Origin of the sequence: Microbacterium sp. 11MF, from assembly GCF_000383475.1 — a bacterium.
Classification (GTDB): domain Bacteria; phylum Actinomycetota; class Actinomycetes; order Actinomycetales; family Microbacteriaceae; genus Microbacterium; species Microbacterium aquilitoris.
On the sequence record NZ_KB911460.1, the window covers coordinates 453,208 to 565,470 of the forward strand.

Sequence of the window (112,263 nt, forward strand, 5' to 3'; positions counted from 1 at the left end):
CCGTTCTCGCGCGCGGTCTCGACGGCGAGGTCGAGCTCGGGCACCGAGATCTCGAAGTCGTCGCGCATCGAGGCGTGCGAGGCGTAGAGCAGGTCGCCGATCGCGCGCGGTCCCTGCTCGCGCAGGGTGCGGACGGTGTCGAGCACGCGCTGGTTCTCGGTGACGACGTGGCGCACGCGGCGGTAGGTCTTCTCGTCGACGAGCTCCTCGACGCGGGGCAGCTGGTCGACCCGCACGTCGCGGAGCGCCGGCACGTTCATCGCCTCCGCGCCGCGCTCGCACGCGGCGCGGCGCTCGCCGTAGCCGCCCGTCGAGTGGGCGTGGGCGACGCGGGTGTCGATCACCATGAGCTCGAGTCCGGCGGCGTCGAAGCCGAGTTCGACCACCTGGGCGTCGAGGCTCCGGCAGTCGAGGAAGGTTCCGGCATCCGTCTCCCCGAGCATCGACGCCATCTGGTCCATGATCCCGGTCGGGGCGCCGACGGCCTCGTTCTCGGCGCGGCGTCCCGCCTGCGCGAGGGCGATGCGGTCGAGGCCGAGCTCCCACACGTCGTTCAGGGCCGAACCCGTCGCGCCCTCGATGGCCGCGGACGACGAGAGGCCGGCGCCGACGGGGACGTCCGAGGCGAACGCGAGGTCGACACCGGTGACGGATGCCGCATCCGTCCCGGTCGCCTGCAGCAGCGCCCACGCGACTCCGAGCGGATAGCGGGCCCACTCGACGACCTCGTCGCGGCGCGCGGGGAAGAGCGCGTCGAGATCGGCGAGGTCGACCTCGACCGGCGTCTCGTCGAAGGTCGACACGACGCGGATGCGGCCGTCCGCGCGACGGCCGAGCGCGACGTGCGTGCGATGCGGGGTCGCGAACGGGAAGACGAAGCCGTCGTTGTAGTCGGTGTGCTCGCCGATGAGGTTGACGCGACCCGGGGCCGACCAGAGGCCGACCGGCTCGGCGCCGGTGAGAGTGGAGAAGAGGCCCTGGGCCTCGTCGGCAGCGGTCACAGGGTGACTCCTTCGATGGCGGTGCGGAGGCGCGCGGCGGCGTCCTCCGGGGGGACGTCGCCGATCCAGGCGCCCATGGCGGCCTCGGATCCGGCGAGGAACTTGAGCTTGTCGGCGGCGCGACGCGGGCTCGTCAGCTGCAGGCTGAGGCGCACGGTGTCACGGCCGACGTGGACGGGCGCCTGGTGCCAGGCGGCGATGTACGGCGTCTCGGACTCGTAGAGCGCGTCGACTCCGCGCAGCAGGCGCAGGTACAGCGGGGCGAGTTCGTCCTTCTCTTCGCCGGTCAGGCCGGCGAAGTCGGCGACGTGGCGGTGCGGGAGCATGTGGATCTCGAGCGGCCAGCGGGCGGCGAACGGCACGAACGCGGTCCAGTGCTCGCCGCGGAGGAGGACGCGGGGCCCGGCCTGCTCGAACTCGAGGATGCGCTGGAACAGATCGGGGGCGGTCCGATCGATCGAGTCGAGCAGGCGGGTCGTCCGGGGCGTGACGTACGGGTAGGCGTAGATCTGCCCGTGCGGGTGCTGCAGGGTCACGCCGATCGCCTCGCCGCGGTTCTCGAACGGGAAGACCTGCTCGATGCCGGGGAGGGCCGAGAGGGCCGCGGTGCGGTCGGCCCACGCCTCGATGACGGTGCGAGCACGTGTCACGGACTGGGTGCCGAACGAGCCGGTGCGCTCGGGCGAGAAGCAGACGACCTCGGTGCGGCCGACGCTCGTGCGGGTGCGGCCGAGGCCGAGGTGCGTGAGGTCGTCGAGGCCGCGCGGCGGGTCGATCGCCGCCGGCACGTCGTCCGTGGCCTCGGCGAGGGCGGGGCCGAACGACGGCGACTTGTTCTCGAAGACGGCGACGTCGTACACCGAGGGGATCTCGGAAGGGTTCGTATCGGTCTGCGGCGCGAGCGGGTCGAGCTCGGCGGGCGGCAGGAACGCGCGGTTCTGCCGGTTCGCGGCGACCGAGACCCAGTCGCCGGTGAGGATGTCCTGCCGCATCGTGGCGGTCTCGGGCCGCCCACCCAGGTCGCGGGTGTCGACGGCGCGGTCGGCGCCGAGGGTCGTCCCGGGATCGTCGAAGTAGATCAGCTCGCGGCCGTCGGCCAGGCGGGTGCTGCGCTTGACGACGCCGGCGCCGAGGTCACTCGTCTCGGCAGGGGCGTGCGTCGGCGTGCCGTTCTCCGGTGTGTTCACGTCAACACGGTAGCCGACCGGCTATGTTATCGTCAACATGACGCGAGCCTCCGGAGTTCAGCGCGCATTCGCGGGAGCGAGATCCGGGGCGGGAGGGGATGCCGTGCAGCGACGCGTCTCAATGGCCGACGTGGCCGCGGCTGCCGGCGTCTCGGGGCAGACCGTCTCACGCGTCGTCAACGGCAGCCCGCGCGTCGACCCCGAGACCCGCACCCGCGTCGAGGCCGCGATGTCGGACCTCGGCTACCGACCGCACCGCGCCGCCCGGACTCTGCGCACGGGGCGCTCGGGCACGATCGGCGTGATCGTGGCGACCCTCGCGACCGTCGGCAACTCGCGGATGCTCGAGGCCGTGGCATCCGCCGCCGCCCGTCGCGAACTCGCGGTCACCCTCGTCACCCTCACCGGGCCCGCCGACATCGCCGCCGCGTTCGACCGCCTGCACGACCTCGGCGTCGACGGTGCGATCGTGCTCAACGAGGCGACGGCGATCGCCGAGGGCGTCACGCGGCCCGAGGGCCTCGCCCTCGTCGCGGTCGACTCGCCCGGCGGAGGGTTCGCGACGGTCCAGTCCGATCACGCGGGAGGCGCCGAGGCGGCCACCCGACGGTTGCGGGATGCCGGGCGTCGCACGATCGCGCACGTCGCCGGCCCCGCGGGCTCCTTCGCAGCGGACGAACGCGAGCGGGGCTGGCGCGCGGCGCACGACGGTGCGCGCGTGCCCGAACCGCTGCGGGGGGACTGGGGCGCGGCATCCGGTCACGCGGCGGGCCGGGCGCTCGCGGCGGATCCCGCCGTGGACGCCGTGTTCGCCGCGAACGACCAGATGGCGCTCGGCGTGCTGCGCGCGCTCGCGGAAGCCGGTCGCGACGACGTCGCCGTCATCGGGTTCGACGACGTCGCGGATGCCGCCGACTACCGTCCCCCGCTCACGACCGTCCGCCAGGACTTCGACGCCCTCGGCGAGGCCGCCGTCGCCGCACTGGCGGCGACGCTGGACGGCGCGCCCGCGACGCGGACCGTCGTCCCGACCATGCTCATCGCCCGCGCATCGGGCTGACGCGGGCGACCGGGAGCGGTCAGCCCGCGTTGCGGCGGGCTTCCCAGCCGCTCTGCACCATCTCGTCGAGGGTGTAGCGCATCTGCCAGTCCAGGTCGCGGGCGGCGAGCTCGCCGGTGGCGACGATGCGGTCGGGGTCGCCGGCGCGGCGGGGGGCGATCTCGGGTGTGAAGTCGATGCCGGTGACGCGGGCGACGGCATCCATGATCTCGCGGACCGACAGACCGTTCTGCGACCCCAGGTTGTAGGCCGGCTCGACCGGCTCGCCGGCGCTCAGGCGCTGAGCGGCGACGACGTGCGCTGCGGCGATGTCCGACACGTGGACGTAGTCGCGGACGTTCGTGCCGTCGGGGGTGTCGTAGTCGTCGCCGTTGATGCGCGGTGTCTTCCCCTCGAGGAGCATCTCGAACACGATCGGGAACAGGTTGTGCGGGCTCATGTCGTACACGGACGGGTCTCCCGAGCCGACGACGTTGAAGTACCGCAGCGCCGTGTGGCGCAGGGGCGAATCGGATGCCGCCGTGGCGACGCCCTGCGCGGCGAGGAGCCACTCGCCGATGAGCTTCGACTCCCCGTAGGGCGAGGCGGGACGCTTGGGCAGATCCTCGGTCACGAGCGCCACGTCGGGGGTGCCGTACACCGCGGCGCTGGAGGAGAACACGATGTTCGAGACACCGGCATCCGCCATCGCCGCGAGGACGACGCGAGTGCCCTCGACGTTCTGCTCGTAGGTGTGGAGGGGGCGCTGCACCGAGACGCCCGCGTACTTGAAGCCGGCGACGTGGATGACACCCTCGGCGCCGTGCTCGCGCAGGGTGTTCGCGACGAGCTCGCGGTCGAGGATCGTGCCCTCGACGAAGGGCACCCCCTGGGGGACGAACGAGGCGTCCCCGCTCGAGAGGTCGTCGAGGACGACCGGGTCGAGACCCGCCTCGGCGAGAGCGCGGACGATGTGCGCGCCGATGTACCCGGCGCCTCCGGTGACGAGCCAACTCATGATCCCGAGCCTACTGGCGCGGGACCGGCCGACCGGACGTCAGGAACCCAGCGCCGCGGGCCTCACGAACCCAGCGCTGCGGCGACGACCTTCCGAGCCTCCTCCTGCACCTGCGCGAGGTGCTCGGGGCCCTTCAGGCTCTCGGCGTAGAGCTTGTACACGTCCTCGGTGCCCGAGGGGCGCGCGGCGAACCAGGCGAACTCGGTCTGCACCTTGAGGCCGCCAATCGCGGCACCGTTGCCCGGGGCGTGCGACAGCTTCGCCGTCACCGGGTCGCCGGCGAGTTCGCTCGCCGACACGGCGTCGCCCGACAGCTTCGACAGCGCAGCCTTCTGCTCGGGAGAGGCGGGGGCGTCGACGCGCTGATAAGCGGATGCCCCGAACTCGGCCTCGAGCTCGGCGTAGCGCTGCGAGGGGGTCTTGCCCGTGACTGCGAGGATCTCGGCGGCGAGCAGGCACAGCAGGATGCCGTCCTTGTCGGTCGTCCAGACCGTGCCGTCCTTGCGGAGGAACGAGGCGCCGGCCGACTCCTCGCCGCCGAAGGCGACGGAGCCGTCGAGGAGCCCCGGGACGAACCACTTGAACCCGACGGGGACTTCGAGAAGGGTCCGACCGAGGGACGCGGCGACGCGGTCGATGATCATCGAGGAGACGAGGGTCTTGCCGATCGCGGCATCCTGCGGCCATCCCTCGCGGTGCGCGTACAGGTAGTCGATCGCGACGGCGAGGAAGTGGTTCGGGTTCATGAGGCCGGCGTCGGGCGTGACGATGCCGTGGCGGTCGGCGTCGGCGTCGTTCCCCGTCAGGATGTCGAACTCGTCGCGGCGGGCGACGAGGGAGGCCATCGCCGAGGGCGAGGACGGATCCATGCGGATCTTCTCGTCCCAGTCGAGCGTCATGAACTTCCACGTCGGGTCGACCTCGGGGTTCACGACCGTCAGGTCGAGGCCGTAGCGCTCGCCGATGAGGGCCCAGTACTCGACCGAGGCGCCGCCGAGCGGGTCGGCGCCGATCCGGACGCCCGCGCGGGCGATCGCCTCGACGTCGATGATCGAGGCGAGGTCGGCGACGTAGCCCTCGCGGAAGTCGTACTCGCCGAGGGTCGAGTCGTCGATGTCCGCGTGGCGGACCCGCTTGACGCCCTCGAGGCCCGCCTCGATGAGCTCGTTCGCGCGGTCGGCGATCCAGCCGGTCGCGTCGGTGTCGGCCGGGCCGCCGTGCGGCGGGTTGTACTTGAACCCGCCGTCGCGCGGCGGGTTGTGCGAGGGGGTGACGACGATGCCGTCGGCACGACCGGCATCCGCCTCGTCCCGTCCCCGGTTGTAGGTGAGGATCGCGTGGCTGAGGGCCGGCGTCGGCACCCAGGAGTCACGGCTGTCGACGCGCACGTCGACGCCGTTCGCGACGAGGACCTCGATCGCGGTGTGCTCCGCGGGCAGCGAGAGTCCGTGCGTGTCGCGACCGAGGAAGAGAGGACCCGAGATGCCCTGCGCGGCGCGGTAGTCGACGATGGCCTGCGTCGTGGCGAGGATGTGGACCTCGTTGAAGCTGCGCGACAGTGAGGAGCCGCGGTGGCCGCTCGTGCCGAACGCGACCCGTTGGGCGGCGACGGCGGGGTCGGGCTTCAGGTCGTAGTACGCGTTGATCAGCGCGTCCACATCGATGAGATCAGAGGATTCGGCGGGCTGTCCTGCGCGGCTCATCCGCCCAGTCTGCCAGGGAACGCGGCGACGGCGCCTGCGTGTCGCGGATCCGCACCGGCTGCTCAGGCTGGCAGGCGTCCCGAGTCGGTCGTCATACCCGCTGCGTGCTCGGCCAGTTCGTCGAGCACCGTCCGGAGGGCCGGCGAGTCCGCCATCGTCCGCCGGTGGATCGCCGACACCTCGCGGATCGACTCGGGCGAGACGGTGGGGATCGCGACGAGGTCCGGCCCGAGCGGCGGGCGCCCCAGTCGCGGGACGAGTGCGACGGCGATGCCCGCGCGGGCGATCTCGAGGTGGTTCTCGAACTCCATCGACTCGTGCACGATCCTCGGCGCTCCACCCACGCCGTCGAACAGGCGGCGCAGCCACTGACGGCAGATGGTCGACTCGAACGTCGCGACCCACGGTTCGCCGCCGATCTCCTCGGGCCGCAGTTCGGCACGGGCCGCGAGCGGGTGGTCGCGGTGAAGGATCACATCGGCGACGTCGGTGAACAGTGGAACCTCGACGAGGTGGTCGGGGATCGCGAGAGCCACATTCCCCCAGCGGTGCACGATGCCGAGGTCCCGCTGGCCCGATGCGACGAGGGCGACCGTCTCCCAGGGCTCGCTCTCGCGCAAGGGGAGGCGGAGGTCGGGATGCCGCCGGCCGAGGTCCGCCAGCAGAGGCACCATGACGCCACGCACGACCGTCGAGAAGGCCCCGATACGGATCTCGCCGGCGACCCGGTCGGGTTCACCGGCGCCGTGGAGGTCGGCGCGCACCCGCTCGAGGTCGGCGAGGATCGGCGTCGCCGAGACGACGAGACGCGTCGCGGACTCGGTGAGGACGACACCGCGGCCGACGCGCTCGAGCAGCGGAACGCCGGTGTCGCGTTCGAGGCGCTTGATCTGCTGCGAGACCGCCGACGGGGTGAAGCCGAGCGCCGCGGCCGCGGCGGCGACGCTGCCCTCGGTCGCCACGGCGCGCAGCGAGACGACGGCCTCCAGATCGATCATGAAGCGATGCTACCGATTCTGGGCGCAGAATGATCGCTTGTCCTTCATGGATGCCGTGCGGTCGACTGGTCCTGTGACCCGCCGTGACATGCTCCTCGCCGCCCTCGTCGCCTCGCTGTGGGGGCTCAACTTCGTCGTCATCGACTGGGGGATGAGCGGCATCCCGCCCCTGCTGTTCGCCGCGATCCGGTTCGCCGTCGTCGCGCTCGCCGTCCTCGTGGTGCCGAGGCCCCGGACCGGGTGGCGCGTCATCATCGGCATCGGCCTGTTCATGAGCCTCGGCCAGTTCGCCCTGCTCTACACGTCGCTCGCCCTCGGGCTGAGCCCCGGGCTCGCTGCACTCCTCCTGCAGGCGCAGGCCGTCTTCACGATCGTGATCGCCGCGATCGCGCTGCGTGAGCGCCCCTCCGTCATGCAGGTCGTCGGCGTGGGTCTCGGCGTCGTCGGCCTCGCGATCGTGGCTCTCTTCCGCGGCGGCGACGCCCCCGTCCTCGCCGTCTGCCTCGCGCTCGCCGCTGCGCTGTCGTGGGCCGTCGGCAATGTCATCTCGCGACGCGCCGGCGTCGTCACCGGTGTCGGCCGCGGCGGCACGCTCTCGCTGACGGTCTGGTCGTCGCTCGTCGTGCCGATCCCCGCGCTCGCCCTGTCGTTCGTCATCGACGGGCCCGTCGCGATCGGTGCCGGGCTCGCTGCCATCGGCCCGCAGGCCGTGATCTCCACCCTCTACACGGCAGGGCTCTGCACCCTGTTCGCCTACGCGGTGTTCAACGGACTGCTCGGACGCAACCCGTCGGCGGCCGTCGTGCCGTGGATCCTGCTCGCCCCCGTCGTCGCGATGGCCGCGGCCGCGCTGCTTCTGAGCGAGGCGCCGAGCGTCGGGGAGGTGGTGGGCGGAGCCCTGCTCGTCGCGGGCGTGCTGGTCAGCGGCATCCGTCGTCGCCAGGGTCAGCCGCGGGCGGTCGTGCCCATGGGGGTGCCCACTAGGCTGTCCGCGTGACATCCGAGCCCCCGGCCGCCCCCACCCGTCGCACGTACAGCTTCCTCGGCCCCGCCGGAACCTTCACCGAGGCCGCCCTCGCGCAGGTCCCCGAAGCCCGCGACCAGAACTGGCGTCCCGTCCGCAACGTCGGCGAAGCACTCGCCGATGTCATCGACGGGCGATCGGATGCCGCGATGATCGCCATCGAGAACTCGGTCGACGGCGGCGTCTCGACGACGCAGGACGCCCTCGCGACGGTTCCGGGCCTGCGGATCGTGGGGGAGTACCTCGTCCCCGTCGAGTTCGTGCTGGTCGCGAAGCCTGGCGTCCGGCTCGAGGACGTGTCGGTCATCGCCGCCCACCCGGTCGCCTACGCGCAGTGCCTTACGTGGCTGACGGCGACCCTTCCCGAGCACTCGCACATCCCGGCTGCCAGCAACGTCGCAGCGGCCGTCGGCGTCGTCGAGGGCACGATCACCGCGGATGCCGCGATCGCCCCTCCCGGCATCCTGAAGCTCCACGACCTCGAGCTGCTTGCCGACAAGATCGGCGACAACGCCCACGCCGTCACGCGGTTCGTGCTCGTGAGCCGCACCGCGCCGCCGCCCGCACCGACCGGCGCCGACAAGACGTCGCTCATCGTCGAGTTGCCGGAGGACCACCCGGGTGCCCTGCTCGAGCTGCTCGAGCAGTTCGCGACGCGGGGGATCAACCTGTCGCTGCTCGCGTCGCGCCCCATCGGGGACGAGCTCGGTCGCTATCGATTCGTCATCGACGCCGACGGGCACATCGAGGACGAGCGCATGGCCGATGCCCTCCTCGGGCTCCGGCGCTTCTCACCCCGCGTGCTGTACCTCGGCTCGTACCCCCGCGCCGACCGCGCCATCGTCCGCTACCCCGAGCGGTACTCCGACGAGGTGTTCGTCGAGGCTCGCGACTGGCTGCGCGGCCTCGTCTCGGGCGAGCCCGGGGCCTGACCCCGCCCGCCCGCGGCGAGAGGCTCAAGCGGCGAGGAGCTCCAGGGTCCGGATGCGGGACGGCGCGGCGTCCATCGGCTCGGCGTCGGTCGCACCGGCGACGGGCGACACCATGACCTCGTCGACGCCGTGGCGGGCGGCGAACTCGGCGAGCCGCGCACGCACGTCCTGGCCGGTTCCGACGAACCAGCGCGACATCATCGCGTCGAAGACGGGTGCGGCCAGGCCGTCGGATGCCTCGGCCGAAGCGGCCTGCTCGACGGTCTCGAGCGCCGTGAGCGGCTTGCCGCCGCGCAGGCGCGCCATCATGCGGGCCTGCGGCAGGGCCGCGGCGCGGGCCTGCTCGTCGGTGTCGGCGACGACGGCGTTGGCCGTAACGAAGGTCCGGGGCGCCGACAGCGTCTCGGACGGCTGGAACTGACCGCGGTACAGGTCGAGCGCGCGCTCGAGCCCGTCGCCCGAGAAGTGGTTGGCGAAGACGTACGGCAGGCCCATCCCGGCCGCCAGCTGCGCGGAGTAGTCGCTCGATCCGAGCAGCCACACCTCGGGCGCGCTCGTCGAGGCGGGCGTCGCGTGCACGTCGTAGGTCCCGCCCGAGGTGAACCGCAGCGTCGCACCCTCGGACGAGACGAGCGAGCGGATGTCGGTGACGTGGTTCGGGAAGCGCTCGACGTCGCTCGTGGTGCCCGACTGGCGCAGCAGCTGCGTGATCACCGGGTCGGAGCCGGGCGCCCGTCCGATGCCGAGGTCGATGCGTCCCGGTGCGAGGGCTTCGAGCGCCGCGAACTGCTCGGCGACGACGAGGGGGGAGTGGTTGGGGAGCATGACGCCGCCCGACCCGACCCGGATGCGGCGCGTGCGGGCAGCGGTCGCGGCGATGAGTACGGGCGGCGTCGTCGACGCGACGGCCGGCATGTTGTGGTGCTCCGCGAACCAGTAGCGCTGATAGCCGAGGTCGTCGGCGCGCTGCGCCAGCGCGATCGAGGCGGTGATCGCCTGGCTGCTGGTCTGTCCCGTGCGGACGGGGACGAGGTCGAGAACGGAAAGGGCCGGGGTCGCAGTGCTCATATCGAGAACTGCAACCCCGGCCGGGGGCGGCGCATTCCGCGCCGCGGTGGACTCAGCGGGCGATCCGCACCGCCTTCGACGTGCGGCTCGACGATTCGTATCCGCCGAGGCTGCCGGTCACCCGCACCGAGATCGCGTCGCCGCGGTCGGCGGAGGTCACTCGGTAGGTCGCCGCGGTCGCCCCGCGGATCACCGTGCCGTCGTTCAGCCACTGGAACGACAGGCGCGTCCCCTCGGTCCAGGTGCCGGCGCGCGCCGTCAGCGTCGCGCCGACCTTCGCGGCGCCGGTGATCGTCGGGGTCGCCGCCCGCAGAGTGCCCGCGGTGACCTTGACGGTCGCGGCCGACGTCTTCGCGGCCGTCGTGTAGCCGGTCAGCGTTCCCGTGACCCGCACCGAGATGCGAGCCCGCAGGTCGGATGCCGTCAGGCGGTGCGTCGCGGTGACGGCGCCCCTGATCGGCGCACCGTCCCGCATCCACTGGTACGAGAAGGCCGTGCCCTTCGTCCACGTGCCCGGCTTCGCGGTGAGGGTGGAGCCCACGGTCGTGGTGCCGCCGATGGTCGGGGTGCCGACCGTCAGGGTGACGGGTGCCACGGTGACGGTTCGGTCGACGCGGGCGCGGTTGCCGGCGGCATCCTCCACCGTGTAGCGGAGGGTGTACGTGCCGAGCTTCTTCGTGTCGACCGTGCCGCGGACCTTCAGTGAAGCCGTCAGGTCGCCGTCGACCTCGTCGCGCGCGGTCACGCCGGCGAGGGCGTCGAACGTCGATCCGAAGCGGACGGTGGTGGATGCCGGGGCGCTGATCTCGGGCTTCACGTAGTCCTCGCGCAGGCCCGCCTCACGGAAGTGCGTCGAGTGCATGCCGAACGAGTCCTTCAGGTGCGGCATCCAGCAGGCGTCGTTGTGACGTCCCTCGGGGTAGACGGCCCACGTGTGGGGCACGCCCTTGTCGGTGAGGATCGTGTTCATCGAGCGCGCGGCGTCGTCGAAGCGGTACTCGTCGAACTCGCACGCGTCGAAGTAGAAGTCGAATTTCTTCAGCTGCTTCGTGGTCATGTCGCCGGCCTGCTTCAGCGGCGTGGGCAGAGCCGAGCCGGAGTAGCTCAGCGAGCCGATGTGCGACGCGATGGAGGAGAACATCCCCGGGTTCGAGAGGCCGAGCGACCAGGCGCCGAAGCCACCCATCGAGACGCCGGTGAGGGCGCGGAAATCGCGACCTTCGAGGGTGCGGTACTCCTTGTCGACGAGGGGCACCATCTCGGTGAGGAACATGCTGCGCCACGGCGTGCCGCCGTTCGGCTGGTCGGAGTACCAGAGCGATTCGCCGTCGGGCATGATGACGATCGATTCGGCGAGACCCTGCTTCCACAGTCCGTCGAGGACGTCGTCGATGTCGCGCGGCTCCCACTCGCGGCTGCCGCCGTTGATGCCGTGCAGCAGGTAGACGACCGGGTATTCGCGGTTCGGCTCGCTCAGGTAGGACGGGGGCAGGTAGGTCGCGAACTCGCGCGGCTGACCCTCGAGGTCGGAATCCACCGTCTCGCGGAAGAACCGGGAATCGTTGCCGGTCTCGCGGAGCGTGGTCCCGTCGATGTGGAGGAACTGCTGGGATGCCGGCTGGAAGGTGTACGGCTCGCCGTCACGCGTGCCCGTGATCGTCCGGTTGGTGTCGACGACGAGGGCGCCGTCCTCGCCGGTGACGACCTCGACCTCGCTGTCGGTGAGGGTGAGGGAGCCCGACTCCTTCATCCAGTCGCGCAGCTCGCGGGCGCGCCGGTCCTTCGACCGGCCGTCGTGGAAGTAGCTCTTGTCGAGCGTCTTCAGGTACGCGTCGACATCGCCGGCCGCGAGAGCGGTCTTCTGCGCCTCGAGGACATCCGCCACGGCGGCCGACTGCGCGGCCGAGGCGCGGGGCCCGGTGATGCCGTAGACGTTCGCGCGGACGGCATCCTTCGAGTAGATCCCGACGGGTCCTTCGTACCAGCCGCCGCCGCCGTTCATGTCGTACAGGCGCACCGCGAGGGTGTTCTCGCCGCCGAAGTTCGGTGCGTCGGCCGGAACGGGGTAGAGACGCTTCTCGAACCACTGGCTGCTGGCAGCCGGCGGCATCGTGCCCGAGCCGCCGATGCGCTGTCCGTTGAGGAAGGCTTCGTCGACGTCGTCGAGGAACCCGAGCGAGGCGACGAGGTTCGTCCCCGAGGCGTCCGCGGGGAGGGTGAAGTCGAGCCGGTACCAGGCGAAGCCGTCGTAGTCGTCGAAGGGCGTGCCGTCGCCGGGGACGGTGATGTCCTGCCAGGCCGCGTCGTCGAACTCCGGCGACGCGTAGGACGGGTCGTCCCCCTTCGCGAACTTCCAGGTGCCGGCGAGGTCGAGCGAGACGGTCGAACCGGCGGAGGCGGGAGCGTCGCTGGCTGCCGCGACGGCGGTCGCCACCGGCGTCGCCGCCGAAGCGGGAACGGCGATGCAGAGGGATGCCGCGACCGCGGCCACTGCGGTGACGGCGGCCAGGCGCCGCCGCGGAACGTGAGAATGCACGGACTCCTACTTCCTTGTGGGATGCCGGGCGTCTCTGCCCGGCTGTGACTGTGCACGTTCACGGAATCACCGATGAGAATGCTGTGAACGTGCACACAGAGAGTCGCACCGTCACGTCGGCGATGTCAACGCGATGCGCGCCTCATGCGCAAACGTGCACGCCGGTCAGGCTGAGTCGCGCCAGACCACGGGGCAGTCGAGGACACGCCCGCCGTTGCCGGGGTCCTCGCCGCGGAGCTGACGGAGGACGGATTCCGCCGCGGCGCGTCCGAGCTCGTCAGCCGGCTGATGCACGGTGGACAGCGGGGGATCGCAGCGCAACGCCCACGAGCTGTCGTCGAACCCGACGATGCCGACGTCGTCGGGGATGACGCGACCGGCGGCCTGCAGGACGTCCATCGCGCCCGCGGCGACGGCGTCGCTCGAGGCGAAGACGCCGTCGATGTCGGGTGCACGTTCGAGCAGCGCACGCATGCCCGCCTGTCCGTCCGAGTACGAGTACAGCGGCACCGGCTCCACGAGCTGCGGGTCGAAGCGGCTGCCGAGGGCGTCGACGAAACCCGCCAGGCGGTCGGAACCCGAGTCGCGGTCGAGGGCCGACGCGATCATCCCGATCCGCGAGCGACCGGTGTCCATCAGTCGGCGCGTGATCTCGCGTGCCGCGCCCCGGTTGTCGATGGCCACGTAGGCCGCGTCGCCGATGTCGCGCGGGTGGCCGACGAATGCGGCTGGCAAGCCCAGGTCGGCGATCGCCCGTGTGATCGGGTCGCCGACGCGCGCCGAGACGATGATGACGCCGTCGATCAGTCCGCCGCTCAGATAGCGCGCGAGTCGCTCGATGTCGCGGGTGGTGTCGGCGATCATGAACGACAGCTGGTAGTCGGCCTCCGACAGCGCCGCGTTCGCGCCGAGCAGGATCGAGCCGATGTTGGGGTCTTCGACGAAGAGCGAGTGCGGCTCGTGGACGATCAGTCCGATGGCCTGCGAGCTCTGCATGACGAGGCTGCGCGCGGCCCGGTTGGGGACGAATCCGACCTTCGCGATCGCGGCTTCGATGGCCTCGCGCGCTTCGTCCGAGACGTACGGCTGCCCGTTGAGAACCCGGCTGACCGTCCCTCGGGAGACACCCGCCTCGTTGGCGACGTCCTTCACGGTCGCACGCCGACGTCGGCCGATGACATCCGTGCGGTCGCTGCTCACGCGTTCATCGTATGTGCACGCACACACGGCTCACACGCACCGCCGCGCCGCCCGCCGAGGGTACGGATGCCCGTGATCCCCGGGATTCCCGGGAACCCAGGCGCTTTGCGGGGTCGTGTTGACATCCGAATCGCGTCTGCCTACTCTGTACACGTTCACAGAGCCTCAACGCGGAGGAACACCGCGCAGACCTGTGCACGTTCACAGGATCTGAGGAGAACATGTCGGCCCCCGCCCGCCCCTTCGCGCACGACGGCATCGCGTTCGGTTGTGACTACAACCCCGAACAGTGGACGCCGGACGTCTGGGACGAGGACATCGCGCTGATGCGCGAAGCCGGTGTCGACTTGGTCGCCATCAACATCTTCGGCTGGGCGCACATCGAGCCGCGCGCCGGCGAGCACGACTTCGCCCGTCTCGACGACATCATCGGGCGCCTCCACGCCGCCGGCATCCGGATCAACCTCGGCACCGGCACCGCTTCCACCCCCGCATGGCTGACGACCGCCCACCCCGAGATCCTGCCCGTCGTCGAGGACGGGACGCGCCGGTACCCCGGTGGACGCCAGGCGTGGTGCCCGAGCTCGCCCGTCTACCGCGAGGCCGCCCTCGCCCTCGTCGACGCCGTCGCAGCACGCTACGGCTCGCACCCGGCCGTCGCGCTCTGGCACGTGTCGAACGAGCTCGGCTGCCACAACGCGCTCTGCCACTGCGACGAGAGCGCCGCGGCCTTCCGCGAGTGGTTGCAGGCGCGCTACGGCACGGTCGCCGAGGTCAACCGCGCGTGGGGGACCGCGTTCTGGAGCCAGACCTACTACGAGTGGGACGAGATCCTCACCCCGAAGGCGACGCTCTCCAGCCGCAACCCCGGCCAGGTCCTCGACTACCACCGCTTCAGCAGCGACGCCCTCCTGGCTCACTACCGCGCCGAAGCCGACGCCATCCGTGCGCACAGCGATGTCGCGATCACGACGAACTTCATGGTCACCGCGCACATCGAGAACCTCGACTACTGGTCGTGGGCGGCCGAGATGGACATCATCGCGAACGACCACTACCTCGACCATCGCCTCGGCGACCCCCGGTCCGAGCTCGCCTTCGCCGCCGATCTCTCCCGCGGTCTCGCGCAGGGGTCGCCGTGGCTCCTCATGGAGCACTCGACCGGCGCCGTCAACTGGCAGCCGCTCAACAAGCCCAAGGCTCCGGGCGAGATGATCCGCAACTCGCTCACGCACGTCGCACGCGGCGCCGACGGGGTCTGCTTCTTCCAGTGGCGTGCCTCGGTGCAGGGCAGCGAGAAGTTCCACTCCGCGATGCTTCCCCACGCCGGCACCGACTCCGCCGTCTGGCGCGAGGTCGTCGAGCTCGGCGGCATCGTCGAGCGCCTCGGCGAGGTCGCCGGCTCCCGCGTCGTCTCCGACGTCGCCTTCCTCTTCTCGTGGGAGTCCTGGTGGGCGACCCAGAGCGAGACCCGCCCGAGCCAGGCGTTCGGCTACCTCGACCAGGTCCACGCGGCGCACCGCGCCCTCCACGCGAACGGGCTCACCGTCGACGTGGTGGCGCCGGGCGCCGACCTGTCGGACTACCGCTTCGTCGTCGTTCCGGGCCTTCATCTCATGACCGAAGCGGATGCCGCGGTCCTCACCTCGTGGATCGCCGACGGCGGCACCGCACTCATCACCTTCTCGACGGCGATCGTCGACGAGAACGACCGCGTCTACACCGGCGGCTACGCCGGACCCCTCCGCGAGGCGATCGGCCTCCACATCGAGGAGTTCGCCCCCGTCGCCCCGGAGGCGGCGCTGACCCTGAGTGACGGGTCGACCGCGCGGCTGTGGTCCGAGCGGTCCCGCACCACCACCGCCGAGGTCCAGGCATCCTTCACCGACGGTCCCGCCGCCGGAATGCCGGCGCTCACCCGCAACGCCTCGGGCGAGGGTGCGGCCTGGTACCTCGCGACTCTTCCCAGCGAAGCCGACTACCGTGACCTCGTCGCGCGCCTCGCCGACGAGGCCGGAGTCGCTCCTGCCGCCGTCGTCGAGCCCCGTACGCGCGATCTCGAGATCGTCCGCCGACGCGGCGAGCTCGCGTCCTATCTCTTCGTGATCAATCACGGCGAGACCGACGTCCACGTCGACTCCGACGGTGTGGACCTCGTGACCGGCACATCCGTCGCCGGTCGCGCCATCGTGCCCGCCGGCGCGGTGCGCATCATCAGAGAGGAGGCGGCCGCATGACCGCCACGGAAGTCCTCGTGACGCGTTCGCAGGCGAAGCCGCCGCGCGCGAAGCGGATCCCGCGGGCCAAGACCCCGCACAAGGGGGCGATCGCGGTCTTCACCGGACCGTTCGGCATCCTTTTCCTGCTCTTCTACCTGGTGCCGATCGGCTACGCCATCTGGCAGTCGCTGCTCGTCGTCCAGCGTGACGGGCTCTACGGCGAGCCGACCGAGGTGTTCGGCGGGCTGACGCAGTACATCCAGGTCTTCCAGAACGCGCCCTTCTGGGAGTCGGTCGGACGCGTGCTGCTGTTCGGCGTCGTGCAGGTGCCGGTCATGCTCGGCCTGGCCCTGCTGTTCGCCCTGCTTCTGGACTCGCCCGCCCTCAAGGGCAAGCGGTTCTTCCGTCTCGCCTTCTTCGCGCCCTACGCCGTCCCCGGTGTCATCGCGGCGATCATGTGGGGCTTCCTCTACTCGCCGAACCTGTCGCCGTTCACCGGCCTCACGAACGCCGTCGACTTCCTCTCGCCCGAGATGATCCTCTGGTCGATCGCGAACGTCGTGACCTGGGTGTTCGTCGGCTACAACATGCTCATCATCTACTCGGCCCTCCTCGCGATCCCCGCCGAGGTCTACGAGGCCGCGCGCCTCGACGGTGCCGGACAGATCCGCATCGCCTGGTCGATCAAGATCCCCATGGTCGCCCCGGCCATCATCCTCACCGCGGTCTTCTCGATCATCGGAACGCTCCAGCTGCTCGCCGAGCCGCAGGTCTTCCGTTCGTTCAGCACGGCCGTCAACTCCTCGTTCACGCCGAACATGACGATCTACGCGACCAGCGCGGTGCCGAACCCGTACCTCGCGGCGGCCTTCTCGGTCGTGCTGGCTCTCGCCACCTGCGTCCTGTCGTTCGCGTTCTTGAAGCTCACCCAGCGGAAGGCCGAGCAATGAGCCTCCTCACCCGTACCCGCGGCGCCACGGCGACCGACCTGCCCTCTACGCGAGGGCCGCGCGAGTCGATCATGTCGCGCACGGCGGCGCTCCTCATCATGGGCGTCTTCACGCTGTACTTCCTCGTGCCCATCTGGTGGCTGTTCATCGCCTCCACGAAGGACCGCGGCCAGCTGCTGACGACGAACGCGCTGTGGTTCGCCGACTGGAACCTGTTCGCCAATATCGGCGACCTCGTCTCGTACAACAACGGCATCTACTTCCGCTGGCTGCTCAACAGCCTCGCCTACGCAGGTCTCGGCGCGCTGCTGGCCACCGTGTTCGCGGGGATGGCGGGATACGCCCTCGGCAAGTACCGCTTCCGCGGCCGTGAGGCGTTCTTCAACATCGTCCTCGGCGGCGTCCTCGTCCCGGCGACGGCGCTCGCCCTGCCCCTGTTCCTGCTGTTCAGCCAGGTGAACCTGACGAACACGTTCTGGTCGGTGCTGCTCCCGAGCATCGTGAGCCCGTTCGGCGTCTACCTCGCACGCATCTACGCGTCGTCGTCGGTGCCGGATGAGCTCATCGAAGCCGCCCGCCTCGACGGTTCGGGCGAGGTCCGCACGTTCTTCACCGTGTCGTCGCGGCTCATGGCTCCGGCCCTCGTGACGATCTTCCTCTTCCAGTTCGTGTCCATCTGGAACAACTTCTTCCTGCCGCTGATCATGCTCCGCAGCCAGGACCTGTTCCCGGTCACCTACGGCCTCTACACGTGGAACACGCAGCTCAACCAGATCCCCGAGCTGCGCACCTACGTCCTGGTCGGCGCGTTCCTGTCGATCGTGCCGCTCATCATCGCCTTCCTCTTGCTTCAGCGCTTCTGGCGCAACGGACTCGGCAACGGTTCCGTGAAGTGAGCTCCTGCCGCGGGCGGACCCCGCGGCATCCCTGCAGTACCAGTACCTGTCACCCGATCAATGATCAGATTGGAAATCCCATGCGTCACACCAAGAAGGCAGTCGTCGCCGGCGTCGCACTGCTCACCGCCTTCACTCTCGCCGGCTGCGCCGGCGGCACCGGCGGCAGCGGCAGCGGCAATGCCGCGGACCCGGCTGCCTGCGCTCCCTCCGAGGGCAAGGTGACCCTGGACTTCACGTCCTGGATCCCCGGCATCGAGGACGTCGCCAAGATCTGGAACGCGGAGAACCCCGACATCCAGGTCAAGGTCCAGACGGGCCCCAACGGCAACTCCGGCACCTACTCGAGCTTCTTCAGCCAGCTCGAAGCGGGCAACGCCCCCGACCTCGGCCAGATCGAGTACGACGCGCTGTCGAGCTTCCGTGTGCAGGACGGTCTCGAGGACCTGTCCGCGTGCAAGGACGTCGTCGCCGCGAAGGACAAGTTCATCCCGTGGACCTGGAACCAGGTCACCCTCGGCACCGACGGCGTCTACGGCATCCCGCAGGACTCGGGCCCCATGGCGCTGTTCTACCGCTCGGACCTGTTCGAGAAGAACGGCATCAAGGTCCCCACCACGTGGGCCGAGTACAAGGAAGCCGCCAAGGAGGTCCGCAAGGCCGGTGGCTACATCACCAACTTCTCGACCGCTGACATCAACCAGTTCGCCGGTCTCGTCTGGCAGACCGGTGGCGACTGGTTCTCCAACGACGGCGACGCCTGGAAGGTCAACCTGACCGGCGACGAGTCCAAGACGGTCGCCGACTACTGGCAGGACCTCATCAAGGAAGACCTCGTCTCCACCTACCCGGCGTGGACCGAGGAGTGGAACAACGCCTACAACTCCGGCAAGGTCTGGAGCTGGAACTCCGCCGTCTGGGGTGCCAACTCGATCTCTTCGGGTGCTCCCGACACGTCGGGCAAGTGGTCGGTCGCTCCGTCGCCGCAGTGGAACGCGGGCGACAAGGCCGCCGGTAACTGGGGTGGATCCTCGGTCGCCGTCTTCAAGGGCAGCAAGCACCCCTACGAGGCCGCGAAGTTCGCGCTGTGGCTGAACACGTCGGATGAGGCCCTCTCGGCCCTCAACAAGTCGGCGAACATCTATCCCGCCACCACCGAGGGACTCAAGCTCCCCTCGCTGCAGGAGGGCGTGGAGTTCTACGGCGGACAGAAGATCTACGACGTCTTCGCCGAGGCTGCCGCCGAGGTCAACCCCGACTTCGTGTGGGGCCCGACCATGACGCAGACCTACGCCGACGTCTCCGACGGCTTCCAGAAGGCCGCCAGCGGTCAGGGCACGCTGCTCGAGGCGCTGCAGTCCGCGCAGACCAAGACGGTCGACGCCCTCAAGGCGCAGTCCATCCCCGTCTCCGAGTGATCACTCCCTGACACCCGTCATTCACTGACACCACGCATCCGCGCCGCGGGTCGGGCCTTCGGGCTCCGATCCGCGGCGCGGTCGCGTGTACGGGGGATCACTCCTGTCGCGAGGCCTGCTTGACCTTCTCGTAGGCGGCGAGCGCGTTCTGCCGGGTCGCCTTCAGATCGACCATCGGCATCGGGGGCTGACCGGCGGCATCCGTGTACTCGGGCGCCCACCGCCCGATGTACTCGCGGCTCTTGTCGAACTTGTCGGCCTGCAGCTCGGGGTTGAAGACGCGGAAGTACGGTGCGGCGTCCGCGCCGGAGCCGGCGACCCACTGCCAGTTGAACGTGTTGCTCGCCCCGTCGGCGTCGACGAGGCAGTCCCAGAACCACTCCTCGCCGCGGCGCCAGTCGATCATCAGGTTCTTGATGAGGAAGGATGCCGTGATCATCCGCACGCGGTTGTGCATGTAGCCGGTCTCCCAGAGCTCCCGCATGCCGGCATCCACCATCGCGTACCCCGTCTGCCCCTTCTGCCAGGCACGGAGGGCGGTCGGCTTGAGACGCGGCCAGGGGAAGGCGTCGAACTCCGGCCGCAGGTTCTTCGTCGCGAGATCGGGGAAGTGGTACAGCGTGTGCCAGGCGAACTCGCGCCACCCGATCTCGGAGAGGAAGCCCGAGGCGCCCGGGGTCTCGACGGCGGCGTGCCACACGGTGTGCGGGCTCAGCTCGCCCCAGCGCAGCCGCGGCGACAGCAGCGAGGTCGCTCCCGCCGAGGGACGGTCCCTCGCGTCGTCATAGTGGCCCAGGTCCTCGTCGAGGAACTCCCTCAGCCGCGCCTGCGCCGCGGGTTCGCCCGGCTCCCACGTGTCGCGAAGGCCCTGCGCCCAGTCGGGCTCGGTCGGCAACAGGTCCCAGTCGTCCAGGTCGTCCGAGGCGGGATACCGCGACGGTCCCGGCACCTCGCGCGGCTCCGGCAGCGGAGCGCGAGGCGCCGGCTGCGCGAGGCACGCGCGCCAGAACGGGCTGTAGACCGAGAAGTGCTTCCCCGCTCCGGTGGTGATGGTCCACGGCTCGAAGAGGAGGGATGCCGCGAACGACGCGACCTCCACGTCACCCTCCCGCAGGTCCGACTTGAGCGCCGCGTCGATCTCGCGCTCGGGTCCGCCGTAGCGGCGGTTCCAGAAGACCGCCCCCGCACCGGCATCCTCCACCGCCTCGCGGACGACCCGGTGAGCCGGGCCGCGGCGGAGGATGAGGCGGGAGCCGCGCTCGGCGAGACGCTCGGCGAGGGAGGCGAGCGAATGGTGCAGCCACCAGCGTGCCGCGCCGCCGAGCGGACGGATGCCGTCGCTCTCCTCATCGAGCACGTAGAGCCCGATCACCGGCTCGCCCCTGTCGAGGGCGGCACGGAGGGCCGGGTGATCGGCGAGGCGGAGGTCGTCGCGGAACCAGACGATCGAAGGGGACGGCATCCCTTCATCCTGGCCGTCGGCGCCGGGCGATGCCGCCCCTTGCAATCCGGCGCCGGATCGCTCAGGGGGCCGGCTCAGACGGCGTCGACCGAGTGCCCGCGGGGGATGGCGAGGGTGAGCCCGCCGGCCACGACGCGCACCGCGATCCGCGTCGCCTCGCCGAATTCGTCGCCGTCGAGCTGCACGGGGTGCGCTTCTTCGGCGGCGAGGTCGATGCCCTTGCCACGCGAATACCGGACGGAGTTGTCGGCCGTCCGGACGGCGAGGATCTTGCGTCCGGCGCGGAACTTCCGCAGCACGCTGTTGTCCCACGCGAGGCGTCGCCAGACCAGCAGCCACCCCAGGGCCGTTCGCGGCTGCAGGATGGCGACGTCGAGCTCGCCGTCGGTGATGGATGCCTCGGGGATGAGCTCGAGCCCCGCCTGAAGCGAGCCGCAGTTGGCGAACAGGACGCTCTGCACGTCCGCGCGGTGGATGCGGTGACCCGGCACCTGGTAGACGACGGGGAACGGCTTGGCCTGCGCGATGGAGCGGGCCGCGCCGTCGACGTAGGCCACCCAGCCGACCTTCTTCTTGAGGTCGCTGTTCGTGTTCGCGATCATGGCGGCGTCGAGCCCCATGCCGCCCATCACGACGAACGCGTGCTCGGTGGTCTCGCCCTCGGGCCGCCGCAGCTGAGCGAGACCCACGTCGATCGCGAGGGTGTCGCCGTCGAAGGTCGCGGCGATCATGGCCGACGGGTCGGTGAGGGGGAGTCGCAGGTTGCGGGCGAGGAGGTTGCCGGTGCCGCTCGGGACGATCGTGAGGGGCACGCTCGAGCCGGTCATGGCCTCGCTGACGGCGCGGACGGTGCCGTCGCCTCCGGCGACCAGGACCGCGTCGACTCCTTCCGACAGAGCCTGACGTGCGACGTCGTCGCCGAGGTCGTCGACCGTGGTCTCGTAGAAGAGGGGCTCGGACCAGCCGGCATCCTTCGCCGCCTGCGCCACCTGATCACGGAGCTGATCACCGTCGACCTTGATCGGGTTGTAGACCAGTGCCGCCTTGGGGCTCGGGCGGCCGTCGACATCGGGCATCGGCTCGGTCGACCCGCTCCGGTCGACGCGACGCGCCTCTCCGGTGTCGCCGTCCTGCGTGTCGGGTGCGACGTCGTCGGGCTCGCGGATCACGCCGTCGGGTTCGGCCGCGGTCGCCGGATCGTGCGCGTCGTCGGAGCGGTGCGTCGTGCCGGGGTCGGTCGCCATGCGTACAGGATAGGGCCCCGCATCCGTATGGCAGGGCCCCCTTGCGCTCGCGCGTTCCCCGCACCAGGGCTGGGCCCGCAGGGGCCGCGACTAGACTCGTCGGGTGATCGATCTCGCCCTCCTCCGTGACGCCCCTGACCTCGTGAAGCGCTCGCAGGAAGCCCGCGGCGAGTCGCCTGACACCGTCGACGACGCCCTCGCCGCCGACAAGGAGCGCCGCACGGCGATCACCACCTTCGAGGAGCTCCGCGCCGAGCAGAACGCGCACGGCAAGCGTGTCGCGAAGGCGCCGAAGGACGAGAAGGCCGCACTGGTCGCCGAGGCTAAGGACCTCAGCGAGCGGGTGAAGGCCGCGCAGCAGGCCGTGACCGTGGCAGAGGATGCCGCGTCCGCCGCGCTCGCGCGCATCGAGAACATCGTCATCGACGGCGTCCCGGCCGGTGGTGAGGACGACTTCGTCACCCTCCGCACGCACGGCGAGCCGGTCTCCTTCGACTTCGAGCCGCGCGACCACCTCGCCCTCGGCGAGATGCTCGGCGCGATCGACACCGAGCGCGGTGCCAAGGTGTCGGGTGCGCGCTTCGCCTTCCTCACCGGCGTCGGCGCGCGCCTCGAGCTCGCGATCATGAACCTCGGGATGCAGCGGGCCCTCGACGCCGGCTTCATCCCGGTCATCCCGCCGACCCTGGTCCGCGCCGAGGTCATGCGCGGGACCGGGTTCCTCGGTCAGCACGCCGACGAGGTCTATCGACTCGACGACGACGACCTCTACCTCGTCGGCACGAGCGAGGTGCCCCTCGCCGGGTACCACATGGACGAGATCCTCGACCTCGAGCGCGGCGCGAAGCGCTACGCGGGCTGGTCGACCTGCTACCGGCGCGAGGCCGGGTCGTACGGCAAGGACACCCGCGGCATCATCCGGCTGCACCAGTTCAACAAGCTCGAGATGTTCGTCTACACGACGCCCGAGGATGCCGAGGCGGAGCACCTGCGCCTCGTCGAGATGCAGGAGCGGATGCTGCAGGACCTCGGCCTCTCGTACCGGGTCATCGACGTCGCCGCCGGCGATCTGGGCTCGTCCGCCGCCCGCAAGTACGACGTGGAGGCGTGGGTCCCGACCCAGGGCGCGTACCGCGAGCTCACGTCGACGTCGAACTGCACGACGTATCAGGCCCGTCGCCTCGACATCCGTCACCGTCCGGAGGGCGGTCGCACCGCTCCCGTCGCGACGCTGAACGGCACGCTCGCCACGACCCGCTGGATCGTCGCGCTGCTCGAGACGCACCAGCGCGAAGACGGCTCGGTCGTCATCCCCGAGGTCCTCCGCCCGTACCTGGGCGGCCTCGAGGTGGCGGAGCCGATCGCGTGACGCTGTCTGCAGACGAGGCGGCCGAGGTCGTCGAGGAGATCGCGACGGATGCCGCCGAGCCCCCGCGCGAGCGGTTGCTCATCGCCCTCGACGTCGACGGCACGATCCTGCTCGAGGACGAGACCTACAGCCCCGGCGTCGTCGACGCGATCGCCGATGCGCAGAGCGCCGGGCACGAGGTCATGCTCGCGACGGGGAGATCGTGGGAGAGCACGGGCAGGATCATCGAGCGCCTGGCGATCACGCCCGAGTACGTCGTCTGCTCCAACGGTGCGGTGATCCTGAAGCGCACGGGGCCCATCGACTCACCCGTGTACGACCGGTTCCACACAGAGCAGTTCGATGCCACCGAGGTGCTCACGCTTCTGCGCGATCACCTGCCGACGGCGCGCTACATGGTCGAGCTTCCCAGCGGTCGCCGCCTGTTCACGCACCACATGGATGACTGGAACCTCGCGAACGCCGACCGGGTGAGCTTCGAGGAGCTCTCGGCCGACCCCGTCTCGCGTGTCGTCGTCGTTTCGGAGCAGGACACCGATGAGGACTTCGTCGAGTTGGTCGCGCGCATCGGCCTCAACAAGGTCTCATATGCCGTCGGCTGGTCGGCCTGGCTCGACATCGCCCCGCAGGGCGTCGACAAGGCGACCGGGCTCGAGCTCGTCCGCGGCTGGCTGGGCATCGAGCCGCAGAACGTCGTCGTCATCGGCGACGGACGCAACGACATCGGCATGTTCCGGTGGGCGCGGGCCCATGGCGGACGCGCGATCGCGATGGGCCAAGGCCCCGAAGAGGTGCTGTCCGAGGCGTCGGAGCTCACGGCATCCGTCACCGAGGGCGGCGTCACGGCGGTGCTGAAGGCCCTCTGACCTGGCCGTTCAGGCGTCCCCCAGGCGTTCCCGCGAGAATGGACGGGTTCTGGGGTCGGCTAGACTCGGCCTGTTCGACCGCTGCCGTTCGGCGGGGTCGGGAGGGTTGTCCGAGCGGCCGAAGGATCCGGTCTTGAAAACCGGTGGGCAGCAATGTCCCGTGGGTTCGAATCCCACACCCTCCGCACTGTCCGAAAGGTGATCCGTGAGCGCTAGGCACGATGCGAAGGCGACGAAGTTCCGCCGCCAACCCGTGGCTCGTCACGGTGAGCTGACCTCCCCGCATCCGCTCCGTCAGGTCTTCACGATCCTGGCTGCCGTCGTCGCCGTCGTCCTCGTGAGTACGACGGCGATCGGCGGGTTCTACGTGTGGGACGCCGCACGCAGCCTCAGCGACAACGGCGTCTCGATCGGCGACGAGGGTTCGGAGCTGCCGCCGCACATCGGTGAGATCGAGGGCGGCGTCAACATGCTCGTCGTCGGCACCGACTCGTGCGAGGGCCAGGATCTGAAACTGTTCCCGCGCTGCAAGCACGACGACGGCGGTGAGCGCAACGACGTCACGATGCTCGTGCACATCAGCGATGCGCCCCGCCGCGTGACCGTCGTCTCGTTCCCCCGCGACATGATCGTGCCCATCCCCTCGTGCCGGAACCCCGAGGGCGGCTCGTACCCGGCGATGAGCGCGCAGATGATCAACGTCTCCTACAGCTACGGCGGGCTGGGATGCTCGGTCGCCACCGTCGAGGAGCTGACGGGCGTCGACATCCAGTTCGCGGCGGCGATCCGCTGGACGGGTGTCATCAACATGTCCGATGCCATCGGCGGCGTCGACGTGTGCCTCAGCGACGACATCAAGGACAAGCACACGGGACTGAACCTCAAGAAGGGCGAGCAGACTCTCGTCGGCGCGCAGGCGCTGCAGTTCCTCCGCATCCGTCACGGCATCGGCGACGGATCGGACCTCGGTCGCATCTCCAATCAGCAGCAGTTCATGAGCTCGCTGGTCCGCAAGCTGCAGTCGGGTGCGGTCCTCTCGAACTACCCGGCACTCCTGAACCTCGCGAACACCGCGATCCGTCAGGTGAACGAGAAGCAGCTCGTCCTGAGCGAATCGCTCACCAACCCGCAGCGCATGGTGCAGATCGCCATGGCCGTCGCCGACGTCCCGTACAAGGACATCGTCTTCGTCCAGTACCCCACGGTGTACGCGCCCGGGGGCGCGCGCGTCCTGCCGGTCTCGTCGGCCGCGGACGTGCTGTTCACGGCGCTGTCCGAGAACAAGCCCATCAGGGTGACCGGTTCGGCCAGCGGCGGCAACGGCGTCGAGGTCGTCGGCGAGGCTGAGGGCGACGGCGGCACGCCGGGCGCAACCGGCACGCCCGGCGCGACCGACACGCCGACTCCGGGTGCAACCGGGGAGGCCACCCCGGGCGCCGACGACGGCACCGTCGAGCTGCCCGGCGAGATCACGGGGCAGTCGGCGAACGAAGTGACCTGCACGGTCGCTCAGCGCTGACGGCCGGTTCGGTACCGGTCCGCGGAACCGTTATGCTTGCGGGGTGCATTCGCGCCGTTCGCGGTCGGATGCCTGGAGACGTCGCATAGTCAGGCCTAGTGCACCACCCTGCTAAGGTGGAGTCCCCTTACGGGGACCGAGGGTTCAAATCCCTCCGTCTCCGCAGTGAAAAGCCCCGGTATACCGGGGCTTTTCTGTTTCTGCACGTCCGTCTCACGGGGCGTCGACGCGCTCGTGCTCGTCTGTCGTCCTCGCACTGCTCAGGGTGAGCGCCCCGATGAGGGAGATCGCACCGACGGCGATGGCGACCGCGATGAAGGCGATCTGTTCGCCCCGGAAGAACGTCGATGTCAGCGCCGCGTTCCACGGGCCGTAGGGGAGTGTCGTGGCGACGAGCACCGCGATCATCGTCCCGACGAACGCGGTGCCGATGCTCGAGCCGACCTCCTGGGCGGTGTCGTTGAGGGCCGCACCCATCGATGTGCGATTCTCGGGCACGGCCCCGATGAGTGCGACCGCGCAGATGGTCATGACGGTACGCAGGCCTGCCGTCATGACGACCATCGCGACCGCGATGGCGAGATAGTCCCGTCCGACGGCCCAGGCCATCGCGCCGAGGCCGATCGTGAGGAGCACGGCACCGATGACGCAGGCGATGCGGTGTCCGAATCGGCGGATCAGCGCCTCGGTGAGCGGGGTGGCGAGGATCATGGTCAGGATGAGGGGCAGATTGGCGAGCCCCGCGGCCATCGGGCTCCATCCCCAGGCGTACTGGAAGTGCAGGATGAGCGCGAACATCACGCTCGCCATGGCCACGGAGGTGCCGATCTGCGCGAGCGCCGCACCGCGGATCGTGCCCACGGAGAAGAGGGAGAGGTCGATCATCGGGGCCGAGGATCGGCGCTCGTTCACGATGAAGAGAACGATGGATGCCGCGGCGCCGATCCCGACGAGCAGTGTGACCGGAGCGAACCATCCGAACTGGACTCCGCTCGTCAGCGCGTAGCAGGAGAGCCCGACGGCCATCACGCTCAACGCCGCCCCGGTCAGATCGAGGCGGTCTCGCGTCAGTCCGCGCGGGTCGTCGGCGGGGACGCCCAGGCGCACTCCGACTCCGGCGAGGAGGGCGATCGGAGCGTTGATCAGCAACAGCCACTGCCAGGGCAGGTGCGTGAGGATGGTGCCGCCGAGCAGGGGGCCCACGACGAAGCCCGACATGCCGACGACCATCATGAGGGTGATCGCCCGCATCCGCAGGGCGGCGTCGTCGAAGAGGCGGAACACGAGCGAGTTCGTGATCGGGGCCATCGCGGCGGCGGCGACGCCGAGCGCGGCGCGGACCGCGATGAGCCCGCCGATGCTGTTCACGAGGAGGACGGCCAGGCTGACCACGCCGAACGTCGCGAGGCCGATCTGCAGGACCCGCCGCCGGCCGAAGCGATCGGCGATGGAGCCGGCGGTGAGCAGCAGCCCGCCGAACGTCAGCGAGTACGCCCCGGTGATCCACTGCAATCCCGTCGTGTCCCCGCCGAGGTCTCGGCCGATGGTCGGGAGGGCGATGGACAGCAGGGTGTTGTCGACCATCTCTACGAAGAAGGCGAGACAGAGCGCAGCGAGCGGAACCCACGCGGCTCTGAGCGAGGTGTAGACGCGGGGGGAGGTGGTGGTCACCGTCATGAGAGCTCTTCCTATCGAACAGCGTTCGACTATCGAGCGCCGTTCGATACGATAGAACGATGTTCGATAGATCACAACACTCGGTTTCCCGTGTGATGTGATGGCTGTCATGACCGAGCAGGCGCAACCACCCCGCCGACGCGCCCGCGCTCCGCGCGGGCGCTCTCGAACGTCGCATTCCATCGACGCCGTCATCGCCGGCGCGATCGAGATCCTCGACGAGTCGGGATCGCAGGGGCTGACGACGCGGGCGCTGGCGACCCGGCTCGGCGGCGGGCCCGCGAGCATCTACTGGTACGTCTCGGGACGGGAAGAGCTCCTCGACCTGGCCGCCGATTCCGTGCTCGGGGGCGTCCTGGCCGCCGTATCAGACGTGGGTCGCGAGGGGAGCGGCGATCCGATCGAGAACGTGAGGACGATCGCCGTCGCGATGTTCGATGTCATCGTCGATCGCCCCTGGCTCGGGGCGTATGCCATGCGCAACACGGCGCGACAGGTCCATTCGCTACAGCTGTACGAGAAGCTGGGCGAGCAGATCATGCGCCTGGGGCTCTCGCCGCGGGACTGCTTCCATGCGACATCGGCGATTGTGGGGTTCGTCATCGGCACCGCCGCCGACATGGGGCAGCAGCTCCCTCCGGAGGTCGCGTCCGGCGACGTGGGCCGCGACGAGTACCTCGCCGGAGCCGTCCACCAGTGGCGGGCCCTCGATCCCGAGGAGTACCCGTTCATCCACCACATCGTGGACGAATTCGCCGGTCACGACGATCGTGACCAGTTCCGGGCAGGGCTCGATCTTCTCCTCGACGGACTCCACCTCAGCGCAGGTCGCTGATCGGAGGCGGCGTCGGTGTCAGCCGGCGACCGCTTCGTCCTGATCGGGCTCGGGGACGACCCGCAGCCCGCCGGGCGAGTTCGCCGTCGACATCAGCGCGTCGATCCAGGCCGGGTTGATCGGCCCGATGGCGCGCGAGTGGTAGCGGATGTCCCAGCTCGTCGACACCCCGACCCAGCGCGAGACTCGCCCGCTGCCCAGGCTGGGGTCGACGGTCCACGTGAGGATGAACGGCTCGCGGCGTCGGAGCTTCGCCACCATCACGACCTCGAGATGACCGAGGAGACGGTCATCGAATGTGACCGTCTCGCTGCCGAAGGCCAAGCGTCCCATTTCACCAAGCTTACGGCGTAAGCAGACAAACGAGTGCGAGAAGAGAGAGGATCGGGAAGGAGGCTCCCATGAGCAATCAGTCCGAGCGGTCATCCGGTGCGAGGTTGAGTCGCGCCGCCATCATCGATGCAGCGCTGAGCCTCGTCGACCTCAAGGGTCCGGCGGGCCTGTCGATGCGCGCTCTGGGGGCGGAACTGGGCGTCGAGGCGATGTCGCTCTACCGTCATGTGCACGGCAAAGAGGATCTTCTCGAAGGCGTCGTCGACGAACTGACGGCCGAGCTCGTCGTGGTCATGGAGCGCGAGGCCGAGGGGCACTGGCAGACCTTCCTTCAGAACGTCGCTCACGCGGTGCGGGACATCGCCGTCGCGCACCCCCGCGCATTCCCGCTGATCGCGACCCGGCATCCCGCCGCGCCCTGGCTCAGGCCACCGCTGCGGAGCATCGAGGCGGTGGACATCTTCCTCCGGGTGCTGCTTCAGCACGGCTTCACGGACGAGCAGGCCGTCGGGGCGTACCGGGGGTTCAGCAGCTTCCTCATCGGTCAGTTGCTGCTGGAGGCAGCCGTGCGCGGTGCCGACGTCGGGGGGACGCTCGCCGGCCAGGGTGAGACCGGGCCGGTTTCCACCGGCGAGGCGCAGATCGCCTCCCTGGATGATGCCCCCGAGGTGCGGCGCCTGCGACCGCTGCTGAGCGAGGACCACAGCAAAGAGGAGTTCGACACCGCCCTCGAGATCCTCCTCGACCGGCTCGAGGTCGACCTCTCGCTGTAGCAGCGATGGTGCGCGCACGCGCGATTAGCACGATCTGCGGGCAGATGTCGATCCGCGATGCGCGCGAACGTCAAGGACGGTAACGACCGGTCACGGAGCGTCTCGCAAGTCGTCCTCGAGGTCGCGGCGGGCTAGGAATGTCGCAGTCACAGCGAACATCCACGCCCGGCGCACCACGAGGAGACCATCCCATGTCAGACCAGAACCAGACCCCGCAGAGCGACCTCCGCGCCGCCGTCGCGGGAGACAAGAAGCGCACCCGGATCGGCATCGCGGTCGCGATCGCCGTCGTCGCGGTCGGCGCGATCGTCGGCGGAGTCGCCCTTGCGCTCCCGGCGCTCCGGCCCGCCGATGCCGCCGCGGCCGGCGGTGCAAGCCCAGCTGAGCCGATCAGCGTCAAGATCGCCGTGTCGGAGGACAGCCCGTTCCAAGATGCGGTCAAGGAGGTCGCCGCCGAGAAGGGCCTGAACATCGAGTGGGTCAACGTCCAGGACTGGGTCCTGCCCAACACCGAGCTCGCCGCCGGCACGGTCGACGCCAACGCCTTCCAGCACATCCTGTACCTCAGCGCCTTCAACACCGAGAACGGTTCAGACCTCACCCCCGTCTTCTCGACGCTCATCACGCAGTGGGGGATCTTCTCCGCGACCGCGAAATCCCTCGACGACATCGGGGACGGCGCGAAGATCGCCATCCCCGACGACCCCTCCAACGGAGGTCGCGCGCTCAACATCCTCGAGGCCGCCGGCCTCATCACCCTCTCGGCCGACAAGGGCGACTTCCCCGCCGTCGAGGACATCACGGCGAACCCGAAGAAGCTCCAGTTCACCGAGATCCCCGCGACGTCGATCGCTCAGCAGTTCACCGACCCGAGCCTGGCTGCGGTCGTCGTGGGCACGTCGTACTTCGACCCGAGCCAGAACATCGGCTCCGACGATGCGCTCTTCCTCGACAAGGCGCTCTCCGAGCAGAACCTGCCGTACGTCAACGTCATCGCCACCCGTGAGGACAACAAGGACAACCCCGCGTGGAAGATCCTCAAGGACGTCTACGCCGACAAGCGCGTCGCGGCGGCCAACGAGAAGGAGAACCAGGGCTCCGTGGTGCTCGTCGACGTCCCGGTCGAGCAGCTCCGGACCAAGCTCGCCGACCTCGAGAAGCAGGCCGCGAAGAACTGACGGCCGCCGCTCGCGACCGCGCCCGGCTGAGATGAGGAACCCATGAGCACCGCCATCGCCTTCGAGAACGTCTCCAAATCCTTCACGTCGAAGGGACGCACGGTCGACGCCCTCCGCGACGTCAGCCTGACGGTCGAGAAGGGCGAGATCTTCGGGATCGTCGGCTTCTCGGGCGCCGGCAAATCGACCCTGCTGCGCACGGTCAATGCGCTCGAGCGGCCGACGAGCGGAAGGGTCGTCGTCGACGGTCGCGAGATCTCAGCCCTCCAGGGCCGTGCCCTGTACGCCGCGCGGCAGCGCATCGGCATGGTGTTCCAGCAGTTCAATCTGCTCGAGTCGCGGAACGTCTACAAGAACATCGCCTACCCGCTGCGGCTGGCGGGCCTGTCCGAGGCCGAGACCCTCGACCGCGTCGAGGAGCTGCTGCGGTTCGTCGGGCTCACCGACAAGGCGCTCGCGTACCCGTCGCAGCTGTCGGGCGGCCAGAAGCAACGCGTGGGCATCGCTCGCGCGCTGGCCACCCGGCCCGACGTCCTCATCTCGGATGAGGCGACGAGCGCACTCGACCCGCAGACGACGGGTGAGGTCCTGGCCCTCCTCCGGCGGGTGAATGAGGAGTACGGCGTCACCATCCTGCTCGTCACCCACGAGATCGACGTGGTCCGCGAGCTCGCTCACAAGGTCGCGGTCATGGAGGACGGCGCGGTCGTCGAGCACGGCAGCATCTACGACGTCTTCTCCTCGCCGCGGCATCCGACCACCCGACGATTCGTGTCGTCGGTGCTGCACCACATCCCGTCCGCCGAGGCGCTCGCGAAGATCCGCGCCGTCCATCGCGGACGCCTCGTCCAGCTGCACGTCGAGGACCGTGACACCAACCACCCGTTCCTCTCGCAGGTCGCCCGCGCGCACGACGTCGACGTCAACGTCGTCTTCGGGGGCGTCGACGAGCTGCAGGGGCGGTTGTTCGGCAGCTTGACGGTGGAGCTCCTCGGGACGGATGCCGCCGTGGCTGCCGCCATCGAGGGTCTCCGCGAGACGACCACCGTCTCCGAGCTGCCGGAACCGGACGCCCGGGTGATCGAGAAGGAGGCCGTTCATGCGTGACTTCGACCCGAACGCCTTCTTCCCCCGCTTCTGGGTCGCCGTCGGCGAGACCGGGCTCATGGTGGTCGTCGCCTTCGCGGGAGCCGCCGTCATCGGCGTGCTGCTCGGGCTGCTGCTCTACGCGAGCCGCCCCGGCAACCTCCTGCAGAACCGGGCGATCTTCGCGGTGCTCAACCTCGTCATCAACGTGGTCCGTCCGATCCCGTTCCTGATCGTGGCGATCGCCCTCATCCCGCTCACGAGGTCCCTCTTCGGCACCGGGCTCGGCCCCCTGCCGCAGACGATCCCGCTCATCATCGTCGCGTGCGTCGCCATCGCCCGCGTCTCGGAATCGAACCTCGTCGCGGTGAGCCCCGGGTCGATCGAGGCGGGGGCTGCGATGGGCGCGAGTCCCGCCCGGGTGCTCTTCACCATCGTCGTCCCCGAGGCCCTCGGCCCGCTCACCCTGGGGCTGACCTACATCCTGGTCGCGCTCGTCGACGCGACGGCGGTCGCGGGAGTGCTCGGCGGCGGCGGACTCGGGTCGCTCGCCATGAACTACGGATACCAGCGCTTCGACTGGATCTCGGTCGGCATCGTCGTCCTCGCCCTCATCGTGCTCGTCCAGCTCGCCCAGTTCCTCGGCAACGCCGTGGCGCGGAAGGTGATGCACCGGTGACCGGGCGGTTCGAGGACCTCCTCGCCCGCGTCGCAGTCGACGCGCCGCAGCGCGAGCGCGAGCGGCGCCTGCTGACCGCGGAGCTCGCCGAGCTGCGCGAGATCGGCTTCGGCACGTGGCGGGTGCCTGCGGCATCCGGGGGTTCCCCGATCTCGCTGGAGGAGCAGTTCGCCCGCCTCATCCGGCTGTCCGCCGCGGATGCCAGCCTCGGTCACGTCTGGCGCGGTCACCTCGCGTTCGTCGAGTCGCTCCGGCTGCAGCCGATCGAGCTGGCGCAGCCGTGGTTCGAGCGGATCCTCGCGGGGGATTTCGTGGGCAACGCGCAGTCCGAACGGCACGACACGGCGCACCTCGAGACGCGGATCGACCGCACGAGCGGCGAGCCGCTGCTGTCGGGGACGAAGTACTACACGACCGGCAGCATCTACGCGGACTGGATCCACCTCGCGGCCCTCGACGGGGACGAGCGGGTCGCGGTCACGGTGTCGGCCCACCACCCGGGGGTCCGGTCGACCGACGACTGGGACGGGTTCGGGCAGCTGCTCACGGGAAGCGGGACGACGGTGTTCGATCGCGCGCCGGTGGCGGACGACGGCATCCTCGTGGCGCCCGCCGAAGGCGCTGAGGCGCGCGGACACCACCTGGGGGCGATCCTCCAGCTCACCCTCCTCGCCGTCATCGCCGGCATCGCCCAGCGCGCCCTCGACGACACCATCGAGTTCGTGACCCCGCGGCGGCGCACCTTCGGGTTCGCGGGGGAGACACTTCCGCGCGAGGACCCACTCGTGCAGCTCGTGGTGGGGGAGCTCGACGTCGTCGCGGCGACGACGCGTCGGCTGGTGCTGTCGGTCGCCGCTGACCTGGGCGCAGCATCCGATCGGGGAGCGAGCGCGACGGAGATGCGCGAGATCCAGTTCGAGGTCTTCCGACTCCAGGAGCTCGTGCCTCGTCTGGTCCTCGACGCGACGACGCGCTTGTTCGAGGTGGGCGGCGCATCGGCGGTCGGCACGGGTCGAGCGCTCGACCGTCATTGGCGCAATGTCCGCACGATCGCCTCGCACAATCCGGTCATCCAGCGCACGCGTGCGCTCGGTCAGGTCGCTCTCACCGGCACGCTGCCGGCGTGGCAGGCGCCGGGAGCGCAGGCGCCCCGTCCTGCGGAGGTCGCGCTCGCATGACTCGGGTCGCCGATGCGGTGGAACGCTTCGCCCCCGTCTTCGACGAGGTGGGGCGGGATGCCGTCGCCCGCGAACTCGCGCGGAGACTGCCGCACGACGAGGTCGCTCTTCTCCGGCGCGCCGGGTTCACCCGGGTGACGGTGCCCGAGGAGTTCGGCGGCGGCGGTGAGCCGCCATCGGTGCTGTTCGCCCTCCTCGCCGAGCTCGGCCGTCGTGATCCGAATCTCGCGCAGCTGCTCCGTTCGCATTTCTCCTTCGTCGATCGGACGATCCTGTCGCCCGATTCCGAGGAGCGCTCCCGCAGGCTCGCCCTGGTGGCCGGCGGCGCCATCATCGGCAACGCGACCCACGAGCGATCGTCGGCGAAGGTCGGCGCGCTGTCGACGACGTTGACGGGGTCGCCCGACGGGCTCCGCCTCGACGGCACGAAGTACTACAGCACCGGGACGCTGTTCGCCGATCTCGTCTCCGTCGCCGCGCAGGACGACGACGGGGCTCTCGTCGCGGCACTCGTGTCGACGGCGGCGGCCGGGGTCGACGTCGTCGACGACTGGCGCGGCTTCGGTCAGCGTCTCACCGGGAGCGGGACGACCGTCTTCCGCTCGGTCGTCGTCGACGAGGATGCCGTCGCCCGCCGCGTCATCGGCGGTCCGTCGCACGGCGGGGCGTTCGTCCAGCTGGTCCTCCTGGCCGCCGCCGCGGGGATCGGGCGCGCGATCGTCGACGACGCGGTCGCGTTCGTGCAGAAGCGCACGCGGACCTACAGTCATGCCTCGGCCGCGACGGCCCGTGAGGACCCACTCGTGCAGGAGACCGTCGGTCGGCTGTCGGCGCTGTCGTTCACGGCGGATGCCGCGCTCACGGCCGCGGTCGCGGGACTCGACGCGTCGGTCGCCGCCCAGTCCGCCGGTGTCTCGGGTGATGCGCTGCGCGACGTGATCGCCCCCGTCGAGGCGGCGACGGCCCGCGCGCAGCTCGTCGTCCTCCCCGCCGTGCTCGAGGCGGCCACTCTGCTCTTCGAGGTCGGTGGGGCCAGTGCGGTCGACACCGACCTCGCCCTGGACCGACACTGGCGTAACGCCCGAACCCTGGCATCCCACAATCCCCTCGCCTTCAAGGCGCGCGCACTCGGCGACCTGCTGCTCAACGACACCCCCGTGCCCGGGTGGTGGAGCACCGGCGAAGCCTGATCCGCAGTGACGCCCGAAACCTCCAGAAAGGACCCGCATGGCGGAGCGCAAGAAGCTCATCCTGAACCTGTTCGAGATGAACACGGTCAGTCACATCACCCACGGGCTGTGGTCGTTGCCGGGGAACAACCGGCACCGGATCAACGACATCTCGTACTGGATCGAGCTCGCGCAGATCCTCGAGCACGGCGGATTCGACGGGGTCTTCCTCGCTGACGTCGTCGGTGCGTACGACGTGTTCCGGGGCGGCCCCGAGACCGCGATCCGCGAGGGGCTGCAGATCCCCTCGAACGATCCGCTGCTCGTCATCCCCGCCATGGCGGCCGTGACCGAGCGCCTGGGCTTCGGCGTCACGTTCTCGACCAGCTACGAGCCGCCGTTCTCGTTCGCCCGCCGCATGTCGACTCTCGATCACCTCACCCGGGGACGGGTGGGGTGGAACATCGTCACCTCGTACCTGCCGAACGCGGCCCGGAACTTCGGGCTGGCCGATGAGATCCCGCATGATCGCCGCTACGCGATCGCCGACGAGTTCCTCGACGTCGTCTACAAGCTGTGGGAGGGCTCGTGGGACGACGATGCGGTCATCGCGGATGCCGCGACCCGGACCTACACGGACCCGTCCAAGGTCCGCTACGTCGATCACGTGGGGGAGAACTTCCGCGTCGCGGGTCCCCACCTGAGCCAGCCCTCGCCGCAGCGCACGCCCGTCCTCTACCAGGCGACCGGATCGCCCGCCGGCATCGAGTTCGCCGGACGCCACGCGGAGCTCGTCTTCACGGGAGGGCGCTCGACGGCGGACTTCATCCGCAACGTCGAGCAGATGCGGGCGGCGGCCGCCCGCCAGGGGCGCGGCGCAGACGACCTCCGCTTCATCGTGCAGGCGGGCGTCGTCGTCGGTCGCACCGAGGACGAAGCGGCCGACAAGTGGCGGACGTACCGCGAGAACACGAGCGTCGACGGCATCCTCGCCCACGCCGGGTTCCCCTTCGACCCGACGGCCTTCCCCCGCGAGACCCTCGTCCGCGACGCCCTCGCGCAGGCGGGAGTCGCAGCGGATGCGGCGCCGCCGACCGGCCCCGACGCGACGATCGGGGAACTCCTCGACGGGATCGCCACGGGCCGTGAGGGCCGCTTCTTCGTTGCGGGGACTCCCACCGTCGTCGCCGATGAGATCGAACGGTGGCTCGACGAGGACGGCATCGACGGCATCAATCTGCGGCAGTACCACTCCTTCGACACCGCCCGCGATTTCGCCGAGCTCGTCGTGCCCGAGCTGCGCAAGCGCGGTCGCCTCCTCGAGGGCGGTCCGACCCTGCGCGAGCGTCTGTTCGGGCGCGGACCGCGCCTGCCCGAGAACCACATCGCGGCGCGCTACCGGGGCGGCGCGAACCTCGACGTCCCGGTGGCGCCGCTGTTCGGGTGAGCGCCGGCTGAAAAATTCTCTCGTGCTGCATCCGAGGCGACCTGTCCGGCGGAACACCTAGTAGCGCCCGACATGTCCGCCGGGCGTGACTCTTCTCATCGAAGGAGCAACATGATGAACAAGAAGCTCGGAATCGCCCTCGCCACGGTGGTCGCGGGCGCGCTCGCCCTGACCGCATCCCCTGCCTCGGCCCATCAGGCGACCGCGCCGAAGGGGACCATCGTCGACGTCGCGGTCGCCGCCTCCGGCGGCGGCACCCCGGACGCGAACGGATCGGACTACGACATCCTCGTCCAGGCGCTCGTCGCGACCGGTCTCGACAAGACCCTCGACGACCCGAACGCCACCTTCACCGTGTTCGCTCCGAACGACCGTGCGTTCGAGCGTCTCGTGACCGACCTGACGGGAACGGCGCCCACCTCCGAGAAGGCGGCGCTCACGGCGATCACCTCGACGTTCACGACCGACGAGATCAGCGACATCCTGCTGTACCACGTGGTCGCGGGCAAGAAGCTCTCGCCCCTCAAGGTCCTCTTCTCGCGCTCGATCGAGATGGCGAACGGCGTCACGATCGAGCCGCGCGGCATCATCCTGCGCGACGAGACGCCCGAGCTGAAGAACCCCAAGCTCGTCCTCCGCGCCATCAACATCCAGGCGTCGAACGGCGTCATCCACACGATCGACCGGGTCCTCGTCCCCGGCGCCTGACCGCTTTCCTCGAACGGCCCGTCCTCGGTGGAACCCACCGGTGGCGGGCCGTTCGCATGCGCCGGATGCCGGGGGTCAGCGCCCGAGCACGCGCCGCAGCCACCGCACCCGCGCGTCGCGCGCGTCGCGGGAGAGCGCGGCGTCGGGGGCGAGCGCGTCGAAGGCGTGGGCGCCGCCCGGCCAGACGTGGAGTTCGGCGTCACCGCCGGCGGCCCAGATGCGGCGCGCGTAGTCGACGTCCTCGTCGCGGAAGGTCTCGGCCGACCCGACCTCGATGAAGGTCGCGGGCAGGCCGCCCAGGTCGGCGGCGAGGGCGGGGGAGGCGTAGGCGGGCACCGCGTCGGCGTCGAGGGCGCCGAGGTAGGCCGCCCAGCCGGTCGCGTTGGCGCGGCGGTCCCATGCGCCGAGACCTTCCATCTGACGAGCGGATGCCGAGTCGTTGCGGTGGTCGAGCATCGGATACACGAGCATCTGGCCGAGGGCGGCCGGGCCGCCGTGGTCGCGCGCGCGCAGCACCGCACCGGCAGCCAGTCCGCCGCCTGCGCTCACCCCGTGGACGATGACGCGGGCGGGGTCGAGTCCCCACGCGGACCCCTCCCGCGCGACCCACTCCCAGCCGGCGTAGACGTCGTCGAGCGGGGCGGGGTAAGGGTTCTCGGGCGCGAGCCGGTACTCGACCGAGACGATCGCACAGCCGAGGTCGAGCGCCGTCGGTCCCAGGTCGGGGAGGACGTCGTGCGCACCGCCGACGACCATCCCGCCGCCGTGGATGTGGAACACCACGGGGAAGGGCCCCGGCTGGTCGCGAGGGGTGAGGACGGTCAGACGCACCTCGGTGCCGTCGGCGGCGACCGTCCGGGCCGCGCGGTCCGCGAAGCGTCCGCCGAGCGTGTAGGCCTCGCGCGTCGGCGGGACGGCTCCGGCGCGGAGCGCGGTGATCTCGCTCGCGGCGAGACCGACGACGACGTCCTCGCCCTCCTCGAGCGCCCGGCGGACGTCGGGATCGAACGGGGGGTGCGGGATGCCATGTGCGCTGGGGCTCCGTTGCTCCATGCTGATCCTCTCCACGCGGCGGGTGAGCCACGTGCTAAATCGCGTTAGCTCAGAGAGTAGCGGATGCCTCGCACCGGTTCGCGTTCAGTGCGCGTCGGTGACCGCGCGCACCGAGCCGCGGCTGCGGAGCGGCATCGGGAGACGCTCGACCGACGCCGGGGACTCCGCGGGCGTGGTGAGCAGCATCTCGACAGCGCGCAGCCCGAGGTCGAAGTGCGGGATGGCGAAGGTCGTCAGGCCGGGGTGCACCCAGCTCGCGAGCTGGTGGTCGTCGAACGAGACGATCGAGAAGTCGCCGGGCACGGTCAACCCCGCCTCGGACACGGCCTGGTACGCGCCGAATGCGATGCGGTCGTTGAAGGCGATGATGGCGCCAGAGCGCACGCCGGACGCGATGAGGTCCGCGGTCGCCTTCCAGCCGTCGGCGGGCAGCCAGATGCTCAGCTTGCGGCCGGAGGCGGGGGAGAGTCCCGCGCCCGTCAGTTCGTCGAGGATCCCCTCGAGGCGTTCCCGCCCGGCGATGGTGCTGCGGGGCACATCCGCCGGCGTCGGCCCCGCTCCGATGAGGTGGATGTCCCGGTGTCCGCGCTCGAGCAGCAGCCGCGCGGCGCGACGCCCGGCATCCAGCTCATCCGGGAGTATCGCGTGCGCGTTCTTCGCCGGCCCCTCGGGCAACGTGTTGAGCAGGACGACGTTCCGTCCGGCGAGGGCGGCGGGGACCGGACGCTCCCGGGTGAACATCGAGGCGAGGATGACGCCGTCGACCTGACGGTCGAGCATCGCGTCGATCAGGCGTTCGCGTTCGGTGTCGTCGCCCTCGTACTCGCCGATGAACAGCATGTGCCCGTGGCGACGGGCACCCTCGAGGGCGCCCTTGATCATGTCGCCGGCCAGCTGCGACGTCGCGACGGAGTCCGAGATGAACCCGAGCGTCCGGCTCGTGCCGCTGCGCAGTCCCGCAGAGATCATGTTCGGCCGGTAGCCGAGTTCGGCGGCCACGAGGCGCACGCGTTCCTGCGACGCCTCGGCGATCCGCATCTCATCGCCTCGGCCCGACAGGACGAGTGACGCGGTCGTGCGCGACACGCCCGCTGCGCGGGCGACGTCGGCGAGTGTCACCCGATTCCTCGTCACGGAGTCCTCCTGTCTCCCGCGATCCTAACGGCGGTGGGGGAGGCGCCGCGGCGCGGGGCCGCAAGCGGATCCCGCCGGCGGATTGCGCGGACACGTCTCGGTCACGACACGGCTCCTGCCCATTGACACGTCGGGGATCGGTGGCGCATCATGACCTTGCTAACGCGATTTAGCACCGACTCACGTCGACGCTTTTCCTCCCGAACACCGTGGTTCTCTGAAAGGAGACAGTGATGTCTCGACTCACACAGCGCCCCCTCCGCCCGCTCATCCTCGCCGGTGTCCTCACCTCGCTCGCCGTGGCCGTCACCGCGTGCGCCCCTCCCGGAGGGACCGCGGCACCGCAGGCATCCTCGACCGCCGACTTCGGGGCGAACGGCCCCACGTGCGGTGACGAGGACGTCGTCCTCAGCGGCTACTTCGAGACCGGCTTCCCGCTGCCGAAGGACCTCACCGACGAGTTCACGAAGCAGTACCCGAACGTGACCTTCGACATCCGTGAGGACCAGTTCGCCGTCATCACGCAGAACGCACCGCGCGTCCTGCAGGACTCGCCGCCGGACCTCATGCGCCTGCCGCAGATGTCCGAGCTCGCCACCGACGGGCTCCTCCTCGACCTCGACCCCTACGCCGAAGCATTCGGCTGGACGACGTGGCCCGAGTCGCAGCTCCAGCAGTTGCGGGTCGACGAGAACGGTCGTCGCGGCAGCGGCCCGCTCTACGCGCTCGGCCTCAACTACTCGATGACCGGCGTCTTCTACAACAAGAGCCTCGCCGAGAAGATCGGCATGACCGAGGCTCCGAAGACCCTCGACGAGTTCGACGCCGCTTTGAAGGCGGCGAAGGATGCCGGCATCACGCCGATCACACAGTTCAACGGCGGCGCGACCGGTGGTCTGGCCTTCCCGCTGCAGGCGCTCATGGCGTCCTATGGCGACCCGGCCAAGATCAACGACTGGATCTTCCAGCAGCCCGGCGCCTCCATCGACACCCCCGAGAACCTCGAGGCGGCAAAGCACCTCAAGAAGTGGATCGACGAGGGCTTCTTCGCCGACGACATCAACTCGCTCGACTACGCGCAGATGATGAGCCGCTTCATCGGTGGAGACTCGCTCTTCATGTTCGACGGCGACTGGGAGTCGGGCAACCTCGACACCCAGATGCCCGGCGAGGCCGGCTTCTTCCTCATGCCCCCGCGTGAAGAGGGCGGCCAGATCGGTGCGATGTCCGCTCCGCTGACCTACGGTGTCGCAGCCACGGCGAAGCACCCCGACTGCGCCGCGTTCTTCCTGAACTGGACCGCGACGAACGAGAAGGCCCGCACGATCGGCGTCGAGGTCGGCGGCTCGCACCCGATGGGCCCTGCGGACGCGTTCATGCCTCCCGTCAAGGAGGGCTCGACCACGGCTGCGACGCTCGCCGCCGGTGCTCAGCTGTCCGAGGCGAACGGTGCGATGGACTTCATCGCCAACGCGACCGGCGCGATCTACGCCCAGAGCTGGACGCCCAACCTGCAGAAGCTCGTCGCCGGCGAGCAGACCCCCGAGGGCCTGCTGTCGTCCGTGCAGTCCGACTACGAAAGCCAAATCGGGAACTGAGTGATGGTCTCTGCTCCTCCCGCTGCTGCGCCGGTGGTCTCCACCGGCGCAGCAGCGCTCGACTCGGGGGCGGCTCAGCGCCGCCGCCGGCGTAAGTTCCGCGCGAGCCTCGCGGCGTACCTGCTGGTGCTGCCCGCCGCGGGCTTCTACATCTTCTTCGTGCTGCGGCCGATCGCCCTGTCGGCGCAGTACTCGTTCTACGAATGGAACGGCATCGGCCCGGCGACGTGGGTCGGCTTCGCCAACTACGTCGAGGTCTTCAGCAACCCGAAGCTGACGGGTGCGATCGGCAACGCGTTCGAGCTGATCATCTACTTCAGCATCATCCCCGTCGGCATCGCCCTCGTGGCCGCCAACATGATCCGCGCGATCGCCGCGAGCCGTCTGGCCGCCATCTCGCGGACCGTCCTCTTCCTGCCGCAGGTCATCCCGCTCGTTGCCGCCGGCATCATGTGGAGCTGGCAGCTGTCGACCAACGGCCTGGTCAACCAGCTGCTCGGTCTGTTCGGCCTCGGCGGGGTGACCCGTGCGTGGCTCGGCGACTTCTCGACCGCTCTTCCCGCCGTCGGCGTGATCGGCGCGTGGGTGCAGGTCGGACTCTGCCTCGTCCTCATCCTGGCGGGCATGACGAAGATCGATCTCGCGCTCTACGAAGCCGCCCGCATCGACGGCGCCGGTCCCATCCGCGAGTTCTTCAGCATCACGCTCCCGGGCGTCCGCCAGGAGGTCGCGGTGTGCGTCACGGTCACCGTCATCGCCGCGCTCGCGAGCTTCGACATCATCTACATCGCCACGCAGGGTGGCCCCGGCGACAGCACTCTCGTCCCGGGCCTCCAGATCTTCTATCTCGCGTTCTACCAGCGCGAGGTCGGAACGGCGTCGGCGTTCGCCATCGTCCTCATGGCCCTCGTCCTCCTCATCGTCCTGCCGCTGCAGCGCATCCTCCGAGGGAAAGAATCGTGATCGTCCGCGCACGCGAGAAGTGGCTCGGCCGCGTCCTCCTGATCGTCCTGATGCTCGTCACGATCATGCCGTTCATCAGCCTGTTCGTGACCGCGCTCCACGCGCCGGGCACCTACCCCAGTGGTCTGGAATGGCCGCCCGAGCCGCGGTGGGACAACTTCGTCACGGCGTTCCAATCCGCCAACATGGCGGCGCTGCTCGGATCGAGCTTCCTCATCGAGATCGCCGTCGTCCCGGCTGCCGTGCTGTTCGCGACCCTCGCCGGCTTCGCGCTCGGCCACCTGCGGCCCGCCGGCGGTCGCATCGTGTTCGTCGCGTTCATCCTCGGTCTGACGCTGCCGTTCGAGGGGATCATCACGCCGCTGTACTTCCAGATCCGTGAGATGGGCCTGCTGAACACCCGATGGGCGATCATCCTGCCGCTCATCGGGCTGTTCATGCCCTTCGCCGTGATGTGGATGCGGGCGCATTTCATCACGATGCCGGCCGACCTCTCGGAGGCGGCTCGCATGGACGGCGCGACGACGTGGCAGCTCTTCTGGCGCATCCACATCCCGCTGTCGGTTCCCGCGCTGTCGTCTCTGGCGATCCTGCTGTTCCTGTGGACCTGGAACCAGTTCCTGCTCGCGATCGTGCTCGTGAACGATCCCGAGAAGCGCACGATGGCCGGCGCTCTCGGCGCCTTCCAGGGGCAATACGGCACGGACATCCCGCTGCTGTGCGCCGGGTCGCTGCTCATCCTCACCCCGACGCTGATCATCTTCCTGATCTTCCAGCGGCACTTCGTCTCTGCTCTGATGCAGGGGTCGCTGAAGGGCTGATGTGGCGTTCTCTCTCGAGGCGCACTGGGTGTGGGACTTCTGGGTCGCTGACGACGGCGAGACGTTCCACCTCTACTACCTGCGCGCGCCGACCTCGCTCGGCGACCCGGACCTCCGCCACCGGAATGCGCGGATAGGGCATGCGACCTCAACGGATCTAACCGACTGGGCCGATCACGGCGAGGTGCTCGGCCCGGGGATCGCCGGCGCGTTCGACGAGACGGCGACCTGGACCGGATGCGTCGTCCACGGCGACGACGGGCTGTGGCGCATGTTCTACACGGGGGCATCCTTCGTCGACGGATCGTCCCCCCGCAACGTCGAGGCGATCGGCATGGCGACCTCGGTCGACCTGCACACGTGGGACAAGCGCGACGGGTTCGTCCTCCGCGCCGCGGGGGAGTACTACGAGAGGCTCGGCGACACCTCGTGGCCCGACGAGGCGTGGCGCGATCCGTGGGTGTTCCGCGATCCCGCGGGCGACGGCTGGCACATGCTGATCACCGCACGGGGGAAGGATGCCGACACCGCGACCGGCGGCGTCGTCGGACACGCGTGGTCGCCCGACCTCGACACCTGGACGGTGCAGCCGCCGCTCACCGATCCGGCGCCGGCGTTCCCGCACCTCGAGGTGCTGCAGCTCGCTGAGCTCGACGGCGCCCCCGTCCTCCTCTTCTGCGCCACGCGCTCCGACGGGGCCGACGGCGTGTGGGCGGTGCCCGCCGCGGCCGTGCCTACCGGCATCCGGATCGATGACGCACGGCTGATCCTGCCGGCGCCCGCCTACGCGGGGAGGATCGTCACCGACCGGGCGGGCATCCCCGTCCTCCTCGCCTTCACGCGCGACGAGACCGGAGCGCCCGTCGGCCTCACCGACCCGGTCGCCGCCGATCCCCTCTGGCGCGCGTCACGCAGTCTGGGATGATGGCGGCATGATCATCGCCGGTTTGGTGTTCGCGGCGCTCGGCGCCCTCATCCACGTCTACATCTTCTATCTCGAGTCCATCGCGTGGACCGGGGCCGCCGCGCGGCGCACTTTCGGGACGACCGACGCGACCGTCGAGATCACCAAGCCCTTCGCCTACAACCAGGGCTTCTACAACCTCTTCCTCGCGATCGCGGTCTTCCTCGGCATCGTCTTCGTCGCCACGGGCTCCACGGCGATCGGTGCGACGCTCGTGTTCGTCGGAGCCGGGTCGATGGTCGCGGCAGGGCTCGTGCTGCTGCTCTCGGACCGCTCGAAGGCGCGCGCGGCGCTCATCCAGCTCGCCGCTCCGCTCGTCGGCGTGATCCTGCTCGCGATCGGGCTGGCCCTCTGAGGTGAAGCTCGCCGTCGTCGGCGCGGGCAAGATCGTCGCCGAGTTCCTCCCGCACGCCCACGAGGTCCCCGGGCTCACCATCCCGGCCATCGTCGGACGGGCGGCCAGCCGTGACAAGGCCGACGCCCTGGCGGCGGCCCACGGCATCCCGTTCGTCTACACCGATCTCGACGCCTGTCTCGCGGACCCACGCGTCGACACCGTGTGGGTCGCCGTGCCGAACGTGCTGCACGCGGATGTCGCCCGCCGCGCCCTTCTCGCCGGAAAGCACGTCGTCTGCGAGAAGCCGTTCGTGCTGCGCACGGCCGAACTCGCCGAGCTGCGCGTCCTCGCGGAAGATCGAGGCCTGATCCTCGTCGAGGCCATCAGCAACCAGTACCTCGCGAACGTCGCGTGGATGCGGGACAACGTCGACCGCCTCGGCGAGCTGCGGCTCGTGCAGTGCGAGTACTCGCAGTACTCGTCCCGCTACGACGCCTTCCGCTCCGGCGAGGTCCCGCCCGCGTTCGACCCGGCCGCGGGCGGCGGGGCCCTGATGGACCTCGGCGTGTACGCCCTGCATCTCGTCGTCGGTCTGCTGGGCGCCCCCGAGACGGTGTCGTACACGCCGCGGATGGAGCGGGGTGTCGACACGTCGGGTGTCGCCGTCCTCGGCTACGGCGACGCCACGGCGGTCTGCGTGTGCGCCAAGGACTCGCCCGGGCCCTCCCGGACGAAGATCCAGGGAACGGAGGGCGCGATGGTGTTCGACGGCCCGCCGAACGAGATCCCCGTCGTCGAGCTGCATCTGCGCGACGGAACCCACGAGCGGATCGCCCTCGACCACGATCCGCACCGAATGACGGCCGAGTTCCGGGCGTTCGTCCGCATGATCGCCGAGGCGGACCTCGCCGAGCGCGATCGCCGCCTCGACCACAGCGCCGCCGTGCTCGACACCGCGGTGCGTGCGCTCGAGTCCGCCGGCATCCGCCTGGGCTGACGACGGCCGCTAGCCTGGCGGCATGAGCGAACCCGTCCGAGCCGTGGCATCCATCGACTGGTCCGAGGGCACCTGGACCACGCCTCCGCGAGCCACGGAAGAACGTGAGGGGATGCTGCTGGTCACCGCCGAGGAGGGCAGCGACGCCTGGCGGCTCACCTCCTACGGGTTCGTGCACGACACCGAGCACGCGCTCCTCGCTCCGCTGCCCGACGACGCCGCGATGGAGGTCGAGTTCGACATCCCGTTCGAGGCGCAGTTCGACCAGGCGGGGCTCTTCGTCCGCGTCGACGAGACGCGGTGGGTCAAAGCCGGCATCGAGTTCGCAGACGGGGAGCTGAACCTCGGCGCCGTCGTCACGGACGGCATGTCGGACTGGTCCCTCGCCCCTGTCCCGCACTGGCGGTCAAGGCGGATCACCGTGCGCATCAGTCGACAGGGCACCGCGCTGACCGTCCGGGCGGCTGCCGACGGCGAGCCGCTGCGGCTCGTGCGGGTCATCCCGTTCGCGGCGGACCTGGATGCCGCGGCGGGGCCGTTCGTCTGCGCGCCGAGTCGCGCTGGGCTCACCGTGCCGTTCACGGCCTGGCGCCGCGGCGCCGCCGACGCCGACCTGCACTGAGCCCGCCGGCAGGGGGAACGAGGGCCCCCGTGAGGATCCCGTGAGGACGCCGCCGCCGGGCGTATGGATTCCGTGAGGAGGCCCGGCGGCGCCCGCGCGGAGGTGTTCCATCAGGGATGCGCCCCACCGGCGTGCCGGCCCGATCAGGGCCCGCATCCCTCGAAATCGGAGCCTCACTCGTGCTCGACATCGTCTACGTCCTGGGCGTCCTCGCTCTGTTCGTGATCATCGGTCTGTTCGCGAAGGCGGTGGACCGACTGTGATCGTCTTCGATCTGATCGCCGCCGTCCTCGGCGTCGCCGTCGTCGTCTACCTGTTCGTCGCACTCGTGAAGCCGGAGAAGTTCTGATGGAGTGGCTTCCCGCTGTCCTCACCCTCGCCACGCTCGCCCTCATCCTCGGAGTCGCCTACCGGCCCCTCGGCGACTACATGGCCTGGGTCTACTCGTCGCCGAAGGATGCCCGGGCCGAACGCGGTCTGTACCGGCTGATCGGCGTCGACCCGGCATCCGCCCAGACCTGGCAGGCGTACGCCCGCAGCGTCCTCGCCTTCTCGGCGGTCGGCGTCCTCATCGTCTACACGCTGCAGCGCACCCAGCAGTGGCTGCCCTGGTCCCTCGGTCTCCCCGCGCCCAGTGAGCACCTGTCGTTCAACACGGCCGTCTCGTTCGTGACGAACACCAACTGGCAGTCGTACTCTCCCGAGCTGACCCTCGGCTACACGGTGCAGTTCGCCGGCCTCGCCGTGCAGAACTTCGTCTCGGGGGCCGTCGGCCTCGCCGTCGCCGTCGCCCTCGTCCGCGGCCTCGCCTTCCGCCGCAGCGGCACGATCGGCAACTTCTGGGTCGACCTGACCCGCGGGACGTTCCGCCTCCTGCTGCCGCTCGCGGTCATCGCGGCGATCGTGCTGCTGGCCGGCGGCGTCATCCAGAACGTCACCGGATTCAGCGACGTCGCGACCGTCGTCGGTGGGGCGCAGAACATCCCCGGAGGCCCCGTCGCCTCCCAGGAGGCGATCAAGCTCCTGGGCACCAACGGCGGCGGATTCTTCAACGCCAACTCCGCGCACCCCTTCGAGAACCCGACCGGCTGGACGAACCTGTTCGAGGTCGTCCTCATGCTGATCATCCCGTTCTCGCTGCCGCGCACCTTCGGCACGATGCTCGGCGACAAGCGACAGGGCTATGCGATCCTCGGCGCGATGGGCTTCCTGTTCCTCGCCTCGACGCTCGCCCTGACGGCGTTCGAGCTCGCCGGTCGCGGCACCGCCCCCGCTCTCGCCGGCGCGGCGATGGAGGGCAAGGAGATGCGCTTCGGCATCGTCGGCTCGACGATCTTCGGGTCGACGAGCACGCTCACCTCGACCGGTGCGGTCGACTCGATGCACGACTCGTTCACCGCGCTCGGCGGGATGATGCCGATGCTCAACATGATGCTCGGCGAGCTCGCCCCCGGCGGCGTCGGATCGGGCCTCTACGGCATCCTCGTGATGGCGGTCATCGCGGTGTTCATCGCGGGCCTGCTCGTCGGGCGGACGCCCGAGTACCTGGGCAAGAAGATCGGTCCCCGCGAGATCAAGCTCGCGAGCATCTACATCCTGGTGACCCCGATCCTCGTGCTCGTCGGCACGGCGCTCAGCTTCGCCATCCCGGCTGTCCGCGATGACGTCACGACGACGTCGATCTGGAACCCCGGCATCCACGGCTTCAGCGAAGTGCTCTACGCGTTCACCTCGGCCGCCAACAACAACGGTTCCGCGTTCGCGGGTATCACGGCCAACACACCGTGGCTCAACACGGCGCTCGCCGTCGCGATGCTGCTCGGGCGCTTCGTCCCGATCGTGCTGGTCCTCGCCCTCGCGGGCTCGTTCGCCGCGCAGGACAGGATCCCCGCGACGGCGGGCACGCTCCCGACGCACCGACCGCTGTTCGTCGGTCTCCTCGTCGGCGTGATCCTCATCGTGACCGCTCTCACCTACTTCCCCGTACTCGCGCTGGGTCCCCTGGCAGAAGGACTGATCTGACCCATGTCCACACCTCTCCGCTCCGAAGCCCCGGCTTCCTCCGCTCCTTCCGCCGCGTCCGCGTCGGCGACCCGGCGCGGCATCGACGGCGCCGCGATCGCGGCCGCCCTGCCCGGCGCGTTCCGCAAGCTCGACCCGCGTGCCCAGTGGCGCAACCCCGTCATGTTCATCGTGTGGCTCGGCGCCGCGCTGACCACCGCCCTCGCCATCGCCGAGCCGTTCACGGGCGGGCCGTCGGATTCCGGTGGTACCCCCGTCCCTGTCTCGTTCACGGCGGTCATCGCGGTGTGGCTGTGGCTGACGGTGCTCTTCGCGAACGTCGCCGAATCGGTCGCCGAAGGCCGTGGCAAGGCGCAGGCCGAGACGCTCCGAAAGACCCGCACGAGCACGGTGGCGCACCGCGTGGCCGGCTACGACGCGCAGTCGGATGTCGCCGCTGAGCGCGTCACGATCGATGACGTCTCGTCGGCCGACCTCACACTCGGCGATGTCGTCGTCGTCGCGGCCGGCGACCTGATCCCCGGCGACGGCGACGTGGTCCACGGCATCGCCTCGGTCGACGAGTCGGCCATCACGGGCGAATCGGCCCCCGTCATCCGTGAGTCCGGTGGTGATCGCAGCGCGGTCACGGGCGGTACCCGCGTGCTGTCGGACCGGATCGTCGTGCGGATCACGTCCAAGCCCGGCGAGACCTTCGTCGACCGGATGATCGCCCTCGTCGAGGGCGCCGCCCGGCAGAAGACCCCGAACGAGATCGCGCTCAACATCCTGCTCGCGAGCCTGTCGATCATCTTCGTGGTGGTGGCCCTCATCCTGAACCCCGTCGCCTCGTACGCGGCGGCACCGGTCAGCATCCCCGTCCTCGTCGCCCTCCTCGTCTGCCTCATCCCGACGACGATCGGCGCGCTCCTGTCGGCAATCGGCATCGCCGGCATGGACCGCCTCGTGCAGCGCAACGTCCTCGCGATGTCGGGTCGTGCCGTCGAGGCAGCCGGCGACGTGACGACGCTGCTGCTCGACAAGACCGGCACCATCACGTACGGCAACCGCCAGGCATCCGAGTTCGTCCCGCTCGAGGGGATGGCGCAAGCCGAGCTCACCCGCGCCGCCGCGCTGTCGTCGCTGGCCGACCCCACCCCCGAGGGCAGCTCGATCGTCGACCTCGCGGTCCGCCGCGGCGTCGACGTGACGGGTGAATCCCAGGGCGTCATCGTGCCCTTCACGGCGCAGACCCGCATGAGCGGTCTCGACCTGCCCGACGGCTCGTCCATCCGCAAGGGCGCCGGTTCGGCGATCATCGGGTGGCTCGAGCAGGACGGCTCGCCGCTGCCTGCTGATGTACGGACCGACCTCACGGCGCGCACCGAGGAGATCTCGCAGTCCGGCGGGACTCCGCTGGTGGTCGCGACGAAGGATGCCGCCGGCACCGGTCGCGTGCTCGGCGTCGTCCACCTGAAGGACGTCGTGAAGGACGGCCTCAGCGAACGCTTCGCCGAGCTCCGCTCGATGGGCATCCGGACGGTCATGATCACGGGCGACAACCCGCTGACGGCGGCCGCCATCGCCAAGGAAGCGGGCGTCGACGACTTCCTCGCCGAGGCGACCCCCGAGGACAAGCTCGCCTACATCCGCACCGAGCAGGAGGGCGGCAACCTCGTCGCGATGACCGGTGACGGCACCAACGACGCGCCCGCCCTCGCGCAGGCCGACGTGGGTGTCGCGATGAACTCGGGAACGTCGGCCGCGAAGGAGGCCGGCAACATGGTCGACCTCGATTCCGACCCGACGAAGCTCATCGACATCGTCCGCATCGGCAAGCAGCTGCTCATCACGCGCGGCGCGCTCACGACGTTCTCGATCGCGAACGACATCGCCAAGTACTTCGCCATCATCCCGGCGATGTTCATGGGTGTGTTCCCGCAGCTGGGGGCCCTGAACATCATGGGGCTGCACTCGCCGGCATCCGCTGTCCTGTCGGCCATCGTGTTCAATGCGCTCGTCATCATCGCCCTCATCCCGCTGGCCCTCCGCGGTGTGCGGTACCGGCCGGGCGGTGCCTCATCGATCCTCGGCCGCAACCTCGCCGTCTACGGCCTGGGCGGTGTCGTCGCCCCCTTCATCGGGATCTGGCTGATCGACCTGCTCGTCCGCCTCATCCCCGGCTTCTGATCCGAAGGACATCCCCGTCATGAACAGCTCGTCCCGCGCCACCGGGCGCACCGTCCTCGTCTCGATCCGCTCGATGGTGGTCCTCACCCTCATCCTCGGCCTCGGGTACACCGCCCTCATCACCCTGGTCGGACAGGTCGCCCTGCCCGCCCAGGCGAACGGCTCCCTCGTCCGGGACGCGTCGGGTGAGGTCGTCGGTTCGTCCCTCATCGGCCAGTCCTTCACGGATGCCGACGGTGCCGCACTCCCCGAGTACTTCCAATCCCGCCCGTCCGCTGCGGGCGACGGCTACGACGGCGGCGCCTCGTCGGGCTCGAACCTCGGCCCCGAGAACACCGACCTCATCTCGTCGATCACCGAGCGGAAGACCACGATCGCCGAGCGGGAAGGCGTCGCCGAGTCGGAGGTGCCCGCCGATGCGGTGACCGCCTCCGGCTCCGGACTCGACCCGCACATCAGCCCCGCGTACGCTTCGATCCAGGTCGACCGCGTCGCCCGGGCCCGGAACCTCCCGGTCGACGAGGTGCGCACGCTCGTCGCCGAGCACACCCAGGGTCCCGACCTCGGGTACCTCGGCGGGTCGACCGTCAACGTGGTGGAACTCAATCTGGCGCTCGACCGGCTAGGAGGCTGACAGTGGCGGGACGCGGACGGTTGCGCGTCCTGCTGGGCGCGGCTCCCGGCGTGGGCAAGACGTACGCGATGCTCGAGGAGGGTCGGCGCCTGGCAGGCGAGGGCTCGGACGTCGTCATCGCGGTCGTAGAGACCCACGGCCGGGCCGCGACCCTGCGTATGACCGACGGACTCGAGGAAGTGCCGCGCCGAGAGATCACCCATCGGGGTGTCACGCTCACCGAGATGGACCTCGACGCCGTGATCGCACGGCATCCGGGTGTCGCCCTCGTCGACGAACTCGCCCACACCAACGCGCCGGGTTCGGCGAACGAGAAGCGCTGGCAGGATGTGCGGCAGCTGCTGGATGCCGGGATCTCCGTCATCTCGACCGTCAACATCCAGCACATCGAGTCCCTCAACGACGTCGTCCACCAGATCACCGGGGCGCCCCAGCGCGAGACGGTCCCCGATGAGGTCCTGCGCACGGCGGACCAGGTCGAGGTCATCGACCTGGCACCGCAGGCCCTCCGGGACCGTCTCGCCGGCGGGCTCGTGTACCCGGCCGAACGGGTGGATGCCGCCCTGTCGAACTATTTCCGGCTCGGCAACCTCACGGCGCTGCGCGAACTCGCCCTGCTGTGGCTGGCGGACGAGGTCGATCAGGCCCTCACGTCCTACCGCGCCGAGCACGGCATCGACAGCAGGTGGGAGGCGCGCGAGCGGGTGGTCGTCACCCTGACGGGTGGGCCCGAGGGTGAGACCCTGCTGCGACGCGGGGCACGTATCGCCGCCCGCTCGGCCGGGGGTCAGCTCCTCGCCGTCCACGTCACGAGCAACGACGGATTGCGCGGCGGAGATCCCGGAGCGCTCTCGGAGCAGCGGACGCTCGTCGAGAAGCTCGGCGGCACGTTCCACCAGGTCGTCGGCGACGACGTGCCGACGGCGCTCGTCGAGTTCGCCCGGTCGGTGAACGCGACGCAGCTCGTCCTCGGCGTGAGTCGTCGCAGCAGGCTCGCCGCGGTCGTCGCCGGCCCCGGCATCGGCGCCACCGTCATCCGCGAATCCGGCGACATCGACGTCCACATCGTCACCCACTCCGCCGCGGGCGGCAGGTTCGCGTTGCCGCGGCTGGGCGGTGCGCTCTCGATGAAGCGCCGGCTCGCGGGGTTCGCGGTCGCCTTCCTCGGGGGGCCGCTCCTCACGTGGCTGCTGTTCGTCACCCGCACGGACGAGTCGATCACGAGCGACGTGCTGAGCTACCAGCTGCTGGTCGTCGTCGTCGCGCTCGTCGGCGGCATCTGGCCGGCCCTCTGGGCGGCGCTGCTCAGCGGGATCACGCTGGACTTCTTCTTCGTCGAGCCGCTGTTCACCGTCCATGTGCACGAGCCGCAGCATCTGTTGGCCCTCTCCCTCTACGTCGTCATCGCGATCCTCGTCAGCGTCGTCGTCGACCGCGCCGCCCGCCAGACGCGCGCGGCCCGACGGGCGGCGGCGGAGTCCGAGCTCCTCCAGACCGTGGCAGGAAGCGTGCTCCGCGGTGCGGGCGCCGTCGAGGCCCTCGTCGAACGCACCCGCGAGGCGTTCCGCCTCGCGGGCGTGCGTCTCGTCGCGGGCACGGCCTCGAGCGGGGGGACGTCCGGTGACGAGACGATCCTGGCGGCCAGCGGTGAGCCCCTCCGCGGCGGCCGATTCACCGCCGTGCCGGTGGGGGAGCGCGCCGTCCTCGAGCTCCACGGTCACGACCTGCGAGCGTCGGAACGCCGCCTCCTGTCGGCCATCGTCGCCCAGATGGATGCCGCCCTGCAGCAGCAGGACCTCGCCGAGGTCGCGAGCGGGCTCGCTCCCCTCGCGGCATCCGATCGGGTCCGCAGCGCCCTCCTGTCGGCTCTCAGTCACGACCTCCGCCGCCCGCTCGCCGCGGCGACGGCGGCCGTGGGCGGGCTCCGCAACGGCACCTACAGCGAGGGCGATCGGAACGAGCTGCTGCAGACGGCCGACGAGTCGCTCGGTATGCTGGCCGCGCTCGTCACCGACCTCCTCGACGTCAGCCGGCTGCAGGCCGGGGCCCTCGCGGTCTCGCTCCTCACGATCGACCCGGCGGACGTCATCCTCCCCGCCCTCGAAGAGCTCGGTGCCGGACCCGCATCCGTCGACATCCACCTCGAGCCGGATGTCGAGCTCCGAGCCGACCCCGTCCTGCTGCAGCGCGTGGTGGTCAACCTGCTCGCGAACGCGCTGCGCCATTCGCCCGAGGGGCGCAAGGTGCGCGTCGCGACGAGCAGTTTCGGTGCGGTTGCCGAGATCCGGATCATCGACCACGGACCGGGGATCCCCGCCGAGCGCCGCGACGACGTGTTCGTGCCGTTCCAGCGGCTCGGCGACACCGACAACAGCACCGGTCTCGGTCTCGGCCTCGCGCTGTCGAAGGGATTCGTCGAGGGCATGGGCGGTACTCTCACCCCCGAGGACACCCCCGGCGGCGGGCTGACGATGGTCGTGTCGCTGCCGGTCGCCGACGAGGAGGGATCCGCATGAAGATCCTCATCGCCGATGACGATCCGCAGATCGTCCGAGCGCTCCGCATCACCCTGTCGGCGCGCGGCTACGAGGTGTTCACCGCCGCCGACGGCGCGCAGGCAATCTCGGCGGCCGTCGATCACCACCCCGACATCTTCCTGCTCGACCTCGGGATGCCGGAGCTCGACGGCATCGAGGTGATCCACGCGATCCGCGGCTGGTCCGATGCGCCCATCCTCGTCGTGTCGGGACGCACGGGCGCGGCCGACAAGGTCGACGCGCTCGATGCCGGTGCGGACGACTACGTCACGAAGCCGTTCTCGATCGACGAGCTCCTGGCGCGCATCCGGGCCCTGACCCGTCGCGCCCCGCAGCAGGAGCCCGATCCGGTGACGGAGTTCGGATCGATCTCCGTCGACCTGGCGGCGCGCAGCGTCATGAAGACCACCGGTGGTCAGACCGAGCGCGTGCGGCTCACTCCGACCGAATGGCAGCTGCTCGAGATCCTGCTGCGCAACCCCGGCAAGCTCGTCACCCGCCAGACGATCCTGACCTCGATCTGGGGGAGCGAGCACGTGAGCGACACAGGGTACCTGCGCCTGTACGTGTCGCAGCTGCGCCGCAAGCTCGAGGAGGATCCGGCGCATCCGCGTCACATCCTCACCGAGGCGGGCATGGGGTACCGCTTCGAGCTCGGCGGGCCCGCCGCGGGCTGACACGTCGGCGCGGGCGGCGCAACCCCCTCCCTCCTCGCGTTCCCGGCGACCAGGCTCGCCCGGAACCTGAGGAGGACCGATGAAGGCGATGACCTATCGCGGACCGTACAAGATCCGCGTCGACCGCAAGCCCGATCCCGTGATCGCGCACCCGAACGACGCCATCGTGCGCGTCGAACTGGCGTCGATCTGTGGTTCCGACCTGCACCTGTACCACGGCATGATGCCCGACACGCGGATCGGGCACACCTTCGGGCACGAGTTCATCGGTCGGGTGGAGGAGGTCGGGTCGTCGGTACAGAACCTGAAGCCGGGCGACCGGGTCATGGTCCCTTTCAACATCTACTGCGGCTCGTGCTTCTTCTGTGCGCGCGGGCTGTATTCGAACTGCCACAACGTCAACGCGAACGCCACGGCGATCGGTGGCATCTACGGCTACTCCCACTCGACCGGCGGATTCGACGGCGGTCAAGCCGAGCTCGTCCGGGTGCCCTTCGCCGACGTCGGCCCCCAGGTGATCCCCGACGACATCGCCTCCGAGGATGCGCTCCTGCTGACCGACGCCTTCTCGACCGGCTACTTCGGTTCGCAGCTCGCCGACATCGTTGAGGGCGACACCGTCGTGGTGCTGGGTGCGGGACCCGTCGGCCTCGCCGCCGCTCGCTCGTGCTGGCTGATGGGTGCCGGACGCGTCATCGTCGTCGACCACATCGACTACCGCCTCGAGAAGGCGCGCGCCTTCGCGTTCGCCGAGACCGTGCACTTCGGTCAGGTCGATGACATCGTCCTGACCCTCAAGAAGATGACCGACGGACTCGGCGCCGACTCGGTCATCGATGCCGTGGGCGCCGAGGCCGACGGGCACGTCGTGCAGCACGTGACCGCCGCCAAGCTGAAACTGCAGGGCGGTTCTCCCATCGCCCTCAACTGGGCGATCGACGCCGTCCGCAAGGGCGGCACCATCTCGGTGATGGGTGCGTACGGCCCGCTGTTCAGCGCCGTCAAGGTCGGCGACGCCATGAACAAGGGGCTCACCATCCGTGCCAACCAGGCGCCGGTCAAGCGTCAGTGGCCGCGGTTGCTCGAACACATCCGAGCGGGACACATCGCTCCTCGCGAGTTGATCACCCACCGCTTCGACCTCGACGACATCGCCGAGGGCTACCACGTGTTCTCATCCAAGCTCGACGGCATCGTCAAGCCCGTCATCACGTTCGGCGCCTGACCCGCATCCGAGGAGGAATCATGCCGTACACCGCAGACAAGCCCGGCCATACCCCCGATCCCGACGACCTGCGTCGCCGCATCCCGGGGTGGGGTGCAGATCTCGACCCGGCGGATCGTCCCGCTTTCCCCCGCGAGCAACCCGGGATCGACACCGGTGCGCACTGGCGCGTCCCCGAGCAACAGCCGCACGGCGCCGGTCGCGAGCGATCGCTCGAGCACGAACGCCTCACGCCCGTGTTCGGTACCGCGCAGCCCCTCCACGGGCTCTCGGGCCTCATCCGGCGGGTCGCCTATACGCGCTACAGCGAGGGGCAGACTCCGCACTGGATGCTGCTGATCCTGGGCGACCGCGTCGAGTCGGCCGGCGCGCACATGAGGTCGCTGTTCTCGCGGCGTCCCGACGACCCGGTGACACAGTCGGGGGTGTTCGGCGAACGCGGACGGCATCCGATCGCGTCGAGGTTCGGACGAGGCCGCGTCGACGTGAAGCACGCCTGGCTCGACCCCGTCCTGGTCGTGGGGCCGTGGGTCGCGGCGGCCGTGGTCGTGTTCCGGATCGCGCGCGCGGCGGCCGTCCCGGCATCCCGTCGCTGACGCGACGCCTCGCTCCTCGGCATCCCTCACCGGGTCCGGTGCGGCTTCGGCCCCAGCGGATCTCCACCGGCGCGGGTTAGCGTGGTGCGGGCAGTCGACGGGGGGGGGGGGGGGGGGGGGGGGGGGGGGGGGGGAGGACGCAGATGGCGGCACGTCGCAAGGCTCCGGCTGCGCGCGCGCGACGACGTTCCGCAGCGCTCGCCGTCGGGCTGGGCGTCGCCCCTGCGGCGGTCGTGGTGCTCCTCGCCGCTTGCCTGCCCTCCACGCCCCCGCAGGCCGCCGAGCCCGCTGAGCCGCCCCTGCCGCCCGTGTCGTCCCGCTGGGCGGTGGCACCCCCGCCTGCTGTCGCTGTGGTCGGGGCGAACCCCTCACGGGCTGCCGCCGTCGATCTCGTCGACGGAGCGTGGGCCGACGAGGTGGCGGCGGCCACCGGCATCCCGCGTCGTGCGGTCATCGCCTACGCGGCGGCCGACCTGACCGTCGCGCACGAGCAGCCATCGTGCGACATCGCCTGGAACACCCTCGCGGGGATCGGCTGGGTGGAGTCCCGGCACGGTTCCTACGGCGGGGCGACGCTGACCAAGCGCGGCCTCGTCGCGCCTCGCATCCTCGGGCCGCGGCTCACTGGTGACGGCGTTGCTGCGATCGAGGACACCGACGGCGGCGCTCTCGACGGCGACGACCAGTGGGACCGTGCCGTCGGCCCGCTGCAGTTCATCCCCGAGACGTGGCGGCGCTGGGGCGCGGACGGCGACGCGGACGGCGTCCGCGACCCCAACAACATCGACGACGCGGCCCTCGCCGCTGCCCGGTATCTGTGCCGGTCCGGGCCGCTCGGCACCGAGAGGGCCTGGCGGGATGCCGTCTTCACCTACAACCCGCTGACGCGATACATCAACGACGTCGCCACCCGCGCCAACGAGTACGCGCAACGCGTCGAGCTGGGCTGACGCGTCGGGCGCTGGCGAACTCAGTCGCCGGTGCGGTTGAGCGATCGACTGGAATCGGCCGAGTCGGGGTCCACCCCGGGCTCGATCTGTTCGATGGGAACCGGCTCGTCGTTGCGGACAGCCTTGGATACGGCCTCGATGGGGTCCTCGTCCGGCAGATTCCCGCCGGGGAGCGAGGAATCGGACTCGGGTGCGGCCTCGTGCTCGGTCATGGGTGCTCCTCTCGTTCGTGTCAACGTAGGGCGCGGATGCCATCGAGCCGGGGGCCTTGCAAAGGTCGGGCCCCGGCGATAAGCCCGATCGCCGGGGCCCCTCATAAGCGTGGGAAAGGATCGGTGACCCGAACACCTCTCGTCTCGACCATCCGCCTACTTACCTTGCGGTGATCACGGTAATCGGGGTGCCGGTTCCGGAAGGGGGGCATTGACGCGCGAGGCGTCGTTCTGCTACCCGCTCCGGCTAACTTGGGGTCCTCTCGGTGTCAAGCCCCTCACCCGTCCGACGAGCGCGAGTGAGGGTGAGGGGCGAGTGAAGACCTCACCCCGGCGATCAACGACGATCGCGGACACCACACCTCGGAGGTGCGCCATGAGTGCCGATCCCGTCCATCAGCTGATCCTGCAACCCTTGTCGCCGACGGCATGGCGCCTCTGCGACTCCCGCGTCGACAGCTCCGACGCCGCCAGCGTCATCGCCTACGTCGAGGCGGCGGACCCCGCCGGGTTCGACGTGACGTGGGTCCACGGCGGCTCGGGGAGCGCGTGGTTCGCGGACATGGACCAGCTTCTGATCGATGCAGCCCGACACGTCGCGGCCTGCGCTCCGCGCCGCGCCAAGCCGAAGCCGATCGCGCACCGCCCGCCCCTGGCGGCGCTCTAAACGGCGGCACCCGAACATGTCAAGGACGTGACACGCGCGACGCCACGACAGATGGTGGATGTCGAGACCGATTGCAGCCGAGGAGAACCGATGGGACGCATCGACATCTCGTACGGCGGGCAGTGGTACAGCGTCGCGAACCGGACGCTCGACGACGTCCATCGCGAGATCCAAGAGGGCGCCCGCGACGGCCAGCACTGGCTGGCCGTCAATGACGGCGTCGGAAGCGCGAGCCCCGCCTACCTCTTCATCACGCCGGGTGTCCCCATCGCGCTGATCCCGGTGCCCGAACCACGGGACCCTCCCACCGAAGCCGTCGTGGCGGCGTACGACGATTTCGAGGTCGAGGGGTTCTCCCCGAAGTGGCGCGGGCCCACGATCCATCCGGAGCGCTCACCGCATTCCTGAGACCTATCCGGGTCGTCGCGCCCGGTCAAGGGGATGACCGCGCCCGCGAAGACGAGCACACTGACGCCATGAGTGATGCACAGGATGCCGGCCGCGCCGGCGACGCCGTACAGGCAGAGCCCGCCATGTCGGTGAACCCCGCGGATGCCGGGCAGAAGCTCGACGGCATCATCGCCCAGACCCGAGCCGACCTGCAGGGACACGACGGCGTCGATCCGCGGAACGTCCTCGCACAGCGGCTCACGGACGCGGGTCTGTCACTGTCCGACGACGAGATGGCCGCCGCGCTCGCTCGCATCGAGGAGTGAGCCGGGAGCGTGAGCTCCGGGGATATCACCGCCTCCCGGGCCGCGCAACCCGATGACCTCGTGGCCGCCTTCGTCCTAGCGTGGGAGGCATCCACGTTCCGCGACAGAAGGGGAGCCGTCCCATGACGACCACTCAGACGAAGCCCGCCACCCGCAACAAGCGCCGCCCCGGCAAGTCGGGCGCACAGCTGACCGAAGAGCAGAACGCCGAGCGCGGGTTCACCGCCTCCCAGAAGCTCAGCGACAACCTGCAGGCCGTTCTCGTCGACCTCCTCGAGCTGTCGATCCAGGGCAAGCAGGCGCACTGGAACGTCGTCGGGAAGAACTTCCGCGACACGCACCTCCAGCTCGACGAGATCATCGACGCCGCGCGGGAGTTCAGCGACACGATTGCGGAGCGCATGCGCGCCCTGCACGCCGTTCCCGACGGCCGAAGCGACACGGTGGCCGAGACCACGACGCTTCCAGAGTTCCCGCACGGCGAGGTCCTGACCTCCGACGTCATCGACCTCGTCACCGAGCGCCTCGAGGCCGTCATCGGCACCTGCCGCGACGTCCACGACGACGTCGACGACGAGGACCCGACGAGCGCCGACATCCTCCACAGTATCCTCGAGAGCCTCGAGCAGTTCGCGTGGATGATCAGCGCCGAGAACCGTTCGCCCCGGTGACCGCCCGGTGGGGAAGTTCATCTACGACGGCACGCTGAAGGTCGACTTCGACGACCGTGCGCTGGCCCACCTCCAGGTGGTCATCATGTCGAAGCTCCGTCGCGGCGAGTCCTTCCACTTCACGTGGAAGGACGACGCCGCGATCGGGGACGGCCGCACCAGCATCTGGCTGCACCCGCGGTGCACGCTCGTCTTCAAGTTCTACAGAGGTCAGCGCGCGCCGCTGAACCTCGCTTGGGTGGACGCGCTCGCCGCCGTCGCGAACTCCCCGTCCGGTCTGTACATCGTCCCGGAACCCGCAGAGGCGGAACAGGAGAGCGTGGCATGGTGAAGCGCATCGACGTGCACTACGGGGGGACGCTGTACAGCATCGGCGAGGAGTCCTTCGAGACCTTCTCGGCGCAGGTGGCTGCGGCGCTCGACGCGGGCCACGGATGGATCGTGGTGAACGACGGCGAGGGCGCTCCTCGTCCGGCTCACCTGCTCATCTCGCCCGGCGTCCCCATCGCTCTCATCCCGATCCCGGACGAGTCCGAGCCCGAGGCCGCCGCCGAGGGGCACTTCACTCCGTGACGTCGGGCCCGCTGTCCTCATCGAACATCCGCGCCGGCAGCTGAATCCCACCCGAGGAATTGGCGGATGCCGCCAGCTCCTCTATCCATTCGCGGTTCAGCGTCGGCGGTTCCGCGTGGTCGAACACGAACCTGAGCGGGATCGCGGGATGCAGCCAGATCGTCGTCCGTCCTCGGGGAGAGTCGTCGGGGTGCTGCCACGACACAGTGAAGCTCTCCGAACGGCGGAGCTTGGTCGCGACCACCACTTTAAGATGCGCGAGTGCGCGGTCCTCGATGCGGATGGGCATCGCCGAGCCGCCGTAGTAGATCAGGCCCATGGGGACACCATAATGGGAGACGTCGTTTCGATACCGAGATGACACGACGAAGGGGCTGACGTGGGCAAGTTCATCTATGAGGACTCCATCAAGGTGGACTTCGAGGACCGCACGCTGGCACACCTGCAGCAGGTGATCGGCAACAAGCTGCGTCGTGGCGAGTCCTTCCATTTCACGTGGCGCGACGACAAGAGCATCGGCGAGGGCCGCACTTCCGTGTGGCTGCACCCGCACGCATCCCTGGTCTTCAAGTACTACGGAAGCCGGCAGTCGCGCATCAACCGCGCGTGGTCGGAGGCCCTCATGTACGCGGCGAACTCGCCGGCGGGTCTGCACCTGGTTCCGGAGCCTGCAGATGCGGGCGAGGGCGACCCCGGCGCCTGACGCGAGGGTCCCCGCGTCGCCTCCCGTAACGAAACATGCCGCCCCGTCGACGCCGTGGGGGGAACGGCGGAGGGGCGGCACGAGTTCGTGTGCTCGGAGAACGGTCAGACCAACAGCGGAGGAGTCCCGAAGCGCTCGGTGAAATCGGCGGCGAGGGCGTCCTCGTAGGCGTCGGCCTCGTCGCTGAGATCGGGGTGGCTCACGCGGCGACCACCGGCCGACGCGCCTCGGTGCGTGCGGCGCCGATCTCGGGGATGTCCAGATCCGCGTCGAGGACGAGGCCGCCGTTCGACGTGGCCTGGTCGGCCATCTCCCGCAGCGTCGCAGGGTTCAGCGCGACCGCAGCCGACTGCTCGTAAACGAAACGCAGCGGGATGGCCGGCTGGAACCAGAGCGTTGTGCGGCCCTCGCCGTTGTCGCCGGTTCCCTTCCAGGACACGACGAAGCTCTCACTCCGGCGCAACTTGGTCGTCGCGATCGCGGCGAGGTGGGCGAGGATGCGGTCGGGCATGACGATGGGGGATTCGACGTTCCCGTAGTAGAGGCTTCCCATGACGTTCTCCTGGTGGGTTCGGGGTGCTGTGGTCAGTGGTGTGCGGGCTGCGCCGTCGTGCGGTGCGCTCGCGGCCGTGAAAGGGATGTGACGAGGGACGCCCACCAGCCCGTGCGCTGCTCGGGGATGAGAGCGACACCGATCGAGGCGAAGGGCGCCGGGATGGGGTGTGCGGGTGAGGGTGTCATCTGTCCGTTCCTGGATTACTAGCTAAACAATAGATCTAGTGGATTTCACAACTCATGTCTATCATTGATTTCGAGAAGGACAAGAACTGTCACAGATTCGGACATGTAAGGTGGTGAAGTCGATGGAGGTGCTCGACTCGTACGGCTCCGTGGACGTCAGCGAGAAGATCGCGGCGTGGCACGAGGTCGAGGCGGGCTTCTGGGTCGGCAACACCGACGGACGGTTCCTCGGAACCGTCGAGCAGAGCCCCGCAGGCTGGATCACCCGAGATCACGCCGGAGGGTTCGTCGGGAAGTATCCGGATGCGGCTGAGGCTCGGGCGGCGATCGGATGATGTTCGACACCCTTCACGAGCCGAGGAGTTGACATGCCTCAGTCCATCGTTCGACATGAGCACACGCATCTGTATGCCTCGCAGCCCCACACCGAGGCCGGACGCCTACTCAGTAGCGCCATCCTCGAGCTCCGCCATGCCGAGCAGGTCCAGGCGGACCGCTCGCAGCGGATCTCCGGACTCGGCGGGATCGACCTCGCCGCTCTCCGGTACCTCGTCCAGGCTCGACGGGAAGAGCGGGAGATCAGCCCTAAGGACCTGATCGTCATGCTCGGCACCTCGAGTGCGACGGTTACGAACGTGATCGAGCGCCTGGTGGGCAAGGGGTATGTGACGCGCGAGCAGCACCCGACCGACCGGCGCGCCCACTATCTGATGCCGACGGAGTCGGCCAACGATCTCGTCGACGAGGTCTACGGTGCGCACCATGCGGCCGTGGTGTCGGTCATCGACAGCCTGGATGAAGGCGAAGCGAAGACCACCGCCGAGACGATCCGCCGGATCGCTGCCGCACTGGACGACCTCGCGCGACGTTCCTGATCCCGCGCGAGCCGCTCCCTCAGAGGGCGGTGTCGGGACCCAACCGGTGCCAGGTCCGGTTGTGATAGACGAGCGGTGCCTCGGAGTCGCGGGCGATGTTTGCCTGCACGGCGTGCGCGGCGATGACGGTCGAGCCCCCGGCATCCATCCGGTCGATGACGGCGCACCGGACCCACGCGCGAACCCCGTGATACACGGGCTCACCGGTGACCAGACGTGACCAGGGCAGCTCCGCGAAGCGGTCGATCCCACTCGTCGCACCCACCTCGGCGACCCGCAGGTCATCGGCGTCCAGCAGGTGGACGACGATGGTCTCGGCGGCGGCCAGAACGGGAGCGGCCGACGACTGCGCCGACACCGAGAAGATCAGCAGCGGCGGATCTGCGCTGACGGAGGACACCGAGGTCGCCGTGAGAGCGACCGGTCCGTCCCCCGCATCAGCCGTGATGACGGCGACGCCGCCGGGATGCCCGCGGAAGACGGCCTTGAACTCCTCGGGCGAGAGCGACTCCGTGAATCCGGAGGCGGCCCGGTCGTCCGATGCGGCGTGTGCGGGAGACGTCATACAACGAACCTACGTTCGCGCGGGCGGGACGAGGGTCGTGTGTCCGAAGCTTTCGTTCTGTTGCGTCAGATGACGCCCGCCGCGGATGCCGGGCGTCCGCTATTCTGATCGGGTGCTGACCCTTCGCTGTTGTCGTCTCTGACCGCCGGTTCCCCGGCGACATCCGCGACCCCACACAGCGACCGCACCTCTGCGAGTGCGGCATCCCGTCAGGAAGAACACGTGCGTTACGCCACCTCCATCGCCGATCTGGTCGGCAACACCCCGCTCGTCCGCTTGAACAAGGTCACCGAAGGCATCGAAGCCACGGTCCTCGCCAAGGTCGAGTACTTCAACCCGGGCAGCTCCGCCAAGGACCGCATCGCGCGGAACATCATCGACGCGGCCGAGCGCGACGGTCACCTGAAGCCCGGCGCCACGATCGTCGAGCCGACCAGTGGCAACACCGGAGTCGGCCTCGCCCTCATCGCCCAGCAGCGCGGGTATCGGATGATCTTCGTCGTCCCCGACAAGTTCGCGGGTGAGAAAGTCGCGGTCCTCAAGGCCTACGGCGCCGAGGTCGTCATGACCGCGACGAGCGTGCCGCCCGAGCACCCCGACTCGTACTACAGCGTGTCGGATCGGCTCGCGGCATCCATCCCCGGCGCGTTCAAGCCGAACCAGTTCGCCAACCTCAACGGACCGCGCGGACACTACGAGACGACCGGGCCCGAGATCTGGCGCGACACCGACGGAACCGTCACCCACTTCGTCGCGGGTGTCGGCACAGGCGGGACGATCAGCGGCACCGGACGGTTCCTCAAAGAGGCGTCGTCGGGGCGCGTCACCGTCGTGGGCGCCGATCCGGAGGGATCGATCTACTCCGGCGGCGACATCCACGGCTACCTCGTCGAAGGCGTCGGCGAGGACTTCATGCCCGCGACCTTCGACCCGACCGTCGTGGACGCCTACGAGCGGGTGAGCGACGCCGAAGCGTTCGCGATGACGCGTCGGCTGGCCCGCGAAGAAGGGCTCATGGTCGGCGGCTCGTCGGGCATGGCGGTGGTGGCGGCCCTCCGCGTCGCCCGCGACCTGCCCGCCGACGCCGTCCTGGTCGTGCTCCTGCCCGACCACGGCCGCGGCTACCTCAGCAAGATCTACGACGACGACTGGATGACCGCCCACGGCTTCTCCGTCACCACCGATTCCGAGACCACCGGGAGCCTCGCATGAGTGCACAGTCCTCCGCTCGCGGCTTCGCGAGCCTCGCCGTCCACGCCGGTCAGGAGCCCGACGAGGCGACCGGCGCCGTCATCCCTCCCGTCCACTTCTCGACCACCTACGCCCAGGACGGCATCGGCGGGCTCCGCGGCGGGTACGAGTACGGCCGCAGCGGCAACCCGACCCGCACCGCGCTGCAGACGCAGCTCGCAGCGATCGAGGGCGGCGCGCACGCGCTGTCGTTCGCATCGGGCCTCGCGGCCGAGGACGCGCTGCTCCGCGCGGTGCTGCGTCCGGGCGACGAGGTGCTCCTCGGCAACGACGTGTACGGCGGGACCTTCCGCCTCATCTCCCGCGTGCTCGGCGACTGGGGCGTGACCCTTCGCGTCGTCGACATGAGCGACCTCGACGCCGTCCGCGCCGCCGTCGCCGAGAAGGCGCCCCGCATCCTCTGGGTCGAGACGCCGTCCAACCCGCTGCTGCGCATCACCGACATCGCCGGCCTCGCCGAGGTCGGACACTCCGTCGATGCGCTGGTCGTCGTCGACAACACCTTCGCGACGCCCGCGCTGCAGCGCCCCCTCTCGCACGGCGCCGATGTCGTCGTGCACTCGACCACCAAGTACCTCGGCGGGCACTCCGACGTCGTCGGCGGTGCGCTCGTCATGAACGACGACGCGCTGGCCGAGAAGGTCGGCTTCATCCAGTTCGCCGTCGGCGCCGTGTCGGGTCCGCTCGACGCGTGGCTCACGACGCGCGGGATCAAGACGCTCGCGGTGCGCATGCAGCGGCACAGTGAGAACGGCATGGCCGTGGCATCCTTCCTCGACGGACACGACCGCGTCGCCCGGGTCTACTACCCGGGACTCGCGTCGCACCCGGGGCACGAGCTCGCGGCGCGGCAGATGTCCGGCTTCGGCGGCATCGTGTCGCTCGCCCTCGAATCGGGCGAGGCGGCGCGGCGCTTCGCCGAGTCGCTGCGGTTGTTCACGCTGGCCGAGTCGCTCGGCGGCGTCGAGTCGCTCGTGAACTACCCCGACGCGATGACGCACGCCTCGGTGCGCGGCACCGAGGCGGCCGTGCCGGTCGAGGTCGTCCGGCTGTCGGTCGGCATCGAGGACATCGACGACCTGCTCGCCGACATCCAGCAGGCGCTCGACGCCTGACGCCGGCGGCGCCGCGGCGCTGCGCGTGCCGAGTGCAGGGAGAACGGTGCGATCGGGCCCCATCCGGCATCCGATGCGCTGCTGAACCTGCATTCGGCCGCGGCGCGGGCGATAGCGTGGCCGGATGACACACGCACGTTGGGCCATCCTCGGTGCCGGAGCGATCAGCGGCGACTTCGCCCACGCGCTCCCGGACTCGGAGCTCGGACGCCTCCACGCGGTCGGTGCGCGCGACGTGTCGCGTGCGGAGGAGTTCGCCGCGGCCCACGGCGCAGCCGTCGTCGGCACGTACGACGAGATCGTCGACCGCGACGACATCGACGCGGTCTACATCGGCACGGTCCACACGACGCACACCGAGCTCGTCCACCGCGCCCTCGCCGCGGGCAAGGCCGTCCTCTGCGAGAAGCCGCTCGGCGTCTCGCCGGACGAGACGGATGCCGCGGTCCGCGCCGCGCGCGAGGCGGGACTCCCGCTCGTCGAGGCCTTCAAGTACCGCTTCGGTCCCTTCGCCGACCGCCTGCGGGAGATCGTCGGCGGCGGCGCGCTGGGCGACCTCGTCGAGATCGAGTCGTCGCTCGGCTTCGCCGCCGGCTCCCACACGGGCAGGCTGTTCGATCCCGCCACGGCCGGCGGCGCGATCCTCGACGTCGGCTGCTACCCGCTGTCGCTCGTCGTCGGTGTCGCGGCCTGGGCCGGCCACGACCTGTCGGGGCTGGCCGTGCAGGCGGCGGCGGGCACGATCGGCGAGACCGGCGTCGATGTGAGCGCGGCGGTATCCATCGATCTGGGCGGTGCGTCGGCGAACATCCGCACCGCGATCGTGCATGACCTGCCGCGTCTGACGCGCATCGTCGGGCGGGATGCGACGCTCGAGATCCCGAACGTGTGGGGGAGTCGCACCGACAGCACCGAGGCGGCGACCCTCATCCGCACCGACGGCACGCGTGAGGAGATCGAGGTGCCGACGGTGCAGCCGATGGCGGCCGAGGCGGATGCCACGATCCGTGCGCTCCGCGACGGGCGCACCGAGGCGCCCGAGGTGCCGTGGGACGAGACCCGCACCATCGCGCGGCTCCTCGCCGAGTGGCGCGCCGCGATCGGCTGAGCCTTACCGCCGCCACCAGCGACGGCGCGGCTTCGCGGGCGCTTCGGGAGGAGCGGATGCCGCGGCCCGCGCCGCGCGCCGTTCCCGCCAGGCCGCGACCTCGGCGTCGGGGTCGCGGGTCGGGGTGACGACGGGTGGTCCGCCCTGCAGCTGCCGGCGCGCCTCGACGACGCGGCGCGAGAAGTCGGCGGTGTATTCGCGGACGTCCTCTTCGCGGTGTAAGGCGTCGACGCGGTCTTCGAACTCGGCGTGCTCGATCCGCAGTCGCAGAGCGGGCGGGCCGAGGCCGGAGAGCTGCTCGGTGCGGATCTTCCGCTTGATCCACCAGTCCGGATCGTGCGAGCCGCCCAGGCCTTCGAGGGGCTTGCCGGCGCCAGGGAGGTCGTCGAAGTCGCCGCGCCGGATGGCCTGCTGGATCGCGGTCTCGACGTACATCGCGCGCTCCGTGCCGGTGGGCGTCCCGGAGTGACGCTCCGGTTCGGCGGGCGGTTCCTCGCCGTTCTCCTGCGCCGCCTTTTCGACGCGATAGCGCGCCGCAGTGAGGCGGGGGTCGTCGTTCGCGGCTCGGTCGTCGGCCATTCCTCCAGCGTAGGACGGGCGGGCGTTGTGTGGATGTTGCCCGGTATGCATATACTCAGAAAACACATACCCGGTATGCAGCGAGGAGTCCCGATGTCGGTACGACAGAGCCTGCTGGCGATCCTGGATCAGGGTCCCTGCTACGGCTATCAGCTGCGCGCGGAGTTCGACCGCCGCACCGGATCGACCTGGCCACTCAACGTGGGTCAGATCTACAACACGCTCGACAGGCTCGAGCGCGACGGGCTCGTCGAGAAGGGCGACGTCGACGAGCAGGGTCACGTCTACTGGCAGATCACGGATGCCGGATCCGCCGAGGTGCAGGCCTGGCTCGACGCTCCCGTCGAGCGCACGCAGGGGACGCGCGACGAGCTGGCCATCAAGCTCGCCGTCGCCGCGACCCTGCCGGGCGTCGACCTCGGCGCCGTCATCCAGCGACAGCGTTCCGCGTCGCTGCGCCAGCTCCAGGAGCTCAACCGAGCGAAGTACGCCGGTTCGAACCCGGACGGTCCCGAAGAACTCGCGTGGTCTCTCGTCGTGGATTCGATGATCTTCGCGGCAGAGGCCGAGACCCGATGGCTCGATCACACCGAGCAGCGCCTCGCGCGGCATCCGCACCGCACGATGGGGCTCGAGCTGTCCACAGAGACTCCCAAACGGGGGAGGCCCGCCAAATCCGAGGCGAGCGACACCGAGGCGGTCGTCGGATGAGCGCCGCCGTCCTGCAGCTGGTGGGGGTCACGCAGCAGTACGGCGAGGGCGAGACGAGCGTCTCAGCACTGTCGGGCGTCGATCTGACGGTCGATAAGGGTGAGCTCGTCGCGATCATGGGAGCGTCCGGTTCGGGCAAATCCACGCTCCTGTCGATCGCAGGCGGGTTGCAGAAGCCCACCAGCGGCGAAGTCGTCGTCGAGGGGACCTACCTCTCGACGGCGACACGTCGCGATCTCGCGCAGCTCCGGCGGCGCTCCCTGGGGTTCGTCTTCCAGGACTTCAATCTCATCCCGACCCTCACGGCCGTAGAGAACGTGACGCTGCCGCTCGAGCTCGACGGCTTCCGGGCCCGGGTGGCGCGCCGGGCGGGTCGGGATGCACTCGCATCGGTCGGGCTCGAGGACAAGCTCGACTCCTACCCCGACGACCTCTCAGGAGGTCAGCAGCAGCGCGTCGCGATCGCCCGTGCCGTCGTCGGCGGGCGCCGGCTGATCCTCGCCGACGAACCGACGGGCGCGCTCGACTCGGTGACCGGTGAAGCGGTGATGAAGATGATTCGCCACCGCGTCGACCAGGGGGCCGCCGGCATCCTCGTCACCCACGAGGCGCGGCACGCGGCGTGGGCGGACCGCATCGTGTTCCTCCGCGACGGCCGCATCATCGACGAGTCCCAGCGCCGCGGCGCGGACGCGCTGTTGTCGGACGCGCGATGACGACCGTGCGGGACCGGCCCCGAGCGGATGCCGGGGCGCGGCGTCGCGCCGAGCGACCGAAGCCCTCGCGCACGGCGCGGATGCGGGTCGCCGTGCGTATCGCGCGGCGCCAGGTGCGCCGCGCGTGGGTGTCGTCGCTGCTGATCATGTCGCTCATCGCCCTGCCGATCGCCGGGATGGCGGGGGTGGCGGTGTTCATCTCGAGCACGTTCTCCACCCCTGCAGAGCGGGTGAACGTCGAACTCGGGCGCATGTCGGCGTGGGTCGAGCCGATGTGGCCGGCAGCATCCGGGTTCCGGCAGATGCCGGACGATCCGTACACGCACGGCAACGAGTCCACGTGGGGTTCCGAGACGATCGATGACGAGACGGCGGAGTTGCCGACGGACCCCACGAACGCGCTGCCTGCCGGGACGGAGATCGTGCCCGTCTCCTCAGGTGAGGAACGGGTCGAGACCATCGCAGGGATCGCCCGGGTGAAGGCGTGGGCGGGGGACGTCACGGACCCACGCTTCGACGGGCATTTCGCTCTCGTCGAGGGACGAGCGCCGGCTGATGACCGGCAGGTGCTCGTCACGCCCGCCACTCTGACCCGCACCGGCCTCGGCCTCGGGGGGACGCTGTCACTCGTCGATGGTCAGAAGTTCACGATCACGGGGACGTTCCGCGATGCCGAGGTGGCCGCCGACGAGGTCGTCCTCGCGTTCGCCGACTCCGATCGCTACGCCCCTGTGCGCTCCTACATGCCCGACGCCGACATCGGTCTCTCGCAGCTCGAGGCGCTGAACGCCGCGGGATTTGGCGTGTACTCGCGGCAGCTCGTCCTGGACCCGCCGCCCGTCACGTCGCCGGTGGGAGACGACTTCGGCAACCCGACCACCGCAGAGCGGGACCAGCAACAGGCTTTCGCTCTTGCGGGAGCGATCGGGGCCGGCGGGCTCGCCGCGGGCTACATGGTCGTCCTCCTCGCCGGTGCGGCTTTCGCCGTCAGTGCGCGTCGTCAGCAGCGGGCTCTCGCGATCGCGGCGAGCGTCGGCGCCGAGCCGCGCGATCTCCGTCGAGTCGTGCTCCTTCAAGGGGCGGTCCTGGGGCTCGTCGCCGGGGGCGCAGGCCTCGCGATGGGCGTCGGTCTGGCTGCAGCGTTGATGCCCCTCTTCGACGACGGATCCGCCGTCAGGTTCTGGGGATTCCACGTGCCGTGGGTACTTCTCGGGGGCGTCCTCTTGTTCGCCGTCGCGGTCGGCTCGGCGTCGGCGTGGGCGCCTGCACGCGCGGTCGGGAAATCGGACACCATCTCCGCCTTGCGTGGAGCACGCCGGCCGATGACGGTCACCGCCGCGCGGCCTCTGTGGGGGTCGCTGTTGATCGTCGTCGGTGTGGCGGTGACCGTCGTCTCGGGCATCGCCGCGGGCGCCGTGGCCGCCAGTACGATCATTGCCTGGGACTCGCCGCTCCGCTGGATCCCCATCGTGGGGATCATCGGCGGCCCGGTGCTCGCGCAGATCGGCATCATCATCTCGGGTCGATGGCTCCTGTGGCTCGCGTCCCGCGCCCTGTCGCGCGTCGGTCTGGCCGCGCGTCTCGCCTCACGGGACGCCGTCGCGAACGGGGCTCGGACCGTTCCCGCGTTCGCCGCCATCGGAGCGACGGTGTTCGTGGGCGTGTTCGCAGTCTCGATGGGGACGATGACTGCTGAGCAGCAGGCCCGCACGTACACGTACAGCGCGCCGTTGGGGACCGTCGTCGCGGATATCTCCTCGATGTCAGAGCCTCTCCTGACGGCGAAGGTCGGGCAGCAAGCGGCGAATGAAGCCGCCCGTCTGTTCACGTCGTCGGGGGCGACATCCACCGCCCTCGTGAGCGCCCAGCCTGACATTCTCAATGTCGGGTCGTCGGCCGACCTGCTCGCCGATCTCGATCGAGCGATGATCGTTGCTCCCCGCGATTCGCTTCTGCCGCCCGGCGAGGACGACGGGAGAGTCAGCTCCTACCTCGGCTACCCCTCAGACAACCTCTCGATCGTGGCCGCGGACGACGTTGAGGCAGCGATGCGCGTCACCTTGGATCCGGCGCAGCGCGCGGCCTACGCCGATGGCGCTGTCATCATCAGCGACGACAGGTACGTCACCGATGGCCGGGTCACGGCGGGATCGTGGAGCGCGCGCGAGTACTACGAGGGCGAGGTCCCCAGCAACATCTGGCGCGACGATGCCGACGTTCCCGCCCCACGCTGGGAGCGCACTGCGCCGGCGATCTCGGTTGATGCACCGCACCAGCAGATCGTGGCGGCGATCGCCCCGGAGACCGCCCGCGCCTGGGGGATCACGGAAGTGCCACGACAGGTGCTCGCCACGTTCCCCGAGGGCTCGGAGATGAATTCGCAAGATCACCTGTACGAACTCGCCGGCGGTCTCATGACCGCGGATTACCAGGTCTCACTGTGGCGCGAGACCGGCCCCTCGAGCCCTGACGTCTGGCTCGTCCCGCTTCTCGCCGCCGTCGCCGTCCTCGTCCTCGGCGCGAGCGCCGTCGCCCTCGGTCTCGCCCGTTTCGAGAGGCGGCCCGACGACGCGACGCTCGCCGCGGTCGGCGGCACGCCCGGCCTCCGGCGCCGCATCGGACTCTGGCAGGGTCTCGTGATCGCGGGGTTCGGGACCTTCGCGGGCGCCACGGCCGGCATCCTGCCGCCCACCGGCTTCTGGCTGCAGTCGCAGACGTCTCATGAGCCGATGAGCCTCGCCGACATTCCGTGGTGGCTGCTCGCCGTGCTCGCTGTGGCTCTGCCGGTCGGCATCGCCGCCGTGAACTGGCTCGTCCCGCCGCGGGAGCCCGAGCTCACGCGGCGCAACGTCATCGCCTGAGCCGGGGCGACCCGCTCAGCGCATCGTGTTCAGGATGCCGACGAGGTCCTCGAACGTCGTGCGGGGGTTCAGGATCGCGAAGCGGGCGTTGGTGCGGCCGGCGTGGCTCGACGGCGTGACGAAGGCATGCTGGTCGTCGAGCAGACGGTTCGACCAGGCGGCGTAGTCGTCCTTGGTCCACCCGCGCCGCTCGAAGACGACGACGCTCAGCTGCGGATGCCGCACGAGCTCGAACTCGTCGCGCGACTCGATCTCGGCGGCGATCCGTTCGGCCAGCGTGATCGATGACGTGATCGCCTCGCGGTAGACCTCGGCGCCATAGGTCGCGAGCGAGAACCACAGCGGCAGGCCGCGTGCTCGGCGCGTGAGGTGCGCGGCGAAGTCCGACGGGCTCCAGTCGCTCGTCTCGGTGAGGGTGTCGAGGTACTCGGCGTGCTGCGTGTGCGCGCGACGGCCGAGTTCGGGGTCGCGGTAGAGCAGGGCGCACGCGTCGAACGGTGCGAACAGCCACTTGTGCGGGTCGACGATGAGCGAGTCGGCGTGCTCCAAACCGGCGAAGTAGTGGCGCGCCTCGGGTGACAGCGCGGCAGCGAGACCGTAGGCGCCGTCGACGTGCAGCCACACGCCGAACTCGCGGGTGACCTCGGCGACCGAGGCGATGTCGTCGACGATGCCGAAGTTCGTGGACCCCGCCGTGGCGACGACCGCGAACACGCTGTCGCCGTGCTCTTCGAGGGCTGCGCGCACCGCATCGCCGTGCAGCACGCCACCGGCGTCGGGGGCGATCGTGACGACCTCGACGTCCATGACCCTGGCGGCCGACGCGATCGAGGAGTGCGCTTCCGCAGAGCAGACCACGCGCCAGCGGTCAGGACGGATGCCGCGTTCCCGGGCGGTCTCCCGTGCGGCCACGAGCGCCGACAGGTTGCCGAGCGTCCCGCCCTGCACGAACACACCACCAGCGGTCGCGGGCAGGCCGAACTCGTTCGCGAGCCAGCGGAGCACCTCGTTCTCGGCGTGGACGGCACCCGCGCCTTCGAGCCAGGACCCGCCGTAGAGCGCGCTCGCCGAGACGACGAGGTCGAACGCCGCGGCTGCCTTCGACGGCGCACTGGGGATGAACGACAGATACCGCGGGTCGTCGGTCGTGATGCAGGCCGGTGCTAGGACATGCTCGAAGACGCCCAGCGCCTTGCGCGCGCCGATGCCCTGCTCGCTGATCGTCACACCGGCGAGGCGGGCGAGCTCGGCCGGGGGCAGCGGCTTGTCGAGCGGGTTGTCGTCGGTGAGCAGCCGCTGCCGCGAATAGTCGAGGACGAGGTCGACGATCTGACGGGTCTCGTCGGTCACATCGTGCATGCGTGCGGGCTGGGTCATCGGGTCTCCGAGGTGGTGCGGGGGAGCGCGGGTGTGCGCGGCGGCGGCGTCCGGCGGGTACCCAGACGTTCGAAGGCTACGCCGAGGCGGAGCAGGGTGGAATCGTCGTAGGCGCGCCCGGCGAAGGTCAGGCCCACCGGCATCCGGATATCGGTCATCGTGCCCATCGGGACGGTGACGGTGGGGATGCCGAGGTGTCGGATCGCGAGGTTGCCGTTGGCGATCCAGACGCCGTTGCGCCACCCGAGGTCGGCGGAGGCGGCATTCACGTCCATGTCGGCGGGGCCGACGTCGGCGACGGCGGGGAAGACGACGGCGTCGAGGCCGGCGGCATCCATCCACTCCTCCAGGTCGGATCGACGGACCTGTTCGAGGGCGCGGAGGCCGTCGGCGAGCTCGGGCATGTCGTCGAGCGTCGCGCCCGGATGCGCGCGCACCCAGTCGGGGTACTCGGCGATGTCGTCGTCGAAGCCGGTGTAGCGGTCGGGGAGGGCGCCGGGCGGGTGCGGGAAGATCGTCGCGCCGTCGACGTCTGCGAGTGACGAGAGTGCGGGATCGCCGTTCGCGTCGAGGAAGTCGTCCCACGCCCACGCCGACAGGTCGACGATCTCGCGGTCCAGGTATCCCGCCGGGAGGCGGCCCTCGATCGTCCTCGCGCCCACGCGGTCTCCCTCGTAGTCGCTCACGACGGGGAAGTCGACCTCGACGACGGTCGCTCCGGCGGCTTCGAGGTCGGCCCGTGCCGCGTGCCACAGCTCGAGGATGGACTCCCGCGTCTCGATGCGCTGACCGGTCGGACCGCCGATCGTCGTGCCCGTCCCGGCATCCGGGTCCTCACCGATGTACATGCGGGGGATGCCGAGGCGCACCCCCTCGAGCGATGCGCCCGCTGCGAGCGCCGGGTACGACGCGGGTCGCAGGGCGGACGCGGCGGGCAGGTCGATCCACGGCTGGGCGCGCCAGAAGTCGCCGCGCGTCTCGGGATCGTCGGCGACGACGACGTCGAGCACCTCGAGCAGGTCGGCCATCGTGCGGGTGTGCGGCACGACGACATCCATCGTCGGGACGAGCGGCCAGTTGCCGCGCACCGAGATGACCCCGCGCGACGGGGTGTAGGCGCAGAGCGCGTTGTTCGACGCGGGGCCGCGACCCGACGACCAGGTCTCCTCGCCTAGGCCGAACGCGGCGAAGCTCGCGGCCGTCGCGGTGCCCGAGCCGTTCGACGAGCCGCTCGCGAACGGAGCGGTGAGCCAGTCCGCGTTGTAGGGGCTCTCGGCGCGGCCGTAGACCCCGCGCTGCATACCGCCGTTCGCCATCGGGGGCATGTTCGTGAGGCCGAGGCAGATCCCCCCGCCGGCGCGGAGCCGTTCGATCGTGAACGCGTCGCGCTGGGCGACGAGCTCCGCGAACGCGGGGGAGCCGGCCGCAGCGGTGAGACCGCGCACGAGGTAGCTGTCCTTCGCGGTGTACGGGATGCCGTCGAGCGGGCCGAGCGTCTCGCCGCGGGCGCGACGGGCATCGGATGCCGCGGCCTCGGCGCGCGCGTCGGGGTTGTGCACCACGACGGCGTTCAGCGCCGTCTCGGTGTCGGGCCCGTCGTACGCCGCGATGCGGGCGAGGTAGGCGTCGACGAGCTCGACCGCGGTCGTCTCGCCGGATTCCAGCGTCGCGCGGAGCTCGGCGATCGTCGCTTCGACGACGTCGATCATCGGGTCACCTTCGGCTGCTGCTGCGTGATGCAGTGGATGCCGCCGCCGCGGGCGAACAGGCCACGGGCATCGACCGTGACGACCCTGCGGCCCGGGTACGCCATCGCGAGGATCTCCCTCGCCTCGGCATCCGCCCGCTCCTCGCCGAACCCGCACGCGATGACGCCGCCGTTCACGACGAGGTGGTTGACGTAGCTCCAGTCGACGGGGCCGTGCGCGTCGGTGAGGGTCTCGGGTGCGGGGAGCGACACGATCTCGAAGCGGCGACCGGCGGCATCCGTCTGCCCTTCCAGTTCTCGGCGCAGCGATGCGGTGACGGCGTGATCGGGGTGCGCGGGATCGCGCTGGTCGTGGAGCAGGATTCGGCCCGGCGAGGGGATCGTCGCGACGATGTCGACGTGACCGTTGGTGCCGAGGTCGTCGTAGTCGCGGGTGAGCCCCTGACTCAACCACACGGCGTGCGTCGCGCCGAGGGTGCGGGCCATCTCGGCTTCGATGCGCGCGCGGTCGGCGGTGGGGTTGCGTCGCGGGTCGAGCTGCACGGTCTGCGTGAGCAGGACGGTGCCTGCGCCGTCGACGTGGATGCCGCCGCCCTCGTTGACGATGTCGGAGGGGATCAGCTCCGCGCCGACCTCGTCGGCGATGAGCCGGGCGTGAGCCGCGGACTTCTGCCATTCGGCCCAGTCGGGGGCGCCCCAGCCGTTGAAGATCCAGTCGACGGCGCCGAGGGCGCCGGGCCGCTCGTCGTCGACGACGAAGGTGGGGCCGTGGTCCCGCATCCAGAACTCGTCGACGGGGGCCTCGACGATGGTCACGTCGCCCGGCAGCATGCGGCGCGCGCGGGCCGTCTCGGTCGGATCGACGACCATGGTCACCGGCTCGAAGCGCGCCACCGCGGCGGCGACGGCCGTCCAGGTCGCGTAGCCCTCTTCGCGCTCGGAATCGGTGTCGCCGAGGGTGAAGCCCTCACGGGGGAAGGCCATCCAGGTGCGCTCGTGCGCGGCGGTCTCGCTCGGCATGCGCCAGGCCATGGCGGGCTCCTCGATCCTCGGGTAACTTATTGATCAATTGATCAACAAGGGGAGGCTACCGAGTCGATGTCTCAGGCGTCAACTGCCCGCCGGGCCCGGAAGAGCCCCGCCGAGCGTCGCGAAGAGATCGCCCTCGCCGCTCGAGAGATCGCGCTCGCCGACGGTCTCGACGCCGTCACTCTGCGCGCGGTCGCCGCCCGGGTCGGCGTCGCGCCCGGGCTCGTCGCGCACCACGCTGACGGGATGGACGCGCTCGTGGCTGAGGCCTTCGGTGCGGTCGTCGCCGAGGAGCTCGCCGCCGTCGTCGCCGCGATGCGGGTGACGGATGCCGCGACGACGCGCCTCGGCATCCTGCTCGACACCGTTTTCGGCGACGAGCCGAACGACGTCACCCTCGTCTGGGTACAGGGGTGGGCGCTGGGCACCCGCAACGAGGAGCTCGCCGTGCGGGTGCGCGCCGAAATGGACGCGTGGCAGCGCGCGCTCGCCGCCGAGATCGACCGCGGCCGCGAGCGCGGCGAGTTCGGCGAGATCGACGCCGACGCGATCGCCTGGCACCTGCTCGCGATCATCGACGGCCTCGGCGCTCAGGGTCTCGTGCGCTGGCGCGCCGACCCCGCGCGCACCGACCTCACCCGCCGCGCGCTCGCCGCGCTGCTCGGCGTCGCGCCCGACGCATTGCGCGGCTGAGCCGTCGCCGAGGCGTCGCAGATGGTCGTCCCGCCGCCTTCACCGAGACCATCTGCGACCCCTCGACCGGCCGGTCACTCCTCGGGGCGGGAGACGTCGATGGTGACGAAGGTGGTTCCGGGTACGGGCCGGACCTCCCACGTCGCGCCGTCCAGCGCGCCGGGCGTGAGGCCGAACCGGTCCTCGATGCCGGCCTGATTCAGTCCGCGCAGGTCTGCCGCCTCGCCGCTGGGAGCAAGGAACTCCATGTCGCCACGGCTCTTCTTGCCGTACGCGTCGGGGTTGTCCTGCCCGATGGCGTCCTCGTACAGCTCCTCGACGACCTGCCCGGGGATCTTCTTCGGGGTGCCGAGCACGTCGTCCAGCACTTCGCGCGGGGTCTCTCGCACCGCTTTGCCGACCGAGGTCCCGAGGTCGTTGGCGACGTTGTAGTCGGGCGCAGCGTGGCGCCCGGTGCGGCCGAGCTGGTCGACTCCGCGGCTGACATCCGTGAGCATGTCGTACTCCGCGGCGTGGGTGGCGACGGGTGCGTCGCGCCGGTGCTGCCCGGCGTCGGCGCTGTTGCGTCGGTCCGTGCCCCGGATGCGTGCGGCGTCCGCGCGGTGTTTGCCGCCGCGCTTGCGGAACGCGCCCCCGAACCCCTTCTTGAACTCGCGACCCGCGCCGTCGACGGCGTCGACGATCTCGCGCATGAGGCTCTTCATGGTCATGTCAGTCTCCCGAGATCTGCAGGTTGGCGAGGTCGGCGAGGAGCCGATCGGTGCGGTCCTCGATGTCGACGGCTTGCGCGTCCATCTCGTCGGCGGCTGCTTCCAGCGCCTCGAGGTCGGCTTCGAATTCGTCCACGTCGCCGATGGCACCCTCCACGACGGGGGCGTCCATGAGGGCCATGACGATCACCGGGACCTGCTCGGCGAGCGGCTCGACCGCCAGCGGCAGCACCTCGTTGATCACCTGCTCGATCGTCGCTTCCATCGCCATGGAGAGGAGCTTCTTGCGTGCGAGCAGCAGCAGCGCCGCGCCGCCGGCGCCGAGCGGGCCTGCGGCGAGCAACGGCACGAGCTGCATGAGGGTCAGGGTCACCTCGGCGGTGACCTTGATCTTCATAGCGAGGACGATGCCACCCGCGATGTCGATCCCCGTCGCTGCGGGGCCGAGCACATCTAGGAGCTTCTGCATGTTGTCGGAGCGGTTTCGATTCCACCCCTCCACCTGTGCCGTGCCGGCGTTGCCCTGCAGTGCCGCGGCCAGGTCGCCGTTCACGCGGCTGTCGACGGCTTGGATGATCGACTCCATGTCGTCGCGGTACCCGCGCACGAGGTCGGCTGCCTTGTGGACCTCGTCCTCGTCGATGTCGGGCCACTCGAGCCCCATCTTGTCCATGATCCAGATCAACTCATTGGGCAACATCATCCCCACGGCGACCACCTCCGCCATCGACAGTAGCCACGGCACACCCTCGGCCGCGATGGGGAGAACGCCCCATCGGCGGCGACCATGAGCGAGGTCTCGACCCGACGGAAACGGCGATCATCCGCGATGAATGGATGCCGCTTGCGTCGGGTCGGGGGTGTCAGGCGCCGCTGAGCTCGCGCAGGGTGTACTCGGCGGGCACGCGGTCGTCGCGGTAGTAGGCGATGAACAGCTCTGCGGCCTCATCGAGGGTGAGCACCTCGTGCGCATGGACCGTCGTGCTGCGTCGCCCGCTGTCCCAGCGGATCGTCTCGGTGGGTTCTCCCGGCGAGGGCGTACCGGGCTTGCCGACGGTGTACTGGTGCGCCGTGCCGGTGGCGTCGGTCGAACGGGCCTCGACCGTCACGCCTACGGCTTCACCGGCGCATTGGATGTAGTTCTCCGAGGGCGGCAGGCTCGCGCGCAGGTTGGCGCCCTCGGGCGCGCGCCACAGGCTGAACACCCAAAAGGAGGAGCCGTCCATCTGCGTCAGGGTGAACCGGAGCTGGTCCTCGAATGACCGCAGATTGTCGATCAGGGGGAATCTGCTGGAGCCGTTCTCCTGGAGGATGTGCGTCGGCGTGGTCACGGATCTCCTTCAGGTCGGCGTGGTCATGGAACTTCCTGCCGACCACTTGCACAATCCTGACCCGGGCGCCGCGCTGCGACGCCTCATAACAACTTTTCAGGATGCCGCTCGTCGCCCGGAATCCTGCGGGACGCGTGGGCTGGTCACCGTCCGGTCGGCGGCTGCCGCGGCATCCGATCCAATCCGATCTGCGGCCCTGACCGGACAACCGATCGTGCGAAAGCCGCACTGAAGGAAGGAAAACACACCATGCGTACCAACCTGAAGCGGACCATCGTCCTCGGCTCGACCGGCCTCGCGGCCGTCGCTCTCACCGCCGGATTCGCCCTCCCGGCGAACGCCGCGCAGAGCGAGGACACCACCACCACAACCACGGCGGCCGAGGGGTTCACCGACTTCCTCAACGCCAACAAGGCTCTCGAGAGCTCCATCGGCTCGCTGCTCGACGGTCCCCTCCTGGGCGACGTGTCGACGGGCGGGCTGTCCGTCGGTGACATCGGCTCCGGCAACGACGCCCCCATCGGCTCGGGCAACGACGTGAGCGCTCCGCTCGGCTCGGGCAACGACACGAAGGTCGACGCGCCGCTCGGCTCGGGCAACGAGGTCGGCAACGGCAACGACGTGGGCTCGGGTAACACGACCGACGTCTCGCCCAAGACCGACGTCTCGCCCAAGGCCGACGTCGCCCCGAAGACCGATGTCTCCCCGAAGACGGATGTCTCGGGTGAGGTCGGCGACGTGACGAGCGATGTCTCCTCGAAGACCGGCGACCTCGTCAAGGACATCACCGGTGACGTCGACAGCACGGTCGGCGACGTCTCCTCGAGCGTGAACGACCTCGTCGACGGCGTGCTCGGCAACTGATCGCCTGCGCGCGGTAGACCCGCACACCCACGCACATGCCGGGGCCCCGTCCGACGGGGCTCCGGCATCGTCGCGTCGGGCGTCGTAGGGTCGGGGCATGACGCGTGCGCGACTGATCAGCCCTGCAGAGCTCGACGACATGATCCGGGATGCCGCTGCGCTCACGGTCCTCGACGTCCGGTGGCGTCTCGACCGCCCCGACGGGCGCGACGACTACGAGGCGGGTCACATCCCGACCGCGGTGTACGTGAGCCTCGACGACGAACTCGCCGCCCATGGGGCGCCCGAGGACGGCCGGCATCCGCTGCCCGAGATCGCGGACCTGCAGACGGCCGCGCGGCGCTGGGGCGTTGACCGCGGTGACACCGTCGTCGTCTACGACGACTGGCAGACGTTCGGCGCCTCGCGTGCCTGGTGGGTGCTGACGGATGCCGGTGTGCCCGACGTCCGCGTCCTCGACGGCGGCCTGCACGCCTGGCGCGACGCCGGGCTTCCGCTCGAGTCAGGGACGGTCCACGCCGCCCGCGGAGACGTCGCGCTCACCCCGCGGCACCTCACCCGCCTCGACATCGACGAGGCCGCGGAGCTGCCGACCAGCGGCATCCTGTTCGACGTCCGTGCGCCCGAGCGTTACCGGGGCGACGTCGAACCCATCGATCCGCGGGCCGGTCACATCCCGGGCGCGGTGAACGCACCCACCGGCGGCAACGTCGACGAGCACGGTCGGTTCCGTTCGCCGGAGGAACTGCGCGCTCGCTACGAGGCGCTCGGCGTCACGGGCGACACGACCGTCGGCGTCAGCTGCGGCTCGGGGGTGTCGGCCGCCCAGGCGGCGTTCGCGCTCAGCCTCGCCGGCATCGACGCCGCGCTGTACGGCGGATCGTGGAGCCAGTGGTCGAACCACCCCGACCGCCCCGTCGCGACCGGCGATCAGCCCTGACCGAGCACCGACGCCGCCGCGCGCTCGCCTGACACGAGGGCTCCTGCGATCGACGGCGTCTCGCGGTGATCGCCCGCGACGACCACCCGCTCCGACAGTCTCACCGGGGACGCATGCCGCATCGGCGGCGCGAACGCCGGCAGCGCGTACGGGATGTCGTCGCGTCGCAGCAGTTCCCACGACGCCGCCTCGCCGCCCCACATCCGCGCGAGCTGCGCGCGCACGCTCGTCTCGTCGGCGGCATCCCGCAACAGGCAGCTCGCGGCGACGAGGTGCCTGCCCGCGGGCGCGTACCCGGGCGCGGTGTGTGACATCACGACGCTGTTCACGATCGGACCCGCGCGCTCACCGTCGACCGCGAGCAGAGCGGATGCCGGTGCCTCCGCCCCCGTCCCGAACCACCACGTCTGCAGACCCCGCATCGGCGGCGCCGGCTCGCCCGTCAGCCGCGACAGGTGCTCACCGCCGACCGCGACGATCACCTCGCGCGCCGTCACAGGCTCCGCGCCGCCGAGGTCGACCCGGTCGCCGTTCACCGTCACGCCGTCGACCGGGTGCGACAGTCGGATCTCCGCGCCGGCCGTGCGCGCGAGCTCGGCGAGCCGCCGCGGCAGCGCGGCGACGCCCGCCGCCGGAACGCCCGGCCGCCCGAGCGCGAACAACCGCGCGATCAGCGTCGCGTAGGCCGCCGAGGTCGCGGCGCCGTCGTCGGCGAGCACTCCGGTCAGGAACGGCTCGAGCACCGACCGCCGCAGCGGCCCCGTGAGGCCGACGCGGTCCCACGCCTCGTGCAGCGTCTCATCCGGGCCGTGGGCGACGGATGCCGGTCGCACAAGCCCCGGCAGCAGCCACCGCACGGCGCCCACGACGTCCGCCGGCGCCACGAGTCCCGACAGCGCGCCCGCGATCGTGGCAGGCAGCATCCCGGGGTGGCGCACGGGGTGAGCGAGGACGTCCGACCGGGCGCCGCGCACCACGCGGACGCCGACGGGGAACGGCCGCAGATCGAGGTCGGCGGGGTCGACCGCGCGGGCCAGCGCGTCGTAACGGGGATTGATCACCTGGAAACCGCGGTCGAGCAGGAACCCGTCGACGCGGTCGGTCCGCTGTCGGCCGCCCACCTCGTCCTGCGCCTCGAGCAGCACGACGTCCCGCCCGGCGCGGGCGAGCAGGGTGGCGGCGCGGAGCCCCGCGAGACCCGCGCCGACGACCGCCACATCATGGACCGCGCTCATGCCCACAGCCTGGCACGGCGCGCGGGCGCGGCATCCGTAGTTGAATCGGAGGATGCGAGCTGCTTACATGTACGGCCCCGGTGACGTCCGCGTGGTCGACGCACCCGAGCCCCGGATCGAACAGCCCACCGACGCCGTGCTCCGCACCGTCGTGGCGTGCGTGTGCGGCAGCGACCTGCACCCGTACCACTCCATGCAGCCGAACGACGCGGGCCGCTCGATGGGGCACGAGATGATCGGCGTGGTCGAAGAGGTCGGCGCCGACGTCCGCACCGTCTCGCCGGGTGACGTCGTCATCGTGCCGTTCGTCTTCTCGTGCGGCGAGTGCGAGTTCTGCCGAGCGGGCCTGCAGACCTCGTGCGTGAACGCCGGGACCACGAAGCCCACGGGCGCCGGCGGCGCGCAGGCCGAACGCCGCCGCGCCCCCTTCGCCGACGGCACGCTGTACCGCGTGGACATCGCCGAGGACGACGAGCGGATGCCGGGGCTCCTCACGCTGAGCGACGTGTACGGCACGGGCTGGCACGCCGCGGTGACCGGCGGCGTGAAGCCGGGCAAGGACGTCGTGGTGATCGGCGACGGTGCGGTGGGCCTGCTCGCCGTCCTGTCTGCGCGGCAGCTCGGCGCGGAGCGCATCATCCTCATGGGCCGTCACGAGGCGCGCACCGACCTCGGCCGCCGTTACGGTGCGACCGACGTCGTCGCCGAGCGCGGCGACGAGGGGGTCGCGGCCGTCCGCGAGCTCACGGGCGGGCTCGGCGCGCACGTCGTCATCGACGCCGTCGGCCACCTCCCCGCCTACGAGCAGGCGCTCGGCGCGGTGCGCGCGGGCGGCACGATGTCGCGCGTCGGCGCCCCGCAGTACACCGAGGCGCCGCTGCAGCGCGTGCAGTTCGAGAAGAACGTCACCGTCACCGGCGGCGTCGCGCCGGTCCGCGCCTACATCGACGAACTCCTGCCGGGCGTGCTGGACGGTACGGTCGATCCCGGGGCCGTCTTCGATCGCGAGCTGAGCCTCGGCGAGGCCGCCGACGGCTATCGCCTGATGGATGACCGCGCCGCCCTGAAAGTGATGCTCCGCCCGTGACCACCGCCACCCCGCCCCTCTCCGGCACCCAGCACACGATCCGTTCCGGCGCCTACGAGGCGGTCATCGCCTCGACAGGCGCCTCGCTCCGTGTGCTCCGCCACGGCGACCGCGACCTCATCGTGTCGTTCGACGCCGACGAGGTGCGCCCCGACTACCGCGGCACGACCCTCGCCCCGTGGCCGAACCGCATCGTCGACGGCACCTACACGTTCGACGGTCAGGAGATCGTCGCCGCCCTCACGGAGCCCGAGCGTTCGCACGCCCTGCACGGCCTTGCCTCGTGGGTCGACTTCGCCGAGGTCGCGAGCACCGAGAGCAGCGTCACCCTGGCGACGACGATCGCGCCCCAGTCGGGGTACCCGTGGCGCGTGCGTGTCGAGACGACCTACGCGCTCGCCGCCGACGGCCTCACCCAGACGGTGCGCGCCCGCAACCTCAGCGCGACGCCGGCACCGTTCGGCACCGGCCCGCACCCGTACCTGAAGGCCGGCCCCGCACCGCTCGACGAATGGACGCTCGCGCTGCCCGCCGCATCCGTCCTCGAAGTCACGCCCGACCGGCTCAGCCCCGTCGCCCTTCACCCCGTCACCGACCACGACCCCGACCGGTTCGACCGTCGTGCGCCGCGGCCCCTCGGCGACGTGCAGTTGGACCACGCGTTCACCGACCTCGAGACGGATGCCGCCGGCACCGCCGTCCTGCGCCTGACCGATCCGTCGGGCGTCGGCGTCGAGGTCACGTGGGGTGCCGAGTGCCCGTGGGTGCAGGTCTACACCGGTGACAAGCCCGACGGTGCCACGAATCCCGCGCACCGTAACGGCGTCGCCGTCGAGCCGATGACCTGCGCGCCCGACGCGTTCAACGCGGCTGCGTACGACTACGACGCGGGGCTGCTGGTGCTCGAGCCGGGTGCCGAGTTCGCGGCGTCCTGGCGCATCTCGGCCCTCTGAGGGGAAGCCCTTCGTAGGATGGCGGCATGACGTCGACGTCCTCATCCCTGCCCCGGTCCACTCCGTCAGCGCAGGGGGTGGATGCCGCCGGTGTCGATCGTCTGATCGATGCGATCGGTCAGACCGATACCGAGATGCACAGCCTCATGGTGCTCCGCCACGGGCATGTCATCGCGGAGGGGTGGTGGGCGCCGTTCGCGCCCGATCTGAAGCACCTCGTCTACTCGCTGTCGAAGACGTTCACCTCGGCCGCGGCGGGCCTGGCGATCTCGGAGGGGCGCTTCGGGCTCGACGACGTGATGGTCGACCATTTCCCCGAACTCGTTCCCGACGACCTCGATGAGAAGTACCGCCGGTATCTCGTGCGGCACGCGCTCTCGATGTCGAGCGGTCACGAGAGCGAAGCCCTCGACCGCGCCGCGATGGCCTCGCGCGACGCGGGCGGCGATCTGCTCGGCGGCTTCTTCCGCGTCGCGCCGGATCGGGAGCCGGGCACGGTCTTCGCCTACAGTCAGCCGACGATCTACGGCGTCGGGCGGTTGGTCGCCAAGACGACCGGCGGCACGATTCTCGACTACCTGCGCCCGAGGCTGCTCGAGCCCCTCGGCATCGACGAGGCGCAGTGGATGATGATCGGCGACGTCGAGATGGGCTTCAGCGGCATCCACGTCTTCACCGAGTCGCTCGCCAAGACCGGTCAGCTCATGCTCGACAAGGGGCGTTGGCAGGGCGAGCAGATCCTCGACCCCGAGTGGGTCGCTGCGGCGACCTCGAAGCAGATGGACAACGACACGGCGCACCGCGGTCCCGGAGCCCCCGATCCGATCGACTGGCAGCAGGGCTATGGCTTCCAGTACTGGATGAACCGGAACGGCTTCCGCGGTGACGGCGCGTACGGGCAGTTCATCATCGTGTGGCCCGAAGAGGATGCGGTCATCATCACGACGGCCGAGACCATCGACATGCAGACCCTCCTCAGCCTCATCACCGAGCACCTGCGTCCCGCGATGGCCGGTGCCGGCTCCAAGGATGCGGATGCCGCGCTCGCCGAGCGGCTGTCGTCGCTGGCCCTGCCGTTGCCGGATGACAGCGGCACGGGTTTCTCGGGAACGTTCGACGTGGACGCGACCGTCTACCCTCCCGGACCCTTCACGAGCAACGGGCCGGTTCCCGGCGCTGAGCGCGTCGAGGTGACCGAGGTCGACGGCGGCTGGAGCATCCGATTCCTGGGCGAAGGGATCGACGTGACGCTGCCGGTCGGACGAGGCGACTGGGAGGCGGGGGAGTGGCCCGCGCCCGCCGCGGGACTCGACGCGGTGCCGTTCCGCTCCGTCGCCGGCGTCGGTGCCGACGGCACGTGGCACGCACGGCTGCGGATGATCCAGACCCCGCACACCCTTCACGTCGACATCGCGCCGAACGGTCCGGCGTCGCTGGCGTGGCGGTTCCCGCCGCTGCGCGGAGACGGGCCTGCCGGCCACGCGCTGCCGTCGCTCAGCTGACCGGCATCCGACACCCCCTGCTCGGTAGACTGGAGGCAAGGGGTGAGCGTTGACGGACAATGAGCGGGTCAGGACCCGGGACGTCGTCGCCGAGGGGCTCTACATCGCGTCCGCGGCGACTCGTTTGGCGTTGAAGAACCGCATCCTGGTCGACATCCTCGTCGACGGCGACGACTTCGATTCGGATCGCTTCGTCGGCGATGCCCGCGACATCCTGATCTCCCTCGCCGAAGAGGCAGAAGCGGATGCCGCCCGCACCGAGCGCGAGCGCAAGGCCGCCCGCAACCGGTACTCCGACTCGAGCGGCACGCACGACTACCGCAGTCGCGACGTCCGCAACCTGCGCCGGCGCCGCAAGCAGTCCCTGCACGTCGCGAAGGAGCTGCGCGCCCGGTCGGAGGATCAGGAGGAGCTGCGCAAGCTCATCGCGGATGCGCGCGACGCCGCCTGGGCCGAGGTCTCGAAGAACATCGACCGCTCGCTGAGGATCGCCGCGGCACGTCCCGACCTCGACGCCGACTACGAGCGGATGCGGGTCGCCAGGATGCAGGCGCTGCGCCTGGTCGACCTGCCGAAGCTTCGCGCGCACCGCCGGAGCGTCGCGAAGCAGCAGGCGCTCCGCGACGGCGGCGTCGAACCCGAGCCGATCCTCGAGTCCGATCCCGCCGGGATCGACCCGGGGGAGCTGGAGTAGCGGCCCGATTTCGGATTGGGGCCCGACGTGACGTATGCTGTTCCTCGGCCCGGAAACAGGCCATGCGCCCGTAGCTCAATGGATAGAGCATCTGACTACGGATCAGAAGGTTAGGGGTTCGAGTCCCTTCGGGCGCACACTGTGTTGAGACAGTCCAGTAAAGGCCCCGCTTCGGCGGGGCCTTTACTGTTGACGGTCAGATGCCGGGGATGGCGGCCGGCTGACCTGTCTCGTTGTCGATGATGACGATGCGTCCGCCGTCCTGCCGGACGATCGTGAGGTCGGTGCCGACGGGCATGTGCAGGATCGGGAGCACCGCCGGTTCGAGGTGGATGACGGTGTTGAAGCTTACGACCGCCATGTTCGCGGCGTCGTTGATGTAGTCCTCGTCGTCGATCTCCGAGAGGAAGCGCCAGCCGTTGTCGACGGCATCCGCGGCGTCCTCCCGGAAGGCCCAGCGAACGGGCGCACGCTGCTCGAGGACGTTCTTCGACACGACCGAGCCGCCGGAGTTCGGGATGTACTCGGGGATCTGCGGGGTCATGGGTCTCCTTCGATTCTCAGGCGAGCAGCCAGCGGGTGAGTCGCCGGATGAGCTCCGGGGCGAGCGGCGACCCGTAGGCCTCCGCGTCGTGGCCGAGCGCGCTGTAGGCGGCGCGGCATCCGTCGCTCTCGTTCGTCCAGGCGAGCGGGTGCGCGACCCCGTCGTCGTCGTGCACGAGCAGGACGTCGGCCTCGGGGGAGACCCGCAGCGCCGTGTACGCCTCATCCACCGTGTCGAGATCGGCGAGGTCTGCCACGGATGCCGACACGGGCCTCACGTGCAGCGGTCCGCGTTCGGGGTGGAAGGTCACGTCGCGCACCCAGCGTCCCCCGAGCCGCGCCTCCCAGGCCGCATGCTCCGGCAGCAGCGTCGCTGCGACGTGCAGGACGAGAAGCGGCCCGCGGTACACCGCGAGGATCTCGGCGAGGCGCTCGTCGAGCGGATGCGGCGCGGTGCCGCCGCCAGCGTTGATCACGAGCAGGTCCGCAGCGTCGATCCGCGCGGCGAGGTCGTCGAGCGTGTCGACGACCGTGACGTCACCCTCCTCGCGCAACGCTTCCGCGACGATCGCACTCGTTTCGGCGAACGGATGCCACGGGTCGGCGTAATCCGCACCGCCCGAGAAGACGAGTACACGACGCATCCGCTCACTCTACGAACGATCGCGACGATCGTTCATCCGCAGTTTAAGTTGTGCACAACTCAATTGCGTGCAACCATATCGGTATGAGAGCGACCGATCAGATGGTGTGCTTCGGGGTGTACTCGGCCAGCCACGCCTTCGGGCAGGCGTATCGGCGCGTGCTCGCGCCGTGGAAGCTGACGTACCCGCAGTACCTCGTCATCGTCGCTCTCGGCGACCAGGAGCCCCGGTCGGTCAAGGAGTTGGGCGCTGAGCTCTTCCTCGATTCCGGGACTCTCTCGCCGCTCATCCGACGCCTCGAGGCTCGCGGCATCGTCTCCCGTTCGCGCAGCCCTCACGACGACCGCGTCGTCGAGGTCTCGCTGACGGACGACGGCCGTGCGCTCCGCTCGGAGCTGTCCGTCGTCGGCGCGGAGATCGCGCGCTGCACCGGACTCGACGAGGAGAAGGCGCGGATGCTGCTCGACGTGGTCCACGACCTGAACCGCGTCATGCGTACCACCGACGAGGCAATCGCCTCCTGACCCGAAGGACATCATGGAAGCTCTCTACACCGCGGAAGCACTCGCAACCGGAGGCGGCCGCAACGGACACGTCCGCACCGTCGACGGCCTCGTCGACACCGACGTGCGCGTTCCCAAGGAGATGGGTGGCGCCGGTGGCGCCCCGAACCCCGAGGTGTTCTTCGCCGCGGGCTACGCCGCGTGCTTCCACAGCGCCCTGCAGTCCGTCGCCCGCGCGCAGAAGGTGACCCTGGAGGACACCAGCGTCGGCTCGCGCGTCAGCATCGGCTCCAACGGCGAGGGCGGCTTCGGTCTCGCTGTGCAGCTCGAGGTCGTCATCCCGAACCTCCCGCACGACCAGGCGCAGGCGCTCGCCGACGCCGCACACCAGGTGTGCCCCTACTCGAACGCCACGCGCGGCAACATCGAGGTCACCGTCACGGTCGTCGAGGACTGACCTCCGCCGGACTCAGGCGACAGGGCTCACGCGCAGCCAGCGGAATCCGCAGGCGGGCAGCGTGAGCCCTTCGTCGATTCCGATCTCGACGCCCTCGACCAGGTCGAGGGCGGCAGCTGCGAAGCCGGACAGCGTCACCGCCGGAACGTGCGCGGGCTCTGAAGCGATGTTCGCGAGCACCAGCACGATCGAACCGTCACCGGGCCGCTGATACGCGACGACCGACGGAGCGGGGACGTCGAAACCGATCAGGCGCGTCCCGTCGAACTCCGGCGTCGTGTGGCGGACGGCGATGAGCTTCGTGAGGTCGCGGTGGATGCGGCCGGCCGAGGTGGCGGCATCCGTCTTCTGCGCGTAGCGGTCACGCGGCTTCTGACCGCGGTGCGTCCAGCGCGGGTCGTCGCGACGCTCGGGGTCGTCGCGGAACGTCGGGTCGTTCAGCTGACCGACCTCGTCGCCCAGCCACAGCACGGGAAGACCCGGCACGCTCAGCGCGAACGCGTGCGCGAGGGCCACGCGGGCTTCGCCGAGCGGGTCGCCCGCCTCGACCCCGGCGAGCGACGCGGTCGTTCCGGCCACGCCGTCCGCCGTCGCCAGGCCGCGCCCGAACGAGGAGCCGCCCGTGTAGCGAGCGGTGAGCTCGGCGGCATCCGCTCGCCACACCACCGCGTCCGCATCCCGCACCGCGGCGACGTCGAGACTGCCGTCGCGTGCCTCGAGCGCGCGCTGCAGGGGTGTCGCGTCGCCCGTGGTGAGCGCGTGCCAGAGGGGAGCGGAACCGGGGGATGCCGGGAGCACATCGACTCCCGGTGCACCGATCGCCAGCACGGGGGCGAGGACGTCCACCGTGTCGCGATCCGGAAGGAGGAAGACCTCGACCCCGCGCCCGGCGAGGAAGAGGAGATCGTCCACGAGCCCAGCGAGATCGTCGCGCGCGGGGACGTCGACCGCGAGCGAGATGCCGGACAGGCGAAGGTGGGCAGCCAGGTCGGAGAGGCGGTCGATCGATCCGAGACCGGGGTCGCCGCGACGGAGGTCGATCGTGCCGTCCTCCCGGCGGGCGAACGGCGACTGGACGTGCAGCACGCTCACGCCGAGGTCGCGGAGCGCGGGGATCTCGTCATGGAGCCCGGCGAGGTTGCCGGCGTACCTGTCGGCGTAGCAGGCGGCGCCGAGGGCGAACCGCGAACTCGTGCGCACGGGGTTCGCGGCGCGCTGCTCGCCGTGCACCTTGAGGTCGAGGGAGCGACCGTTCGCGGCGACGACCGCCGCCGTCACAAGGTCGACGAGATCGGCAGACGATCCGCGTCGGGCCAGCGCCGCGCGCAGCCCGGGGACGTGCTGGCGGATCCGCTCGGCCGCGGCGTCGTCGATGCGGACGCGCTCCGCGACAGCGGACAGCGTCGCCGCGAGGTCATCCTCGACGGCCCCGATGGTGCTCATGCGGTGGACCTCCCGCCCCCAGCGTAGAGGGCGGGCCCCCGCCGCTCAGTCGGCGCGCGCCACCGTGCGGTCGAGGAACGCGTGGATCGTCGCGTGCAGTGCGGCGGTCGAGGCCGCGTCGATCGCTCCGGAGTGACCGCCCTCGATGGGCTCAAGGTAGTGCACCTCGGCATCCGTCTCGTCCGCCAACCGTGCCGCCATCTTGCGCGCCTGCACGGGGCCGACCCGGTCGTCGCTCGCGGCCGCATAGATGAGGGATGCCGGGTACCGCCGCCCCGGCTCGATGAGGTGATACGGCGAGAAGGTCTTCACGAACTCCCACTCGGCCGGGTCGTCGGGGTCGCCGTACTCCGCGATCCAACTGGCACCGGCCGACAGCTGCGTGTACCGCCTCATGTCGAGGAGGGGCACGCCGCAGACGATCGCCCCGAAGTCGCCGGGGTACTGGGTCAGCATGTTGCCGACGAGCAGACCGCCGTTGCTGCGGCCGTGGCAGGCGATGCGGTCGGGGGTCGAGACGCCGCGTGCGACGAGGTCGCGCGAGACGGCGGCGAAGTCCTCGTATGCGCGGTGGCGGTTCTCGCGCAGGGCGGCCAGGTGCCACTCGGGTCCGAACTCCCCGCCGCCGCGGATGTTCGCGACGACGTACACGCGTCCCTCCTCGAGCCAGGCGGGGCCGACGATCGTCGGATACTCCGGGGTGAGCGCGTGCTCGAACCCGCCGTAGCCGTTCATGAGGACGGGGAGAGTGCCGGAGCGCTCCCGCGGACCGACCTCGAAGTACGGCACGCGTGTGCCGTCGGCCGACGTCGCCCAGTGCTGCTCCGCGACGAGTCCGGACGCGTCGAAGGTGGGGCGGCTGCGGTCGACGACGCGGGGCTCGGCGCCGGGAGTGATCACCAGGAGCGTCGGGGGAGTGAGGAAGCCGCGAGCGACCACCCACAGCTCGTCGTCCTCGTCGTCGTCGGCGGTGGCGACGCTCGCGCTGAAGAGATCGGCGTCGCCGAGGCCCAGGTCGATGTCGGCCCCGGTCAGCGTCTCGGGATCGAGCGACACGAGCCGGCTCTGCACGCGGTCGAGGATGGTGAGGACCAGGCGCGTGCGGGTCCAGGTCCACGTCTCGAGCACCGCCGTGTCGCTCGGGGCGAAGGCGACGCGCAGGTCCGACCCGTCGCCCTCCGTGACGGTCTCGAGCGGACCGATGAGGAGGGTGCCCGACGGATGCGTCGTGTCGCCGATGCGCCACGGGGTCGTGGTCCGCACGGTGACGAGGTCACCGTGCACATCGACGTTCGCGTCCTGCGGCACGGCGATCAGACGCGGCTCGCCGCCGTCCCAGACCCACGATTCGGAGTGGAAGAAGTCGTGCGCGATGACCACGATCGGCGTCGCCGTACCGCCGGTGCGGTCGACGTGCGCGAACACGCCGACGTCCGAGGCGACACCCGTCACGATGGGCGGCGCGTCCGCGAGCGACTCGCCCCGTCGCCAGGCGCGGGCGCTGATCGGATACCCCGAGTCGGTCACGCCGCCGCCGTGCAGTGCGGTGGCGACGAGCAGGGTGTCGCGGTCGACCCACGCGATCATCGTCTTCTCGGCGTCGAGGGCGAACGGGGTGTCGTCGACGAAACGACGTGCGTCGAGGTCGAACTCGCGCACGACGGTGGCGTCGCCGCCGTCGGGGCTCAGCCGCACGAGCGCCCGCCCGCTGCCCGCAGGTCCGTGAGCCGCGCCCGCGAACGCCCACGCCACGCCTTCCTCGCGGCCGAGCGCGTCGACGTCGAGCAGCACCTCCCAGGTCGGTTCGCCCGCTGCGAAGGCGGCGCGGGATGTCCGTCGCCACAGGCCGCGGGGGTTCGCGGCATCCCGCCACAGGTCGTACATGAGATCGCCGTGGCGGCTCGGGACGACGAGTCGATCGGGGTCCTGAAGGATGCCTGTCAGGCGGCGCTCGAGCGCGGTGCGGGTGTCGCCCGAGAAGGCCGCCTCGGTCTCGGCGGTCCGTTCGGCTGCCCAGGCGCGGGCCTCGGGTCCGTCGATCTCCTCCAACCAGAGGAACGGGTCGGCGGGCTCGGGGGCGGTCTCGTGGGCGCTCATGTCGCCAGCCTAAGGCCGTCTCCGACGTGGGCGTTCGCCGTGCGAGAACCGTTGGCACTCGGTGGGTCAGAGTGCTAATCTGAACGTACTTGAGCCGCAGGGGCTCAACTTTAAGACCACATCACCGAAGGAGAGAATCATGGCAACCTACGACCCGTTCCGTGACATCGACCGCCTGGCGTCGACCCTCTTCGACACGCGCCGCGGCCCGCGACGGATGCCGATGGACCTGTTCCGCGACGGCGACCACTACGTCCTGAACGCCGACCTGCCGGGCATCGACCCGGGCTCGGTCGACATCGACGTGGACGGCCAGCTGCTCACCATCCGCGCCGAGCGCACCGTGGGGGCGGCCGACGGGGTGAAGTGGATCACGCGCGAGCGTGAGACCGCGAGCTTCCTGCGCCAGCTGAACCTCGGCCAGGGCATCGACACCGACGCCATCACGGCGACCTACAGCAACGGTGTGCTCACCGTCACCATCCCGGTGAGCGAGAAGGCCAAGCCACGCAAGGTCGAGGTGGTCGCCGACGGTTCGGCCCCGACCATCTCCGCCCGCGAGAGCGATCCGCAGCCGATCGACCAGTGATCACCGCGGCATCCTCGCATTGACGCGAATCGCCCCGCATCCCGTCTCGGATGCGGGGCGATTCGCGTGCGTCACACGCCGCGGAGGCGCGCGGTCAGCTTCTCGAGCTGTGCGAGTTCGTCGTCGGTGAGGACCGACATCCGTTCGGCGATCGTCCGGCCGTGGACCGTCGCCAGCCGACGGAACATCGTCGCGCCCTTGTCGGTCGCGCGGAGGATCGCGCCGCGGCCGTCCTGCGGGTCGGGCTGCTTGGAGACGAGCCCGCGTGCCACCATCCGGTCGACCAGCCGCGAGACGCTGGGCTGGCTGATGAGCATGTTGGCGGTCACGTCGCGCAGGCGTGCGGTGTGCTCATCGCAGCGGGTCACCGTCAGCAGGACGTCGTACTCGGCACCGGACAGCTGATCGTCGTCGAAGTCCCGGGAGATCTCGGCCATGACCTCGTGCTGCGCGCGGAAGAGGCTCTCCCACGCGGCGATGGCGAGGCGTCGATCGGTCATGGCGTCAACTGTATCGCCGCGGGCAGACGCGCCGAGCGCCGATGGTCGCCTCGGCTTCACCGCGCCGTCACGCTCCGTTCGCACGCTCAGGAGAGCATTCTCATGAACTGTGTTGTCGCTATGTCCTGACAAACCCGCATGTCATCGATAGTCTGCGACGACTCCCGCAACCGATGGAAGTGAGGCGCGCCCGTGAGCGTGAAGAAACAGACAAGACGAGCAGGCAGCCGGACTCGCGGCGCGATCGGGGGCCTCGGCATCCTCGTCGCGTGCACTCTGGCAGCCGTCCCCGCCTTCGCGGCGGACGGATTCACCGAGGCGCAGAAGACGGCGACCTACTCGTCGGACGCGACCGCCTCGACGGGCGATTCGAGCGCTCCCAGCGCCGACAACTGGTCGGTCCGGATGATGGATGTCTTCCAGAACCTCCGCACCGACCGCGGCCCGGGCGGCAATGCGGCCGTCATGGACTACAACGACGAGCTGACGAGCGAGATCAACCGGACGGCCTCGAAGGCGCAGGTCCAGCGGGCCATCGTCGACCAGTACCAGGACATGTCCGTCAGCATGGGCGACGCGTTCGGGAAGAAGCTCGGCGCGATCTACGCCGACGCCATCGCCGACGGCGAACTGCCCAAGGTGACCTGGCTGCTCAACAAGGAGGGCGGCAAGCTCGGCTCGACCTCGTCGACGAACCCGCCCAAGAACTACTTCGACTACGACCGGCCGTACATCCGTCTCGACAAGACGGAGGACCTCGTCTATCGCGACAAGGAAGGCGGCGACGCGTGGGGTTCCACGAGCGGCTCCTTCCCGTCGGGCCACACGTCGCAGGCGTACTGGCAGGGCACGGCGCTCGCCGAGATGCTGCCCCAGCTCGCGCCGCAGATCCTCGCCCGCACGGCCGAGGCCGGCAACAACCGCGTCGTGATGGCTGCGCACTACCCGCTCGACGTCATCAGCGGCCGCATGATGGGCCAGAAGATCATCGCGCTCCGCCTCGCCGACCCGGCCATGCGCGCGCTCGTCGACGAAGCCGCCGACGAACTGCGCGGCGTTCTGGAGCGCGGCTGCGGCGACACCCTCGAGAACTGCATTAAGAAGGACGTCCCGTACCTGCCGACCGACAAGGCGCTCGCGTACTACGAGGAGCACCTCGGGTACGGCTTCCCCGACATCGGCCCCAAGGGTGAGAAGGTCGTGGTGCCCGCGGGAGCCGAGGAGCTGCTCGTCTCGTCCCACCCCGACCTGACGCCGGCGCAGCGTCGACAGGTGCTCGCGCTGACCGCCGAGGACTCCGGTAACCCCCTCGACGTGGGTGAGCAGGAGAGCTGGCAGCGGATGAACCTCGCGGCGGCTATGGCCGCGAAGGTCACCGTGAAGGCGGACGGCTCGGTCGTGATCGGCGACGGAAGCGTCGAGCCCACCCCGCAGCCCCAGCCGAGCCCGGGCCCGCAGCCCGAGCCCACCCCGGCCCCGCAGCCGACCCCGGCTCCCACCGCTGAGCCCACTCCCGCGCCCGCACCGACCGGTTCGCCCGAGCCGACCCCCGCTCCCCAGCCGACGCTCCCGTCGACCGGCGGTGCCCCTGGTGCTCCGGTCGCGAACGGTGACGACCTGCCGGCTGCGGCAGAGGGCGGCATCCAAGCGTCCGTCCGCGGCGACCGCGTCGTCGTCTCGGGGCTGACGGCCGGGAAGCGGTACTCCGGGTTCCTGTACTCGACGCCGACGGCGCTCGGACAGGTGACGGCGGATGCCGCCGGTGCCGCGAGCTTCGCGCTGCCGAACGACGTCGAGCCCGGCGCCCATCGGGTCGCCGTCGTCGACGAGTCCGGCGATCTCGTCGGATGGGCCGCGGTGACCGTCTCGAGCGGTGCGGTCGCGGCGGCTGACGGCGACGAGCTGGCGTCGACCGGTGGTCAGGCTGGGCCGCTGTGGGTCGCGGGCAGTGCCGGTGCGGCGCTTCTCGCGCTCGGGACGGTGCTCGTGATGCGCCGCCGCCGGAGCGAGACCGCCTGACGGGTGACGCAGTAAGGGCCGGCTGGAGAGGCATCCAGCCGGCCCTTGTCCCTTTGCACCAAGAGTGTCCTGCAATCACATGTCGGTAGCTGCCACAGCAAAACATCTACCGTGCAATGACTGTATAACGGCGAGATAACGGTGGCAAGGAATTCCTGTTATCAATTTGTGATGAGCAAGCTCGGTGTCCGGTGTGGCCCTCACCGCGCCGCGGCGGCGGTCGTCCGCTGCTGCCCGATCGCCCACACATAGGGGGCGGGCGTGCCGTTGATCGCCCAGTCGCCGACGATGCGTTGCTTGAAGATGACGGGGTTGTGCGACGACACGGCGCGGGCGTTGCGCCAGAAGCGGTCGAGGCGCTTCGTTTCGGAGACGGCCGACGCGCTGAGCGCGTTGAGCACGGTACTCGTCGCCTCGAGGGAGAGGGACGTGAGGACGATCTGTCCCTGGGCGGACTCGATCTCGGCGCGCTGATTGGCGCGTTCCTCGGCCTCGGGATCGCTCGCGAAGCGCGCCACGTAGGCGTCCTGCGCGGATTCGGCCGCCCGCACCGCGACCGCCCGGGCAGCGAACCCCTGCGCCGTCGCCACCCCGACGGTCTGCTGCACGAGCGGATCCTCTGACCAGGTCCCGGCGGAGCCGTGGCTGAAGACACGCGTGCGGGCGCGGGCGTGTGCCGCGACCTCCCGCGCCGCGCCCGCGACGAGGCCGGCCTGCGTGGCGAGGTGGACGAGCTGGTAGAAGGCCGTCTGGTAGCGGAAGCGATCGGCGAAGACGGTGATGTCATCGGGGTCGACGCGGGCGTCCTCGAGGATCGTCGTGCCGCTGCCGGTCGTGCGCTGCCCGAAGCCGTCCCAGTCGTCGTGGACGGTCACGCCGGGTTGATCGGCGCGCACGATCGCGATCACGGGGACGCCGTCGTGCTCTGCGTACACGTCGAGCCAGTCGGCGAAGATGCTCCCGGTGCTGTAGAACTTGGTGCCGTTGACGACGAGGTCGTCGCCGCGACGGGTGACCTTCGTGTTGACGTCGCCGACCTTCACCTCGCCGATCTCGGTCCAGGCGTTCCCGGCGATCTCGCCCGAGACGAAGCGCGTGAACCAGGCCGACTGGTCGACGGTCGCGTGCTGGTTGAGGCGGTCCTCGACGTAGGCGAAGTGGCCCCGCAGCGCCTGCGGGATGTTGGAGTCGGCGGCAGCGAGCTCGGTGAGCAGCTCGATCAGCTGGGGGAGGGATGCCCCTGACCCGCCGTACGCACGCGGGACACGGACGGCGCCGAACCCGGCATCGGTGAGCAGCCGGATCTCCTCGCGCGGCAGCCGACGGTCGTTCTCGCGGTCCACCGCGCTGTCGGCGATCTGCGCGAACAACGGCCGGAACCGCGCCGCGAGCGTCTCGTAGTCGGTGCCGAGCGAGAGCTCGTCGTGGAGTGCGGGGTCGTGATGCCGGGTCATGTCGTCGCCTCTCAGCAGTGGGGGTCGTGGTCGTCGCACCCTTGCTACTCGTCGAATCCGCGCGGGGCGCGTTTGTGACGTGAATCGCGGCATCCCGTCGTCACGGGCCGACACACACCGTCACGCCCCGACACACGCGTTCACATCGATTGACACTGCCCGGCGCCCGGGCGGAAGGTTCCGGGGAACCCATCCGATCGCGTCGCCCGACCGCGTCGCCAGCCCAGGGAGAACACCATGACCGAGCAGACCTCCTCGTTCGACCCGGCCTCGACCCACGAGCCGCTGAAGTTCGCGTACTGGGTGCCCAACGTGAGCGGCGGCCTCGTGGTCTCGAACATCGAGCAGCGGACGTCGTGGGACTACGACTACAACGTGAAGCTCGCTCAGACGGCCGAGCGCGTCGGGTTCGAGTACGCCCTCAGCCAGGTGCGGTACCTGTCGAGCTACGGCGCGGCGCAGCAGCACGAGTCGACGTCGATCAGCCTCGCCCTGCTCCTCGCGACCGAGAAGCTGAAGGTCATCGCGGCCGTCCACCCGGGGCTCTGGGAGCCGGCCGTGCTGGCCAAGTTCATCCTCACGGCCGACCAGTTCTCGAAGGGCCGCGCGGCCGTCAACGTCGTCTCGGGCTGGTTCAAGGACGAGTACACGAAGCTCGGCCTCCCGTGGCTCGAGCACGACGAGCGCTACCGCCGCTCCGCCGAGTTCATCGAGGTGCTGCGAAAGCTCTGGACCGAGGAGAACGTGCAGTTCCACGGCGACTTCTATCGCGTGAACGACTTCACGCTGCGCCCCGGCCCCTACCCGGTGCCCGGCCGCCCGCATCCGGACATCTTCCAGGGCGGCAACTCGACGGCCGCGCGCTTCAATGGCGGCGCTCATGCCGACTGGTACTTCTCGAACGGCAAGGACTTCGACGGGTTCACCGAGCAGTACGACGACGTCACCCGGGTCGCCGCTGAGCACGGGCGCACCGTGCGGTTCGGTCTGAACGGGTTCGCGATCGTCCGCGACACTGAGGCGGAAGCACGTGAGCAATTGCGCGAGATCATCGCGCAGGCCGATCCGGCGTCCGTCGAAGGCTTCCGCAAGTCGGTGCAGCAGGCCGGGGCATCCACCGCGGACCGCAAGGGGATGTGGGCCGACTCCTCGTTCGAGGACCTCGTGCAGTACAACGACGGCTTCCGCACCCAGCTGTTCGGTCCGCCCGAGCAGGTCGCCGAGCGCATCATCGCCTACAAGAAGCGTGGGGTGGACCTGTTCCTGCTCGGCTTCCTGCACTTCCAGGAGGAGCTCGAGGCGTTCGGTGAGAAGGTCATCCCGATCGTCCGCGAGCTGGAGGCCGACCTCGCCCGCACCGGCGACCCGATCGGCGTCGCCCGCTGATCAGGGGCGGATGAGGACCTTCAGCGCCTCCCTCGAATCCATCAGGCGGTAGCCCTCGGCGATGTCGTCGAGGGGGAGCTCGCGGTCGAAGACCTTGCCCGGCTCGATGGTGCCGTCGAGCACCTGGGGGATGGCGCCCTCGAGGTAGGCGCGGACGGTGGCCGGCCCGCCGGTGAGGGTCGCGTTCTTGCCGAACAGCGAGGTGAACCCGACCGCGGCATCCTCGTACTGGGGGACGCCGACGCGCGAGATGACGCCGCCGGGGCGGACGATGCCGTAAGCCTGCTCGTATGCCGGCATGTGGCCGACCGCCTCGAGGACGACATGGGCGCCCTCGCCGCCGGTGATCTTGAGCACCTTCGCGACGCCGTCCTCGCCGCGCTCGGCGACGACGTGTGTCGCCCCGAACTCGCGGCCGAGGTCGGTGCGGGCGGTGTGCCGGCCCATCAGGATGATGGTCTCGGCGCCGAGCTGCCGCGCAGCCAGCACGGCGGAGAGGCCCACCGCTCCGTCGCCGATCACCGCGACGGTCTTGCCCGCCTCGACGCCGCCGCGGATAGCCGCGTGGTAGCCGGTGAGGTAGACGTCGGACAGCGTCAGCAGCGACGGCATGAGCGCCTCGTCGGTGCCGGCCGGGATGGCGACGGCGGTGCCGTCGGCGTACGGCACCCGCAGCTTCTCGGCTTGGGTGGCGGATGCGGCGCCGTCGAAGAAGCCCCCATGGATGCAGGAGGTCGTGATCCCGTCGCGGCAGAACGTGCAGGTGCCGTCGGACCAGGCGAAGGGGACGATGACGGTGTCGCCGACCCGGAGGGTCGTCACGTCCTCGCCGATCCGCTCCACCACGCCGACGGCCTCGTGCCCCATGCGGCGTCCCTCGGGGGTGTCCTCGAGGTCGTGATACGGGTGCAGGTCGGAGCCGCAGACGCACGCGTAGGTGACGCGGATGATCGCGTCCGTGGGCGCTTCGAGGGTGGGCTCGGGTACGTCGATGACGCGGACGTCGCCCGCGGAGTACATGAGGGTTGCGCGCATGACTTCTGTTCCTTGTCTCAGTGGTCAGTCGATGATCTCGACGGTGACGGGTCCGCCCACGAGGAGCGCCAGTTGTTCTTCGGTGGCGTCGAAGGTGCCGATGTGGAGCGTGTCGTCGGAGTACTCGATCCCGGAGGCGTCGTAGTAGAACCCGAGGTTCCCCCAGGGCGTGTAGTAGATGAGGTCGCCGTCCTCCGGGTCGGAGCCCGGTGATCCCTGCCAGGCGAGTTCGCGGGGCAGGGAGGCGATCTTCTCCCGGCTGTTCAGGTCCTCGAACGACAGCTCGGCCGGGAGGAGGGATAGGAGATCGCGCACCGCCGGGCTGTCCTCGCCGATCGTGACGTCGATCGTGGTGCGGTCGGACGAGAACCGGATGCGCGTCCCCACGACCTCCGCCGGAACGGATGCCGAGGCCGAGGGCGTGTCCGGGCGGGTCGCCGCGGGCTGCGGAGTGGGTTCGGCGGCGCAGCCGCCCAGCAGGGCCACGCCGAGCAGCCCGAAGCCGACAGCTGCCCTGCGGCGCGGCATCCGTCCGCGGGGGTCGCCGATCACGAGGCACTCCCGACCTGCGGGGAGCGGACCGCCGATGCGGTGCGTCCGCGGGCGAGGAACAGGAAGGAGGCGCCCGCGAGGAGGACGGAGACCGTTGTGACGATGCCGAGCGGCAGGATGCTGAGGGCACCGGCGACCCCGACCAGCGGAGCCGCGATCCCCCCGAACCCGAACCTCACCATCCCGAGGAGGGATGAGGCCGTGCCCGCCATCCGCGGATAGTCGGCGAGGGCGAGGGTCGTCGCCGGGGGAGACGAGATCGCGACCCCGCCCGCCAGGAGGAACAGCGACACGATGACGACCCACAGGGGAAGGACGGTGAGGCCGGCGACGAGGAGTCCGATCGCGCCGACACCTGACGTCAGGACGCCGGCGGTCAGGGTGCCGGGAATGCTCCACCGCTCGGCGGAGCGCCCGGCGAGGTGTCCCAGGGTCATGAAGCCCGCCGAGTTCAGCCCGAAAGCGAGCGCGTAGCCGAGCGGGGACAGCCCGTAGACGTCCTGCAGGACGAAGGTCGATCCGGCGAGGTAGGCGAACAGGGCGGCGTAGAGGAACCCCTGGTTCAGGACGGCCCCGACGAATGCCCGGTCCCGCAGGAGCGTCCGGAAGTCGGCGACGGTGTGCGCGAAGCCGCCGGCGGTCCGCTCCTCGGGTGCCAGCGTCTCGGGGAACATCCGCAGCGTGACGACCAGGATGGCCGCCCCGATCGCGGCGAGGAAGACGAACAGGCCGCGCCAGTCCGTGACCGCGTCGAGGAGTCCGCCGAGGAGGGGCCCGATGATCGCGGCGAGGCCGCCGACGACCGTCAGGCGCCCGTAGAACCGGATCAACGCGCCGCCCGTGTACACATCGCGGCCCGCGGCCTGCGAGATGACGATGCCGACCCCGCCGGCCAGCCCCTGCACGAACCGGGCCGCGATCAGCAGTTCGACCGTTGGGCTCAGCGCGCACACCGCCGACATCAGGATGTACGCGGCGATGCCGACGAGCAGGATGCCGCGGCGTCCGAACCGGTCCGAGAGGGGGCCCGCGATCAGCTGGCCGGCGGCGAGCCCGATCAGGCAGGCGGTGACGGTGAGCTGAGCCACGGAGGTGACGGCGTCGAGCTCCGCCGTCAGCGCGGGGAGGGCCGGGAGGTAGAGGTCCATCGAGATCGGGCCGAACACGGTCAGCAGCAGGAGCAGGGTCGGCAGCGCCCTCCGGGAGCCGGTGCGTTGCGTGAGAGCGGATGCGGTCATGTCCTTCAGCGTCGTCGCGCTCGGGCGCGGGCGGGAGTCCCTGCCGGAAGGTGTACCGAGAGGGCATCCCTGATCCGGCTCGGCCGATCTAGCCTGTGGGCATGGACAATCGAGCCGAGGTCCGTGAGTTCCTCATGACGCGTCGGGCACGCGTGACGCCGGATGCGGCGGGGATCCCCGCGGGACCGGGCCGAAGGGTCGAGGGGCTCCGGCGCAGCGAGGTCGCTGCCCTCGCCGGCGTGAGCGTGGAGTACTACGCCAAGCTCGAACGGGGAGCGATCGCGGGCGCGTCCGGTGCGGTGCTGGAGTCCCTGTCCCGCGCCTTGCACCTCTCCGACGCCGAGCACGCGCACCTTCTCGACCTCGCACGCAACGCCGACGGGATTCCCGCCTCGGGGCGCCACCGTCGTCGCGCCTCGAAGTCGGGGCCGGTCCGTCCGAGCCTCGAGTGGGCGCTGTCGTCGATCACGGATGCGGTGGCCGTCGTGCGCGACCAGCGTCAGGACCTGATCGCGTTCAACGATCTCGGCCGAGCCTTCTACTCGCCTCTCATCGGTGACGGCGGACGCGTCCCGAACTTCGCACGCTTCCAGTTCCTCGATCCCGTCGCGCGGGACTTCTATCCGGACTGGGATCTGTTCGCGGACATGTGCGTCGCCGTCATCCGCGCGGAGGCCGGCCGCGACCCGCACGACAAGGGCATCCAGGATCTCGTCGGCGAACTGTCGACCCGCAGCGACGAGTTCCGGAAGCTGTGGGCCGCCCACAACGTCCGGGCCCACGGTTCCGGGAAGAAGCGCTTCCGGCATCCCGCGGTCGGCGAACTCACCCTCGTGTACGAGGAGCTCGCCGTCACCGCCGAGCCCGGTCGTGTCCTGTTGATCTACAGCGCCGAGCCCGGCTCACCCTCGGCGGAGCGGTTGGGGCTGCTCGGGTCGTTGGCGGCGGACGATCGCTCCCGCGTCAGCCCGCCGGCGGGCTGACGCGGGCATCAGATCAGCTCCGGTACACCTGCACGACCGACGGTCGAGGCGCGTTGGGGATGTCGCCCCGTCGCGTCGAGCCGTAGTCGGGGAACAGCGAGGTGGGAGCTGCGACGGTGCCGTTCTCCCCGGGATGCTGCACCGCGACGAACACCAGCTGTTCCCGCGCGTGGATCACGGGGCCGCACGTCTCCGCCTCGCGGGGCACGGCGAGGAACTGCTCCACGTGGCCGCGCTCCCGTCCGGTGAGCGGGACCCGGAACAGGCCGTCGTTGAACCCGATCGTGCTCGGGGCGCCGTCGGTCGAGATCCAGAGGTTGCCGTCCTCGTCGAACGCGAGGTTGTCGGGGCAGGAGATCGGCGACACCTTGTCCTTCGGGTAGCCCGCGAAGTAGGTGCTCGGGTCGGACGGGTTGCCGCACTGCAGCAGGATGCTCCAGCCGAACGACGTGCCCGCCTGACCGTGGCGCTCGGTGATCTCGAGCACGTGACCGAAGCGGTTGCCGGTGCGGGGGTTCGCCTCATCCACCATCGAGGTCTTGCCCCGGTCGGAGTTGTTCGTCAGGGCGACGTAGATCTTGCCGGTGCGGAGGCTCGGCTGCACGTCCTCGGGGCGGTCCATCTTCGTCGCGCCCATCTTGTCGGCGGCGAGGCGCGTGTAGACGAGGACCTCGTCGATCGTCATGCCGGGCACGACGCTCTTGCCGTGCCGGGTCAGCGCGATCCACTCGCCCGTGCCGTCGAAGGCGCCGTCGGAGGGAAGCTTCCCGGATCCGTCGATCTGGCTCGCGGGGGAGTCGCCGCGGAAGCGCGCGACGTACAGGTCGCCCTCCGAGAGCAGCGACATGTTCTTCTTGCGTGACGAGCTGATGCGGTTCTTCGACACGAACTTGTAGAGGTAGTCGTTGCGCTCGTCGTCGCCCATGTAGGCCACGACGCGGCGGTCCTCCGCGACGATGACGTTCGCGCCCTCGTGCTTGAACCGACCCATCGCGGTGTGCTTCTTGGGTGTCGAGGTGGGGTCGTCCGGGTCGATCTCGACGATGTACCCGAAGCGGTTGGGTTCGTTGACGTAGCCGGGGTCGAACGAGTTGAACCGCGGGTCGTAGGCCTCCCAGCCGGTCGAGGTCGTCCGCGAGGCGCTCGCCTGGTAGCGCTTCTGGCCGGCGGTGTCGGCGGCCCACGCGAAGTAGCCGTTGAAGTTCTCCTCGCCCGAGAGGATCGTGCCCCACGGGGTCGTGCCGCCCGAGCAGTTGCCGAGCGTGCCGTGGACCCAACGGCCCTCGGGGTCGGCGGCGGTCTTCACCAGGTCGGAGCCGGCGGCGGGGCCGGTCAGTTCGAACACGGTCTCGACCGTGATGCGCCGGTTGCGGCGGCCGTCGACGACGTAGCGCCACGGTGTGCCGCGGCGACGGCGCGTGATCTCGACGACAGACATGCCCTGGGCCGCCTTGAACACCTCACCGCGACGGCGGAGCTCGGCGGCATCCGTCGACGGCGGGAACATGATGTTCGGGTTCACGTACTCGTGGTTGTTGACGAGGACGCCGGTCTTGCCGGAGCGGTCGGCGAGGATGTCGAGGTAGTCGCTGTTGTAGCCGAACTGGCGCTCCTGCGCTGCGCGGCTCTGCCCGTCGAGCGAGAACGTCGGCGCGTCCGAGAACAGCGGGTCGCCCCAGCGGATGATCGGCGACCACGTGTAGCCCTTCGGGACCGTGAGCGCGTCGACGGTTGCCGGGACCGGAGCGATCGGCTGGAACGGCAGACTGTGGTGGTTCCAGCCCCAGTGGGACTCGACCGCCCCGCCCGTCGTGGCGGCGGATGCGGCCTGGGGGGTGAGGACGCCGAACGCGTCCGTCGCGACCACGACGGCGCCCGCGGCCGCGGCGCCGATGAGCATGCGGCGCGAGAGAGCGAGCTCGGCGATGCTGCGGAACGTCGGGTTGTCCGACCCGTTGCATTCGGGGCCGAGGCACGCGTTCGCGCACTTGAACTGGCAGGTCACGGCGGAGCGCTTTCCGACGGCGTGAGCCGCGAGGGGAAGCGTCGTGCGGGTGGTGGGGGGGTCCACAGTGGTCACAGGGGGGTCCTCTCGTGCAGATCCGTTCCAGGATCCGTCGGCGTTCCTGCGACGGGGTGAATCACCGGTGAACAGCGCGTGACGGTCCTCGGATGCCACGATGAGGGCGTGCCCCGCTCATTCCGAACCCTTTCGAAGCTCCGCCCCGGCGACCGCGTCGCCGTGCTCTCGCGGTCGTTCGCGGCCCCCGGCTTCGCCCCCGCGGTGCACGAGCAGGCGCTCCGCCGCATCCGCGACGAACTCGGGCTCGAGCCGGTCGAATATCCGACGACGCGGATGCTGGGGGCCGACCCGCGCGCCCGCGCCACCGACGTCGAGGCCGCGCTCGCGGCATCCGACGTCCGTGCCGTCTTCGCGAGCATCGGCGGGGACGACCAGATCACGGTCGTGCCGCATGTCGACCTCGCGGGTGCGCTCGCCGACCCGAAGCCGTTCGTCGGGTACAGCGACAACACGCACCTGCTGAACGCCCTCTGGCAGGCGGGCGTGCCCGGCTTCTACGGCGGGTCGACGCAGGTGCACATCGGCGCGGGGCCGGGGCTCGACGGCATCCATCTCCAGTCGCTGCGCGCCGCGCTGTTCGACGGCGGCGAGCTCGAGCTGACCGAACCGGGCGAATCCGAGGACACCGGTGTGGACTGGCTCGACCCGCGGGCGCTGATCTCGTACGGCGACCGCGTCCCGACCGAGCCGTGGACGTGGTCCGGGCCGGCGCGGGTCGTCGAGGGCCGCACCTGGGGCGGGTGCCTCGACGTGCTCGACGAGATCGGCCTGGCGGGACGGATGCCGGAGCTCGAGGACCTCCGCGGTGGCATCCTCCTGCTGGAGACGAGTGAGGAACTGCCCTCGCCCCGCCTCGTCGCGCGCTGGGTCCGCGCACTGGGCGAGCACGGCGTGCTCGGCGTCGTCGCGGGCGTCGTCGTCGCGCGGCCGCCGGTCAGCTCATTCGGCGACGAACCGGATGCCGAGACCCGCCGCGCGCGCCGTGAGGCGCAGCGTGAGGTGGTCACCGGGCTCGTCGCCCGCTACAACCCCGACGCCGTCGTCTGCGTCGGCGTCCCCTTCGGGCACACGCGTCCGCAGTGGATCGTGCCGTACGGCGGGACGATGCGCCTCGACGGCGTCGAGCGGCGCGTGTTCGCGTCGTACGACTGACCGGGCGGACTCAGCCGGAGGCGACCGCGAAAAGGCCCGCGACCCCCACCGCGTAGAGCACGAGGACCGTCAGCGAATCGACGCCCATCCCCAGTATCCGCCGCGAAGGACGGAAGATGAGCCCGACCACGTAGACCAGGGTCAGCAGGGCAGCGAGGGCGGTGAGGTAGATGTCCGTCGCGCCCGCGCGCGGCAGGACGGCCTGGCCCGAGATGACGGTCGCGACGAGGAAGAGCACCGGAAGGAACGCGTTGCCCCCGAAGATGTCGCTCATCGCGAGGTTGTCGTCGCCCTGCCGGATCGCCTGCAGGCCCGTGGAGATCTCGGGGAGCGAGGTCGCGAGGGCGAGGAACGTGGCGCCGAACAGGACGCCCGAGAGCCCGATGTCCTCGGCGATGGCGTCGCCGGCGCGCTCGAGGACGACACCGGCGCCGAGCGTCGCCGCGGCGGCGACCAGGAAGATCGTGACGACCAGCCATGTCGGCCGGCTCTTGTGGGGGTGCTGCGGCTTCGAGCGGCGGTGTCCGGGGGTGTGCGGCGACGCATCGTCGGCGGTTCCGCTGCCGCTCCAGGGCAGGTGGCGACCGGCGCGCTGCACGAGCAACAGGCCCGCGATCCAGAGCGCGGTGATGAGGACGACGTCCGGCGTGAGGCGCAGGGCGACGAGTCCTTCCGGCAGCTGGCTGCCGGCCACGACGGCCGCGAGCACGGCCACCACGACGAGCCCTTCGAGGACCAGCACGAGGGATGCCGCGCGGTAGGTCAACGGCTTCACCCCGCGGCCCCGGCGGCCGAACGCGTCGAGCACGACGAGGACGACGGTCTGCAGTGCGATGCCACCGAGGATGTTGCCGACCGCCACCCCGAGGTTGCCCGCCGCGGCGGCGCTGACCGTGATGGCGATCTCGGGCAGGTTCGTCGCGACGGCGAGGATGATCAGCCCGCCGAAGGCGCTGCCGATGTGCCAGCGCGCGTCGAGCACGTCGGTGGTCTTCGAGAGTTGGATGCCGGCGACCCAGACGACGGCGGCGGCTGCGACGAAGACGACGACGACCAGCCAGAACGGGAGCGAGTTCACCGCACCAGTGCACACCCGGAGGCGGCCGTCCGCATAGCGGTTGACGGCGCCGGCAGAGCGTCTCCTATGAGGACGGGTCGACGACCAGCGCGTACTCGTTACCCGACCGCGTGCGTTCGACGAGGTCGTGGTCGACGAGGTGCCGCCGGAGGGCGGCGACGTCGTCGGTGAGGGCTTCGAGCCGCTCGTTGATCCCGCGCTCGTCCAGGACCTCGCCGGGGGCGAGGATGCGGGCGGCGAGGAGAATCAGGAGTTCGCGGCGTTCGTCCGGATTCGACGGATACCCGATCAAACGTCCGTCAGGTGAGAGGTAGCGCGCGATGCCCGTCGGCCTCGGCGCGGAAGGCGCGGCGGCCAGGACGCGGGCGAACGCCCCGCCGTCCGCCCGCAGGTCATCCGTGAGCAGCCCGGCGCGCTGCAGCGTCTCGACCACGTGGCGCCGACGCGACGGCGACAGGCCCTCGAGGGCGTCGTCCGCAGTGGCCCCGAGTGTCAGCCGGGCGAACGCCTCGCGAACGCGGTCGTTCGCGAGCGCGGCCACGAGCGGACGCCACTGATCATCGCCCGATCGGTCCATGCCAGCACGCTATCGCGCGGCGGGCAGCCTCAGCATCGCGACCGGCCGCGCCCCCGGCACGCCCTCGATCGGGCTGAGCTCCTCGAACCCGAGGCGTCGGTAGAGGCGACGGTTGTCGGGAGTGGAGGATTCGAGGTACGCGGTCTGTCGGGTGGTGTCGAGGGTGTCGAGCTGCGCCGACAGCAGCGCCCTGCCCACACCTCTGCCGCGCGCCGCGGCGCTCACCCCGATCTCGGCGAGGTACCAGTGCGGGGCGCGCGGACGGTGGCGCGCGAGGCGCGAGAGCAGGGACAGGGCCCGCGGCATCCCGAGCCAGCCGAGCGCCCGCGCGAAGCGGGGGAGCTCCGACGCCTGGCGTGCGAGCGCCCCCCGCTCGGCGTGCGGCCCCTCCCACGCGGCGACGCCGAGGATCGTGCCGTCCGCATCGCGCGCGAGATCGACCGTGCCCGTCGCGTACGGCCCACTGGCGAGCAGGCCGTGGAACAGATCGGTGAGCCGTTCGTGCCGACGCCGCGTGCCCGGCACGACGGCCGCCATGACGGGGTCCTGCGCGAACGCTTCGGCGAGGATCGTGGCGGCGGGAGCGAGGTCGGTGGCGCGGGCGGGGGTCACGCTGATCATGAGATCTCCTCAATTGGTCCGAGTGGATAAAACTAGAATGGATGCCACCACGCGCCGCACGCTCGGAGATCACTGTGAACGACCCGTCACCTCGCCGGACCTATCTCGACGTCGACGATCGCCGTCGCCAGCTGCTCGACGCCGCGGTCGAGGTCATGGTGCACGACGGGGTCGCCGCGCTGTCGCTCCGCAGCGTCGCGCAGCGAGCGGGCGTCGCCCATCGCGTCGTGAGCTACGCCTTCGGGTCGAAGGCCGATCTCGTAACCGCCCTGCTCGAGCGGGAGTCCGGGCTGCTGACGCGCCGGCTGTGGGCCGAGCCGCTCGCACCGCTCCCCCTCGGCGATGCCGTCGCTGCGGCGCTCCACACCTTCGTCGCCGAGCTGCGTCGCGAGCGCGCGCGTCACGAACGTCTCGCCGAACTCACCGCGATGGCCCGCTCATCGGAGGCGCTCGCCGGTGCCGCGCGCGCCGAGACCGAGGCTGTCCGCGGGGAGATCGAGCGGCTCGTCGAGGCGTGGATGGCGTCCCGGGGCGGTGTGCTGACCGCGCCGACGGCGACGCTCGTGGCCGCCCTGCATGCGGCGGCCGAGGGACTCGCCGCGTGGTGGCTCGCGACCGGAGACGACGACCACGTCGACGATGTCATCCGGGTGTTCGCCGCGGGGCTCGCCGGATTCGAACGCGCGTAGCGGACGCACAGCAGACGCATCGAAAAACCGCCCTACGCTGGCGGAACACCGAGGAGGACACACGACGATGACTTCGACACCGCCGGCATCCGATCTGCAGGAACGCCCCTGGCTGGCCGCTTACGCGCCCGGCGTCCCCGCAGACATCGACCCCGTCGACGAGACGCTCGTCGACCTGCTCGACCACTCGGTCGTGCGCTACGGGTCGAAGGTCGCGACCGAGTTCTTCGGCGCTGAAACCACCTACGCCGAACTCGGCGAGCAGGTCTCGCGCGCGGCGAACGCCCTGCGCAAGCTCGGCGTCAGCGCCGGCGACCGCGTCGCGCTCGTCCTCCCGAACTGCCCGCAGCACATCGTCGCGTTCTACGCCGCTCTGCGCATCGGCGCGATCGTCGTCGAGCACAACCCGACCTACACGGCCCGTGAGCTGCGGCACCAGTTCGAGGTGCACGAGGCCGTCGTCGCGATCGTCTGGGACAAGATCGCCGACATGGTCGCCGAGTTCCCGAGCGACATCGCGCCCGCCGCGATCGTCGCCGTCGACATGACCGACGCCCTGCCCTGGGCATCGCGCACCGCCCTGCGCCTGCCCGTCCCCGCCCTCCGCGAGCGACGCGAGGCGCTGACCTCGAAGCCGACCGCGCGGGGGATCATCCGGTGGTCGCAGTTCACGAACGCCCGCCGGCTGCCCCGCAAGTACGCGCGGCCCGTCCTCGACGACACCGCGCTCCTGCAGCTCACGAGCGGGACGACCGGGATGCCGAAGGCCGCCGTCCTCTCGCACCGGAACCTCCGCTCGAACGCGGAGCAGGGGCGCGCGTGGGTGCCGGGGCTGACCGAGGGCGAAGAGACGTTCTACGCCGTCCTCCCGATGTTCCACGCCTACGGGCTGACCCTCTGCCTCACCTTCGCGGTGTCGATCGGGGCACGGATCGTGCTGTTCCCCAAGTTCGACGTCGACCTCGTCGTGGGCGCGTTGAAGAAGTCGCCGCCGACGTTCCTGCCGGGTGTTCCGCCGATCTACGACGCGCTGTCGCGGGCCAGCACCCGCAAGGGCGTCGACCTCTCGACGATCCGCTTCGCGATCTCGGGTGCCATGAGCCTCCCGGTCCCCACCGTGACCCGGTGGGAGGAGGTCACGGGCGGCCTGCTCGTCGAGGGCTACGGCATGACCGAGACCTCGCCGGTCGCCCTCGGCAACCCGATCGGCCCGACGCGCCGCCCGGGCACCGTCGGCGTGCCGTTCCCCAGCACGGACATCCGGGTGGTCGACCCCGACGACCCGAACGTCGACCGTCCCGCCGGTGAGGCGGGCGAGCTCCTCATCCGCGGGCCGCAGGTGTTCCAGGGCTACTGGCGCCGCCCCGAGGAGACCGCCGCGGTCCTCCTCGACGGCGGATGGCTGCGCACCGGCGACATCGTCACCGTCTCGGAGGACGGCTTCGTCACCGTCGTCGACCGCGTCAAGGAGCTCATCATCACGGGCGGGTTCAACGTCAGCCCGAGCGAGGTCGAGCAGGTCCTGACCCTGCACCCCGACGTCGAGTCCGCCGCGGTCGTGGGCGTCCCACGGGCCACCGGCGGCGAGGACGTGGTCGCGGCCGTCGTCATGAAGCCGGGGACGGCGTTCGAGGCATCCGCCCTCAAGGACTTCGCCCGCTCGCACCTCGCCGCCTACAAGGTGCCCCGCAAGGTCGTGCAACTCGACGATCTGCCGCGCTCGCAGATCGGCAAGGTGCTGCGCCGACAGGTGCGGGAGCAGCTGACCGCGGGCTGATCTGTCAAGGGTCGTCGCGCCGGGCGGTGTCGACTGGCAGGGTGGATGCCGCACCCCACCCCGTCGAAGGAGACTCATGTCGCAGCGCACACTCGGACCGTTCACCGTCTCGGCCATCGGACTCGGCGCGATGCCGGTGTCGATGAACGGCAACGGCCTGCCCTCGCACGACGACGCCGTCGCGACGGTGCGCGCGGCGCTCGACGCGGGCGTGACGCTCATCGACACAGCCGACATCTACGCCCCCAGCTGGGACGAGATGGGCCACAACGAGCGGATCGTCGCCGACGCGCTCGCCGGCTGGGACGGCGACCGGTCGTCGATCGTCGTCGCCACGAAGGGCGGCATCACCCGGACGGCCGAGAAGGACTTCGGTCGCGACGGATCGCTCGGCTACCTCCGCAGCGCCGTCCAGAAGTCGCTGAAGAACCTGCAGGTCGAGGTGATCGACCTGTACCAGTACCACCGCCCCGACCGCTGGATGGTCTACGGCGAGGTCATGCAGAACCTCAAGACGCTGCAGAACGAGGGACTCGTCCGCACGGTCGGCATCTCGAACGCCAGCGTCGAGGAGATCCAGATCGCACAGGAGGTCCTCGGTGAGGGGAACCTCACGAGCGTGCAGAACGAGTTCTCCCCGCGGCATCCCGGCAGCTACGGCGAACTCCGGTACTGCGTCGAGAACGGCATCGCCTTCCTGCCGTGGAGCCCGCTCGGCGGCATCGGCGGCGCCGGCTCGATCGGGGAGCGGTTCACGGTGTTCGCCGAGATCGGCCAGGCGCACGGCGTGAGCCCCCAGCAGGTCGTCCTCGCCTGGGAGCTGTCGCTCGGCGAGACCGTCATCCCCATCCCCGGGGCGAGCCGCCCGGCATCCATCACCGACTCGTTCCAGGCGCGCAACCTCGAGCTGTCGGCCGACGAGCTCGCCCGCTGCTCGACCGCCGTCGGCATCGAGGTCTGAGGGGCGTTCGGCCCTGGGGCTCGGTCGCCGTGCCCGATGCAGGTTCAGCGTGCGAAACGGCGGCCGTGGCGGCCCCAAACTACCTCTGGACCTGCACTCGGCCCGTCAGCCGGCGTTGAGCAGGTGCTCTCGTTCGACGATCTCGAGCGAGAGCACCTTGTAGCCCTCGCTGTCGAAGAACACCCGCATGCGGTCGTCGTCGATCGAGACGACGGTGCCGGCGCCCCATTCGCGGTGCGACACCTTCTCGTCGATCTCGAATGCCGATTCTGAGACGGATGCCGGGGCCCGAACGGCGTCGGCTGCCCCCGCCGCGCAGGTGTCGCAGTTGCCGCACGGCTCGTCGAGGTCCTGCCCGAAGTAGCCGAGCAACACCTGCCGCCGGCACCGCCGCGTCTCGGCGTACTCCCGCATCGTCTCGATGCGGGAGCGCTCGATCCGCTCGCGTTCATCGACCCGCTCGAGCGCCGCTTTCACGGCCGCTCGCTCGTCGAGGTTCCGTCGCAGCGACACCCCGGACTTCGACGCGCGCGCCGACCCGGTGTCGATCAGCAGCGTCAGCAGTCCCGTGACTCGCCGCGGTGACAGTCCGGACTCGGTCGCGAGAGCGGACTTCAGGCGCGCCCGTGTCGACATCGCCCTCATAAGGCGGCGGATCTCGGCGGCATCCGGATTCTTCGTCGCGAAGTAGCGGCGCAGCGCGAGGTCCTCGGCGCGGTAGTGCAGCGTGCCGTGGGCCTCGTCGCCGTCGCGGCCGGCGCGGCCGAGCTCTTGGAAGTAGGCGTCGATCGATTCGGGCACGTCGGCATGGATGACGAAGCGCACGTTCTCCTTGTCGATCCCCATGCCGAACGCGCTCGTCGCGACGACCACGTCGAGCTCGTCGCAGAGGAACTGCCGGTGGACCTCCGCCCGCTCCTTCGACGGGAGCCCGGCGTGGTACGCCCGGGCGCGCCTGCCGCGCTCGGTCAGGTCGTCGGCGTACTGCTCCGCCGAGCGTCGCGTCGACGTGTAGAGCAGCCCGGGAACCGGCAGCGAGGCGACCTCGTCGACGACGGCGGCGCGCTTCTCGCGGTCGTCGCCGTGGCGGCGGACGCCGAGGCGGATCGACGGCCGGTCGACGTCGCCGATGTGGATCGACGGATCGTTCAGGCCCAGTCGGGACGCGATCTCCTCGCGGACGGGGGTGGATGCCGTCGCGGTCAGCGCGAGGATCGGTGGCCGCCCGAGCCGCTCGGCGACCTCGCCGAGACCGAGGTAATCGGGACGGAAGTCGTGCCCCCACGAGGCGATGCAGTGCGCCTCGTCGACGGCGAGGAGCGCGATGTCGAGGGTGGCGAGCTCGGCGACGACCTCGTCGCCTGCCAGTTGCTCGGGTGCGAGGAGCACGTAGGTCGCCTCGCCCTCGCGCAGGCGGCGCCACGCCTCGGCGCGGGCCTTCTCGCCCCGCCCGGAGTTGAGGGCCACGGCCTTCGGCGCATCGGGGGCGTGCGCGAGACCGGCGAGCTGGTCCTCCTGCAACGCGATGAGCGGAGACACGACGACGGTGACGCCGGGCCGCAGCGCTGCGGTCACCTGGTAGACGGCGGACTTGCCCGATCCGGTCGCCCAGACGACCATCACGTCGCGCCCGCCGGCAGCGGCCTCGATCGCGTCGAGCTGCGCCGGTCGCAGATGCGTCAGCCCGAACCGCTCGGCGGCGACGCGCTCGACCTCGGCGCGATCGGGGGCGGACGATGCAGAGGTGGAGCGGCGTGGCATCCCTCCACGGTCGTCGACGCCGCAACGTCCGAGGACACCCTTGACACCGGATGCCTCGAGCACCAAGCCTGGCAGGATCCCGCCGCTCCCTGACCGCCGCACAGGAGAGTCGCGTGCCAGGCTCGACTCGTGCAGATCCCGCCGCGACACCTCACCCTCGACCGTGCTGCGCTCGTCGTCATCGACGTGCAGCGCGGCTTCGACGACTCCGCGCACTGGGGCGAGCGCGACAACCCCGAGTGCGAGGCGAACATCGCCGCACTGCTCGAGCGGTGGCGTGAGCGCGGCTGGCCGGTCGTGTTCGTCCGGCACGACTCGACGTCGCCGGTGTCGCCGCTTCGACCCGGCCAGCCGGGCAACGACCTCAAGCCGGAGGTCACCGGCATCCCGGATCTGCTCGTCACGAAGAGCGTGAACTCGTCGTTCCACGGGACGCCCGACCTCGACGCGTGGCTGCGCGCGAACGGGATCGCGCAGATCGTCGTCACGGGCATCTCGACGAACCACTGCTGCGAGACGACGGCCCGCGTGGGTGGCAACCTCGGCTACGACGTGTACTTCGCCCTCGACGCCGCCCACTCGTTCGACCGGACGGCGCCCGACGGCACCGTCGTCACCGCAGCGACGCTCGCGGCGATCACGGCGACGAACCTCGACGGGGAGTTCGCCACCGTCTGCTCGAGCGCCGACCTGCTCCGCTGAACCAGCCCTGTCGCCGCGACGGGGTCCGCGGTTAGCGTGGAGGGATGCCGCAGAACCCCTTCGCCTCGCTCGAGGACTACATCGCCCTGCCCCGCATCGACGCCGTCGCGCTCTCGCCCGACGGCACCCGCGCCGTCCTCACGGTCGCGACCCTGAACAAGGACAAGACCGGATACGACCGGGCGCTGTGGGAGGTCCCGGCGACCGGTGGCGGCACACCCCGTCGGCTGACCCGCTCGGCGAAGGGCGAGCAGGGCGCCGCGTTCACCGCGGACGGCGACCTGCTGTTCGTGAGCGCCCGCCCCGATGCGGAGGGCGACGGCGAGGACGAGGCCGCGCAGCTCTGGCTGCTGCCCGCGAACGGCGGCGATGCGCGAGCGATCACGCGCCTGGCCGGGGGAGTGTCGGGCATCGCGGCCGTCGCGGATGCGGCATCCGTCGCCGTCCTCGCCGCCGACCTGCTGCCGTCGGCGGACACGCTCGAGGCCGACGCGACGCTGCGTGCCGAGCGGAAGAAGCGCAAGCTCTCCGCGATCCTGCACACGACGTACCCGGTCCGCTACTGGGACCACGACCTCGGACCCGCCGAGCCGCACCTGCTCTCGCTCGACATCGACGCGCTCGCCGAGACGATCGGATCGCTCGCCGCTTCGGACACGGCGGAGGACGAACCGGATGCCACGACCCCCTATCCCGCGTCGCTTCCGCGCCCGCGCGACCTGACGCCCGCCCCCGGCCGCACGGCAGACACCGCCGGGACGGCGCTCACCCCCGATGGACGCACGCTCATCGCCGCGATGCGCTTCCCGCAGGGCCGCGCCGAGCGGTTCGCGATCGTCTCGATCGACGTCGCCTCGGGCGCACACACGACCCTGTTCGAGGAGCGGTCGACGTACTTCGAGTCGCCCGCGGTCAGCCACGACGGCCGGTCGATCGCCTACGGGCGGGCGGCGTTCTCGGACCCGACCGGCCCCGCCGATCAGGAGCTCTGGATCGCCGGCATCGACGGCTCGGAGGCGCGCCGGATCGCGGAGGGCTGGGACCGCTGGCCGACCAGCATCGCGTTCGCGCACGACGACACCGCGCTCATCGTGACCGCCGACCAGGACGGGCGAGGCCCCGTCTTCCGCGTGCCGCTCGACGGCGGCGCTCCCGTGCAGCTCACGAGCGACGACCACGCGTACTCGAACGTGTCCGTCGACCGCGCGACGGGCGCGCTCG

At 70.4% G+C, this 112,263-nt stretch carries 110 protein-coding genes and 3 tRNA genes (2 of these 113 cut by a window edge); 73 read left to right on the top strand and 40 right to left on the bottom strand.

Features of this window, described 5'->3' with window-relative positions; translation table 11 throughout:
* Positions 1-1,001, bottom strand: the 5' portion of a protein-coding gene (gene galK / locus H286_RS0109100) for a galactokinase (protein ID WP_020097907.1). The gene continues 178 nt to the left of window position 1, outside the view; only the first 1,001 of its 1,179 coding nucleotides appear in the window; it begins with the start codon at positions 999-1,001; its stop codon lies off the left edge, out of view.
* Positions 998-2,188, bottom strand: a complete 1,191-nt coding sequence (gene galT, locus H286_RS0109105; protein WP_018185598.1) for a galactose-1-phosphate uridylyltransferase — start codon at positions 2,186-2,188, stop codon at positions 998-1,000. The genes galK and galT overlap by 4 nt, the downstream gene beginning before the upstream one ends.
* A gap of 121 nt (positions 2,189-2,309) precedes the next feature.
* Here galT and H286_RS0109110 point away from each other — a divergent pair, with 121 nt between their 5' ends.
* Positions 2,310-3,248: a LacI family DNA-binding transcriptional regulator gene (locus H286_RS0109110; RefSeq protein WP_020097908.1), complete on the top strand. Its 939-nt coding sequence runs from the start codon at positions 2,310-2,312 to the stop codon at positions 3,246-3,248.
* Between the two features lie 19 nt (positions 3,249-3,267).
* On the opposite strand, the gene galE is transcribed toward H286_RS0109110, so the two are convergent.
* The 3 genes from galE to H286_RS0109125 form a co-directional block, all read right to left on the bottom strand.
* A complete protein-coding gene (gene galE, locus H286_RS0109115; RefSeq protein ID WP_020097909.1) occupies positions 3,268-4,245 on the bottom strand; it encodes a UDP-glucose 4-epimerase GalE in 978 nt (325 codons plus the stop codon).
* 62 nt (positions 4,246-4,307) lie between these two features.
* On the bottom strand, positions 4,308-5,948 hold the full coding sequence (pgm, locus tag H286_RS0109120) for a phosphoglucomutase (alpha-D-glucose-1,6-bisphosphate-dependent) (RefSeq protein WP_026302755.1): 1,641 nt from the start codon (positions 5,946-5,948) through the stop codon (positions 4,308-4,310).
* A 62-nt stretch (positions 5,949-6,010) separates the two neighbouring features.
* Positions 6,011-6,946 (bottom strand): LysR family transcriptional regulator, encoded by a 936-nt coding sequence (locus tag H286_RS0109125; protein WP_018185594.1) that lies wholly within the window; start codon positions 6,944-6,946, stop codon positions 6,011-6,013.
* Positions 6,947-7,019: 73 nt separating this feature from the next.
* Between H286_RS0109125 and H286_RS0109130 the strand changes: the two genes are divergently transcribed.
* Both H286_RS0109130 and pheA read left to right on the top strand, forming a co-directional pair.
* A complete protein-coding gene (locus H286_RS0109130; RefSeq protein ID WP_020097910.1) occupies positions 7,020-7,943 on the top strand; it encodes an EamA family transporter in 924 nt (307 codons plus the stop codon).
* Positions 7,940-8,902 carry a prephenate dehydratase gene (gene pheA / locus H286_RS0109135; protein WP_020097911.1) on the top strand — a complete coding sequence of 321 codons (963 nt, stop codon included), beginning with the start codon at positions 7,940-7,942 and terminating at the stop codon, positions 8,900-8,902. The genes H286_RS0109130 and pheA overlap by 4 nt, the downstream gene beginning before the upstream one ends.
* A gap of 24 nt (positions 8,903-8,926) precedes the next feature.
* On the opposite strand, the gene H286_RS0109140 is transcribed toward pheA, so the two are convergent.
* From H286_RS0109140 to H286_RS0109155, 3 genes are all read right to left on the bottom strand, one after another.
* A complete protein-coding gene (locus tag H286_RS0109140; RefSeq protein WP_018185591.1) occupies positions 8,927-9,970 on the bottom strand; it encodes an LLM class flavin-dependent oxidoreductase in 1,044 nt (347 codons plus the stop codon).
* A gap of 52 nt (positions 9,971-10,022) precedes the next feature.
* Positions 10,023-12,506, bottom strand: coding sequence for an alpha/beta hydrolase-fold protein (locus H286_RS14710; RefSeq protein ID WP_051090665.1), 2,484 nt, complete (start codon positions 12,504-12,506; stop codon positions 10,023-10,025).
* 165 nt (positions 12,507-12,671) lie between these two features.
* The gene (locus tag H286_RS0109155) at positions 12,672-13,706 is read right to left on the bottom strand and encodes a LacI family DNA-binding transcriptional regulator (protein ID WP_018185590.1); all 1,035 of its coding nucleotides are present in this window, start codon (positions 13,704-13,706) and stop codon (positions 12,672-12,674) included.
* Between the two features lie 221 nt (positions 13,707-13,927).
* Between H286_RS0109155 and H286_RS0109160 the strand changes: the two genes are divergently transcribed.
* The 4 genes from H286_RS0109160 to H286_RS0109175 all read left to right on the top strand — a co-directional run bounded on the left by H286_RS0109160 (position 13,928) and on the right by H286_RS0109175 (position 19,189).
* Positions 13,928-15,943, top strand: coding sequence for a beta-galactosidase (locus tag H286_RS0109160; protein WP_020097912.1), 2,016 nt, complete (start codon positions 13,928-13,930; stop codon positions 15,941-15,943).
* Complete coding sequence (locus H286_RS0109165; RefSeq protein WP_020097913.1) at positions 15,940-16,875, top strand: carbohydrate ABC transporter permease; 936 nt, start codon at positions 15,940-15,942, stop codon at positions 16,873-16,875. Before H286_RS0109160 ends, H286_RS0109165 begins: the two co-directional genes overlap by 4 nt.
* Positions 16,872-17,771: a carbohydrate ABC transporter permease gene (locus H286_RS0109170; protein ID WP_020097914.1), complete on the top strand. Its 900-nt coding sequence runs from the start codon at positions 16,872-16,874 to the stop codon at positions 17,769-17,771. Before H286_RS0109165 ends, H286_RS0109170 begins: the two co-directional genes overlap by 4 nt.
* Before the next feature lie 80 nt (positions 17,772-17,851).
* Complete coding sequence (locus H286_RS0109175) at positions 17,852-19,189, top strand: extracellular solute-binding protein (protein ID WP_020097915.1); 1,338 nt, start codon at positions 17,852-17,854, stop codon at positions 19,187-19,189.
* Positions 19,190-19,286: 97 nt separating this feature from the next.
* Here H286_RS0109175 and H286_RS0109180 read toward each other — a convergent pair whose 3' ends face one another.
* On the bottom strand, positions 19,287-20,651 hold the full coding sequence (locus H286_RS0109180; protein WP_020097916.1) for a cryptochrome/photolyase family protein: 1,365 nt from the start codon (positions 20,649-20,651) through the stop codon (positions 19,287-19,289).
* Between the two features lie 74 nt (positions 20,652-20,725).
* Positions 20,726-21,895 carry a diacylglycerol/lipid kinase family protein gene (locus H286_RS0109185; RefSeq protein ID WP_020097917.1) on the bottom strand — a complete coding sequence of 390 codons (1,170 nt, stop codon included), beginning with the start codon at positions 21,893-21,895 and terminating at the stop codon, positions 20,726-20,728.
* Positions 21,896-21,998: 103 nt separating this feature from the next.
* Between H286_RS0109185 and serS the strand changes: the two genes are divergently transcribed.
* The 5 genes from serS (at position 21,999) to H286_RS0109210 (ending at position 25,812) form a co-directional block, all read left to right on the top strand.
* Positions 21,999-23,264, top strand: a complete 1,266-nt coding sequence (gene serS / locus H286_RS0109190; RefSeq protein ID WP_020097918.1) for a serine--tRNA ligase — start codon at positions 21,999-22,001, stop codon at positions 23,262-23,264.
* Positions 23,261-24,130 (top strand): HAD-IIB family hydrolase, encoded by an 870-nt coding sequence (locus tag H286_RS0109195; RefSeq protein WP_020097919.1) that lies wholly within the window; start codon positions 23,261-23,263, stop codon positions 24,128-24,130. Before serS ends, H286_RS0109195 begins: the two co-directional genes overlap by 4 nt.
* A gap of 100 nt (positions 24,131-24,230) precedes the next feature.
* Positions 24,231-24,315 (top strand) — tRNA-Ser (locus H286_RS0109200).
* Between the two features lie 68 nt (positions 24,316-24,383).
* Positions 24,384-25,649 (top strand): LCP family protein, encoded by a 1,266-nt coding sequence (locus H286_RS0109205; protein ID WP_020097920.1) that lies wholly within the window; start codon positions 24,384-24,386, stop codon positions 25,647-25,649.
* 74 nt (positions 25,650-25,723) lie between these two features.
* Positions 25,724-25,812: transfer RNA gene (locus H286_RS0109210), tRNA-Ser, on the top strand.
* 50 nt (positions 25,813-25,862) lie between these two features.
* On the opposite strand, the gene H286_RS0109215 is transcribed toward H286_RS0109210, so the two are convergent.
* On the bottom strand, positions 25,863-27,326 hold the full coding sequence (locus H286_RS0109215) for an MFS transporter (protein WP_020097921.1): 1,464 nt from the start codon (positions 27,324-27,326) through the stop codon (positions 25,863-25,865).
* A gap of 100 nt (positions 27,327-27,426) precedes the next feature.
* Here H286_RS0109215 and H286_RS0109220 point away from each other — a divergent pair, with 100 nt between their 5' ends.
* A complete protein-coding gene (locus H286_RS0109220; protein WP_020097922.1) occupies positions 27,427-28,161 on the top strand; it encodes a TetR/AcrR family transcriptional regulator in 735 nt (244 codons plus the stop codon).
* Between the two features lie 18 nt (positions 28,162-28,179).
* Here the strand turns inward: H286_RS0109220 and H286_RS0109225 are convergent, their stop codons facing one another.
* Positions 28,180-28,494 (bottom strand): DUF7882 family protein, encoded by a 315-nt coding sequence (locus H286_RS0109225; protein WP_018185578.1) that lies wholly within the window; start codon positions 28,492-28,494, stop codon positions 28,180-28,182.
* A gap of 68 nt (positions 28,495-28,562) precedes the next feature.
* Between H286_RS0109225 and H286_RS0109230 the strand changes: the two genes are divergently transcribed.
* From H286_RS0109230 to H286_RS0109265, 8 genes are all read left to right on the top strand, one after another.
* Positions 28,563-29,267, top strand: a complete 705-nt coding sequence (locus H286_RS0109230; RefSeq protein ID WP_018185577.1) for a TetR/AcrR family transcriptional regulator C-terminal domain-containing protein — start codon at positions 28,563-28,565, stop codon at positions 29,265-29,267.
* A gap of 191 nt (positions 29,268-29,458) precedes the next feature.
* Positions 29,459-30,445 (top strand): MetQ/NlpA family ABC transporter substrate-binding protein, encoded by a 987-nt coding sequence (locus H286_RS0109235; protein WP_020097923.1) that lies wholly within the window; start codon positions 29,459-29,461, stop codon positions 30,443-30,445.
* Positions 30,446-30,487: 42 nt separating this feature from the next.
* Positions 30,488-31,552: a methionine ABC transporter ATP-binding protein gene (locus tag H286_RS0109240; RefSeq protein WP_020097924.1), complete on the top strand. Its 1,065-nt coding sequence runs from the start codon at positions 30,488-30,490 to the stop codon at positions 31,550-31,552.
* A complete protein-coding gene (locus H286_RS0109245; RefSeq protein ID WP_018185574.1) occupies positions 31,545-32,210 on the top strand; it encodes a methionine ABC transporter permease in 666 nt (221 codons plus the stop codon). Before H286_RS0109240 ends, H286_RS0109245 begins: the two co-directional genes overlap by 8 nt.
* Positions 32,207-33,388, top strand: a complete 1,182-nt coding sequence (locus H286_RS0109250; protein ID WP_020097925.1) for a hypothetical protein — start codon at positions 32,207-32,209, stop codon at positions 33,386-33,388. The genes H286_RS0109245 and H286_RS0109250 overlap by 4 nt, the downstream gene beginning before the upstream one ends.
* Positions 33,385-34,578 carry an acyl-CoA dehydrogenase family protein gene (locus H286_RS0109255; RefSeq protein ID WP_020097926.1) on the top strand — a complete coding sequence of 398 codons (1,194 nt, stop codon included), beginning with the start codon at positions 33,385-33,387 and terminating at the stop codon, positions 34,576-34,578. Before H286_RS0109250 ends, H286_RS0109255 begins: the two co-directional genes overlap by 4 nt.
* Positions 34,579-34,615: 37 nt before the next feature.
* Positions 34,616-36,004, top strand: coding sequence for an NtaA/DmoA family FMN-dependent monooxygenase (locus H286_RS0109260; RefSeq protein WP_020097927.1), 1,389 nt, complete (start codon positions 34,616-34,618; stop codon positions 36,002-36,004).
* 114 nt (positions 36,005-36,118) lie between these two features.
* On the top strand, positions 36,119-36,712 hold the full coding sequence (locus H286_RS0109265) for a fasciclin domain-containing protein (RefSeq protein WP_231370927.1): 594 nt from the start codon (positions 36,119-36,121) through the stop codon (positions 36,710-36,712).
* Positions 36,713-36,787: 75 nt separating this feature from the next.
* Here H286_RS0109265 and H286_RS0109270 read toward each other — a convergent pair whose 3' ends face one another.
* Positions 36,788-37,765, bottom strand: coding sequence for an alpha/beta hydrolase (locus H286_RS0109270; protein WP_020097929.1), 978 nt, complete (start codon positions 37,763-37,765; stop codon positions 36,788-36,790).
* Positions 37,766-37,849: 84 nt separating this feature from the next.
* Complete coding sequence (locus tag H286_RS0109275) at positions 37,850-38,884, bottom strand: LacI family DNA-binding transcriptional regulator (protein WP_020097930.1); 1,035 nt, start codon at positions 38,882-38,884, stop codon at positions 37,850-37,852.
* A 248-nt stretch (positions 38,885-39,132) separates the two neighbouring features.
* On the opposite strand from H286_RS0109275, the gene H286_RS0109280 reads away from it, so the two are divergent.
* The 17 genes from H286_RS0109280 (at position 39,133) to H286_RS0109360 (ending at position 56,011) form a co-directional block, all read left to right on the top strand.
* Positions 39,133-40,497, top strand: coding sequence for an ABC transporter substrate-binding protein (locus H286_RS0109280; RefSeq protein WP_018185567.1), 1,365 nt, complete (start codon positions 39,133-39,135; stop codon positions 40,495-40,497).
* Positions 40,498-40,500: 3 nt separating this feature from the next.
* On the top strand, positions 40,501-41,460 hold the full coding sequence (locus tag H286_RS0109285) for a carbohydrate ABC transporter permease (protein ID WP_020097931.1): 960 nt from the start codon (positions 40,501-40,503) through the stop codon (positions 41,458-41,460).
* Positions 41,457-42,281, top strand: a complete 825-nt coding sequence (locus H286_RS0109290; protein ID WP_020097932.1) for a carbohydrate ABC transporter permease — start codon at positions 41,457-41,459, stop codon at positions 42,279-42,281. The genes H286_RS0109285 and H286_RS0109290 overlap by 4 nt, the downstream gene beginning before the upstream one ends.
* A gap of 1 nt (position 42,282) precedes the next feature.
* On the top strand, positions 42,283-43,206 hold the full coding sequence (locus H286_RS0109295; protein WP_020097933.1) for a glycoside hydrolase family 68 protein: 924 nt from the start codon (positions 42,283-42,285) through the stop codon (positions 43,204-43,206).
* Between the two features lie 7 nt (positions 43,207-43,213).
* Complete coding sequence (locus H286_RS0109300; RefSeq protein ID WP_018185563.1) at positions 43,214-43,600, top strand: DUF1304 domain-containing protein; 387 nt, start codon at positions 43,214-43,216, stop codon at positions 43,598-43,600.
* A 1-nt stretch (position 43,601) separates the two neighbouring features.
* On the top strand, positions 43,602-44,579 hold the full coding sequence (locus tag H286_RS0109305) for a Gfo/Idh/MocA family protein (RefSeq protein ID WP_020097934.1): 978 nt from the start codon (positions 43,602-43,604) through the stop codon (positions 44,577-44,579).
* Positions 44,580-44,601: 22 nt separating this feature from the next.
* A complete protein-coding gene (locus tag H286_RS0109310) occupies positions 44,602-45,201 on the top strand; it encodes a DUF1349 domain-containing protein (protein ID WP_020097935.1) in 600 nt (199 codons plus the stop codon).
* A gap of 116 nt (positions 45,202-45,317) precedes the next feature.
* Positions 45,318-45,464, top strand: a complete 147-nt coding sequence (locus tag H286_RS15050) for a hypothetical protein (protein ID WP_018185559.1) — start codon at positions 45,318-45,320, stop codon at positions 45,462-45,464.
* Positions 45,461-45,550 (top strand): K(+)-transporting ATPase subunit F, encoded by a 90-nt coding sequence (gene kdpF / locus H286_RS14565; protein ID WP_018185558.1) that lies wholly within the window; start codon positions 45,461-45,463, stop codon positions 45,548-45,550. The genes H286_RS15050 and kdpF overlap by 4 nt, the downstream gene beginning before the upstream one ends.
* Positions 45,550-47,223 carry a potassium-transporting ATPase subunit KdpA gene (kdpA, locus tag H286_RS0109325; RefSeq protein ID WP_020097936.1) on the top strand — a complete coding sequence of 558 codons (1,674 nt, stop codon included), beginning with the start codon at positions 45,550-45,552 and terminating at the stop codon, positions 47,221-47,223. The genes kdpF and kdpA overlap by 1 nt, the downstream gene beginning before the upstream one ends.
* 3 nt (positions 47,224-47,226) lie before the next feature.
* A complete protein-coding gene (gene kdpB, locus H286_RS0109330; RefSeq protein ID WP_020097937.1) occupies positions 47,227-49,392 on the top strand; it encodes a potassium-transporting ATPase subunit KdpB in 2,166 nt (721 codons plus the stop codon).
* A gap of 19 nt (positions 49,393-49,411) precedes the next feature.
* Positions 49,412-50,026: a K(+)-transporting ATPase subunit C gene (kdpC, locus tag H286_RS0109335; protein WP_020097938.1), complete on the top strand. Its 615-nt coding sequence runs from the start codon at positions 49,412-49,414 to the stop codon at positions 50,024-50,026.
* 2 nt (positions 50,027-50,028) lie between these two features.
* A complete protein-coding gene (locus H286_RS0109340) occupies positions 50,029-52,542 on the top strand; it encodes a sensor histidine kinase (RefSeq protein ID WP_020097939.1) in 2,514 nt (837 codons plus the stop codon).
* Positions 52,539-53,240, top strand: a complete 702-nt coding sequence (locus tag H286_RS0109345; protein ID WP_020097940.1) for a response regulator — start codon at positions 52,539-52,541, stop codon at positions 53,238-53,240. Before H286_RS0109340 ends, H286_RS0109345 begins: the two co-directional genes overlap by 4 nt.
* Before the next feature lie 79 nt (positions 53,241-53,319).
* Positions 53,320-54,465, top strand: a complete 1,146-nt coding sequence (locus H286_RS0109350; RefSeq protein WP_020097941.1) for a zinc-dependent alcohol dehydrogenase — start codon at positions 53,320-53,322, stop codon at positions 54,463-54,465.
* A gap of 20 nt (positions 54,466-54,485) precedes the next feature.
* Positions 54,486-55,061, top strand: coding sequence for a hypothetical protein (locus H286_RS0109355; RefSeq protein ID WP_020097942.1), 576 nt, complete (start codon positions 54,486-54,488; stop codon positions 55,059-55,061).
* 143 nt (positions 55,062-55,204) lie between these two features.
* Positions 55,205-56,011 carry a lytic transglycosylase domain-containing protein gene (locus H286_RS0109360; protein ID WP_020097943.1) on the top strand — a complete coding sequence of 269 codons (807 nt, stop codon included), beginning with the start codon at positions 55,205-55,207 and terminating at the stop codon, positions 56,009-56,011.
* Between the two features lie 20 nt (positions 56,012-56,031).
* Here the strand turns inward: H286_RS0109360 and H286_RS0109365 are convergent, their stop codons facing one another.
* Positions 56,032-56,223 carry a hypothetical protein gene (locus H286_RS0109365; RefSeq protein ID WP_020097944.1) on the bottom strand — a complete coding sequence of 64 codons (192 nt, stop codon included), beginning with the start codon at positions 56,221-56,223 and terminating at the stop codon, positions 56,032-56,034.
* Positions 56,224-56,599: 376 nt separating this feature from the next.
* On the opposite strand from H286_RS0109365, the gene H286_RS0109370 reads away from it, so the two are divergent.
* The 6 genes from H286_RS0109370 (at position 56,600) to H286_RS0109395 (ending at position 58,850) form a co-directional block, all read left to right on the top strand.
* Positions 56,600-56,890, top strand: coding sequence for a hypothetical protein (locus tag H286_RS0109370; RefSeq protein WP_020097945.1), 291 nt, complete (start codon positions 56,600-56,602; stop codon positions 56,888-56,890).
* Positions 56,891-56,980: 90 nt separating this feature from the next.
* Positions 56,981-57,298, top strand: coding sequence for a hypothetical protein (locus H286_RS0109375; RefSeq protein WP_020097946.1), 318 nt, complete (start codon positions 56,981-56,983; stop codon positions 57,296-57,298).
* Positions 57,299-57,366: 68 nt separating this feature from the next.
* Positions 57,367-57,606, top strand: coding sequence for a hypothetical protein (locus tag H286_RS0109380; RefSeq protein WP_020097947.1), 240 nt, complete (start codon positions 57,367-57,369; stop codon positions 57,604-57,606).
* A 122-nt stretch (positions 57,607-57,728) separates the two neighbouring features.
* Positions 57,729-58,277, top strand: coding sequence for a Dps family protein (locus H286_RS0109385; protein ID WP_018185545.1), 549 nt, complete (start codon positions 57,729-57,731; stop codon positions 58,275-58,277).
* A gap of 7 nt (positions 58,278-58,284) precedes the next feature.
* Positions 58,285-58,608 (top strand): DUF7882 family protein, encoded by a 324-nt coding sequence (locus tag H286_RS0109390; RefSeq protein WP_018185544.1) that lies wholly within the window; start codon positions 58,285-58,287, stop codon positions 58,606-58,608.
* Complete coding sequence (locus H286_RS0109395; protein ID WP_018185543.1) at positions 58,602-58,850, top strand: hypothetical protein; 249 nt, start codon at positions 58,602-58,604, stop codon at positions 58,848-58,850. Before H286_RS0109390 ends, H286_RS0109395 begins: the two co-directional genes overlap by 7 nt.
* Here the strand turns inward: H286_RS0109395 and H286_RS0109400 are convergent.
* On the bottom strand, positions 58,840-59,169 hold the full coding sequence (locus H286_RS0109400) for a DUF7882 family protein (RefSeq protein WP_018185542.1): 330 nt from the start codon (positions 59,167-59,169) through the stop codon (positions 58,840-58,842). The two genes, H286_RS0109395 and H286_RS0109400, sit on opposite strands and share 11 nt — an antisense overlap.
* A 60-nt stretch (positions 59,170-59,229) precedes the next feature.
* On the opposite strand from H286_RS0109400, the gene H286_RS0109405 reads away from it, so the two are divergent.
* The gene (locus H286_RS0109405) at positions 59,230-59,553 is read left to right on the top strand and encodes a DUF7882 family protein (RefSeq protein WP_020097948.1); all 324 of its coding nucleotides are present in this window, start codon (positions 59,230-59,232) and stop codon (positions 59,551-59,553) included.
* A 199-nt stretch (positions 59,554-59,752) separates the two neighbouring features.
* On the opposite strand, the gene H286_RS0109415 is transcribed toward H286_RS0109405, so the two are convergent.
* Positions 59,753-60,106, bottom strand: coding sequence for a DUF7882 family protein (locus H286_RS0109415; RefSeq protein ID WP_020097949.1), 354 nt, complete (start codon positions 60,104-60,106; stop codon positions 59,753-59,755).
* A gap of 298 nt (positions 60,107-60,404) precedes the next feature.
* Here H286_RS0109415 and H286_RS0109420 point away from each other — a divergent pair, with 298 nt between their 5' ends.
* Both H286_RS0109420 and H286_RS0109425 read left to right on the top strand, forming a co-directional pair.
* Entirely contained in the window at positions 60,405-60,629 is a 225-nt protein-coding gene (locus H286_RS0109420; RefSeq protein WP_028497463.1) for a hypothetical protein, read from the top strand.
* A gap of 33 nt (positions 60,630-60,662) precedes the next feature.
* Positions 60,663-61,169 carry a MarR family winged helix-turn-helix transcriptional regulator gene (locus tag H286_RS0109425; protein ID WP_020097951.1) on the top strand — a complete coding sequence of 169 codons (507 nt, stop codon included), beginning with the start codon at positions 60,663-60,665 and terminating at the stop codon, positions 61,167-61,169.
* 19 nt (positions 61,170-61,188) lie between these two features.
* Here the strand turns inward: H286_RS0109425 and H286_RS0109430 are convergent, their stop codons facing one another.
* Complete coding sequence (locus H286_RS0109430; protein WP_020097952.1) at positions 61,189-61,734, bottom strand: flavin reductase family protein; 546 nt, start codon at positions 61,732-61,734, stop codon at positions 61,189-61,191.
* Positions 61,735-61,956: 222 nt separating this feature from the next.
* On the opposite strand from H286_RS0109430, the gene H286_RS0109435 reads away from it, so the two are divergent.
* The 3 genes from H286_RS0109435 (at position 61,957) to H286_RS0109445 (ending at position 65,208) form a co-directional block, all read left to right on the top strand.
* Positions 61,957-62,946 (top strand): pyridoxal-phosphate dependent enzyme, encoded by a 990-nt coding sequence (locus tag H286_RS0109435; protein WP_020097953.1) that lies wholly within the window; start codon positions 61,957-61,959, stop codon positions 62,944-62,946.
* A complete protein-coding gene (locus H286_RS0109440; protein WP_020097954.1) occupies positions 62,943-64,100 on the top strand; it encodes a cystathionine gamma-synthase in 1,158 nt (385 codons plus the stop codon). Before H286_RS0109435 ends, H286_RS0109440 begins: the two co-directional genes overlap by 4 nt.
* A gap of 124 nt (positions 64,101-64,224) precedes the next feature.
* The gene (locus tag H286_RS0109445; RefSeq protein ID WP_020097955.1) at positions 64,225-65,208 is read left to right on the top strand and encodes a Gfo/Idh/MocA family protein; all 984 of its coding nucleotides are present in this window, start codon (positions 64,225-64,227) and stop codon (positions 65,206-65,208) included.
* A gap of 3 nt (positions 65,209-65,211) precedes the next feature.
* Here H286_RS0109445 and H286_RS0109450 read toward each other — a convergent pair whose 3' ends face one another.
* Positions 65,212-65,787 (bottom strand): J-domain-containing protein, encoded by a 576-nt coding sequence (locus H286_RS0109450; protein ID WP_020097956.1) that lies wholly within the window; start codon positions 65,785-65,787, stop codon positions 65,212-65,214.
* Between the two features lie 93 nt (positions 65,788-65,880).
* Between H286_RS0109450 and H286_RS0109455 the strand changes: the two genes are divergently transcribed.
* The 3 genes from H286_RS0109455 to H286_RS0109465 are packed head-to-tail and all read left to right on the top strand — an operon-like array spanning position 65,881 to position 70,075.
* Positions 65,881-66,498 (top strand): PadR family transcriptional regulator, encoded by a 618-nt coding sequence (locus H286_RS0109455; RefSeq protein ID WP_018185531.1) that lies wholly within the window; start codon positions 65,881-65,883, stop codon positions 66,496-66,498.
* Positions 66,495-67,214 carry an ABC transporter ATP-binding protein gene (locus H286_RS0109460; RefSeq protein WP_020097957.1) on the top strand — a complete coding sequence of 240 codons (720 nt, stop codon included), beginning with the start codon at positions 66,495-66,497 and terminating at the stop codon, positions 67,212-67,214. Before H286_RS0109455 ends, H286_RS0109460 begins: the two co-directional genes overlap by 4 nt.
* The gene (locus tag H286_RS0109465; RefSeq protein ID WP_020097958.1) at positions 67,211-70,075 is read left to right on the top strand and encodes an FtsX-like permease family protein; all 2,865 of its coding nucleotides are present in this window, start codon (positions 67,211-67,213) and stop codon (positions 70,073-70,075) included. The genes H286_RS0109460 and H286_RS0109465 overlap by 4 nt, the downstream gene beginning before the upstream one ends.
* A gap of 15 nt (positions 70,076-70,090) precedes the next feature.
* On the opposite strand, the gene H286_RS0109470 is transcribed toward H286_RS0109465, so the two are convergent.
* Genes H286_RS0109470 through H286_RS0109480 form a run of 3 tightly spaced genes read right to left on the bottom strand, consistent with a single transcriptional unit; the run spans position 70,091 to position 74,192 of the window.
* Positions 70,091-71,452: a pyridoxal phosphate-dependent decarboxylase family protein gene (locus H286_RS0109470; RefSeq protein ID WP_020097959.1), complete on the bottom strand. Its 1,362-nt coding sequence runs from the start codon at positions 71,450-71,452 to the stop codon at positions 70,091-70,093.
* Entirely contained in the window at positions 71,449-73,161 is a 1,713-nt protein-coding gene (locus tag H286_RS0109475; protein WP_020097960.1) for an amidase, read from the bottom strand. Before H286_RS0109475 ends, H286_RS0109470 begins: the two co-directional genes overlap by 4 nt.
* Positions 73,158-74,192, bottom strand: coding sequence for an agmatine deiminase family protein (locus H286_RS0109480; RefSeq protein ID WP_020097961.1), 1,035 nt, complete (start codon positions 74,190-74,192; stop codon positions 73,158-73,160). The genes H286_RS0109475 and H286_RS0109480 overlap by 4 nt, the downstream gene beginning before the upstream one ends.
* Positions 74,193-74,258: 66 nt before the next feature.
* Here H286_RS0109480 and H286_RS0109485 point away from each other — a divergent pair, with 66 nt between their 5' ends.
* On the top strand, positions 74,259-74,882 hold the full coding sequence (locus H286_RS0109485) for a TetR/AcrR family transcriptional regulator (protein WP_028497464.1): 624 nt from the start codon (positions 74,259-74,261) through the stop codon (positions 74,880-74,882).
* Positions 74,883-74,956: 74 nt separating this feature from the next.
* Here H286_RS0109485 and H286_RS0109490 read toward each other — a convergent pair whose 3' ends face one another.
* The 3 genes from H286_RS0109490 to H286_RS0109500 form a co-directional block, all read right to left on the bottom strand.
* A complete protein-coding gene (locus tag H286_RS0109490; RefSeq protein WP_020097964.1) occupies positions 74,957-75,592 on the bottom strand; it encodes a hypothetical protein in 636 nt (211 codons plus the stop codon).
* A 1-nt stretch (position 75,593) separates the two neighbouring features.
* Entirely contained in the window at positions 75,594-76,319 is a 726-nt protein-coding gene (locus H286_RS0109495; protein WP_020665438.1) for a WXG100-like domain-containing protein, read from the bottom strand.
* 136 nt (positions 76,320-76,455) lie between these two features.
* Positions 76,456-76,923, bottom strand: a complete 468-nt coding sequence (locus H286_RS0109500) for a hypothetical protein (RefSeq protein WP_020097966.1) — start codon at positions 76,921-76,923, stop codon at positions 76,456-76,458.
* 249 nt (positions 76,924-77,172) lie between these two features.
* Here H286_RS0109500 and H286_RS0109505 point away from each other — a divergent pair, with 249 nt between their 5' ends.
* Positions 77,173-77,787 carry a hypothetical protein gene (locus tag H286_RS0109505; RefSeq protein WP_020097967.1) on the top strand — a complete coding sequence of 205 codons (615 nt, stop codon included), beginning with the start codon at positions 77,173-77,175 and terminating at the stop codon, positions 77,785-77,787.
* Between the two features lie 97 nt (positions 77,788-77,884).
* Entirely contained in the window at positions 77,885-78,727 is an 843-nt protein-coding gene (locus H286_RS0109510) for a sulfurtransferase (protein ID WP_020097968.1), read from the top strand.
* On the opposite strand, the gene H286_RS0109515 is transcribed toward H286_RS0109510, so the two are convergent.
* Positions 78,718-79,962, bottom strand: coding sequence for an NAD(P)/FAD-dependent oxidoreductase (locus H286_RS0109515; RefSeq protein ID WP_020097969.1), 1,245 nt, complete (start codon positions 79,960-79,962; stop codon positions 78,718-78,720). The two genes, H286_RS0109510 and H286_RS0109515, sit on opposite strands and share 10 nt — an antisense overlap.
* 52 nt (positions 79,963-80,014) lie before the next feature.
* Here H286_RS0109515 and H286_RS0109520 point away from each other — a divergent pair, with 52 nt between their 5' ends.
* From H286_RS0109520 to H286_RS0109540, 5 genes are all read left to right on the top strand, one after another.
* Positions 80,015-81,049 carry a zinc-binding dehydrogenase gene (locus tag H286_RS0109520; protein WP_028497466.1) on the top strand — a complete coding sequence of 345 codons (1,035 nt, stop codon included), beginning with the start codon at positions 80,015-80,017 and terminating at the stop codon, positions 81,047-81,049.
* Entirely contained in the window at positions 81,046-82,002 is a 957-nt protein-coding gene (locus tag H286_RS0109525; RefSeq protein WP_020097971.1) for an aldose 1-epimerase family protein, read from the top strand. Before H286_RS0109520 ends, H286_RS0109525 begins: the two co-directional genes overlap by 4 nt.
* 26 nt (positions 82,003-82,028) lie before the next feature.
* Positions 82,029-83,504: a serine hydrolase domain-containing protein gene (locus H286_RS0109530; protein ID WP_020097972.1), complete on the top strand. Its 1,476-nt coding sequence runs from the start codon at positions 82,029-82,031 to the stop codon at positions 83,502-83,504.
* A 49-nt stretch (positions 83,505-83,553) separates the two neighbouring features.
* A complete protein-coding gene (locus H286_RS0109535) occupies positions 83,554-84,198 on the top strand; it encodes a hypothetical protein (protein ID WP_020097973.1) in 645 nt (214 codons plus the stop codon).
* 64 nt (positions 84,199-84,262) lie between these two features.
* Positions 84,263-84,335: transfer RNA gene (locus tag H286_RS0109540), tRNA-Arg, on the top strand.
* Between the two features lie 59 nt (positions 84,336-84,394).
* Here the strand turns inward: H286_RS0109540 and H286_RS0109545 are convergent.
* Positions 84,395-84,742: a DUF2185 domain-containing protein gene (locus H286_RS0109545; RefSeq protein WP_020097974.1), complete on the bottom strand. Its 348-nt coding sequence runs from the start codon at positions 84,740-84,742 to the stop codon at positions 84,395-84,397.
* Between the two features lie 16 nt (positions 84,743-84,758).
* Positions 84,759-85,385 carry a ThuA domain-containing protein gene (locus H286_RS0109550; protein ID WP_020097975.1) on the bottom strand — a complete coding sequence of 209 codons (627 nt, stop codon included), beginning with the start codon at positions 85,383-85,385 and terminating at the stop codon, positions 84,759-84,761.
* Positions 85,386-85,486: 101 nt separating this feature from the next.
* Here H286_RS0109550 and H286_RS0109555 point away from each other — a divergent pair, with 101 nt between their 5' ends.
* Entirely contained in the window at positions 85,487-85,909 is a 423-nt protein-coding gene (locus H286_RS0109555; RefSeq protein ID WP_020097976.1) for a MarR family winged helix-turn-helix transcriptional regulator, read from the top strand.
* A gap of 13 nt (positions 85,910-85,922) precedes the next feature.
* Positions 85,923-86,345 (top strand): organic hydroperoxide resistance protein, encoded by a 423-nt coding sequence (locus H286_RS0109560; RefSeq protein ID WP_020097977.1) that lies wholly within the window; start codon positions 85,923-85,925, stop codon positions 86,343-86,345.
* Positions 86,346-86,357: 12 nt separating this feature from the next.
* Here the strand turns inward: H286_RS0109560 and H286_RS0109565 are convergent, their stop codons facing one another.
* Both H286_RS0109565 and H286_RS0109570 read right to left on the bottom strand, forming a co-directional pair.
* Complete coding sequence (locus H286_RS0109565) at positions 86,358-87,788, bottom strand: DUF3459 domain-containing protein (protein ID WP_020097978.1); 1,431 nt, start codon at positions 87,786-87,788, stop codon at positions 86,358-86,360.
* 45 nt (positions 87,789-87,833) lie between these two features.
* Entirely contained in the window at positions 87,834-89,885 is a 2,052-nt protein-coding gene (locus H286_RS0109570; RefSeq protein ID WP_020097979.1) for a prolyl oligopeptidase family serine peptidase, read from the bottom strand.
* Positions 89,886-90,024: 139 nt separating this feature from the next.
* On the opposite strand from H286_RS0109570, the gene H286_RS0109575 reads away from it, so the two are divergent.
* Positions 90,025-90,474 carry an Hsp20/alpha crystallin family protein gene (locus H286_RS0109575; protein ID WP_018185508.1) on the top strand — a complete coding sequence of 150 codons (450 nt, stop codon included), beginning with the start codon at positions 90,025-90,027 and terminating at the stop codon, positions 90,472-90,474.
* Between the two features lie 71 nt (positions 90,475-90,545).
* Here H286_RS0109575 and H286_RS0109580 read toward each other — a convergent pair whose 3' ends face one another.
* Positions 90,546-90,974: a MarR family winged helix-turn-helix transcriptional regulator gene (locus H286_RS0109580; RefSeq protein WP_018185507.1), complete on the bottom strand. Its 429-nt coding sequence runs from the start codon at positions 90,972-90,974 to the stop codon at positions 90,546-90,548.
* 192 nt (positions 90,975-91,166) lie between these two features.
* Here H286_RS0109580 and H286_RS15230 point away from each other — a divergent pair, with 192 nt between their 5' ends.
* Positions 91,167-92,993: an acid phosphatase gene (locus H286_RS15230; RefSeq protein WP_020097980.1), complete on the top strand. Its 1,827-nt coding sequence runs from the start codon at positions 91,167-91,169 to the stop codon at positions 92,991-92,993.
* 200 nt (positions 92,994-93,193) lie between these two features.
* Here H286_RS15230 and H286_RS0109590 read toward each other — a convergent pair whose 3' ends face one another.
* Positions 93,194-94,447, bottom strand: a complete 1,254-nt coding sequence (locus tag H286_RS0109590) for an acyl-CoA dehydrogenase family protein (protein ID WP_020097981.1) — start codon at positions 94,445-94,447, stop codon at positions 93,194-93,196.
* 237 nt (positions 94,448-94,684) lie between these two features.
* On the opposite strand from H286_RS0109590, the gene sfnG reads away from it, so the two are divergent.
* Positions 94,685-95,833 (top strand): dimethylsulfone monooxygenase SfnG, encoded by a 1,149-nt coding sequence (sfnG, locus tag H286_RS0109595; protein ID WP_020097982.1) that lies wholly within the window; start codon positions 94,685-94,687, stop codon positions 95,831-95,833.
* Here the strand turns inward: sfnG and H286_RS0109600 are convergent, their stop codons facing one another.
* From H286_RS0109600 to H286_RS0109610, 3 genes are read right to left on the bottom strand one after another with little or no spacing between them, the layout of a single operon-like run.
* Positions 95,834-96,868 carry a zinc-binding dehydrogenase gene (locus tag H286_RS0109600; protein ID WP_020097983.1) on the bottom strand — a complete coding sequence of 345 codons (1,035 nt, stop codon included), beginning with the start codon at positions 96,866-96,868 and terminating at the stop codon, positions 95,834-95,836.
* A 24-nt stretch (positions 96,869-96,892) separates the two neighbouring features.
* Positions 96,893-97,420: a cyclophilin-like fold protein gene (locus H286_RS0109605; RefSeq protein ID WP_020097984.1), complete on the bottom strand. Its 528-nt coding sequence runs from the start codon at positions 97,418-97,420 to the stop codon at positions 96,893-96,895.
* Positions 97,417-98,658, bottom strand: a complete 1,242-nt coding sequence (locus H286_RS0109610) for a multidrug effflux MFS transporter (RefSeq protein ID WP_020097985.1) — start codon at positions 98,656-98,658, stop codon at positions 97,417-97,419. The genes H286_RS0109605 and H286_RS0109610 overlap by 4 nt, the downstream gene beginning before the upstream one ends.
* 101 nt (positions 98,659-98,759) lie before the next feature.
* On the opposite strand from H286_RS0109610, the gene H286_RS0109615 reads away from it, so the two are divergent.
* A complete protein-coding gene (locus H286_RS0109615) occupies positions 98,760-99,641 on the top strand; it encodes a helix-turn-helix transcriptional regulator (protein ID WP_020097986.1) in 882 nt (293 codons plus the stop codon).
* A gap of 13 nt (positions 99,642-99,654) precedes the next feature.
* On the opposite strand, the gene H286_RS0109620 is transcribed toward H286_RS0109615, so the two are convergent.
* On the bottom strand, positions 99,655-101,712 hold the full coding sequence (locus H286_RS0109620; protein ID WP_020097987.1) for a PhoX family protein: 2,058 nt from the start codon (positions 101,710-101,712) through the stop codon (positions 99,655-99,657).
* A 117-nt stretch (positions 101,713-101,829) separates the two neighbouring features.
* Between H286_RS0109620 and H286_RS0109625 the strand changes: the two genes are divergently transcribed.
* The gene (locus H286_RS0109625) at positions 101,830-102,876 is read left to right on the top strand and encodes an LD-carboxypeptidase (RefSeq protein ID WP_020097988.1); all 1,047 of its coding nucleotides are present in this window, start codon (positions 101,830-101,832) and stop codon (positions 102,874-102,876) included.
* A gap of 10 nt (positions 102,877-102,886) precedes the next feature.
* Here the strand turns inward: H286_RS0109625 and H286_RS0109630 are convergent, their stop codons facing one another.
* From H286_RS0109630 to H286_RS0109640, 3 genes are all read right to left on the bottom strand, one after another.
* Positions 102,887-103,954, bottom strand: coding sequence for a sodium:calcium antiporter (locus H286_RS0109630; RefSeq protein ID WP_020097989.1), 1,068 nt, complete (start codon positions 103,952-103,954; stop codon positions 102,887-102,889).
* A 64-nt stretch (positions 103,955-104,018) separates the two neighbouring features.
* Complete coding sequence (locus H286_RS0109635; RefSeq protein ID WP_020097990.1) at positions 104,019-104,531, bottom strand: DUF2087 domain-containing protein; 513 nt, start codon at positions 104,529-104,531, stop codon at positions 104,019-104,021.
* Positions 104,532-104,540: 9 nt separating this feature from the next.
* Positions 104,541-105,152: a GNAT family N-acetyltransferase gene (locus tag H286_RS0109640; RefSeq protein ID WP_020097991.1), complete on the bottom strand. Its 612-nt coding sequence runs from the start codon at positions 105,150-105,152 to the stop codon at positions 104,541-104,543.
* 74 nt (positions 105,153-105,226) lie between these two features.
* On the opposite strand from H286_RS0109640, the gene H286_RS0109645 reads away from it, so the two are divergent.
* The 3 genes from H286_RS0109645 (at position 105,227) to H286_RS0109655 (ending at position 108,579) form a co-directional block, all read left to right on the top strand.
* Positions 105,227-105,841: a TetR/AcrR family transcriptional regulator gene (locus tag H286_RS0109645; protein ID WP_020097992.1), complete on the top strand. Its 615-nt coding sequence runs from the start codon at positions 105,227-105,229 to the stop codon at positions 105,839-105,841.
* 67 nt (positions 105,842-105,908) lie between these two features.
* Complete coding sequence (locus H286_RS0109650) at positions 105,909-107,618, top strand: long-chain-fatty-acid--CoA ligase (RefSeq protein ID WP_020097993.1); 1,710 nt, start codon at positions 105,909-105,911, stop codon at positions 107,616-107,618.
* Positions 107,619-107,694: 76 nt separating this feature from the next.
* On the top strand, positions 107,695-108,579 hold the full coding sequence (locus tag H286_RS0109655) for an aldo/keto reductase (protein WP_020097994.1): 885 nt from the start codon (positions 107,695-107,697) through the stop codon (positions 108,577-108,579).
* A gap of 105 nt (positions 108,580-108,684) precedes the next feature.
* Here the strand turns inward: H286_RS0109655 and H286_RS0109660 are convergent, their stop codons facing one another.
* Positions 108,685-110,340, bottom strand: a complete 1,656-nt coding sequence (locus tag H286_RS0109660) for a RecQ family ATP-dependent DNA helicase (RefSeq protein ID WP_231370929.1) — start codon at positions 110,338-110,340, stop codon at positions 108,685-108,687.
* 129 nt (positions 110,341-110,469) lie between these two features.
* Here H286_RS0109660 and H286_RS0109665 point away from each other — a divergent pair, with 129 nt between their 5' ends.
* Together H286_RS0109665 and H286_RS0109670 are read left to right on the top strand one after the other, a co-directional pair.
* Complete coding sequence (locus tag H286_RS0109665; RefSeq protein WP_020097996.1) at positions 110,470-111,042, top strand: cysteine hydrolase family protein; 573 nt, start codon at positions 110,470-110,472, stop codon at positions 111,040-111,042.
* A 44-nt stretch (positions 111,043-111,086) separates the two neighbouring features.
* Positions 111,087-112,263, top strand: the 5' portion of a protein-coding gene (locus H286_RS0109670; RefSeq protein WP_020097997.1) for a S9 family peptidase. 908 nt of this gene lie beyond the right edge of the window; the window shows 1,177 of its 2,085 coding nt (coding positions 1-1,177); the start codon lies at positions 111,087-111,089; its stop codon lies beyond the right edge, outside the window.

Coding starts and splice junctions, on each gene's coding strand:
- H286_RS0109110 (WP_020097908.1), top strand. CDS start 2,310: ATGGCCGACGTGGCCGCGGCTGCCGGCGTCTCGGGGCAGACCGTCTCA.
- galE (WP_020097909.1), bottom strand. CDS start 4,245: ATGAGTTGGCTCGTCACCGGAGGCGCCGGGTACATCGGCGCGCACATC.
- pgm (WP_026302755.1), bottom strand. CDS start 5,948: ATGAGCCGCGCAGGACAGCCCGCCGAATCCTCTGATCTCATCGATGTG.
- H286_RS0109125 (WP_018185594.1), bottom strand. CDS start 6,946: ATGATCGATCTGGAGGCCGTCGTCTCGCTGCGCGCCGTGGCGACCGAG.
- H286_RS0109140 (WP_018185591.1), bottom strand. CDS start 9,970: ATGAGCACTGCGACCCCGGCCCTTTCCGTTCTCGACCTCGTCCCCGTC.
- H286_RS0109160 (WP_020097912.1), top strand. CDS start 13,928: ATGTCGGCCCCCGCCCGCCCCTTCGCGCACGACGGCATCGCGTTCGGT.
- H286_RS0109165 (WP_020097913.1), top strand. CDS start 15,940: ATGACCGCCACGGAAGTCCTCGTGACGCGTTCGCAGGCGAAGCCGCCG.
- H286_RS0109170 (WP_020097914.1), top strand. CDS start 16,872: ATGAGCCTCCTCACCCGTACCCGCGGCGCCACGGCGACCGACCTGCCC.
- H286_RS0109175 (WP_020097915.1), top strand. CDS start 17,852: ATGCGTCACACCAAGAAGGCAGTCGTCGCCGGCGTCGCACTGCTCACC.
- H286_RS0109180 (WP_020097916.1), bottom strand. CDS start 20,651: ATGCCGTCCCCTTCGATCGTCTGGTTCCGCGACGACCTCCGCCTCGCC.
- H286_RS0109185 (WP_020097917.1), bottom strand. CDS start 21,895: ATGGCGACCGACCCCGGCACGACGCACCGCTCCGACGACGCGCACGAT.
- H286_RS0109215 (WP_020097921.1), bottom strand. CDS start 27,326: ATGACGGTGACCACCACCTCCCCCCGCGTCTACACCTCGCTCAGAGCC.
- H286_RS0109220 (WP_020097922.1), top strand. CDS start 27,427: ATGGCTGTCATGACCGAGCAGGCGCAACCACCCCGCCGACGCGCCCGC.
- H286_RS0109225 (WP_018185578.1), bottom strand. CDS start 28,494: ATGGGACGCTTGGCCTTCGGCAGCGAGACGGTCACATTCGATGACCGT.
- H286_RS0109230 (WP_018185577.1), top strand. CDS start 28,563: ATGAGCAATCAGTCCGAGCGGTCATCCGGTGCGAGGTTGAGTCGCGCC.
- H286_RS0109235 (WP_020097923.1), top strand. CDS start 29,459: ATGTCAGACCAGAACCAGACCCCGCAGAGCGACCTCCGCGCCGCCGTC.
- H286_RS0109240 (WP_020097924.1), top strand. CDS start 30,488: ATGAGCACCGCCATCGCCTTCGAGAACGTCTCCAAATCCTTCACGTCG.
- H286_RS0109245 (WP_018185574.1), top strand. CDS start 31,545: ATGCGTGACTTCGACCCGAACGCCTTCTTCCCCCGCTTCTGGGTCGCC.
- H286_RS0109255 (WP_020097926.1), top strand. CDS start 33,385: ATGACTCGGGTCGCCGATGCGGTGGAACGCTTCGCCCCCGTCTTCGAC.
- H286_RS0109260 (WP_020097927.1), top strand. CDS start 34,616: ATGGCGGAGCGCAAGAAGCTCATCCTGAACCTGTTCGAGATGAACACG.
- H286_RS0109265 (WP_231370927.1), top strand. CDS start 36,119: ATGAACAAGAAGCTCGGAATCGCCCTCGCCACGGTGGTCGCGGGCGCG.
- H286_RS0109270 (WP_020097929.1), bottom strand. CDS start 37,765: ATGGAGCAACGGAGCCCCAGCGCACATGGCATCCCGCACCCCCCGTTC.
- H286_RS0109280 (WP_018185567.1), top strand. CDS start 39,133: ATGTCTCGACTCACACAGCGCCCCCTCCGCCCGCTCATCCTCGCCGGT.
- H286_RS0109285 (WP_020097931.1), top strand. CDS start 40,501: ATGGTCTCTGCTCCTCCCGCTGCTGCGCCGGTGGTCTCCACCGGCGCA.
- H286_RS0109300 (WP_018185563.1), top strand. CDS start 43,214: ATGATCATCGCCGGTTTGGTGTTCGCGGCGCTCGGCGCCCTCATCCAC.
- H286_RS0109310 (WP_020097935.1), top strand. CDS start 44,602: ATGAGCGAACCCGTCCGAGCCGTGGCATCCATCGACTGGTCCGAGGGC.
- H286_RS15050 (WP_018185559.1), top strand. CDS start 45,318: ATGCGCCCCACCGGCGTGCCGGCCCGATCAGGGCCCGCATCCCTCGAA.
- kdpA (WP_020097936.1), top strand. CDS start 45,550: ATGGAGTGGCTTCCCGCTGTCCTCACCCTCGCCACGCTCGCCCTCATC.
- kdpB (WP_020097937.1), top strand. CDS start 47,227: ATGTCCACACCTCTCCGCTCCGAAGCCCCGGCTTCCTCCGCTCCTTCC.
- kdpC (WP_020097938.1), top strand. CDS start 49,412: ATGAACAGCTCGTCCCGCGCCACCGGGCGCACCGTCCTCGTCTCGATC.
- H286_RS0109345 (WP_020097940.1), top strand. CDS start 52,539: ATGAAGATCCTCATCGCCGATGACGATCCGCAGATCGTCCGAGCGCTC.
- H286_RS0109350 (WP_020097941.1), top strand. CDS start 53,320: ATGAAGGCGATGACCTATCGCGGACCGTACAAGATCCGCGTCGACCGC.
- H286_RS0109355 (WP_020097942.1), top strand. CDS start 54,486: ATGCCGTACACCGCAGACAAGCCCGGCCATACCCCCGATCCCGACGAC.
- H286_RS0109360 (WP_020097943.1), top strand. CDS start 55,205: ATGGCGGCACGTCGCAAGGCTCCGGCTGCGCGCGCGCGACGACGTTCC.
- H286_RS0109365 (WP_020097944.1), bottom strand. CDS start 56,223: ATGACCGAGCACGAGGCCGCACCCGAGTCCGATTCCTCGCTCCCCGGC.
- H286_RS0109370 (WP_020097945.1), top strand. CDS start 56,600: ATGAGTGCCGATCCCGTCCATCAGCTGATCCTGCAACCCTTGTCGCCG.
- H286_RS0109375 (WP_020097946.1), top strand. CDS start 56,981: ATGGGACGCATCGACATCTCGTACGGCGGGCAGTGGTACAGCGTCGCG.
- H286_RS0109380 (WP_020097947.1), top strand. CDS start 57,367: ATGAGTGATGCACAGGATGCCGGCCGCGCCGGCGACGCCGTACAGGCA.
- H286_RS0109385 (WP_018185545.1), top strand. CDS start 57,729: ATGACGACCACTCAGACGAAGCCCGCCACCCGCAACAAGCGCCGCCCC.
- H286_RS0109395 (WP_018185543.1), top strand. CDS start 58,602: ATGGTGAAGCGCATCGACGTGCACTACGGGGGGACGCTGTACAGCATC.
- H286_RS0109400 (WP_018185542.1), bottom strand. CDS start 59,169: ATGGGCCTGATCTACTACGGCGGCTCGGCGATGCCCATCCGCATCGAG.
- H286_RS0109415 (WP_020097949.1), bottom strand. CDS start 60,106: ATGGGAAGCCTCTACTACGGGAACGTCGAATCCCCCATCGTCATGCCC.
- H286_RS0109425 (WP_020097951.1), top strand. CDS start 60,663: ATGCCTCAGTCCATCGTTCGACATGAGCACACGCATCTGTATGCCTCG.
- H286_RS0109430 (WP_020097952.1), bottom strand. CDS start 61,734: ATGACGTCTCCCGCACACGCCGCATCGGACGACCGGGCCGCCTCCGGA.
- H286_RS0109440 (WP_020097954.1), top strand. CDS start 62,943: ATGAGTGCACAGTCCTCCGCTCGCGGCTTCGCGAGCCTCGCCGTCCAC.
- H286_RS0109445 (WP_020097955.1), top strand. CDS start 64,225: ATGACACACGCACGTTGGGCCATCCTCGGTGCCGGAGCGATCAGCGGC.
- H286_RS0109450 (WP_020097956.1), bottom strand. CDS start 65,787: ATGGCCGACGACCGAGCCGCGAACGACGACCCCCGCCTCACTGCGGCG.
- H286_RS0109455 (WP_018185531.1), top strand. CDS start 65,881: ATGTCGGTACGACAGAGCCTGCTGGCGATCCTGGATCAGGGTCCCTGC.
- H286_RS0109460 (WP_020097957.1), top strand. CDS start 66,495: ATGAGCGCCGCCGTCCTGCAGCTGGTGGGGGTCACGCAGCAGTACGGC.
- H286_RS0109465 (WP_020097958.1), top strand. CDS start 67,211: ATGACGACCGTGCGGGACCGGCCCCGAGCGGATGCCGGGGCGCGGCGT.
- H286_RS0109470 (WP_020097959.1), bottom strand. CDS start 71,452: ATGACCCAGCCCGCACGCATGCACGATGTGACCGACGAGACCCGTCAG.
- H286_RS0109475 (WP_020097960.1), bottom strand. CDS start 73,161: ATGATCGACGTCGTCGAAGCGACGATCGCCGAGCTCCGCGCGACGCTG.
- H286_RS0109480 (WP_020097961.1), bottom strand. CDS start 74,192: ATGGCCTGGCGCATGCCGAGCGAGACCGCCGCGCACGAGCGCACCTGG.
- H286_RS0109485 (WP_028497464.1), top strand. CDS start 74,259: ATGTCTCAGGCGTCAACTGCCCGCCGGGCCCGGAAGAGCCCCGCCGAG.
- H286_RS0109490 (WP_020097964.1), bottom strand. CDS start 75,592: ATGACCATGAAGAGCCTCATGCGCGAGATCGTCGACGCCGTCGACGGC.
- H286_RS0109495 (WP_020665438.1), bottom strand. CDS start 76,319: ATGGCGGAGGTGGTCGCCGTGGGGATGATGTTGCCCAATGAGTTGATC.
- H286_RS0109505 (WP_020097967.1), top strand. CDS start 77,173: ATGCGTACCAACCTGAAGCGGACCATCGTCCTCGGCTCGACCGGCCTC.
- H286_RS0109510 (WP_020097968.1), top strand. CDS start 77,885: ATGACGCGTGCGCGACTGATCAGCCCTGCAGAGCTCGACGACATGATC.
- H286_RS0109515 (WP_020097969.1), bottom strand. CDS start 79,962: ATGAGCGCGGTCCATGATGTGGCGGTCGTCGGCGCGGGTCTCGCGGGG.
- H286_RS0109520 (WP_028497466.1), top strand. CDS start 80,015: ATGCGAGCTGCTTACATGTACGGCCCCGGTGACGTCCGCGTGGTCGAC.
- H286_RS0109530 (WP_020097972.1), top strand. CDS start 82,029: ATGACGTCGACGTCCTCATCCCTGCCCCGGTCCACTCCGTCAGCGCAG.
- H286_RS0109545 (WP_020097974.1), bottom strand. CDS start 84,742: ATGACCCCGCAGATCCCCGAGTACATCCCGAACTCCGGCGGCTCGGTC.
- H286_RS0109550 (WP_020097975.1), bottom strand. CDS start 85,385: ATGCGTCGTGTACTCGTCTTCTCGGGCGGTGCGGATTACGCCGACCCG.
- H286_RS0109555 (WP_020097976.1), top strand. CDS start 85,487: ATGGTGTGCTTCGGGGTGTACTCGGCCAGCCACGCCTTCGGGCAGGCG.
- H286_RS0109560 (WP_020097977.1), top strand. CDS start 85,923: ATGGAAGCTCTCTACACCGCGGAAGCACTCGCAACCGGAGGCGGCCGC.
- H286_RS0109565 (WP_020097978.1), bottom strand. CDS start 87,788: ATGAGCACCATCGGGGCCGTCGAGGATGACCTCGCGGCGACGCTGTCC.
- H286_RS0109570 (WP_020097979.1), bottom strand. CDS start 89,885: ATGAGCGCCCACGAGACCGCCCCCGAGCCCGCCGACCCGTTCCTCTGG.
- H286_RS0109575 (WP_018185508.1), top strand. CDS start 90,025: ATGGCAACCTACGACCCGTTCCGTGACATCGACCGCCTGGCGTCGACC.
- H286_RS0109580 (WP_018185507.1), bottom strand. CDS start 90,974: ATGACCGATCGACGCCTCGCCATCGCCGCGTGGGAGAGCCTCTTCCGC.
- H286_RS0109590 (WP_020097981.1), bottom strand. CDS start 94,447: ATGACCCGGCATCACGACCCCGCACTCCACGACGAGCTCTCGCTCGGC.
- sfnG (WP_020097982.1), top strand. CDS start 94,685: ATGACCGAGCAGACCTCCTCGTTCGACCCGGCCTCGACCCACGAGCCG.
- H286_RS0109600 (WP_020097983.1), bottom strand. CDS start 96,868: ATGCGCGCAACCCTCATGTACTCCGCGGGCGACGTCCGCGTCATCGAC.
- H286_RS0109610 (WP_020097985.1), bottom strand. CDS start 98,658: ATGACCGCATCCGCTCTCACGCAACGCACCGGCTCCCGGAGGGCGCTG.
- H286_RS0109615 (WP_020097986.1), top strand. CDS start 98,760: ATGGACAATCGAGCCGAGGTCCGTGAGTTCCTCATGACGCGTCGGGCA.
- H286_RS0109635 (WP_020097990.1), bottom strand. CDS start 104,531: ATGGACCGATCGGGCGATGATCAGTGGCGTCCGCTCGTGGCCGCGCTC.
- H286_RS0109640 (WP_020097991.1), bottom strand. CDS start 105,152: ATGATCAGCGTGACCCCCGCCCGCGCCACCGACCTCGCTCCCGCCGCC.
- H286_RS0109650 (WP_020097993.1), top strand. CDS start 105,909: ATGACTTCGACACCGCCGGCATCCGATCTGCAGGAACGCCCCTGGCTG.
- H286_RS0109655 (WP_020097994.1), top strand. CDS start 107,695: ATGTCGCAGCGCACACTCGGACCGTTCACCGTCTCGGCCATCGGACTC.
- H286_RS0109660 (WP_231370929.1), bottom strand. CDS start 110,340: ATGCCACGCCGCTCCACCTCTGCATCGTCCGCCCCCGATCGCGCCGAG.